Raw genomic sequence first — 105502 nt, 5'->3', positions numbered from 1 at the left:
ACCATTTTTCATGCGCGGCGGTAGTTTAGTTGGTTAGAATGCTGGCCTGTCACGCCGGAGGTCGCGAGTTCGAGTCTCGTCCGCCGCGCCATGATAATTTATAGAACACCTCTAATATTATTTCAAAAATCAAAATATTCTACATATCAATTTCTATGCATTCTTTGTCTTAAACCTTCATTTTCATAAATATCTATTTCTGTAGAGTAGTCCTTATTAGCTTTTTTAAGCTCTGAACTCATAAAAGCTATAAGTTTGGCGTCTGCTTTTTTATGACTAGCAGTAAGTAGAACAAAGTTTAGGTAAAGTTTAATACCTTTAGGCATCTTACCTTTAATTTTAGAAGGAAAAATAAACTCTTTAGAGACTTTAATAATCGCATTTGTTAAATCATTTTTAGTAGAGTTTTTATTTGCAGCAATATCTAGCATATCTTCAATGGTAAGTTTTTTATTTTTAGTAGGAGCATTTTTTGTGTGCTTTTTTATCACAACACTCTTTTTTCCCATTGATGAAAATACAACAAGTAACACTAAAAAAACAATCACAGACAACGCTGCTATCAACGATATAATTAAACTTTTTTCTTCCACATTACAACCTTTCGAGGATTATAACGTAAGGGACTTTAAAAAGTCCCTATATATTTTGTCTAAAGTGTTTTAGATAAATTTCTATTTCTATAAGCTAGCCCTATTACAATAGCTACTACTGCTACTGTATAATAAACAAATGTAGGAACTGGAACTGGATCTCCTGAAGCATAAGAATGCATACCTGAGAGATAAAAATTTACTCCAAAATAAGTCATTATAATAGAGGCAAAAGACACTACTGATGCAACAGCAAAAGCAAATTGATTGTTTAAACTTTTTATAAATCTAAAGTGAACAACAGCTGCATAAATTAAAATTGAAATTAATGCCCATGTCTCTTTTGGATCCCATCCCCAATATCTACCCCATGATTCATTTGCCCAAACGCCACCTAAGAAGTTACCTACGGTTAAGAGACTCAGTCCTAATATCATAGCCATTTCATTAATTCTTGTAGCTTCAACAATATTTCTATCTATTTCATCATTTCTTTTCGATATTTGATTTGGTTTTTTTATAGTAAACAGTATTAATGTAAATAAACCAAGTAAACAACATAATCCAAAGAAACCATAACTTGCGGTAATAACGGATACATGAATATTTAACCAGTATGATTTTAAAACAGGAACTAACGTAGTTATTTGTGCATCCATCCAACTAAGATGTGCAACAAATAGAGTAACACCTGCTAAAATTGATGTTAAGGCCAAAGAAACTATTGATTGTCTTGAGAAAAATAGTCCAGCAAGAACTAATGACCAAGCAATATAAATCATAGACTCATATCCATCACTCCATGGAGCATGCTGTGCGATATACCATCTTAAACCTAAACCAAAAGTATGTACTAAAAAGGCTAAAATAGTAATAACAAATATAACTTTTGTAACTTTATGCAATGAAATTGAAGGTTTAAGCATTTTTGCAAAAATTGAAAACAGCAAGAAAAAACCACTTAAAAGATAAAAAGGTGTCAATTTCTGAAAAATTCCCGCTTTATTAAAAAACATTTCTGCATTTATTCTACTAGGTCGTGGCATAATATCTGAAGCATATTGCTCTTGATAAGATTTTATTTTTTGCACTGCTAAATTAGCCTGTGCCCAATTACCATTTTCAAGACCTTTTGATATAGCATCAAAATATCCTGCCAAAAGTGTTCTTATATCCTTACTTTCTTCTTTTGGAAACTGTGCAATTGCTCTTTTTAAACTATACCATCTATGATTAGGATCACCTATCTTTGGTATCATCTTCAAAATTTCACCTGTATAAACTAAATAACAAATATTTAATCTTTCATCTACTTTTATTACATCTTTGTCAAATTGATTTCTTTGAGATGGTTTTTTACGACTTGCTTCTTCTGCATATTTTTGTAACTTATACCCATAGTCACCATCTTTTCTAAAAAAGTCATTAAAAGTTGCTTTTTTTGCTTTTGAATCCATTCCTAAAAGTTTTTTTAATTCAGGATGGAATACATGGATCATAGGTTGAACTTGCCATTCACCAGGACTTGACATCATACTTAAAATCACTTGATTGGCACTCATACCTCTATATGATGATTTTCTATATACTTTATTTAATACTTCAGTTGAAATAGTATCAATAGGCTTTATTCTACCATCTGCACTTTGTACTAGTATCTCTCCAAATTTTTCCGCATGAGCTCTATCATATTTTTTAAGATAATTAAATGCATTTTCATTTGCTTGTAATTCTCCAACATGTAACAAACCAAACAACATAAAACATGCCAATAAAATCGATTTTATTTTAACCATATCTCTTTGAATCATACTTGATAATTTCCTAAAACGACTTTTGGGGTTAATAAGATTTAAGAACAAACCCAAACTTAATAAAATATATCCTATATAAGTTGGCCATTTCCCAGGATCACTATTAACAGAGAGAATAGTTCCTTTTTCATCTCTATCATATGAAGATTGAAAAAACCTAAAACCTTTGTAATCTAAAACATGATTCATATAAATTCTATATGGCAAAGTTGTACTTTGTTCTTTATCCAGAACTTCTACTTCACTTGCATATGACATAGGTGACATAGAACCAGGATATCTATCTAATTGAAAATCATTTAATTTTATTGAAAATGGTAATTCAAATATTTGAGAACCCCATTCAAATTTAAAATCAACCCCAGCAATATTTACTGCTTTGGGATATCCTTTTGCACCTTTTCCCATACCATACATTGCAACTTCTTTTGTTTTATCTTTAAAAGTAACATCTACAAGAAGTGCTGAAAGACTATTTCTATTTCTTTGCATTGGATTTGGATTTGATATGATTTTTTCTTTTCCCTTTAACCCTATATATTTTGGAGCAAAATTAGTATTTCCTAAAGTATAAAGTTGTCCTGATACAAATTCATACTCTTTATTTGCTTCATACGTACCTCTTGTATTCTCTATCATTTTAAACCAACCTATTTTTTTATTCGATTTAAAATAAAATTTTCCATCTCTAATAGTAACATTAACCATAGGCTTATTTTGTGTATTAACTTCTCTATTGAGTGAAAAATAAATTGGTGTTTCATCTAAATAATCTTTATCTTTTAAAACTACATTTTCTGTTTCACCATTACCGCTAACTACCATAGAAACCATAGGTGAGCCATCTTTTGCTTCTACAATATCAGTAATTGCATTTGGTATAAAATCTTTATATTCAATAGTAGCAATATCTCCATTGACATTTAAATCCATAGAAAAATCGTTATATCCAATAGCTGCTATTAACTTTTTTTTACTTTTTTTATAAATTTTATTCTCTTTAATTGCACTTGCAATAACAAATGATTCCGATGAAACTACTCTATTTTCAGCATGCCCTTCTCTTATGTGAAGTGAGCCTTCATAACCAGTATATCTAGTGATAGCTGCACCAATAAGTATAACAACAAAACCTAAATGAAAAAGTGCTGATGGAATTTTATTTTTTTGAAATACTTTGTACTTAAACATATTAGTTATAATTATAATTGTTAGTAAAACTTGAACTATTTCAAACCAAACTGTATTATAAACAACAGCCCAACTACCAGATGAACCAAAATCGTTCTCAATGAACGTTGCTATCGCACTTGCAAATGCAAAAAATAATAAAAAAACAATTGCTGCTTTCATTGAAAATAGTCCTTTTATTAAAGACTTCATATAACTCCTTTAGGATATAAACTCATCAGTATATTATCTGAGTAAAGTAAATATTTTTTAAATATATTAAAAAAATATTAAAAAAATATTTTAACTAATTTTTTTGGAAATTCTGTGATTTACATTAAGAGAGTAGTGATTAGAATAAACTAACCACCAAGATATTTTTTTCTAATTTCATCGTCACCAATCATTTGTGAAGCGATACCTTCCATAGCAATTTTGCCATTTTCAAGAACATAAGCATAATCAGAAATTTTAAGTGCAGCAAAAGCATTTTGTTCAACTAAAAGAATTGTAATGCCTTCTTCTTTTAATTTTACAATAGTTTCAAAAACTTCCCCTACTATTTTAGGAGCAAGTCCAAGACTAGGCTCATCTAACATTAAAAGTTTAGGCTCACTCATCAATGCTCTTGAAATTGCAAGCATTTGCTGCTCACCTCCACTCAGAGTTCCAGCCATTTGATTTCTTTTTTCTTTAATACGAGGGAAAAGCTTATACATCGCATCTCGCAAACGAGCATAATTTTCATCATTGTTAAAAGCACCCATACGAAGATTATCTTCTACGGTTAAATTTATAAAAACCCTTCTTCCTTCAGGCACAAGGGCCAATCCACGTTGTACTAATGAATGTGTTTTGTGATTGACTATATCATATCCACTAAAAATAATTTCTCCACTTCTTTTAACACTATTAAGCACTGCTTCTAAGGTTGAAGTTTTACCTGCTCCATTTGATCCTATCAAAGAAACAATTTTTCCTTCATCTACTTTAAAATCAATACCTTTTACGGCTTCAATAAGACCATAATACACATGTAAATCTTTCACACTAATCATGAATAAAATCTCCCAAATATGCAGCTACTACTTCTTTATCTTTTATTGCATCAGCTGGTTTACCTTCAAAAATAGTTTTACCATAATCTAAAACTAAAACTTTATCACAAAGCTGATTCACAAATTTCATATCATGCTCTATCAATAAAACTGTCAAATCAAAATCTTCTCTTGCATTATGAATCAATTCTGCCAACTCTTTAGTTTCAGCAGGATTCATACCAGCTGCTGGTTCATCTAAAAGAAGCATTTCAGGATTTGTTGCAAGGGCTCTTGCAATTTCTACTTTTCTTTGTTGTCCATAACTCAAATCTGTCGCTTTATAATGTGCAAACTCTTTTATACCAAAATAATCAAGTATTTCCATAGCGCGTTTTTTTACACGTTTTTCTTCACCAAAAAAGCGAGGTAATCTAAATATTGTTTCAAGATAAGTATATTTCGCTTGAAAGTCAAACCCAATAAGCACATTATCTAAAACACTCATAGAAGAAAAAAGTCTAATATTTTGAAAAGTTCTTGCAATCCCTTTTCTTACTATTGTATGAGGTTTTAGTCCATTGAGTGTTTCTTTTCTAAATAGTATTTCACCTTCAGTAGCTTCATAATTACCAGTTATTATATTGAACATTGTTGTTTTTCCAGCACCATTTGGTCCTATCAAACCATATATCTCTTTTGCTTGTACTGTAAAACTTGTATCATTTATGGCTGTAACTCCACCAAATTTTTTAGTTACATTTTTCATCTGAAGTATCATGATTCACCTCTTTTCTTAAAAAGGTCCTTCAATTCTCGTTTACCCATAATTCCTTCACGAGCAAATAGCATTACAAAAATTAATATCACTGAAAAAACAACCATTCTCATACCTGGCATTGCTGGAGTTTCCATAAATCCAAAGTTCATAGGTTCGTCTAAAAATCTCATCCATTCAGATCCACCTATAACTAAAATAGTCCCTATAATGGCACCAGTTGTACTTCCCAATCCTCCAAGAACTATAATAATAAGAAGTTGGAATGTAAAAAAGAATGTAAATAAATCTGGTGAGATACTTGTTAAAAGTGCCGCAAGTAGTCCCCCACCAACACCTTCTAGAAAGGCACTCGTACAAAATGCCAATGTTTTTACTTTAAAAGTATTAACACCCATAGCAATCGCTGCATCTTCATCATCACGAATTGCTTTCATAGCACGACCATACTTAGAATAAATAATATTAAGTATCCCTATAACAGCTAGTGTAGCAATTCCTCCTGTCCAATAAAGATTAGAATACTCTGGTATATCATTCAGTCCTAACGAGCCATTAGTAACCTCTGGATTATTTATAGCAATAATTCTAATAATAAATCCAAACCCAAGAGTTACAATAGCCAAATAATCACCTCTTACTCTAAATACAGGAAAAGAGAGAATAAGTGCTAAAATAGCAGAAAAAGTTCCTGCAAAAAATAGAGCCCAAACAAAATTTGCATGTAAAAGTAAAACCCAAGGATAAGGATCCTCTATATCATATTGATACTCTTTTGCATCACCATCAAGCAATAAAAGAGCTGCAACATAAGCGCCTATTGCTACAAAACCATTTGGTTCTAATGAGAACTGTCCTGTTACACCATTGATTAGATTATAACTTACTGCTAGGATTGTAAATATGGCTATATTATTTAAAATTCTTACTGTATACTCATCAAAATGAGTTTGTGCAAACCACATAAACCAAAGAGTTGATGCGACTATGGCCAAATTTATCCATTGCTCTTTTTTTATAATTAAATTCATATTAAAACCTACTCTTATCAAAGTTAAGGCCTAAAATACCTGTTGGTTTAAAAAGTAAAACTAGTATTAAAAGAACAAAAGCAAAAGCATCTTTATAACCACCATATTCTGGTAAAAATGCTACAACTACTACTTCAGTAAACCCGATAATAAATCCACCAATTACTGCTCCTGCAACACTTCCTATACCACCAACAACAGCAGCTGCAAAAGCTTTAAGACCTATAAGAACTCCCATCATAGGTTCAACCGAAGGATAATTAACTGCCCAAAAGATACCACCAACAGCTGCTAGTGCTGAGCCTATACCAAATACTATCATGATAATTCTATTGGCATCAATTCCCATAAGATTAACCGTATTTACATCAAAGGCTAGAGCACGAATTGCCATGCCATATTTTGTTTTAAATAAAATCCAAAGTATAATTGCCAATAAAATTAAAGTCACGATTGGTACCATTAATGAAGCAACTGAAAAAGTAAGCCCGCCAAGACTTAAGATGATTTCCATATACTCAGGAACAGGAAAAGCTCTAGGAGTTCCACCAAAGAAAACATTAAAAGCATTTTCTAAAAAGAAACTAATACCAATAGCTGTAATCAAAAGTGATATTTTTGGAGCACTTCTTAAGGGTCGATATGCTATCTTATCTGTAAGCATTCCTAAAGCAGCAGAACCTACAACGGCTAAAAGAACGGCAGCTGGGAAAGGCAATCCTAAAATTGATACCCCAAAATAGCCTAAAAATGCTCCAACCATCATAATATCACCATGAGCAAAATTAATAAGTCGTAAAACACCATAAACCATGGTATAACCGATAGCTATAAGTGCATACATACTGCCAAGACTAAAGCCATTGACCATCTGTTGCATAAAAACAGTAAAATCCATCCAATCTCCTAAAATCGCATAAAAATAAAAATTGATAATTTTTACATGTATAAGATTATTTTCCCCTTGTAAAAAGGGGAAATATATTTGTAGATTATGGATTTACAGTTGTTTTATAAACAGCTTTACCATTTGTAATTACTTTTATAACTGCTGAGCGAGTTGCATTTCCAGCTTTATCAATATTTAATATACCTGAAACTCCTTCATAGCCTTTTGTAGATTTAATCTGTTTATTTATACAAACACTATCTTCTGGATTTGCACATCTATTCATAGCAGCAATAAGTACATTGTAAGTATCTGCTCCAAGTGCAGTAAATGAATTCATCTCTTTTTTGCCAGTCTTTTTAAAGTATCCAGCTATAAAATCTTTTGATCTTTGTGTTGGGGGAGCACTATAATCAAAAAAGTCTGTAAACATATACCCTTCAACTGATTCTCCACCTAAATCAATAAATGTTTGATTAGCAACACCATCCCCTGAAAACATTGGTTTATTAAGTCCAACTTGTTTCGCCTGACGAGCTATCATAGAAGCTTCTGGATGATAAAGAGGTAAAAACATGAAATCAGGATTTACAGATTTGATTTGAGAAACAACGGCTTTAAAATCTTTATCACCTGAGGTTACTTTTATCTTCTTAACAATCTTTCCGCCACCTTTTTTAAATGCTTTTGTAAAAGCTTTAGCAAGACCTAATGAATAAACCTGAGCTTGATCAACAATAACAACAGCTGTTTTAAGACCTAAATCTTTTAAAGCATAATTTGCAACAACTTCCCCTTGAAATGAGTCAGTAAAACACACTCTATTTGCAAATGTACGTTTTGTAGTTAATTTGTCATTTGTAGCAACTGCTGCAATAACAGGAATCTTTTTCTTATCTGCAATTGCAATAGTTTGAGCTGTATTTGTACTAGTAAGTGCTCCTAAAATAGCTACAACTTTATCTGAAGAAATTAATCTCGTAGTTGAAGTTGCAGTTTCTACCTTATCCCCTTTATTATCAACTAATACTAGTTTAATAGTATCGCCATTTTTAAGAGTTGGTTGCAATGTGTTTGCAAATTCAACACCCTCATAAGTTACTTGACCATATGCTGCAAGTGGTCCACTCATAGGCATAACTGCCCCAACTTTAATCTCTTTCGCAATACCAACAGATGCTAAAAGTGCAGCTGAAGTTATTAATGTAGCTAATTTTCTCATATAGACTCCTTATAAATTATTATCTATAATACTACTAAAATTTATATTTATTTATTGCAAATAACTGGTTGGATTTTCATCACTTTCTTCATCTTGCGTAGATTCTACCGCATTAGGCAATTTTGTATCGTGATTTAGTGTATATATATATACTGCAATTGATTGCATTTCATCACTAACCAAACCATCTGCTTGAGGTTTCATGATATTTCTTAAACTTCCACCAAATTTACCATCATAATTTGATTGATATCCTTCAAGTAATTCTACAATTTTTAGAGGTTTGAGAGTTGAGAGTTTTCGTGGAGTTGCATACTTATTGCTATTTGCTTTTACTCCATGACAAGATGCACATTTTCTTTGATAAAGTCTTTCACCTTGTTCAACATTTGCATATTTTAATTCTTCTGCTGTATTATCTTTAAAGACAGATAAAATAGTTTTTGTTTTTGATTCCATAAAAGATTTATCTTCTTTTTTATAAACTTTCGCTTCTATCTTTCCCTCTTTTGAGTATTTCTCAACTAAAGATTTTAACTCTTTTGCAAATTCACCTTTGGCTTCAAAAACATAGGAGTCATCTGCTGCAACAGAAAACGTAATAAAAACGAAAAATAATGAGACTAATATTTTAAACATGTAAGTTCCTTGATTAAATTAATCAAAGATTATAGCAATTTTTTCTTTATGTGTGGCTTTGGATATAAAATAGGCAAAAAAAAAGGCCAAGATTGCAAGCAATCTCAGCCTTTAAATCTACTTTTAAATCAAATGATTAGAAAGTATATTTAGCTTCAAATCTTAAGTATTCTTGATCAAGAGAATCAACATTATCAGCATCTACGTCAGAATATTTAATGTAAGTGTTGAAGTTTTTAGAATATTTATAAGATACTCCACCCCAAATTTCAGTTAACTCTTCTTCATTACCACCAGCATTAGTATCTTGATCCCACTCTGCAAATCCAGCCATTAAACCAATTTTACCAAAAGTAATTGAACCATCTAGTCCATATGTTTGTCCACCAGTTGATGAAACTTGTTTATAATCATTATCAGCTAGTCTCCAACCTGCAGCAATAACATCATTGTTAGCATCAGTTGCTACAGCATGAACTCCTTGATCTTCATCATTGTCAGTAAAAACAGCAGCTACTTTAAAGTTACTACCTTTATATTCAGCTTTTAAACCATAAAATGTACCTGAATCTTCGGCAGTGCCTACAAGAGTATCATCAAGTTCAGTTTGAATAACTTGTCCAGTAAAAGTAAAATTAGCAACTGATCCATCAACTTGAGCAAAAACTAAATAATCAACTGCATCAACAGCTCTAATTCCCCAAATTTGTGCATTTACAGGACCAAAAGAAGCAATTGCTGCAAGAGCATTGATTTCACTATTATCCATTTGGTTATAGATATTAGGAGTTTTTGTGCTACCAAAATAACCAGTACCTAAATCTGAAGTATTAAAGTAAGCACCTGCTAAAGTTACTGTACCAAAGTTATACATAGCTAAAACACCAGTACCTTTTTGTCCACGGTAACCATTATCACTAACAGGAGTACCTAAAGCTTGTCTACCAGCTTGAACTGTAAGTGCATTTTTAGTATATGTAAAGTACATTTTATCTACATCTACATGACTTCTAGCAGTTCCACCTACTTTGTAATCGCTTTCATTATCACTACCACCAGCAGTAATCTCTGTTGTGAATTTTAAGTCTTCAGTTACAGGAGCAACTAATTTAACACCAATATCATAATCATTGTTGTTTTTAGTATTTACATCATTTCTTTCTACATCGTGAAATCTGTATCTTGCGAAACCAGAAAAGTCTACACCTTTAATTGCCTCTTCTAGAGGTTGTGCGTTTGCAGTGCTTAATGCACCAACTGCCATAATAGCTGCCAAGCTAAGTTTAGCTAATTTCATATATTCTCCTTAAAATTTAAATTACGGAAAAAGTATAGCATAATTTTTTAAAAAAATAAAAGTTTTTTAGTAAAAAAGACTCTTAAGTTGATAAATTTCTGTATTTTTGTCAAAAAAAGACAAAAAAAGCTTCTTGTGCTTTACATGTAAAGGTAAATCCTTTACATGTAAATATAATTGATATTTATTTAAACATCATATGAGGTAACCAAAGAGATATCTCTGGTATATATGTTACCAATAAGAGTCCTGCTAAGATAGTCATACTCCATGGAAGAGATGCTACTATTACCTCTTTTAGACTTAGTCCTGTGATACCACTGGCCACAAAGAGGTTAAGCCCAACAGGAGGAGTAATCATCCCTAGTTCCATATTTACAATCATAACAACACCAAAATGAATAGGATCTATGCCTAAAGTCATTGCAATTGGTAAAAGAAGTGGCACTGTAATCATAACCACCGAACTAGGTTCCATAAACTGCCCCATTAAAAAAAGAAGAACGTTTACTATAACCAAGAACATAATTGGGCCTACATTTGCATTAATTATCATTTGTGTAATTGTTTGAGGAATACTCTCATCTGTCAAAAAGTGAGAAAATATCATAGCATTTGCAATAATAAAAAATATCATCGATGATGTCATAGCTGCTTCAAGTACTATAGGATAAATTTGTTTTAACTTCAAATCTCTGTAAACAAAAAATGAAACAAAAAAGGCATATACTGCACTCGCCGCTCCTGCTTCAGTTGGAGTAAACAATCCTCCATAAATCCCACCAATAACAATAACAATCAGCATAAGAGCCCAAAAAGCTTCTTTAAACTTTTTCCATCTTACTTTAAATGGTGCCATTTGAGTTTTTTCAAAACCAAGTCTTTTTGCACCAATATATGTAACAACCATCATCATAAAACCAATCATAAGACCAGGAACAACACCTGCCATGAAAAGTTCTCCAATAGACTGTTCTGCTGTAACACCATAAACAATAAACACAATAGATGGAGGAATCAAAATTCCTAAACTACCTGCTGTTGCAATAGTTCCTATGGCATACTTCGTAGGGTAACCTTCAGCCTTGATTGCTCCATACATAACAGAACCAATAGCAACAACTGTCGCAGGAGATGAACCAGAAACTGCTGCAAAAATAATACTTGCAAAAATAGCTGCTATTGGAAGGCCCCCTGGAAGATGTCCAACTATAGACTTTGCAAATTCTATAATTCTTGTTGATGCACTTCCTTTAGAGAGAAAAGCTCCTGCTAAAATAAACATAGGAATCGCCATCAAAGAATAATGGTCAAGCCCATCAAATACTTTTTGAGGAACACCCATAAGTTCCATGTCTGTAAAAACAAGTGCTGTTATCATAGTACTTGTTCCAAGACTTACCGCTACTGGAACACCAATTAACATTAAACCAAATAATAATCCAAAAAGGCTAAGCATCATCATACATCAGCTCCTCTAATTTCAGAAGTGTCATGAATGAGTTCTTCTTCCTCTTTTTTCATAACCTCATCTGCGTCAGTAATAGATACTTCATAGATTTTTTCCCCTGCTCTAAATGCGGCTGCACCAAAAGCTAAAGGTAACACTAAATTTGGAATCCACATAGGGATATTTAAATCTACACTCATCTCATCAAACTCTGCTATTATAAGTACAAGCTGATATCCAAAATAGGACATTGCTGCTAAGTATATAAAAGAGAGTGTATGAGCAAAGATAAGCAGTGCTTTACCAATTGCAGGTGGTAATTGCGCTAAAAGCAGAGTTACAGATATATGTATACCTTTTTTAAACCCGTAGGCCGCACCAAAAAGTGCGCCCCACATAAATAAATAGTTAGTTAGTTCCCCAGCCCATGTAAAACTACTATCAAAGATATAACGCATTACAACATTCATAAAGGCTAAAACAACACCTAAAATCATGCCCAATACTGCCATATTTTTATTGATAGAGGCTACACCCAGATCAAGGATTGTAAAAAACTTACCCATTATTAACCTTTATAAACTCTTATTCTTGAGCTTTTTTAATTAAATCTTCACCAATTACTTTATAGAAATCAGGATAAACAACAGCAGTTACTTTTCTCCAAGCTTCTTTTTGTGCATCGCTTAGAGTATGAATTTTTAGTTTTCCTGTTTTATCAGCATATGCTTTGATTTTTGCTAAATAAGATGCTTCAAGCTCAGCTGCCAATTTTCTATTCATCGCTGTTGCTTCATCCATAGCTTGCATTATCTTAGGTTTTAAATCTGCTGGTAATTTCTTCCAAAACTTCTTACTCATAACAACTAAATATCCAAGATAACCATGGCTTGAAAGAGTCAAGTCAGTTTGAACTTCATAGAATTTTTTTGTATAAAAGTTAGAAAGTGGATTTTCTGCTGCATCAACAACACCTTGTTGTAGTGCTGAATAAACTTCTGAAAAAGGAAGAACTTGCGGATTTGCTTTTACTGCTAAAAATTGAGCTTCAATAACTTTTGAAGACATAATTCTAAATTTTTGGCCTGCTGCATCTTTTGGTTCTATAAGTGCTTTTTTATTCGAAGATAAATGTTTAAAACCATTATCCCAATAACTAAGTGCAACAAAACCTTTTTTTGTTACTAAATCTTTCATTGCTTTACCTACTTCACCATCCATAGCTGCATGAACATGATTTACATCTTTAAAAAGAAATGGTAAATCAAATATTTGAAGTTGAGGTACTAAACTTGTAAATTTTGAAAAACTTGGTGCTGCCATTTGAACATTACCTATTTTTAATGCTTTCATAACTGCTTTATCAGTATATAATTGAGAACTTGGAAAAACTTTTACTTCAACTCTTCCCTCTGTCAACTCTTTTACTCTTTTTGCAAAATAGTCAGCTGCTTTACCTTTTGGTGTGTTAGCACTAACAACGTGAGAGAACTTAATAGTATAATCAGCTGCAAATGTAGCTGAAGCCAATACAGCAGTTGCTGCGATAATCTTTACGAATTTATTCATACATTACTCCTTGCATATTTTCTTTTCAATTTCAGTATAAAAAAAAAGTATGTATGAATTATGTATATTAAGTATAATTACGAAAAGTTACACTTACTTAGTAGTATAAAGTTACAATTTGTAACCAATGCTCTGAATATTTTTTAAATAACCCTCTGGAAGTTTTTTTCTAAAGTTTTTCATGAGTAATCTGAGTGCATTTAAACTCATAGTCTCATCTGGCCATAGCTCCATCTCTATCTCTTCATATGTTAAAACAGATTTTTTAGATAAAAGAAGTTCTAGCAAACTTGACTCTTTTTTAGTTAATTCATACTCTGTTTGTTCATTACGTATAGTTTTATTGGAACTATCATACACCCAGCTATCGACTAAATGTATAGTATTACTATTTTTTTGAAGTTGTAAAAACTTTTCTAGTGCTTCACAAAGTTTCGTTTCTGTTATAGGTTTTACTATGTACTTCATTAATGACAAATCAATAGCATCAAGCATATAATCAACCTGCGTATAAGCAGAAATAACAATAATCTGGATATTTTCATCACTTTGTCTTATTTTTTTTGCGAGTTCTATTCCATTTATAATAGGCATTTTTATATCTGTTATGATTATATGTGGTGATTTTTCTAAAAACAAAGCATATGCTTCTTCTCCATTTTTGGCTATATAAACTTTTTTAAAAAGTAGATTTAGCATCTCAGCAACACTATTTCGTACTCCTTCATCATCTTCGGCGTAGAGAACGGTATAATTTGATAATTGTTCAAGCATCTTTTTGTTCATAAGATATGGTAGTATATTGTTTTTTGTATTCTTATTAAAAAAAGGGTTTAATTGAAAATCATTAAAGAAAATAATATTTCAAATGTAATCATTTTAAGTAGTATGTTTATCATTACCTCATTGATGCTATTTAATAGTTACTATTTTATAACAAAGCAGTATGATATCTTAGACCGAGCAATCAAAGAGAGTAAAGAAACTTTTATAAAAACTCAAAAAAAACTTATAAAAAGAGAAGTTGACTCCATAATAGAAATTATAAAATTTAAAACTTCTAGATTTGACTCCCCCCAAGAAGAGACTGCTTACAAAAAAGAGTTAAAAGATTGGATTAGAAGTATTCGTTTTGGTAAAAAGAAAGAAAATTATATATTTGTTTATAAAATAGAAAATTTTCAAGGTGGAAAAAACTTTGCAAAAATGCTTATTAATTCAAATCGTCCAGATTTAGAAAACAAATATATTTCTGATAATTATAAAGACGCACTTGGAAAAGAGTTCCGCAAAATATTTTTAAAAGATATTAAAGATAAAGGAGACTCTTTTGTCAAATACATGTACAAAAAATTGGACTCTTCTGAAATACGTCCAAAAATTACTTACTTTAAACTTTATCCTGAGTGGAATTGGATTATTAGTGCAGGAACTTATCTTGATGAGATAGATGTCGAAATAGCCCAAAAAGAAGCTAGTTTAAATAGAACTGTTCAGATTGAAGTCACCTCAGCTATCATAATATTTTTATTTTTCTCACTCATTGCCAATGCTTTTGCTATTTTTTTAGGAAAACAAATAGAAAAATTTTTAAACTCTTATATAGCACAAGTGAAACAAAAAACAGAAGAATTGCAAGAGCTAAATAAAGACCTAGAAAATAGAATTCATGTTGAAGTGCAAAAAAGTAGAGAACAAGAACAACTTCTCATACAAAAATCAAAATTTATAGCTCTAGGAGAGATGATAAGCAATATAGCACATCAATGGAGACAACCACTCTCAAAGCTTTCAGCTATTATGATGACAATAAAGTTCAAACACAACTTAGGAAAACTTGATAAAAACTCTATGCAAGAAAAAAGCCAAGAAGCTGAAGATATTGTAGAGTATATGTCAAAAACAATAGACGATTTTAGAGAATTTTTTATGCCTAAACGTGAAAAAAAAGAGTTTTATGCAAAAGAAGCTGTTGATGCTGTGATAAATATCATAGGAGTTACTGCACGTGAGAAAAATATAACTATTGATATCAACATTTCTAAAAATGAAAAAATATATGGACATAAAAATGAATTTGAGCAAGTTATACTTAATATAATAACAAATGCAAAACACATACTAATCAGTGAAAAAATACAAAACCCTAAAATAAGCATAAATCTTAAAAGCGATACTACCTACTCGTACTTATGCATTGAAGATAATGCTGGTGGAATAACTGTAGAGCCTATAGAAAAAATCTTTGAGCCATATTTTACAACAAAAGAAGATACAGGAGGAACTGGAATAGGTTTGTATATGTCAAAACTAATTATAGAAAAAAGTATGGGCGGAGTATTGGTAGCTGAAAATAAAAATTATGGAGCTTGTTTTACAATAAGATGGAAAAGAGTGGATTAGAAAAGCGCTTGGCAAAACTCTTCTAATCACTCAGTTTCTCTAAGGAGTCTATATGAATTACTTGATGTAATTATAAAGGACCAAAGCAAACAAACGGTTAACATTTAATTCAATAAAATCGACTCAGATGTTGGAACACCCAAAATTTGGCGTTTCTTTGTCCTTTTATGAATAATTTCACTATTTACTTTTTTTCTTTTTTTAACATATCTAGGTTTTTTTTGTTTATAATTGCCTTTTTTTATCAAAAATAGCTCTTCTAATTTACCATTTTTAATAATAGCATATACAAAATCTCCTCTTTTTGCCATTTTTTTATTATATGTAAAATGGGCATTTAAAAGTTTATGATTACTTGAATCATTACTTTTTGCTTCATACTCCCAAATATTTTTTGAACCATTATAAGCAAGTTGTGTAATACGCCCTTTAATAACACCTGTAACTTTCTCACCTATATAAACTTTTTGAGCCTCTGTTTGTTCTTGTGAAATATTATTTGAATTTTCATATTTTTCATATGTGACAACTGGTTCAGTCCCCATACAACCTGTCAATATAAAAACTACTATAAAATATATTATTACTCTAATCATCTCTTTCTCCTCAATCAAAAACGTAGTATACTATAAATACCATTTAGAAGATTGCACTATTTATAAAATTTAGATACAATTCGCATCTGCTTTGTGGGGTTGACATGGCTTCGACAGGAGTAGTTTTAGCTTATGGCTGCATGTCGCGAGTGAGGGTCTTGCGTTAAACAACCTTCAAAAACATAACTGCTAATAACAGTAACTATCGTCCAGCTTACGCAGTAGCGTAAGTTTAACCTTAGCCTAACGGCTTTTGGACTGCTTCCACTTCTGATTCTATTCAAGGGAGATTTTGGAAGTATCATAGCTATAATAGATATATTTTAAGTCTGCCTCAGCTTAAAATGAAATTAGGGGCTCGTTTTGAGTAACTTTGTTAGTTGTGTGAATCAAAATTAAAAACAAACAACTTCTTTAAGCATGTAGACGTCATAGGTGGCTGCTTTTGGACTCCGGTTCGATTCCGGACAACTCCACCATTTAACATAAAATATATATTTAATGATTATTAAATGTAATAAACAATATAATACCAACTATTTTATTTACCGACTGTTAAGGATTTTATGTTATGCGTCTTATATTTTTGTTTTTACTCTCTTTTTCGTTACTATTTTCTCAAACTGACAGTTCATTTGATGATGAATTTGAAAACGAATTTACTAAAAAAGAAAAAAGTTCTTCATGGGATCCTATCAAAGGCTATAACGTTCAAATGACAAAATTTAATGACTTTGTATATATGAATATCATGGGGCCTGTTGCTAAAGGGTACAAAAATATTGTTTCTACACCTGTACGTAAAGGTGTTTCAAATGCTTTTGATAATATTAAATTTCCTATTCGATTTGTAAATAATGTATTACAGTTAAAATTTAAAAATGCTTTTGAAGAAACAGGTAGATTTATTATTAACTCAACTTATGGTCTTGCTGGTTTTTTAGATTTGGCAAAAACGGAGGGTGGGCTCAACCCACATAATGAAGATCTTGGTCAAACTTTAGGATATTATGGTGCAAGTGATGACTTCCACATAGTTTTACCACTTTTTGGCCCATCAAACTTAAGAGATACTATTGGACTTGTTGGAGATAGTTTTTTAAATCCTCTCTCATATGCACATAGCCATGAAGTGAATGTCTTAGAAGACGATAGACCATATTACTTTCTTAAATCATATGAAGTTCTTAATGAATACTCTTTACATGTAGATGAATATGAAGCTTTAAGAAAAGACGCTGTGAATTTATATCCTTTACTTAAAAACGTATATGAACAACGTAGAAAAAAACTTATAGAAGAGTAAAAATGATAAAAAATATATTATTAATACTATCACTATTTTTTTCAACTTCACTATTCGCTGTTGAAAAAGAAAACATTACTAAAGTACTAAAAGAAAAAATGAACATTGCTACATATATAATAAAACAAAAAGAGTTAGACTTAACTACAAAAGCAAATAAACTTTTTCCTATATTTGAAGACATATTTGACTATAGATTTATGACTAAACTTAGCCTTGGCAAATCAAATTGGATTGCTATGACTCCCGCACAAAGAGAAGAATTTACACAAAAATTTATCTCGCATCTTAAAAATTCTTATATTGAAAAACTCAATTTATATACTGATGAAAGATTACGTATCATAGAGCTTCAAGAAAAAAGTAAAAACAAAATTTGGCTTCTAACAGAGCTGATTGGTAAAAAAGATACTTATGCTATTACTTACAAATTTTATAAATCAAAAAATAATGAATGGATGATATACGATTTGGATATTATTGGAGTGAGTCTGATTCAAACATATCGTGCACAGTTTAAAGATATTTTGAAAACACAATCATATGAGACACTCTTAAGTAAATTAGATAAAAAAGACACATGATAAAAACTTTTTATGAAAAGTTTGTTCTTTCTCACCCTATAAAAATACTTTTTTCTGTTTTTATTGTTATTGCAATTTTTGCATATGGTGCTACAAAACTTGAAATAGATGCTTCAAGCAGTACTCTTCTTTTAGAAGATGACCCTGACTTACTATTTTCAAAAGAAGTAACACAAAAATTCAAAACACAAAATATATTGGCTGTAGCGTTTACTCCTAATACTCCTTTACTTTCAAAAGAGTCTTTAGATAGCATTAGAAAACTGACTAAAGAGCTATTAACTTTAGAAAAAATTAGCTCTGTAACTTCTATTTTAAATGTTCCTCTTTTACAAAGTTCACATAAATCAATCAAAAACTTAGTAGGAAATATACCTACATTAGAATCAAAAAATATAAATTTAGATTTAGTCAAAAAAGAGTTTTTAACAAGTCCTATCTACAAAAGTAATCTTGTAAGCAACAACTTCAAAACAACAGCTATTATCATAAATTTAAAGGATGATAAAAAACTCTCAAAAGAGCCTGAAAAATTAAAAAAGCAACGTGATTTTATTAGAGAAGCAAACCATATATTTATTCAAAATGTACGCGAAATATTACATAACAATAAAAACAGTGGTGAACTGTTTTTAGGTGGTGTAAATATGATAAGTGATGATTTAATTAATTTTGTAAAAAATGACTTGATTATATATGGAACAGCTCTTTTAACCCTTCTTATTTTTATTTTATGGTTGATTTTTAGAGAGATTAGGTGGATTGTTTTACCTGTCATTATCTGTCTTTTTTCTATCGTTACAACGGCTGGTTTACTTGGTTTTTTCGGTTGGGAAGTTACTGTTATCTCATCAAACTTTGTCTCTTTACAACTTATTATTACAATGTCTATTACTCTGCACCTCATGGTTAGATACAATGAGTTATTACATGTAGAGCTAAATTATTCGCAAAAAGAACTTATACTTGAAACTGTTCTTTCAAAATTATCTCCATCATTTTTTGCAATCCTTACGACTATTGTTGGTTTTGCTTCACTAATTTTTTCAAATATTTTACCAATTATCAACTTAGGCTGGATGATGAGTAGCGGAATCGCTATATCTCTTGTTCTCTCTTTTATTCTTTTTCCTGCTATATTAGTACTTTTACCTGTTTCAAAAAAAAGAACACTTAAAGAGAAAAAAACTGCTTTACCTGAACTTTTTGCTAAGTGCGTTGAATTTAAAGGGAAACAAATACTTTTTGTATGTATTTTAATTATTGTATTTAGTCTAACAGGAGTTAAGCAACTTATTGTTGAAAATAGTTTTATCAATTATTTTAAATCTTCAACCGAGATATATAAAGGTATGAAAGTTATAGATAAACAACTAGGAGGAACCACTCCTCTTGATATAATTGTAAAGTTTAATAAAAAAGAAGAAACAAAACAAATTAGTAATGATGATTTTGATGAATTTGATAGTTTTGAAGATGAATTTGATGAAAAAGAAGATTCAAACCAATATTGGTTTACTCCTGATAAAATGGAACTCATCACAAAAATTCATAATTATCTTGATCAAAAAGTGGAGATAGGAAATGTTCAATCTCTTGCCACCACTTTAAGTATTGGAAAATTACTAAATGATGGAAAAGAGTTAAATAGTTTTGAATTAGCACTTTTATACAAAAAACTCCCAGATAACTTTAAAAAAATCATACTTGAACCCTATATTAGTATAAAAGACAATGAAGTACGATTTGCAACACGCATAATTGATTCAAATCCTGAACTTAGAAGAAATCAACTTATAAAAGAGATTGATGCTGAGCTTAAAAACATTATTAAGCCTGAAGTTGCTTCTTATAGACTCTCTAATATAATGATACTTTATAACAATATGCTTCAAAGTCTTTTTAAATCACAAATTCTTACCCTTGGACTTGTTTTAATTCTACTGTTTTTAATGTTCTTATTTATTTTCAAATCATTAAAAATTGCTCTTATTGCTATCATTTCAAATATAATACCTATGAGTATGATTTTTGGATTTATGGGGTGGTTTGGTATACCTCTTGATATGATGACTATAACTATTGCAGCTATTAGTTTGGGAATTGGGGTTGATGATACCATTCACTATATTCATCGCTTTTATGAAGAGTTAAAAATAGATAATAACTATGTAAAAGCTATGCACCGCTCTCACAACAGTATAGGATATGCTATGTACTATACTACTCTTGCCATAATGCTAGGTTTCTCAGTACTTGTTTTATCAAACTTTTTACCAACAATATATTTTGGTATCTTAACAATGACTGTTATGTTTATGGCTCTCTTAGGAGCTTTACTTTTACTTCCAAAACTTCTTTTAATCTTTAAACCCAAAAGACTAGTATAAAAAGAGCTTTACATGTAAAGCTCTTTAAGAATTAATAGTATCTTTTATAACTTTGGCTAAGTTTGATATTTTTTTAATTTTTTCGTTATTACTTAAGGAATTATCAAGAAGTATTTTTACAAAAGCACTCCCAACAATAACCCCATCAACACCTACAGCTTTTTCTTTTGCCGTTTTTTCATCTACACCAAAACCAACATAAACTGGTGTTGAAGTTACTGCTCTTATATTAGTAATAGTTTGACTCAAATCTTCGCTTGCACCACTTCCTGTAATTCCTGCATATGCAACAAGATAGATAAACTTCTTACTATTTTCTACTACCTGTTTGATTCTTTGCTCAGAATCAGTAGGTGCAACAAAAGATATCAATGATAAATCTTTTTTATTCATTAAATCTGTATATACTTTTGCTTCTTCATGAGGAAGATCTGGAATAATAAATCCACTTACACCATACTCTTTAGCATAATCCGTAAAAAGATCCATTCCTTTATGATAAAAAGGATTAAAATAACCCATCCATAAAGTATCAATTTGAGTTGCTATTTGACTAGAAATTTCAAAAAGTTGTTCTATTTTAAACCCATTTTTTAGTGCTATTAAATTTGCTTCTTCTATGATGGGACCATCTGCTACTGGATCTGAGAAAGGAATACCAAGTTCTAATGAATCAACACCTGATTCTTTTAAAGCTAATGCTAAATCTATTGTAAAACTATTATTTGGAAATCCTGCAGTTATATATGCAACTAATTTTTTCAATTGTATTCACCTATAGTAAAATTTAATTTTTTTGTAATTTTTTTGGAATTTTTATAATGAGAGGTTCGAGCATGCCAAAATATTCATCATCATTTTCTATATTCATTCTATATTTTTCAAACTGATCACTCACCATAAGTAACCAATCTATAAACTCTTCTGATGCAGGACCTTCTACAATCCTAGCTTCTTCTACTACATCTTCACAAAGAGTTGCTAGTTTAATGATAGGTTGAAGTTTTAAAAAACCTGCTGCAGATTTCATGTTGTGAAAAATCCTGAAAAGTTCACTAATATTTACTTCATACTCTTCTGGTTTATTTAGTCCAATTATCAAGGGTTCCATAGTTTCACACATAATTCCATAATGAGAAAAAAAATCTTCAACAATCTCTAAATCAAAATCAACTTCTAATTGCTTGAATAATCCCATGTACGTCCTTTCGTCAAATAACTAATGCCAATGATTTGTAATCATACCATTTTTTAGATAAAATCTAATTCAAATAAAAGATTTTAAAAGGTTTTTAGTGAAAACAATAACTTCTATAAAAAAAGCAAAAGGAGAAATACCTTTAACAGTTATAACTGCTTATGATTCTCTTTTTGCCTCTCTATTTAACAATAAAACCGACATGATTTTAGTAGGCGATAGTCTCAATATGAGTTTCAATAACAAACCAGATACACTTTCTGCCTCGCTTGATATTATGATTTACCATACAAATGCTGTTTGCCAAGGTGCACCTGATACTTTTATAATTTGTGATATGCCTTTTGGTACTTATACCGATGAAGTAATGGCTCTTAAAAATGCTTCAAAAGTTTACCAAGAAACAACTGCTCATGCAGTCAAAATAGAAGGTGGCACAGAGCGTGCTCACATCATACAAGCTCTTACAAATAACTCTATTGCTGTAATGGGTCACATTGGTCTTATGCCACAATACGTTAGAAGTGAAGGTGGTTATATAGTTCGAGGCAAAAGTGAAGAAGATACTCTCAAACTCATCGAAGATGCTAAAGCTGTTGAAAAAGCAGGTGCATTTGCTATCGTTGTAGAAGGAGTGAAGTCTGAAGCTGCAAAAAGAATAACTGATGCTGTTAATATCCCTACAATCGGCATAGGAGCTGGAAACGATACAGATGGTCAAGTTCTCGTTTGGAGTGATATGCTAGGCTTTTTTGAGGAGTTTCAACCAAAATTTGTTAAAAAGTATCTCAATGGTGCAGATTTAGTAAAAAATGCTGTTGATAACTATATAACAGATGTTCAGACAAGGAAATTCCCTACACAGGAATATACTTACTAATGGAACGCATTGTAGAGATAGATAAAGTTTCTTTTGAAAATGCCTATGAAACATCTTTAAGGCCTACAAATTGGAATGATTATATCGGCCAAGAAAAAATCAAAAAAAACCTTCAAGTTTTTATACAAGCTTCTAAAAAAAGAGAAGAAGCCCTTGATCATGTACTTTTCTTTGGACCTCCAGGTCTTGGAAAAACAACTTTAGCTTATATTATAGCCAATGACATGGAAGCCAATGTAAAAATGACAGCAGCCCCAATGATAGAAAAAAGTGGAGATTTAGCAGCAATTTTGACAAACCTTGAAGAAGGTGACATACTATTTATAGATGAGATACATAGACTCTCACCTGCAATTGAAGAAATTCTTTATCCTGCAATGGAAGATTTTAGACTCGATATTATTATAGGAAGTGGACCAGCTGCTCAAACTATTAAAATAGATTTGCCTAGATTTACTCTTATAGGAGCCACTACAAGAGCAGGTATGATAAGCTCCCCTTTGCGTGATAGATTTGGTATGCATTTTAGACTACAATTTTACAATGAATCTGAACTTAGCCAAATAATAGTAAAAGCGGGGAAAAAACTAGAAAAAAATTGTAATAAAGATGCGTCTTTAGAGATAGCAAAACGCAGTAGAGGCACTCCAAGAATTGCTCTTAGATTATTAAAAAGAATTAGAGATTATGCTGATGTTGTAGATGAAAATAGTATCTCTCTAGAACGGGCAAAATATGGTTTGGATGAGCTTGGGGTAAATCATATAGGTTTTGATGAACTAGATTTACGTTTTTTAGAAGTACTCATTGAAGCAAAAGGAAGACCAATTGGACTTAGCACCCTTGCAGCAGCTCTAAGTGAAGATGAAGGAACAGTAGAAGACGTTATAGAGCCTTACTTAATAGCAAAAGGATATATTGAAAGAACTGCTCGTGGACGTATTGCAACACCAAAAGCATATGACATATTTAGACTAACCCATCCAAATAATATGGGTTTATTGGGAATAGACAATGAAAAATAGTAAATTTTTTTTAGGAGCATTATTTTTAATAATACTTTTTTGGGTCCTTCGCTTATATGAGCCTTTTTTACTTACTCTTACTATAGCTTCACTCCTAGCTATTGCTACTTATAATATAAACTTAAAACTGTTTCAAATAACTAATAATAAAATTATAGCTGCCTCACTCTCCACTTTATTATTATCTATACTGTTTTTTGGACCTATTGTTTATATTATAACTTCAATTGGCTCTACTGTTAAGCATTTTGATCCTACTATTATAGAAAAAATTATAACTTATTTATCATCATTAGATTTGCAACTCCCAGATACTATCTCTTTTTTAAAACCAAAAATAGATGATTTTTTTACTCATTTTGATATAACAAATATCACAAGTAATACACTATCTTACGCTGCTTTTATTGGGAAAAATAGTGCAGAATTTCTAAAAGATATGTTTTTAATAATCATCTTTTTCTTTTTTGCTAATTTATATGGTGGTGATTTAGTAAAATACATAAAAAACTTAACACCCTTAGATAACCAAGAGATTGATTTAGTCATTAAAGAAGTTGCTAATGTCATGAGTGTACTTTTTTACTCTATTTTAGTAACAGCCATATTTGAGGGAGCTCTTTTTTCTATTATGGGAGTTATGTTTGGATACAATGGTCTTCTTCTAGGAATACTCTATGGTTTTGCTTCGTTGATTCCCGTTGTAGGTGGAGCTTTAATGTGGGTACCTATTTGTGCTTATGAACTCGCACGTGGAAATCTTGTCGATGCTATTATAATCGCTTCTTATTCCGTGGTAGTAATCTCTATCATAGCAGATACATTTATAAAACCTCTTATCATAAAGTACATAAACACTTTAGCAAAAATACCAACGAAGATAAATGAGCTTTTAATATTTTTTGCTATTATTGCTGGGCTTTCGACATTTGGTTTTTGGGGGATGATACTTGGACCTGCGATTACTGCACTTTTTATATCTATACTCAAGTTATATGAACTACTCAAAAATAAACATTACATGTAAAGGCTAAATACCCTTTGCATGTAACTCTATTAAATATCTTCTATTACTACTGTCTTATTTCTACCAGTATCTTTTGCCTGATATAGTGCCTTGTCCGCTCTATTTATTGCTGCTTCAATATTATTGTCTTTTTCTATATTGACTTGTGATACACCAACACTAACAGTAAAATTTAACTCTATTTTTTCATCGATTTTAATAATTAATTCTTCAATCACTTTTCTAATCTTGTGAGCTATTTTACTTGCACCTTCTACATTAGTTTCTGGTAAAAGTATAACAAATTCTTCTCCGCCAAATCTACAAACAACATCGCTTTTTCTTTTAAAATTGTTCAAAGTTTCAGCAAAAACAACTAATGTATCATCACCTACTTTATGTCCATATGTATCATTTATATTTTTAAATTTATCAATATCTAACATAATAATTGACATATTTTCATTATTTCTTTTTGCTAAATCTAAAATATGTCCTGAAACTTCAGTAAAATACCTTCTATTAAAAAGTTTTGTAAGAGGATCTGTTGATGCTAATAATTTTAATTCTTCTTCTTGCTTTTGTAATTTATTTATTGTTTTTTGAAGTCTGAGCTTTGTTATTTGAAGATTTTTATTTGTTTTTTTTACTTGTTTTGTTCTAACAGCAAGTGATGCATGTGATTTTAACATAGAACCTTGTGCTTCTTTTTGCTCTGTCGTATCAATTAAAATAGAATATTTTACATATCTACCATCAGGCCAATTAATAAGCTCATCAAAAGAGTTTAACCATCTATCATCTAATTCATCAAAAAATTCACAAGAAAACTTTTTTGAATCAGTAAACTTATCTCTCGCTTTAAGGTCATCTATACTGCACCAACTACACTTCTCTGTTTTTCCATAAAGTTTTTCCCAACAATATGTTTCTTGAGGTGCATACATGTTATCTCTAACCATTTTATTTGCATAAATTATTTCATAAGATTCAACATCTACAGCATATGCTCTAAATGGTATGACATCCAATAATGCTTCAAATAATTTATTTTCTAACATGCACTATCCTAATTTTTATCATTTTTCATCATTTCTTTAAGTTTTTTATTGGCTTCACTTAGTTTTCTTGTTTGTATAGCTAGTTTTGTATGGGTTTTTATCATTTCTGCTTGTATATCTTTTTGTTTTGTTATATCCACAGAAATTGAATATTTAACTGTTCTTCCATCTGGCCACTTCACAAGCTCATCATAGCTTTGTAGCCATTTATCTGTTGCTTCATCAAAAAAAGTACTTACTAATTTTTCACTTTTATATACAGCTTCTCTTTTTTTTAACTCTGGTATAGTACACCATGAACAAATTTCTTCTTGTCCAAATACTTTTTTCCAACAATGTTCCTCTCTTGGTGCATATAAATTTTCACTCATTAATTTATTAGCATATACTACTTCATGAGTTTCTATATCTACGGCATATGCGGCAAATGGTATAACATCAAGTAAGACTTCAAAAAGCTTGTTCTCCTTCATATGTTATTCCTTAAATTTCATCTTCTAGTATATCTAAGTCATCATCATCTTCTTCAACAGCATATTCTATAAAAACTTCGCCTATCGCTGCTGCAAGTTTTTCTTCAGTAACAGGTTTTAGCATGTATCCAACTGCTCCTGCTTGTATAGACTTAATTACCATATCTTCTTGTCCGTGAGAAGTTATCATTATAATTTTTGCCTCACTATCATCTTTTATGATATTTTTAACAGCTGTGATACCATCCATATCTGGCATTGTTATATCCATAGTCACAAGATCTGGTTTTTTTGAAGTATAAGCTGATATAGCTTCTTGTCCATCTTTAGCACCAAAAATAGCTTCATGCCCTAGTTTTTCTATTAGTTTTATAAGTTTTTTTCTAATTATCAATGAATCATCTACTACTAAAATTTTTAACATTTTTTTCCTTTATTTTATTGTATCTTCTGATCCCATAGCACTAATACTCAATGTACCAAAATCAGTTGTTATATTTGCACTCAAAATTTTTGAATCTTTATATTTTTTTATATTAGAAGCATCATTAATAGTTATAGGTGGTGTTATTGTTACACCTTTACCTCTATTTGGAAAAGTTGGCAATGCTAAACCTATAATTGTATTTATAGTTTCTCCTGATACGCTATCTCTTACTTCTTCAAACTCTTCATCTTCAACTTGTTCCCCATCCATGAAAAGTTCGACCAACTTATCTAATAGAAGATTATCAAAGCTTATTACTATCATAGAATTCAATTTACCTCCAGTACCAATCATAGAAGTATAATCTTTTAAAACAAGCTTATCTGGGCTACTATTTTCTACTTCAACACCTTTTATATTTATATCCATATCTTCAGATAAAAATAGTTTTGATTGAAGTATTAACGCATCTAAAATCATCTATTCCCCCTTTTTATAAAGGAACTACAAATTCAAATGTAGTTCCTTTATTTTTTTGTGAATTTATTTTTATAATCCCACCAAGTTTCTCAATTTCTGATTTAACTGCTGACATACCTACACCTCGTCCAGATATTTGAGATACTTCATTTTTTGTACTAAACTGATCATTAAAAATCAATGCTTCAATATCTTTATTTGTAAAATTATTTATATCAATATTTAAAGATATCACTTTATCTCTAATTTTATCTATATCAAGACCTGCTCCATCATCAGCTACTATTATATGTAAATTCTTTTTTTCTTTATTAATAGTGCAACTTATAGTACCTACTTCATCTTTGTCCATTTCTATTCTTTCATCACTAGTCTCTATTCCATGATCTACACTATTTCTAAATACATGTATTAAAGATTTAATAAATGGCTTCATTTTATCATTTACTCTAAGTTCTTTATCTACAATTACTTTTAGAGGATATATAGATTTATCAAATTTCACACTTAAAGAATCAACTAATTTTGAATAAGAATCAAACATACTATAAAAAGTTTTACTTTTTAAGTTTTTGATATCCTCTGCGACACTTTTGATATCATATTCTTCATTGCTTCCATTGACTATTTCCATAATTTTCTTTTCAATTTGAGATATTGCCTCTTCTTTAATAACTATTTTACCCTTTTGATTAAATAATTCATCTCCTAAAATATCTTCTATTATAACTATATCTTTTTGTAGCCAATTACTAAGATCACTTTCATTTAAAATAGTTTGAAGATCTTTATTATTACAAGCTTTATTTAAAATTGAATCTGAAAAAGAAGACTCTATTTTGTGAAGCTGAGATACTATTTGACTCATTTCATATTGTGAAAACAATCCTTTATAAGTATGTATTTCTCGATAAAGTTCTGTTGCATTATAAAGTGGTGTTTTACTAGTATCTATTAAATCACTTTCATTATTTAGAAATTTTTCAAAATCATTTATTATCTCAAAAAAGTTCTCACTATCACGAACAACAGCAACTATCATTTTGAGTATATTTCTTTCTTTTTTTATTTTCTTTTCTAAAAGTTTTTTTGCTGTAATATCTGTCAGAATTAGCATAAATTTGTTGCTATCAATAATTTTATATTTTACTTTAATTGCTTTTTTATTAATTATAAATTCGCTTTGGAGTAAAGATATAATGGTTTTAATTTTTAATTTATTTGATTCTTTTAAAAGTGACTTTAATGTTTGGGCAAAAAACTCTTTTTTATAGTCATTATTTGGATAAAGTAGCTCCACTATATCTTTTCCACTGATGTCTTTGTTAAATATCTTTTTACATATCAAAGAATATTCTTCATCAACAATCAAATTAATACCAAAAGATAAAAATCCTTGGTCTGCATTATCTAAAAGATCGGTTATACTTTGTGTTTTCTCTTCTACCTTTTTTTCTAAATTTGTATTGAGCTCATGGATCTCTTCATGAAGTTTAGTACTTACTTCTATATTTTCATTTAAAGATTTTGCCATTTGACCAAACTCATCATTTGAATCTAATTTTATTTTTTCAGTGTTAGTTTTTTTATTTTGTAAAAACAAGAAAAAACTATCTAATCCACTGTGTATTATCTTAAGTGGCCTATTCACAAAATTCATAAGTAAAATTGTAATAAGCATCAATACAGTCAAAAAAGAACCAATAGCAATATACAATTTAATTGTATTTGATTTACCTTTTTGTATATCTATCTCTTTATTAAAATTTTCAATATCTCTTTTTGTATTCTTTTTTAGTTCATTTATCTGATTTATAATAAGTGATTCGTCATAATATAGAGTAGCGTAACCAATTCTTTCTATTGAATCATCTGCTACTATATTTATGGGTCTTTTTATCTTTGCAAATTTTTTATACTCTTCAGGGATTGAGTTTTTGAATACTATTTTATTGTCTATTTTCAAAGCAGCTAAAAAAACTTCTCTTACTGCATTATCCCAAATTTTTATAGCTTTTATGCCATCTTTTTTCATATCATAATATAAACTCTGTTCTAATCCATCAGTGTCAAAATTAAGTAAATAAACTGATGAATTTTTAGAAATAGCGCTAGCTACTGTTTTCATCTGCTTTTTGTTTAACTTTAGTCTCTCTTGTTGTCTTTCATCAAGAGCTTTCATAGCAGAATTGAGATTATAAGATCTTATGTCACTTATTAGTCCATTATCATTTTGCGAAAACAAATAAGCAGAGCCAATAAAAATTCCAGCTATAACTATACTCAAAATAATTAAAGTTTTTAAGATAATACTCTGTTTCAATTTTCAAACCCTACAATTTTAATAATTTTTTATGATTTTATTATATATACCATTAGACTTAATCTCATCCAATGCTTTTTGCCATTTTTGGATAGTTAAATCTGAAGTTTGTTTATTAAAAGCAAAATACAACTCATTATTTTCAAGAGTATAAACAACTTCATAATCATCTACTTCATAACCATTTAAATCAATACTATAAAAAGCAACTTTTGTTTCATAAGCCAATAAATCGATTTTACCTTTTTCCATATAATAAAATGAAGTTGCTAAACTATTTATTCCATCGATGGTATAAATACTACTCTTAGAAACTCCTTTTTCTAAAAGAAGTGTTTCACCAATATCTTTTTTCATAGCACCTATTTTATATTTATTTAAATCAGAAATTTTTTTTATTACTATATTTTTACTCTTTAGTGCTGTGACTCCCACAGTTGTTTTATATATAGGACCAACCCATTTAAAAAGATTTTCTCTAGATTTTGTTCTTGTAGTTGAAAATACCATATTGTTTTTTATGTTCATTGCAAGTGAGTACGATTCAGACCAAGGTAAAAGCTCTATATCTTCTCTTTTTTGTTTTGAATTCATTTGCTTTAGCATAGCATCCAATACATCAACTGAAAAACCTTGAAGTTCTCCATCTATTTCCATATTATAAGGAGGATAATTTTCAGTCATCATTCTTATATCATTTGCTTGTAAAATATGCATTATCCCTAAACAAAAAAATAAAATTATAATTTTTTTCATTTTATTTTCTTCTCTTATATTTACTCATAATTTTCTCATATGTTCCATTTTTCTTTATAATATCTAATGCTTCTTGCCACTGTTTAATTATCTTCGCATCAGTTTTTTTATTAAATGCATAATATAAGTCAGCTTCTGTTAATATATAAATAACTTCGTACTTACTTATGTCATAACCTGCCATTTTTGCTCCATCAAATGCAGCATCTATATTATAAGCGAACATATCTATACGATCTTTTTCCATTTTAGTAAAAGATAAATTTATGGCATTTTCACCATTTAGATGTTGTATACTGTTTTTATGGACATTTTGTTTAAGTAAAAGTTGTTCTGCCACATCTTTTAGAACAGCACCAATTTTATATTTATTAAAATCTGATACATCTTTAATAACAATATTTTTGCTTTTTAGTGCTATTACACCAACTCTTGTTTTTGAAATGGGTCCAACCCATTTAAATAAATCATCTCTTTGTTTAGTTTTTGTTGTTGAAAACACCATACTATTAGGAACTTTAAGTGCAATAGAATATGCTCTTGACCAATTTGTAAGTTTAATATTTTTTATACTTTGTTTTGATTTCATTTGTTTAAACATTGCATCTAAAATTTCTACAGAATATCCTGTTAATTCACCAGCAATTTTCATATTATGTGGTGGATAATGTTCTGTATATATTTTTATATTTTTCGATTGAGCTCCAAATAGATTTATCACCAACATTATAACTACCAACATCACTTTCATAATTTAAACTCCACTGTAAATATGTATATTAATTATAGCCGAAATAGCCTAAAAAATATTTTTACTAAAACAATACTGATTTAAAAAATAGAAATTATATGCGATTTTAAAATTTCTATTGTATTGTTATGTCTTGCTTTTCTTTTTTCTATGAATTCTTTTCTATCTTCACTTATATTTTTAAACTCTTTTATAAGTTTGTCATAGTCTTTATTTAAAAAAGTATTGTTTGTATTCATCATGTTTTGCAGTTCATACAGGTGAAAGCTTATCTTCAAACGTTCTTTTATCTCTTCAATTTTAGGCTGATACAAAGAAAATTTTGTTGGATTTTCTTCATAAAGTTTTACTGATTGACTTATCTTTTTTTCTAAAAAAGCAACACTTACTTCTGCTGCATTTTGGTAGTTAAAACTTACAGCTGAACTTAGATGATTAAACTGTGAACTAATTCCAGCATAGGAAGAGTGGATTTCATCACTAAAAGGCTTGAGTATATTTTCATAAGCTTTTGAGGCAAACTTACGTATGTTAGCAAATTCTATATCAGAGTGAAGAGCTTCTGTTTTTCTAATAAACTCATAAGGACTTTGCCATTTTCTTATCTTCTTTTTCAGTATTTCATATACTAAGGCATTATTCTCATTAACTTCATCTTGAATCTCTTTAAGATTTTTAACATACTTTTTAAACATCTTTCCAACAATATCATCATCATAAAAAAGATGCTTATATATTAAGTCTGAATCAATTTTTGCAGTTTTATACTCTATTGCTTCGTAAACTATTTTTTTATTTAAAAGTCCTGTTTTCTGTTTTGCATATCTAACTCTTGAAGTTGTATCTATATGGTTATAAATATCGTTAGCGATTGTATCTATTATCTCTTCAATTTTACTATAAGCATCTTTGAGTTTTTTTGTAAATTTCACTTTTAATTCGCCAAACTTTTTATCGGCCTCTTCTTCAAAGTTACTTAGTTCTTTAGACAATTCATCATAAATTTTGAGAAAAAGTTCATGTTGGTTTATCAAAGAATCACAAATAAAACGGATGTCTTTTTTGATTACAAAATCTTTTGAACTATTTGCAATTGGTCTAATCTCTTTATTGATAAACTCTAATACCAACTCTATATTTGAATCTTTTAAAAGTGCTATATTTTTATTTAAATCACTACCTAAGATACTCTCTATCTTCGTTTTATATTGATTAAAGGGCTCTTGTATATCGTTAAGACTATGTTCTTTAATCTCTTTTCCAAGAAGCCTTAAAAACTCTTCTAACTCTTCTTCTATAAGTACATTTTTATCGTGACTTCTTGATTCTAATGCTTGTTTCGCTGAAATTGGTATAACTTCACTAAAAAATTCTGCAAAACTTTTTTTAACATACTGCGTTGTTTGTTCTACTTGTTCTGGTGAAAATTTATCTTTTTGATTTAAAACACAAAGAGATTTATTTTGATACTCATTTAAATACTCTTCTAAAACTTTTGCTTCACTAAGTTTTCCTGCATTATCTATCAATGACAACCAGATGATTCCATCTACTTCTTTAAGTACTTTTTGAGTGGTAGTTGTATCAGTAATAGCCTGAGAATTAAGTCCTGGAGTATCTACAAACTCTATGGTCTTGAGTAGTTCAAGAGGCACATACAAAGTAAGGTATTCTATCTCTTCAACCTCACCTCTTTGATCTGTAAACTTTGCTATATGCTCTACACTTTGATACTCTTCTCTTCCATCTACGTAACGAATTTTTATTTTTAACTCATCACCATATTTTATATAATTTACTTTAGAAGTTACAGGAGTGATTCCTGTTGGAAGTATATTTTTTGAAAGAAGTGCATTTAAAAATGTAGATTTTCCACTTGAAAACTGCCCAGTAATTGCAACTTTCATAGGCTCTTTTGCTCGTACATGTAAAAAAGCCAACTTTTGTTCAAGCTCTTTTGAGGCAGACATTTTTTCATCTAACAAAGTGTATCCTGTTTTTTGGATAAGCCCTATTAAACTCTCATCAAAAGTAGGGATTTCTTTTGTAAATTTTTCTTTATAAGTTATGATAAAAGAATCTAATATACTCATTTTTTCAAATCCTCCTCTACTTTTGAGAATACATTTAATTTCAAATCTATACTTTCAAGTCTTGAAGTTGCATCAAATGATTTATCTTCTGCTCTTTTTTTAGCAGTATTTAAAATCTCTTCTTTTGATTTCATCTCAAACTCAATTTTTTCAAGCGGTACTTTACACTCTAATTCAAATTCATTTACCAAATCTTGATTGATTTTTTGTGCTTTTAAATTGAACTTTTCGTATAAATCATTTAAAGCTACTTCAAAAAAACTTTCTAAAACTATTCCTAAACCCTCTATATCTTTTTTAGAGTGAGATTTTATAGCACTATTTACTTTGTTAATTAAAACAGCGTTAGAATTGAGCAAGTTTAAATCACTAAAGTGTTTTTCAAAAAACTCTTTTGCATCACCCCTATTACTGTTTTCTTTTATAAAATCTTCAAAATCTCTAGCAATTTTTTCAAATGAGTTTTCTATCTTTTTTTGAAATTGGTACCGATAATCTCTTAACAAATCAATAAATCCATCTTTTATAGCTGTTTCGATTATATAACTTATTCTTTTCTCTTGCGGTTTTTTCTTGTTTTTTCTAATCTCATATGAAACATCATCAAGAACTCTTCTTTTTACAACTGACTGTAAAGATGAAAATTTGTTTTTTGAAAAGTTTTCTAGTGTAGAAAAATACCTTGTAAGTTCTTCTTTTTCATCAAGTATTTTTGTATTTAATTTTATTATTTTTTTCTTTATTTCTTCTATTTCTTCTTTATATTGAGCCTGTTCATGAGCAATTTCACTGGCACTTTTTCCTAAAAGATTTTTTTCTACATGTAAAGCATTTTTCCCTGCTTTTATAATATTTTTTAACTCTTTAGTATTTGCTTCAACTATAAGTTTTGCTTTTTGTGAATTATCTCCAAAAAGAATATCATTTAAATAGTCCTCTACATGTAGAATTCCCGTTTTTTCTAAATCATATCCACTTTTGATTGCTTCATCTTCTTTTCCAATTCTATGAAAAAGAGCCATCATCCCAGCTATAGGGATAAAATCTATTTTTTCTATAATAGAGTCAAATTCACTTTGTTTGTTTAAACTTTGCAGTTTTGCTTTTATACTAGATTTTGTATATGCTATAACCTCTTCTAATTCTTTTTGCTCAACTGTATCAATTCTTGTTATGACAACAAGGAGTCTAGCAATGTTTTGGTAGAGTAAAGTATCTGTTATAAACTCTATATCTTTTTCAGTTGCTGATTGATTTACGTTCATAAGATGGCACATCAAATCACACTGAGAGAGATAGTTTTTTGTTATCTCTTCACGCTGAATTACTGGATCATCAAGACCAGGAGTATCAACAATCTCAACACCATTTTCTACAAATTTTAAATCACTATAAAGTTCTACACTTTTTACTAAATTACATTTTTTATCTGAATACTCTGCTGATGTATAAGAAGGAAGCTCATCTATACTAATTTCATAACTTCTTCCCTCTTGAGTAATAAACTCATCTAAAGTATCTTTAAAATGCTCTTTTGTCTCTTTTATAAATGGTTTCATATTCTCAAGGGTACTAGCACTCTCTTCTATATTTTCCCACTCTTTTTTATTCCAAAAATTTACTTTTGCACTTGGTTGTTTTGCATATTTTATCACTGTAAGGTTTGCAGTTTCAGGGATCACTGAAGTTCCTAAAACTTCTTTTCCTAAAAGTGCATTGAGCATAGTTGATTTACCAGCGTTCATAACACCAGTAATTCCTATGGAAAATTTTTCATTTTTTAATTTTTCGGGTATTGCATCTAATCTATTTTCTAATGATTTATCTTCAACTGCTTTTTTAAGGTTTTCAATCGAAGTAATAAAAAGATTTATAGCACTCTCATAAAAGTTTGATCCACTTTTTGCTTTTTCTACATGTAAAGGTTTTAAAACCTCTTTTTTCTCTTCAATGAGTGCCAATAAGCTAATGAGTTTTCGTGCTTTTTCATACCCAATAACTTCTGCTTTTCGTAACGTATCAAATCGCTGTTCTATATCTTTGTTTAGTTTAGTACTACCTTTTTTATTGAGAAAAAAGAGTAACTCTTTTTGTATAAATTGAACTCTTTTTTTATCCCATTCTTCTAATCCTGCAAGAAACTTTAAAGCATCTTGAGACTCTTTGATTTCACTGAATTTATCTATATTTGAATTAGAAACTACGAGCATTATAGAAGAGTAATCACAAAAAGACTCATAATCACTTGTTAAAGCGGTATTTAGGAAACTATTGATTTCTCCATTACTAGAGAATAATCTTTTTGCATCTTCTTCCCAAATAAGAAGAAAAAAATCGTTTATTATGTGCATTGATTGTATTCCGTATCATGTGTTTCACTCTAAAGTAAAACAGTTTTTTAATTTTGCTTACATATACTCACTTATGTAATCATTATTTTATTAAAAGTAAGTATACAGAAAAAAAATTTATTAAAGGGTGAGGATAACAATTAAATTGTCATCCTCAAAAAAGTTTAACGTAAAGCTACTAGTTTACGTCTCATATAAGCAATTTTGCTTTGTAGAGGTAAATGTTTTGGACAGTTATCTTCACAAGCTAGAAGACTCATACATCCAAAGATTCCATCATCATCACCAACTAACTCATAATAATCTTCGATAGTTCTGTTATCATGAGGATCACATTCAAAACGAGCAACTCTGTTAAGACCAACTGCCCCAACAAAATCAGGTCTCATAAGTTTTGTACCACATGCAGCAACACAAATACCACACTCAATACATCTATCAAGCTCAAAAGTTGCATCGGCAACATCTGGCTCAATTGGAGCTTCAAGTTTAGAAATGTCTACTTCATGCTCAGTATGAATCCAACTTTCAACACGCTTACTCATATCATTCATCCAGTTACCAGTATCTACTGATAAATCTTTGATAAGTTTAAATGCAGGCATAGGGAAAAGTTCCAATACACCATCAGGAAAGTTTTTAGTAAGCGTACGGCAAGCAAGTACAGGTTGACCATTTACCATCATCCCACAACTTCCACAAATACCAGCACGACAAACAAAGTCAAAAGAAAGATCTGCATCCATTTCTTCTCTAATTTTTGTTAAAGCAATAAATAGTGTCATCCCATCAGTTTCTTCTAACTTATACTCAACCATGTGAGGTTTAGAGATTGATGAGTTTGGATTATATTTTAATGCTTTTATAGTTATTGTTCTACTCATTTTGTATCTCCAAATCTCTCATTTTTAACTTTGTAATATGGTTGTAACTCGAAAGGCATAAGAGCATCTTGAATCTCATGTCTGTCTTTACCAGCAGCTTCCATTTCTTCACGAATTTTATCTACTTCAGCTTGACGCTTAGCACTTAATTCATTTTCAATTAACATACCTTTAGCCCCATATCCACGGAATGCTGGTGGTATTTCCATTTTCATAATATCTAAATCTTCATACGTAATTGTTGGAAGAGTTTTGCCTTCTTCCCATGCAGTTAGAGTTCTTTTTAACCAGTTTGCATCATCACGTTTTAGATAATCTTCTCTATAGTGTGCTCCACGACTTTCTGTTCTCTCTCTTGCACCCATAGCAACACATAAAGCAAGTTTTAGCATCATTGGAACTCTATACGCTTCTTCAAGTTCAGGGTTAGCTGATAGAGTTTTTGATTTTACTTTTACATCAAGTGATTTTTTATAAAGTTCTTCTAATTCGTCCACTGCAGATGCTAGACCTTCAGCGTCACGGAAAATTGCAACTTTATCCCACATGATTTCTTTCATTCTGTTTTTGATTTCAAAAACATTATGAGTTCCTTCTTTTTCAAGAAGTTCTTTCATATAAGCAGTTTTTGCATCAACAGTATCTTGCAATGTTTTAGAGTTAATATCAATCTCATTTGCAGCACAAAAATCAGCAAAATAATTACCAACAATCATACCAGCGACAACTGTTTCACTTACTGAGTTACCACCAAGTCTATTAAAACCATGCATATCCCAACAAGCTGCTTCACCAGCAGAGAAAAGACCTTGAAGTGTTTGAGATTCACCCGTTGCTTTAGTTCTAATTCCACCCATTGAATAATGTTGCATAGGAAGAACTGGAGCCCAACCTTTAGGACCTTCATCAGCAGGATCTATACCATTAAATATTTCACAAATTTCTTGAACATCACGTAAGTTTCTCTCAATATGCTCACGTCCTAGGATAGAAATATCTAACCATAAATGCTCTCCATAAGGAGAAGGAACACCTTTTCCATTTCTAATATGCTCTAGCATACGACGAGATACAACGTCACGTGATGCTAGTTCTTTTTTCTCTGGCTCATAATCTGGCATAAAACGGTAACCATCAACATCACGTAAGATACCACCATCACCACGACAACCTTCTGTTAAAAGGATACCTGATGGTACAATTGGAGTTGGATGGAACTGAACAGCTTCCATATTACCAAGTGTAGCAACACCAGTTTCAAGAGCGATAGCAGCACCTGTACCTTCACATACAACAGCATTTGTAGTTTGCTTATAGATTTTACCATAACCACCAGTTGCGATTAATGTTCCTTTAGCAACATAAGCAGTAAGTTCGCCTGTTACTAAATCTCTTACTATCGCACCATAACAACGGTTATTTTCATGGATAAGTGAAATTGCTTCTTTTCTATCTTCAATGTTAACATTAAGTTTTAAAGCTTCATTTGCAGCAGCAAATAACATTGTATGTCCTGTTGCATCTGCTGTATAACAGGTTCTCCATTTTTTAGTACCACCAAAGTCACGAGAGTGAATCATACCATGTACTTCTTCATCTTCTACAATAGTAGTTTTTTCTGCATTGATAATAGCTTCTCTAGGACCTTTAGCGATTCTCGTCCAAGGCACACCCCAAGCAGCTAATTCACGAATTGCTTTTGGAGCAACCGTAACGAACATACGTGCAACGTCTTGATCACAACCCCAGTCACTACCTTTTACAGTATCTGAAAAGTGAACATCTTCGTTATCACCTCTACTCATTTTTGAGTTACCAATACTTGCTTGCATACCACCTTGGGCTGCAGCTGAGTGAGAACGCTTAACTGGAATAAGACTTAAAACAGTAGTACTTAATCCTTTTGCTTGTGTAGCAACCGCGGCTCTTAAACCTGCAAGTCCTCCACCTATTACCAATGCATCACAATATTTTACATTCATATTTACGACCCAACCTTAATATTATCTATAACTTTTATCATTGCTGATGGTTGATATCTCTCACCAGCATTATCTTTTTGTTCTAATCCTATTTTAAAATATGCTACAAATGTTAAAATACCTAAAGTTAGAAAGAAAGCAGTGATTACCCATTTTACTTTTTTCAATTTAGCTCTTGTCTCTTTTGCATTATTTCCTTCAAACCATCCCCATTTGATACAAAGACGATACAATCCAATTCCACCATGAAATTCAACTGCTAAAAGAAGAAGAATATAAAACGGCCAAAGACTATATATACGTGAACCTGAAAGATATGGTCCTATATCAGCAACATGTAATAATATTATAAATAGATGTGCTGAGCCTAAAAAGAACATTACAAAACCAGTGATTGCTTGTACATACCACATACTAGTTTCATCATGCTTCATCATTTTCATATGAGTTTTATATACTTGCCATTGACGAAAGTTTATAGGAAACTTTCTCATTCCAAGTCCAGCATGAGTAAAAAACACAACTAAAACAAATATTATCAGTACAGCGTCTATCCAATGCTGACGTTCTTCAAAAAAGAACCCACCTTCAAACATCTTTGTAACATTGTACATAAGATCATTGCTTACTAAAATAGTCGATACAAAGAACATATGTCCCCACATAAACAGACCTAAAAATAGCCCTGTTGCACTCTGAACAAAATCAAGCTTAGCTGGAAGCCTACTTTTTTTGCCCTCCACAGATTTACCTAAAAAACCTTCGATAAGGTCACTCACTTTCGCATCCTTTTTGTGGTTTCCCATGCTTTCGCAATGGGTGTTTTGGTTATAATACTACTTTTTGTATTAGACCTGAATTATGTTCAAAATCTATACTAATTTAAAAGTATTAAAAGAATTTTATCAAATTTATAGGATATAAAAGTGACTTATTTTATTTTATTTGCATTTTTTTGAAGGTAAATATAAAGTATGATTGCTGTAACAATCATGAGTAAAGAAAGAGCCTGTCCCATACTCATCCAGCCCCCATATACGAAGCCCATTTGGAAATCTGGCTGTCTGTAAAACTCTGCAATAAACCTAGCCATTGAGTAAAGAGCTCCATATAAAGCTATAAGTTCTCCAGAAAATCTTTTTTTATTTCTGTATAAAAAAAGAACTAAAAAAACACATGCTCCCTCTAAGAAAGCCTCGTAAAGTTGGGAAGGATGTCTTAAAACGCCATCTACATAAATGCCTATGCTAGAGTCCGTTGCACGTCCTACTAATTCTTGATTTAAAAAATTACCTAATCTTCCAAAGATGTAACCAATCGGAACACTTAGGGCAACTAAATCTAATAATTCCCAAATATTTGTCTTTTTATGTCTATATTTAAAAAGTAAAGTTGCCAAAATAAAGCCTATAATAGCTCCATGATAACTCATACCACGAATGCCAACAAAAGTTCCATCCAAAAATGGATTAAACATTTGCCAAGGATGTGTTAAATAATAAGAAGTATGAGTATCATAAAAAAGTATATAACCTATACGAGCTCCTAAAATAATTCCAACTTCTATCCATATAAAATAATTATCTAAAACAGCTTCCGTTATAGGCATTTTATCTTTTTTCATAAAAAACTTCGCCGCACCAAGAGCAGTTAAAAGAGCGAGAACATACATAATCCCATACCAATGAACAGAAATAAAACCCAAATCAAAAGCGATAGGGTCAAAGTGATTATATATGTTATTCCAAAATGTCAATTAATTTGCCTTATATGTAAAAGTTTTTTTCATAGAACTATTTTTTCAAAACATCCATATTAGGTTCTTTTGCATGTTTTAAAAGAACATAAACTATAACAGCAAATAGTACAAGCATAAAAGCTGTAAAATAGACTGGGATATCTTTTAAAACTACAAATGTTACTATCAATATAGAAAGTAGAGTTGGTCCTTCGTTGTATGCTCTAAAAAACTTTCCACTTCTTTTACATGTACCGTTTAAAAGTTGTTTTCTGTACACTTCCATAGAATAATCGTACCCTATAAGAATAACAAGTAAAAATAGTTTTGCATATATCCACATTCCTGTTTCAAATAGTACTGGGTTCAATACTAACATAACAACTCCACTTATAATAGAAGCCCACATAGCTGGAATACCTATATATTTGTATAATTTATACTCTTGTATTTCTACAATCTCCACAAATTGTGGTTTGTCCATATGTTCTACATGATAAACATAAAGTCTAGGCAAGTAAAAAAGCACTGCCATCCATGATATAAATGACATTATATGAAATATCAATATATATATGTAATAATCCATTAGTTTTCCTTTAAGGCTTGAGCTATTAACTCAACCGGGTTTTTAAAAATTGTTTTTACATCACTAATGTGCATTGAGTTGCCTATTTGCATACGACAGGCACTGCACTCTGCACTTACTATATCTGCTTTTGTCTCTTTTATCATCGCAGCTTTTGGAAGACCTGCTGCTTTTGCAAAAGCAAACTTTTCTATTTGAATGGTAACTCCACCAAAGCCACAACATCTGTTTGGATCACTCATCTCTTTAATAAGATAGTTTTGACCTATTAAATCTCTTGGTTCTTTATACACACCTTGCATTTTTCTAGCATGACAAGGATCATGATAAGTAACGAGTGCATCTAACTTCTTTTTTTCTTTTAGTATTTCTTGAAGTTTTGTATTTTTAGCTAAATACTCTGTTGCCATATGTATTTTAGGTTTTATTGCAATGGCACGTTCTCTCCACTCTGGTTGGTCATGAAAAAAGTGTGCATAATCTTCTTTTATCATAGCACTACAAGTTGCTTCAGGAATGATAATCGCATCTAAATCATCTTGAAAGCTTTCAATATACTCTATATTAAATTTAGCAAGAGCATCCACACTATCAAAATCTCCCGTGAAATAAGAAGGAGCACCACAGCATTTTTGCTGTTTTATAAGATATGCATCTATCTTTAAAACTTTTAATATTTCTAAAAGTGATTTCCCAACATCTGTATACATGTAATTCCCAAGACATCCTATGAAAATTCCAACTTTTCCTTTTCCCCCATTTTTTATAACATCCGGATGAGAGTTTAAAAAACTTTTCCTTGCTAAACTTGGAAAAAGTCTATCATACTTTATAAGAGGAAAATTTCGTAAAAACATTGAACTTCGTTTGTCATCTTTTTTAAATGCACAAGTTTGAAATACAAATCCCAATTTTGCACCTATATCCATAATCTTACGATTGCGAAGGAGAAAAAATGCAAGCTTTTTATACCAAGCCAAACCATATTTTTTTCTTATATCATTTCTTGCTTGCTCAATAAGCATGTCTACTGGTAAGTCATTTGGACAAATATCAACACAATTTGTACAAAGAAAACAACTCTCAAAAATACTTTTTACATTTTTATCTAACTCTAAATGACCTTTTTTATACGCTCCAAGCAATTCTAAAAATCCACGAGGAGATGTAGCTTCATCACCATTTACATCATGAATAGTACAAACAGGTATACATTTACCACACTTTATACAGGTATCACTTATGCTATCATAATCAAACATTTATATTCTCCTCATTTAAACAGTCTTGGAGAATCTACGTTTTGATTCTGGAATCTTTTGTAAATAAGCATCAAATGGCATAACAATATTTCTAATTAACAAGGTTCCTGTAGTATTTACTAAAATCTTATCTTCATGCACTTCAACTAATCCCTCTTCTTCAAAAACTTTTAGTTTATCTAATGCATCAGCAAAATACTCACTAAAATTAATTCCAAATTCACGTTCAATTTTTGTAATATTGAGTTTAAAATTACTCATCATTTCCATAATAACTGCTTTTCTAAGCACATCATCATCACTGAGTGTAAGTCCTCTATGAACTGGTAAATGTCCAGCATCTAAAAGAGCTTCATAATCTTTCATCTCTTTAACATTTTGAACATAGTGAGCTTCACCATCACCAATGCTTGTAAGTCCAACTCCTATCAAGTCAGCACCACCTTTAGTAGTATACCCTTGAAAGTTACGGTGTAATTCACCTTTTTCAATCGCTAAAAAAAGTTCATCATCAGGTTTTGCAAAATGATCCATTCCTATCATTCTTAAACCATTTGATTCAAGATAATCAATCGTATATCTCATAATCGCAAGTTTTTCACTTGGAACTGGAAGAGTTGTCTCATCTATCTTCCTCATAGTTTTTTTCATCCAAGGAACATGAGCATAATTAAATACAGCAAATCTATCAGTGTCTAGTTTTAAAGACATCTCTAAAGTTTTCTTAAAAGTATCAAGTGTTTGGTAAGGTAAACCATAAATTAAATCCATATTGACAGATTTTATTCCAGCGGCTCTTACCATATCTACTACATTTTTAGTCACTTCAAATGGCTGGATTCTATGAATAGTCTTTTGAACTTTTTCATTAAAGTCTTGTACACCAAAACTTACACGATTAAATCCATGCGAAACAAGAATGTCAGTTTGTTCTTGGTTTAAAAATCTTGGATCTATTTCACAACTTATTTCAGCTTCATCACTAAAGTTTTTAAAATACTTTTTTATTAGTTTTATAATTCTATCAAGTTGATCTGCATTAAAAAATGTAGGAGTTCCTCCACCAAAGTGCATTTGTAAAACTTCTCTACTTGTATCAAGATGACGTGAGAGTATTTCTAACTCTTTTTCAAGATATCCAATATATCTCTCTTTCTTATCTTCTTTACTTGTAAATACAACATTACATCCACAAAAGTAACAAGCACTTCTACAAAATGGAAGGTGAAAATACAACGAAATTTTTCTACTTTTATCTTGATTTTCTAATATATTTATATATGTTTTTTCTGTAAAATTTTCATTAAACTCAGGAGCTGTTGGATAGCTTGTATATCTTGGTCCTGGCTTTGAATACTTAGAAAATTTGTCAAAATCTATCATTATTTACCTTTTATCTAGGAACTACGTGTAAATCTTTTAAATCTAAAAAAAGATTTGGATGTTCTTGTTTTATTTTTGATACTAACTCTTCTAAATCAACATTAATAACTTTTGCACCATTTTGTTCATGGTTTGCCATATGTTTTATATGATCCATAGCAACTGCCCACACATCTTTAAAGTCTATAGGGATATTTTGCCATATTGTTTTTTCTAACTTTAAATTAAAATTTTCTTCTTGTGTTGCTCTAAACTTATCTATAATTTTATTTATTGAACTCATAGACATCATAGTGTGAAGTTTTTTATTTTCATCTACAATAAACCATGGCTCACTTGCATTCCAACTTCCACTTTTTAAATTTAACTTTTTTACTTCTGGGTTATCTGTTTTTTCAATTTCTATGACAGTTTTATCTCCATTTAAACCAATATCTTTTGATATTACATTTATCATTTCAAATACTGTTAATTCTTTTTTACTCATTTCATCTCTCCTTCTTAAGGAATACATTCCTCAAAAACTTCTCTTCCATAGTGTTGTCTTATTTTTAAAACAACAACTTCACGAAGAATTTTTCCTTTTAATCAAATTGTCACAAACTATATCATTTTTTTTTAAACAAATTCTTAGAAAGTCAATTATTTATCTTTTTGTGCGTTTAACCAAACCATAATACCTTTTTGTGCATGAAGTCTATTTTCAGCCTCATCAAACACTACATTTGCATGTGATTCAAATACCTCATCACTCACTTCATATCCACGGTATGCAGGTAGACAATGTAAAAAGATAGCATCATTTTTTGCTAAACTCATCAAATCTCTATCAACCATATAACCATCAAAAGCTTTAACTCTTTCTTCTTTTTCTTCTTCTTGTCCCATAGAAATCCATGTATCTGTTGTAACTACATCAGCACCATTCACAGCAACTTTAGGATCATTTGTATAAGTTATTTTTGCTCCACTAATTTTAGCAAGCTCATTAGCATCGTCAATAATCTCTTGCCAAGGTTCATAACCTTTAGGAGTAGCAATTCTCAGCTCAAACCCAAGCTTTCCAGCAAGCATCATCCATGAGTGAGTCATATTGTTTCCATCACCTATATAAGCAACTATTGGATTATCCGTTTTGCCATGTTCTTTCATAGTAAGATAATCTGCCATAAGTTGTACAGGATGGTATTTATCGGTAAGACCATTAATAACAGGCACACCAGAATATTTTGCAAACTCATCAAGTACTTTTTGATCAAAGGTACGAATCATAATCATATCTATCATACGTCCCATAACGCGAGCAGAATCTTTCATAGACTCACCACGTCCAAGTTGTAAATCATTTGATGAAAGAAAAAGTCCTTGACCACCTAGCTGATGAATTCCTACTTCAAAACTAATGCGTGTTCTTGTACTACTTTTTTCAAAAAGCATACCAAGTGATTGGTTTTGAAGATATGGAATATAATTTTTAACTTTTGCTTCTTTTTTTATTTTTGATGCAAGTTCTATAATTTCTAAAATATCTTCTTTACTATGGTCATATATCGATAAAAAGTGTTTCATTTGATTGTCTCCTTAATAAATTTCAAGTAAAATTCCTCTCACTGAAGCTTCCACTTAGTGGAGAAATCTTTATTTTATTTTTTATTTAAAATCTGCGCTACTTCTTTTGCATGATATGTAATGATTATATCAGCACCAGCTCTTTTAAATGCTATCATCGTTTCCATCATGACTCTATCATAATCAATAACTCCTGCATTTCCAGCAGCTTTAAGCATAGCATACTCTCCACTTACATTATAAATAGCCATTGGTACTGAAGTATTGTCTTTTATTTCTCTGACTATATCAAGATAAGCAAGAGCAGGTTTTACCATAAGGATATCAGCTCCTTGCATCTCATCTTCTATAGATTCAGCTAAAGCTTCACGTCTATTTGCTGGATCCATTTGATAACTTCTTCTATCTCCAAAACTTGGAGCAGATTCAGCCACATCACGGAATGGTCCATAATAAGCACTTGAAAATTTTGTCGAATAACTCATGATTGGAAGATTTTCATATCCTACTTCATCAAGCCCTTCTCTTAAAACCTCTATAGTTCCATCCATCATACCGCTTGGAGCTATCATATCGATTCCAGCTTTTGCATGAACAATGGCTTGTTTTACTAAAATTTCTAATGTTGCATCATTATCTACTGTTTCATTTTCCATATCTAATATTCCACAATGTCCATGGTCTGTAAATTCACAAAAACATAAATCACTCACTACAAACATATCTGGGAACTCTTTTTTTATTGCTTTTATTGCACTTGCAATAATACCGTGTTCACAAAGTGCGTCACTTCCTACGCTATCTTTAACAGCTGGAATACCAAAAAGTATAATAGAATTGATACCAAGCTTTTGTAACTCTACACACTCTTTTAATACTTCATCAATACTCATTTGAAAAACACCTGGCATTGAAGTTATCTCTTTTTTAATTTTTTCGCCACTTTTAACAAATAATGGATAAATTAAATCTTCTACATGTAAAGAAGTTTCTCTTACTAATCCTCTTAAAGTTTTATTAATTCTAAGTCTTCTAAACCGTTTAAACATTTTTTAGTCCTTATCTAGCTATAATTAAAAAAAACATTTTACCATAAAGATTATAAATGAGAATTAATATTTCAAATATTGCCAATTTACCGTCACGTTTTGGACAATTTAAAATACAAACTTTCCAAGAAGGCATAAAAGAACATTTAGTGATATTCACAGAATCAATAGCCGAAGTTCCTCTAGTAAGAGTTCATAGTGAATGTCTTACAGGTGATGCTATCGGAAGTCTTAAATGCGATTGTAGAGATCAGTTAGAATATGCTCTTGAAGCAATTTCAAAAGAAGGTGGCATGGTGATTTACCTTCGTCAAGAAGGTAGAAACATAGGCCTTTTAAATAAAGTTAATGCTTATGCACTTCAAGACCAAGGATTAGATACTATTCAGGCCAATCATCAATTAGGATTTCAAACTGATGAAAGAAGTTATGAAATAGTAGAATTTATTTTAGAACACTTTGGTATAAAAGCCATAAAGCTTTTAACAAATAATCCTAAAAAGATGGAATCATTAACCCATATAGATATTGTTGAAAGACGCCCTGTGGTTATTGAATCTAATAAACATAATGCTGGTTATTTAAAAACTAAAAAAGAACAAATGGGACATATGCTTTAAAAGCTACTCTTTAATTGGCAAAACTAGAGATAGTTTTGCTTAGTTCTAGTAAAAATTAAAACTATATTAGCTATAATGAGGCACTTTAATACAAAAAAGGTAACAAGTGAATATAGCGTCTTTACCAAAAGATTTCTCTGAAAATTGTGAAATTTTTTGCGAACTAATTTTAAAATACAATAAAACTCATAATATTACAGGCGCAAAAGATAAACATGCGGTATATGAAAATATAAATGATAGTATATATCCAATAGAATTTTTGCCAATGCAAAATATAAAAACAGCAATTGACATAGGGACAGGAGCAGGCTTTCCTGGACTCATTTTAGCTATGGCTTTACCAAATATACAATTTACACTATTTGAGCCAATTGCAAAAAAAAGTTCATTTTTGCACCTAATAAAAACAACTCTAAAACTAAAAAACGTTATTGTATCGACAAAAAGAGTTGAGAAAGCACAAGCTTTTGAAGCAGACTTAATATGCTCTAGAGCTGTGACAAATACCAATATGTTAATAAATCTCTGTAAAAAGTACATCACTCCATCCTCCCTACTTCTTTTTTATAAAGGTGAAAGAGTTGATGAAGAAGTTATGGATCTAACAAATTTTGAAATATTTAAAAAAGATAAAAGAAATTATCTTCTTATAAAGGATGTAAATGTTATTTAAGGCCTTAGCACTTGCTGCTATATTTTTTATAATTTACATAGTATTTTTTAAAAAACCAAATACTACAATAAAGACAAAAAGAAAAGAAAAGAAAAAACCTCAGCCAAAAGGTGATATTATGATGGAATGTCAACAATGCCAAACTTTTGTGAGTGAAGACGATGCTATCATCAAAGATGGAAAATTTTACTGCTCTAAGCAATGTGCCCAGTTAAGGTAACTCATGATTATTATAGGACACAAACTAATTCCTTTTAAACCTTTCTATAAAGTTACAAATATTGAAGATATTAAAAGAACTCCATCCAATAGTACTATTTTATTTGATTTTATTAACGAAGAAGTGCTAGAATATTGTAAGAGGCAAGATATAGCTTTTGCTTTATGTGTTAAAGATATAAAAGAAGCTTGCTTTGCAAATGCATTGGGAGCAAAATATATTTTAACAGAAAGTTCTTTAGCGAAAGAGATACAAGATATTGCAACAGAGTATTTATTTGATGCTAAAATTCTTCTACATGTAGAAGATGAAAATCAAATAGAAATAGCTGCAAAAAAATCTATTGATGGAGTTGTGTTTAAAAAAGGAATTAAATAAAGGAGTTATCATGAAGATATTTTTATCCTTATTAATTGTTCTAATTTACTGGTCTTTAGATGCTTATCAAGATGTTACAAACTTTAATATCTCTTTTATTCAAGCATTGTTTTTAGATTATGCACAGGTAAATCCTTTTATAAAAATTACTTTAGCAGTCTCTATTTTTTTACTCTCTTTAATAACTCCAAAAGTAACCCAATTTAATGCTAGTGAAAATCAACAAGAAACAACACTTCTTCCTGAACAATTTAGCACAATGCATAAAATATCAGATATTGTATTTTCTCCAATCCCTTTACATAAACAATTAAATGATATTGTTACAGTATTGGAAAAAAGATTAAAAGTAAAAACAGCTTTTATTAGCTCTTTTCAAAATGATACAATTTTATTATTAAATACAAATGACTCTCTACAAGCAATGGGAATCAAAGAAAAATATTTACCTTATCATAATGAATTAGAAAAAAACAGTTTGGATAATTTATTATCTATTGGTTATTTAGAAAAAAGAGAATTTCTTGATGAAATTATAAACATACATGGTATAAAGTATAGAGCTATTATACATGCATACAAAGGTAGTCACTCTACAAAACCTCTAGGACTTTTTACTCTTTTATTAGATGAAAATGATAAAAAAGATTATACAAATTTTGTTTTAAAGACATGTGAACAAATTGCTTTTACAATAAATCTCGATCAAAAGAAAAAAGAAACTATTGAAGCACAAAGCAAATACAATACTATATTTTCAACTATGGATACGGAGCTTCACATACCTAATTATGTTAAACTTCAAGAGATGATTGAGCATGAGATGAAAAGGTCTCAAAGATATGGAACAGAGTTATCACTTATTCTTATAGAAATTGATTACATGCAAAACCTAACAAATATTTTTACTGAAAAAGAAACTTTTACTCTACAAAAAGATATAACTTCTTTATTAAAAAAAGGTGTTAGAGAAACAGACTTATTTGGAAAATGGACAGAAAACCATTTTGCTATAATTGCACCGGATATAGATTTCAGAGAAGCAAAAAGTTTTGCAAATAAATTAAACCAAAGACTCCAAACACATCGTTTTGCGAAAGTAGGAAAAATTACATGTAGTTATGGCATTACATCATTTTGTGCAAAAGATACGCTAGGTACCTTTAGACAAAGAGCTGAAAATGCTTTGAAAGAAGCTATTTCAAGAGGTGGAAATTCTATAGAAATAAAAATATTAGTTTAAACTATTTCTTTTCTTATATACGGAGATAATTTAGTCATTACCTCATATGTAATGGTATTAAAATACTTAGCAATTTCAGTAGCATCTCTAAAAAGACAAACTTTAGGCTTATCTCCACTGAGCGAAAAACTATCCATTGATAACCTTCCTAAAATCTTTCCATCATCAATAGATAAGTCACCTAGTCCATCGTACCTAAAAAAACCATCACCATAACCAATATCATAAGTAGATACTATTTGTGGACTTTTTATTTCATATATTCCGCCATAGCCTACTCTATCACCAATTTTCAAGTTTCTTGAACCTAGTTTTTCAGCCCAAAGAGACATAACTGGTTTCAACCCAAAGTTTTCTTGATCATTTTGAGTAAGAAAACTTTTATCTACATGAGTATATCCATATGTTGCTATTCCGCATCTTGCAAAATCATCTTTAAATTTACTTTGTTTTCTCAATACTGCTGCTGAATTACACGAGTGAAAATTTGGCATTTTTAAATTATGTTTTTCTACCAATTCTTTTGCTTTTTGAACAAATTTATTATAATTTTGCGCTTGCCAAAATACTTCACAGTTTAAATCATCAGCACTTTTATGATGAGTAAAAACACCTTTTAACACAAGATCATTTTTTACAATAATTTCAAAAGCATTTTCAAGTTCTTCATACTGAATCCCATTTCTATGCATTCCTGTATCGGTCCCTAGATGTATAGAGCTTTTTGGAGGAAATTTCTTCAAACCTTCTATAGAATGAACAGCAAACGAAATATTATCATCTTGTTTACTTAAAGGAGGATGATCAGCTAATATAAGAGTTTCTTCAAACAAATTATTTATTTGTATTGCTTCATCTATATTTTTAACAGCCGACTTTTTTATGCCAAAACTTGCTGCAAGTTCAGCCATAACTTTCAAACCATGTCCATAAGCATTGTCTTTTAAAACAACCATTAACTTATCTTTACCTCCTACTCTTTTACAAAGTAGGTCAATATTATGTTTGTAATTTGCTTTTGATATTTGTATATATGCCATGACTAAGCTTTCAGTTCCAATTCTTTTACTATAAAGCTTCTTAGTTTTCTAGCTTGATAATCTAATTTAAAAAAATGTTCATAAACTTTTTTTGCATCGATAGTTGGATTATTTTCAAAGTCAAATTCTATATTATTATTTTTCTTAGGAATACTTTCATCAAAGTAATTTAAAAAATCTTCTCTTATATCTGTAAGTTTTGATAACTCTTCTTTTACCATTTTTTTATCCATGCTATCCTCTTTATTTTTCTGATAGTATTAAAAAATTTTTCTCGTTCAATTCTACAAAAAGCTCTTTATTTCCATTAAAACTATACCTTTTTGTTTTATAATTCTCATGAAATGAAACTTTAAATATCCTTTTGCCTTTTTCATTAGGATAAGGAGAAATATTTATACCTTTAAAAATAATTGTTTTTGCCTCTTTTCTAGCAAATATACTTTTTTTCATACGAGCAAAATTCTTCTTTTTAAGTCCATCATATCTTTTAAATTCATCACTATAAAAACTCAAATATGTTTTTATATCACTATTTTTCCAAGCATTTTTCCATTGAAATAAATTTGCTAAAATAGTACTTATTTCAGATTTATCAACTGCTTTTATACCATTTTCACTTACTATTGTTATACTATTTTTAGGCATAATTTTTTTATCTAATAACTCTATAGTATTATTGTCTAAAACTATACAGCCTTTACTCATAGGATCTCTTGGACTTCCATCAAGGGGTGAACCATGTATCCAAATTCCATGACCATTTTTTCCTTGAACTTTATCAAATGTATTTGGATAAGATAGAACAAATGCTAAGGGACCATAAAACTGATCGGGTGGGATAAAACGCTGTTTGATTCTATAAACGCCTAAAGGTGTCTTTAAATCACCTTCTTTATATTTATCACCATCTGCCCCAACAATAACATTTTCATATGTAGATAAATGCTTAATTTGATTTTTACTACTTTGATATACTCTTAACTCTTTATTTTTTTTACTTGCAATTAGTAACGTATCTAAATCTTCATAATATCCCAAAGATACATCTATTGTTTCAATTTTTTCTTCCCAATAACTTTTCGTTTGGAGTTGCTTTTTTATATACTGCTCAACTGCGTTTATTCCACCATCTCTATATATATCTACTACAGGATTTGCTAACAAAAAAGTTTGCAATAAAACAAATACTAATAATTTATACAATCAATACCTTTCTATGATTCATTATATTCCTATGTAAAGTCTTTACATGTAAGAAAAATTATTATATGTAAATCTCGCTTAGAAGATTATTTGAAAAGAAAATTTGGTTTAAAATATTTACTTTTATTTTATACTTTATAGGATACTATATAAAAAATCTTAGAGAGAGGTACGCTTGTGTCACTCGAATTAATACTTGCTTCGTCTATTATCTTTGTGTTGGCAATTACGATTCCAATACTTTTTGTTTTATCCAAAAAACTTGGACCAAATTCACAAGGAAATAAACAGAAGAATCTATCTTATGAAAGTGGTGTTACAAACCCTATTGGGGGATCTGATAGCCGCTTTAGTGTCAAATTTTATTTAGTTGCCATACTTTTTGTACTTTTTGATGTAGAAATCATATTTATGTTCCCATGGGCCGTAAATGTACGAGAGCTTGGTTTTTTTGGATTAGCAGAGATGTTTTCATTTATGATTCTTCTTATAGCTGGTCTTATCTATGTATACCGTATAAAGGCACTCAAATGGCAGTAGGAGCAGAAGCAGTTTTTGGTGATAGTGTAATTACTACAAAATTAGATGATGCCATAAGTTGGGCACGTGAATCTTCAATGTGGCCTTATGTTTTTGGAACAGCATGTTGTGCTATAGAATTTATGAGTGCAGCTTCAAGTAAGTTTGATATTTCCAGATTTGGTGCTGAAGTTGTTCGCTTTTCTCCACGACAAGCAGACCTTATGGTGGTTGCAGGAACTATAAGTTATAAACAAGCTCCTGTTCTAAAAAGAATTTATGACCAAATGACAGAGCCTAAATGGGTTATTAGCATGGGGGCATGTGCCTGTAGTGGTGGGTTTTATGATAACTATACAACACTTCAAGGGATTGATTCAATTATCCCTGTTGATGTATATGTCGCTGGCTGCCCTCCTCGTCCAGAAGCACTTCTTGATGCACTACTTCAAATCCAAGCTAAACAAGCAAGAAATGAAAGTATCGTTAAAGATAGAGTAAACACTGATTTTAAAGGAAGGCTAGATGGATAGCCATTTTGAAAAAAAATTTAAAGATCTTTATAAAATAGATGAAAATGGTATTTATATATTAGAACAAACATTTTTAAAAGCTGCAATAAAATGTTTAAAAGAAGAAGATAATTTTCACTTTTTAGCAGACATCACAGCTATTGACTATTATAAATATAATAAACCAATGCCAAGTAGATTTGCCGTAGTTTATCTCTTAAGAGATACAGAATTTAAAAACCTTATAAAACTAAAAGTATTTGTTGAAGAAGAAGATGGAGATTTACATGTAGAAAGTATATCTGATCTATTTTTTTCAGCAAACTGGGCAGAAAGAGAAGTTTGGGATCAATATGGTATTAAATTTTTAAATCATCCGAATTTAAAAAGAGTTTTAAACCATAAAGAGTTTGATGGCCATCCTCTAAGAAAAGATTATCCTATTACAAAAGGTCAACTGTGCACAAAAACTGATGATCTCATGGATGAAATGATTCCTAGGTTAGAGCAAAAAGGATATAAATCTCATGATGATTTAATGTTCTTAAACTTAGGTCCTGCACACCCTGCAAGTCATGGGACAATAAGAACTTTTGTAGCACTTGATGGTGAAAATATTATAAGTGCTGTAAGTGAAATTGGTTATCTTCACCGAGGATTTGAAAAATCTTGTGAAAATCATACTTATAATCAAATAATTCCTTATACCGATAGACTAAACTACTGTTCAGCAATTCTCAATAACACAGCTTTTGCTCATACTGTAGAAGGTATGTTAAATGTTACTGTACCTGAACGTGCTCAATTTATAAGGGTTATTATAGGTGAACTTTCTCGCATCATTGATCACCTTGTTTGTTTAGCTGCTGGTTTAGTAGACATGGGGGCATTAACAAACTATTGGTATTTATATAATCCTAGAGAAGCTGTTTATGATTTACTTTCAAAACTTACTGGAGCTAGACTTACAAACTCTTATATGAGAATTGGTGGAGTGGCTCATGATTTTTATGATGGTTTTGAAAATGACTTACAAGATTGTATAAAATCGATCGAAAAAGGTATGGGTGATGCTCTTTCTTTAGTAGAGCACAATAGAATTTTTCATGATAGAACACAAAATATTGGAGTAATAAATGCCCAAGATGCTATCAATAAAGGTTTTACTGGACCAAATCTTAGAGCAAGTGGTGTGGCTTATGATTTGAGAAAAACTAATCCTTATTACTTTTATGAATCATTTGATTTTGATATTGCAGTGGGCAGTGTTGGCGATGTATATGACAGGCTCATGGTAAGATTTGAAGAGATACGACAAAGTATCAGAATAATTAAACAAGCTATGAAAGTTCTTCCTGGTGGAGAAATTGTAGTCAATGACAGAGCAATATCTTTTCCAAAAAAGGAAGATGTATACAACAACATTGAAGGACTTATGAACCAATTTAAATTAGTTTATGAAGGTGTAAAAGTACCAAAAGGTGAATTTTATAGAGCTATTGAAGCAGGAAATGGGGAACTTGGCTTTTTTATTGTAAGTGATGGAAGTGGAACTCCTTATAAATTAAAAGTAAGGCCTCCATGTTTTCCTGCTATGTCTGCTCTACCTGATTTATTAGAAGGTGGTATGGTAGCTGATTCTGTTTTAAGTTTAGGAAGTTTAAATATTGTTGCTGGGGAGCTAGATAGATGAGTGAATTTAAATTTAGTGAAGAAAATGAAAAAAAATTTCAAGAACTTTTAAAAAGATATCCTGATCGTGCTTCTTTATCTCTACCTTCGTTATGGATGATTCAATACCAAGAGGGTTGGATTAGTGAAGAAGCAATGGTTTTTTTAGCAGATAAACTTGGTACGAGTCCTATGGATATTCAAGGGATAGCCTCTTTTTATACTATGTTTAATTTAGAACCTATTGGTAAGTATCATATCCAAGTATGTAAAACTCTCTCTTGCAAACTTTGCGGCAGTGAAAAAATAAAATCACACATAGAAAATAAACTAGGCGTTAAATTTGGGGAAACTACAAAAGACATGAAATTTACTCTTACAGAAGTAGAATGTTTAGGCTCATGTGGAACAGCTCCAGCAATGAGCTTTAATGATGATTATGTCGAAAACCTCACAGTTGAAAAAATAGATGAATTATTGGATACATTAAAATGAAATGTACAGAAGTTAGACTTCGTGCTTTAGTCGCGAGAAATTTTTGCTGGACTTGTTCAGTGAAAAGAGGACATTAAAATGATAGTTAAAATAGTAAGTAAGAACTTTGATATAGAAAATTCACATAAATTAGAAGTTGCCGTTAAAAACGGTAGATATTCTTCTTTAAATAAACTTTTTACTATGACTCCAGAAGAAGTAACTAAAGAAGTAATTGCAAGTGGACTTCGAGGTAAAGGTGGTGGTGGTGCTGCTACAGGAAATAAATGGCAACTCATTCCAGATGAACATGAAAAACCTACGTACCTTGTTATTAATGCAGATGAGAGTGAGCCTGGAACGTTTAAAGATAGACAGATTATGGAGTATGACCCTCATCTTTTAATAGAAGGGATTATTAACTCATCATATGCTATCGGTGCTCACCATGCCTACATCTATATAAGAGGTGAGTATGTATTTTGGGCAAAAAGAATGCAAGAGGCCATTGATGAAGCATATGAAGTAGGATACCTAGGAGAAAAAATAGCAGGACATGACTATGCACTTGATTTAACACTTCACAGAGGTGCTGGAGCATATATATGTGGAGAAAAAAGTGCCCTTCTTGAATCTCTTGAAGGCAAACGTGGACATCCTAGACTTAAACCTCAACAAAAAGAACCAGAATGGTTTTTTGGTGGACCAACTGTTGTCAATAATGTTGAAACGATAGCAAGTGTTCCTTATATTATCAATGAAGGATTTGAAGCTTACAGAGCACATGGTACTGATTGTAGTCCTGGAACTATGCTTTTTGGACTTAGTGGCCACATTAAGAATCCAGGAGTTTATGAGTTACCTTTTGGTGTAAGTATGACAGAAGTTATTGAAAAAATTGGTGGTGGTGTAAAAGATGGTAAAAAACTTAAAGCAGTTATCCCTGGCGGTTCTTCTTGTGCAATTCTCAGAGCTGATGAAATTAATGATATAACACTTGATTATGAATCTCTACAAGAACACGGCTCAAGTTTAGGAACAGGAGGAATGATTTTTATCGATGAAGATACTTCAATACCAGAATCTATGAAAAATCTTTTTGAATTTTATCATCATGAATCTTGTGGACAATGTACACCATGTCGTGAAGGATGTGGTTGGGTAGATAAAATATTAGGGAAAATTTTAAAAGGCAAAGGCTCTTTAAAGGATTATGATACAATGCTTGATGCTTGTGAAATGCTCAATGGAAAAACAATCTGTGTATTTGCTCCGTCAGTTGCGTATATAGCAGATAGTTATTTAGCAAAATTTAAAAACGAATTTGACGTTTTATGCAAAGAGTAATAAACAGATGAAACATACATTAAAAGAGATATGCTTATTTGGATCACTAGATAACAATCAATTAAAAAAACTTGAAAATATAAGCACAATAAAAAAATTAAAACCAGGAAATATACTTTTTTATGAAGGTGATGAGCCTAAAAATCTCTATTTTTTATTAGATGGTTTAATAAAACTATACCGTTATGACAAAAATGACAATATAAATATATTAACTTATTATTATACACAATCTCTTATTGGTGAAGCAGCAACGCTACAAAGAACACCTCATCAAATAACAGCAGAATGTGAAATAGAATCTACTATTTTAGTTGTCTCTTTTGATGATTTTGAAAAAGACTTTTTAAGGGATCCAGAAATTGCTCTTGGGTTAATTATGCAATTAGTAGGTAAAATAAAATCTTTAATGAATACGAATATGCAACAAACATCTATGCAAAAACTCGCTCAACTCATTTTTGATAATCATGAAATTTTTATAAAAGTCAAAAAATATAAAATAGCAGAGATTTTAAATATGGCTCCTGAAACTTTTTCTAGAAATCTTAAAAAACTACAAAAAGATAAAATTATTTCTTATGATAAAAACCACTTTGAAATAAAAGATAAAGAGGCACTAAGCGAACTATTTGCTTGTTGCCCCAATTTTAATAAATCATAATATAAATAATGATTTATAAGATAATTTAGCCATATCTATTAAAAAATCAACTCCAGGGAAATATGCAATAAGTGTATTTCCTATACCTCCCCAAATAATCATTAAAGCAATAACTGCAATAACCAAAGGTGCTATGCCTTTTAAAGGAGGAACATCTGTCATTTCTGGACTTCTATAAAAGTACATTACGGCAATCAATTTAAAATAATAATATACAGATACAAATGTAGCGGTAATACCTACTATTGCTAATATTTCATTTCCTGATTCAATTGCTCCTGTAAAAATATAAAACTTTCCAATAAATCCTATCGTTGAAGGAATACCTGCTAATGAAAGCATAAATACACTTAGCATTGCAGCCATATATGGTCTTATGTGAGAAAAACCTCTAAAGTCATCATAAGTTATTCTTAATTGATCTTCTGAAGAGATATAAGCGATAAGACCAAATGCTCCAAGTGCTGATAAAAAGTACGCCACTAAATAAAATATAATTGAGCTTGCTGCATTTTCTCCAATAACTCCAATTGATACAAATGCTATAAGAAGATATCCAGTATGAACGATACTTGATGATACCAACATTCTTTTTAGTGATTTTTGAATAATAGCGAGAAAACTACCATATGCTAAAGTAAAGATAATAATATATACAAACATATCATCCCAAAAATCACGAATCAAATCAAAATCAACTAAAACTAGACGAAGAATGAAACCAAAAACTGCAGCTTTAAATGTTGCAGCCATAAAAGCAGTAACAGGAAGAGATGCTCCATCATATACATCTATCGCCCAATTTTGAAAAGGAAAAGCTGCAATTTTAAAAAGAAAAGTAATTAAAATCATTGTTCCACCAAGAATTATCAGACTCATATTACTATCTATGTTGTTACTAACAAAAATGCCTATTTCTCCAATACTAGTAGTTCCAGTTGCTCCATAAATAAAAGAACTTCCTAAAAGAAAAAATACTCCAGCTAGTGAACCTAAGACCAAATATTTATAACTAGCTTCAATTCTTTTATCTATTACCTTTTCAAAACCAATCATTATATATAGTGATATTGAAGCTATTTCCAAAGCAATAAATGCAGTAATTAACTCATTTGCATGAACTAATAACATCATCCCAAAAACAGAAAATAGAAGAAGTGAAAAAAATTCTACAGTGAATTCTTTACGCCTTTGAAAATAATGTAATCCTATTAGAATAGTTAAAATACCACCTAAAATTAATATAGTGCTAAAATAACTTGCATAGGTATCCACCACTATCATATTATTAAAAACATCAGAAAAAGGATACACTGAGTAAATGTCTCCTAGGGTATTTAAATTATAAATATTAGAAACAATTGCCAAAGTTAAAAATACTAAGGAAGCAATAGCTCCCTTTTTTATATTGATATTTTTAAAAGTACTCAGTATCATTAATAATATTGCACCAACGCCTACAAAAAAAAGTGGTAAAAGATATGTAATATCTGGTGTTTGCATTATTATGTCCTTATCTCTAAAATATCAATTAAATAGTGCTGTATAGTTGGTTCTATTTTATAAAAAAACCAATCAGGATATACACCCATGCCTATAATTAAAAAGATTAAAGGTAACATTCCTAAAACTTCTCTGAGATTCAAATCTTTCATTTGTGAAACATCATTACCATTGTCTTGTAAAATAGCTCTTTGAAATAACCAAAACATAAAACTTGCTGCAACTAAAACTGTTAAGGCAGAAACAATACCTGCACTTTGACTAAATCCAAAAGTTCCCAATATAATCAAAAATTCACTCACAAATCCATTTGTTCCAGGAAGCCCAACAATACAAAGAAGCATAATTGCAAAAAACACCGTAAATAGTGGAGCTTTTTTAGCTATCCCACCAAGAGCTAAAATAGATTTAATACCTAAATCATATTCTAATTTTCCTATTAGCAAAAATAGCCCTCCAGTAGCCATAGCATGTGCAATAATTAAATATGCTGCACCTGTCATACCATAAGCATTTAAAGAGAATATACCTGTTACAATAAAACCTAAATGTGAAGCAGAAGAGTATGCAAACATCTTTTTTATATTTATTTGCATTAACGCGGCAATTCCAAAATATAAAAGTCCAAAAATACCAATCCAAACAAAATAAGGAGCAAACTCTTTATAAAGTTCTGGAAAAAGAGGCATCACAAAACGGACTATTCCATAAACGCCTAATTTAGCCATAATAGATGAAAGTAAAAAAACTCCCCCTGTAGGCGAATTGGAATATGTTTCAAGTAACCAAGTATGGAATGGAAAAAGTGGAATTTTAATAGCAAAAGCTAACATAAAACCTGCAAATAACCATATTTGCTCTGCTCTACTTAATGTTGTTATTTGGATAAGATCATTTAAAGCAAAACTCCATGAACCAAACTCATAGAAAAATGCTACACCTAAATAAAGAATACAAATCAACATAAACAAAGAGCCCATAATAGTATATACTGTAATTTTAATTGTTGAAAAAACTCTATTTCCTGTTCCAAACATACCTATAATCATAAAAACTGGAAGTAACATAGCTTCCCAAAAGAAGTAAAATAGAATTAAATCTTGAGAAAAAAGTGTTCCTGTAATTCCTGTTTGAATAAGTAACATACTTACCCAATAACCCTTTGTTCTTCCATCCCATAACCAAAGATATGCACAAGGTATTAAAGTAGCAATTAACATCAAAATAATCAACGATAACCCATCAATTCCTAAACTATAGTTGATTCCATAACTACTAATCCATGAATGATGTTCACGAAATTGCATATATCCTGTAAGTTCAAAATTATAATATACCATTCCTGCAAGCAATAATATAACTATAGCCGTCATAAAAGCAATATTTCTTGTTATCTTTGAACTCACTGGTAAAAGTAAAAGTGAGAAAGCCACAAACATAGGTAAAAATATAATTACTGAGAGTATTCCAAAATCCATAATCTACCTTAACACCATTATTAAATAAGTTGATATCACACTAATACCAATTAACATTGTAAATGCATAAAATCTTGTATTTGCATTTTGCATCTTTGCAATATAATGCCCACTTCTAATAAAGCCTCGTGAGAGTCCCATCACTATTTTATCTATAAAATGAACATCTATTTTATATGATATAAAGATACTTAATTGTTTTATTTTATGGACAATTAACGTATCATATATTTCATCAATATAAAATTTATTCCAAACAATTCCAGTAAAAATTGGTACTTCTTTCATATCATACATGTAAAACTTTTTATACGCAATAAAGATACCAAGAAGTGCTGCAAAAATATTTATTACCATAAGTATTATCTCTGTACTGTGTGTTACATGTAAAGAACTATTTTTCCAATTTCCTAACCAACTGCCTATCAAGTTTTCTCCACCCAGCAATTCTGGGATTCCAATAAACCCTGCTAATATTGAACCAATAGCTAAAATAACTAAAGGAGTAGTCATACTTTTTGGTAAAAAATGAAGCTTTTTATCTTCTTTATAATTTTTACCATAAAACACAACAAATAAAAGTCTAAACATATAATAAGCTGTTAAGATAGCTGTAAAAACACCAATAATCCAAAGTAAGTATTCTCCTGAACTAAACGCTGTAAGTAAAATCTCATCTTTACTAAAAAATCCTGCAAAAGGAGGGATTCCAGATATAGCAAGTGTTGCTATTAGCATAGTAAAATAAACTAAAGGAGTTTTTTTCTTCATACCACCCATTTTAAATATATTTTGTTCATGATGAAGAGCTACTATAACTGCTCCTGCACCCATAAAAAGAAGTGCTTTAAAAAATGCATGTGTAAATACATGAAAAATTCCTACACTGTACCCACCAAGTCCAACTGCTATAAACATATAACCTAATTGTGACATAGTAGAGTATGCTAGTATTTTTTTAATATCTGTCTGTTTTGTTGCGATTATCGCAGCAAAAAGCGCAGAAATTGCACCAACATAAGCTATAAAAAGTCCTACATGAGGAATCAAATCATATAAAAAATGAAATCGTGCAACCATGTAAACACCTGCTGTTACCATAGTAGCAGCATGAATAAGTGCTGAAACAGGTGTAGGCCCTGCCATAGCATCAGGTAACCAAACAAACAAAGGTATTTGTGCTGATTTTCCTATCGCTCCAACAAATAAAGAAAAACCTATAAAAGTTAATACTGGAACTGGTACACTAAGCAAACTTTCTTTTAAATTAAGAAAATCAAAACCATTACTTCCTGCATAATAAAACATAGTAACCATAGCTACAATAAAGCCAAAATCACCTACACGATTAGCAATAAAAGCTTTATTTCCTGCTTTTACATTTTCTCCATCTTCATAATAATAGCTAATTAAAAGATAGGATGAAAAACCAACACCTTCCCAACCCATAAACATAATAATAGGACCATGTCCTAAAACTAAAAGTAACATTGAAGCTAAAAAGAAATTAAAATAAAAAAAGAATTTTCCATAGCCCTTATCATCTTTCATATAACCAGATGCATAAATATGAATTAACCACCCTACAAAAGTAATAAATAAAACCATAAAAATTGACAATTTATCTGCCATAAACCCCATATCTATGTCATATCCATCTATTTCTAGCCATCTATATGCTTTATATAAAAATATTTCATCATTACCAATCATTTGAAGAAAAAATGAAAATCCCAATAAAAAACTCAAAAGTGGTGCACTTAAGCCAAATAATGAAAAAACAAAATTAGGAACTCTTGCTACTTTAATTGAGTATAAATACATAACACCAATAATAAAAGAACTTATAAAAGGTATTAATACAATCCATGCCAATAAAAAATTACTCATGGGAATCCTTTTGGCTCAAAATCGTAAATATATCAGAATTTAATGATTTTTTTCTTCTATATAAAACAACAATTAAAGATAAAAAGACCGCAGCTTCTGCTGCTGCAATGGCTATAATTATCATTGCTATAACTTGAGGTTGCATAGACTCATAATATCTTCCAAGGCTAACAAATATTAAATTTATAGCATTTAACATTAACTCTATAGACATATAAATTACAAATATATTTTTTCTACTCACTACTCCTAAAAATCCAATAGAAAACAGTATCATAGCGAGTGTTATATACGCAAGAAGCGAATCAATCATTAGCTTTCTCCTTTCTTGCATATACTACAGCTCCAATGAGAGCTGCTAAAAGAAGCATTGATATCAGCTCAAACGGCACTAACCAACTTCTAAAAAGCTCCATTCCAAAATCATTGATTGAGCCAAAATCTTTTCCCAAAATATGCATTGGTTTACTAGGAAGTGTATAAAAAGCTTTAAGAACTAGTATATTAAAAGGTAAAAGAAGAGCCGCTCCTATAAAAATAGTAGTCATTTTGTTAGGTTCACTTGGTAAATTATCATCCTTGATATTTAAAAACATTATAATAAACAAAAGAAGTGTTATGATAGCTCCTGCATATATAATTATTTGAACCATAAACAAAAAAGGTGCACTCAAAAGTGCAAATACCCCTGCAAGTGCAAGAATTGTCACTATAAGGCTTAATGCAGAATAGATAGTTTGAGAAAAAAGTATCATTCCCATAGCCCCACTAATAGCAATAATAGATAAAACTATAAATATTATATCTATCATTTTTTACCACCTTTCATAGGTTTGTGTGATAAAAGAGTATCTATGTCAACAACAAAATCTTCTCTTTTTTCTTTTACGAAACTAAAAATACCTGTATCCATACGAATGGCATCACAAGGACAAGCTTCAACACAACCTCCACAAAATACACACTCTAAAAGATCTATGCTAAATTTTTTTGGCATTTTTTCATCGACGTTATCTTCTCTCTCAGTTGCTTCTATAAAAATACATTCAGCAGGACAGGCAGTAGAGCACATAAAACAAGCAACGCATCTAACAGAGTCATCTTCTCTTTTTGTTAGCCTATGTACCCCTCTATATCTTTCAGTAATATCTTTAGGTTGTTCTTCAGGATAATTAAGTGTTTGTATATTAGACGTATCTTTTAAATTTGTAAAAAAATGAGAAAAAGTAACTTTTAATCCACCTACAATTGCAGGAAGATACATTTTTTCTTTTAAACTTTTACCATGTCTTGGGACAACTTTTATACCCATGCTAAACTCCTAAGACCACTACAACTATAGCTGTAATAAATATATTCATTAAAGCTATTGGTAAAAGTATTTTCCAACCCAAATTTTGTAACTGATCATATCTAAATCTAGGAAGTGTCCATCTAACCCATATAAATACAAAATTCATCATATATAGCTTTACAAAAAATGTTATTATTTGTAAAATAGCTACACAGATGTTCAGCCCATTTTGACTTAGTCCAAAAACAAAATATCCCACCGCTAAAGCAATAAGCACTACATTTATGCCTATTAAAATATTAATTAGCCATTTTGCTTCCATATTTCTTGCATCATCTGCTTGAGGCCATATATTATTTTTTTTAATCCATTTAGAAAAATAAAAACTTATAATTGGTAATACTACAACAATAGTAATAATCACAAAATCAAAATATTCTTTCAAAGCTACAGTATTTAACCAGGGAATTTGATAACCACCAAAGAACAGAGTAACAATTAATGCACTTGCTGCACACATTGCTACATATTCACCTACAAAAAACAGTCCAAATCTCATAGCACTGTATTCTGTATGAAATCCACCCACTATTTCACTCTCACCCTCAGCTATATCAAATGGTGCACGATTTGTTTCGGCAAAAGAAGTTATGATAAATAAAATTGCAGCAAGCGGTTGAATAATAACTCCCCAAGCTGGAATAAAACCAAAAATTAGTTCTCCTTGAAATCGAACCATATCTCCTAAATGAACAGAACCATATACTATTAAAATAGAAATAAGCGATAAACCCATCGCTGCTTCATAACTAACCATTTGTGCAGCAGCTCTTATTCCACCTAATAATGAATATTTATTGTTACTTGCCCAACCACCCAAAATAATTCCATATACACTAAGTCCTGCAAAGGCTAAAAACCAAAGTATTCCTAAATCAAAAGGTAATCCTTGCATCATAAAAGTTTGATTCCCAATAGTTAAATCATCTGCAAAAGGAATCACCATGTATGTAAGATATGCTGTTGCAAAAACTATCATTGGTGCCATAGTAAAAAACATTTTTTCTTTAATAGAATTTGGTCTATAATCTTCTTTAAAAACCAGTTTTAACATATCTGCAAATGATTGAATCAAGCCACCTAGTCTTACTCCACCAATATTACATCTATTTGGTCCTAATCGATCTTGAATAAAACCAGCAACTCTTCTTTCCATCCAAACAAGAATAGGAGCCGAACCTAAAGATAAAAGAAGAGAAATAACAATATTAATTACAATAACACTTATTAAAACACTATTCATGACTCATCCATTTTCACAGAGCGTTTTTGTATATCTTCAAAATGAATATTTTTAATAATTTTATTCAAACTTTCATCCCAAATTTCTTTACATGTAGTTGCATTATCATTTAAAAGGATTGATATAATTTGTAATAAACTTTGAGTCTCTTTTGCATATTCAACATTTGATTTACTAAATTGTAAATACCCATCTATATTTATAAAAGAGCCTTGACGACTTGTATGTGTTAACATTGGTAGGTATAAATTATATATGTCGTTATCTTTTGGCATAGATGGATGAACAAGAACTTTTACCTCAATCTGCTCATAATTTTTAATTGTTTCTATATCATCTCTTCCAATAAGAACAGCCAAATCAATATTTTCTACTGATTCACCTAATTCACTTTCATCAATATCTAAAAGATTCAATCCTCTCCTATTGGTTGATAAATCATTGCATTTAAGATAATCATCACCAAATGTTTTATCATATTCACAAATATCATAACCGCTTAATTTAGCACCATATTTAATAGATAATTTTTTTACTTGTGCCATTTCTTCTAAAGAAAGAGAAGGAGAAATTAAAAATAAAATTTTTCCTTGATGTCTTTTTAAAAGCCGTAAAAGTTTACCACTTGCATACTCATACTCACTCTCTTTACCTCTTATTTTAGCAACTGATTCTCTATTTTTATTCTCTACTTTATAACTGAGTCTACCAACATCACAGATAAAATATCCATTTATTTGATCATTAAATCTTGGCCTATATCTAAAAATAGAATCATCTTCATATTTAGCTTTATGATGATCTACATATATAGAACAACCTTTTGAACAGCCATTGCAAATTGCTTCAGCTGGCTCTAAAAACCATACTCTTTTATGAAATCTAAAATCTTTACTTGTAAGCGCTCCAACAGGACATAAGTCTACTACATTCATTGCGTATGGATTTGATAAGGGACGTCCTGGGAATATACTAATTACAGAGTGGTCTGTTCTATTTAAAACACCCAACTCTTTTGTTTTTGTGATATCTTTTGTGAATCTAACACAACGGGTACATAATACACAACGTTCTTGATCTAATACTACATTAGCACCAATATCTATATTTTTTTTTCCATGTGTTTTAGGAGTACTAAGCCTATTCTCATATAACCCAACATCCATATAGTAATTTTGTAATGAACACTCACCAGCTTGATCACAGATAGGACAATCAATAGGATGGTTTATTAACTCCATCTCCAAAATTTGTCTTTTTACTTTTTGGATTTTTTCACCTTTTGTACGAATAATCATACCTTCAGTTATAGGAGTGTCACAGGCGATTTGTGGTCTTTTTTTACCTTCTATTTCAACCATGCACATACGACAATTTCCATCTTTTCCCAAAGCTGGATGATAACAAAAATGAGGAATCTCAATACCATTCTTTAGCAATTCTTCAATAAGTAATGCGCCATTTTCAACTGTAATTTCTTTATTATCAACTATGATGGTTGCCATATGTTCAGTAATCCTTAGAAGGAAATTGATATAATTTTACTCCTATCTTTCTTTAAAGTAGCTGTCATATAAATGACACATAGTGTTTTTTAATAGGAATAAAAGGTTAGAAAAGCAAATAATTTTTTATAAAAGTAGTGGTGTCCCGAATGCGATTCGAACGCATGGCCTCTTGATTAGGAATCAAGTGCTCTATCCAGCTGAGCTACCGGGACATATAAAATATATACAAAAAAAAAGCCAGATACACAAAAAGTGTATCTGGCTAAGAGTCAATATAGATTTAAATTATCCATTTCTCTTTTTGATAATTTCTTCAGCAACATTCTTAGGAACTTCTTCATAATGATCAAATTCCATAGAATAAGAAGCACGACCTTGAGTCTGACTTCTTAAATCAGTTGAGTAACCAAACATTTCTGAAAGTGGGCAGAATGCATTAACAATCTTATTTCCACTTCTATCTTCCATTGAATTTATTTGTCCACGTCTTCTATTAAGGTCACCAATAACATCACCCATAAAATCTTCAGGAGTTTCAACTTCTACTTTCATCATAGGTTCAAGAATAATAGCATTTGCATTTCTAGCACCTTCTTTGAAACCCATAGAAGCAGCAAGTTTAAATGCCATTTCAGATGAATCAACATCATGGTAGCTTCCATCATAAAGTGTTACTTTAACATCTTCAACAGGATAACCAGCTAATACACCACCTTGCATTGCTTCAATACAACCTTTTTCAACAGCTGGAATAAATTCTCTTGGAACAGATCCACCTTTAATTGCATTAACAAATTCAAAACCAGAACCCGCTTCCATTGGATCAAGTTTAAGATAAACATGACCATACTGTCCACGACCACCAGATTGTTTAGCATATTTGTATTCTTGCTCAACACTCTTTTTAATTGTTTCTCTATAACTAACTTGAGGTTGCCCTACTTCAGCATCTACTTTAAATTCTCTCATCATTCTATCAACTAGAATTTCAAGATGTAATTCACCCATACCTGAAATAATAGTTTGTCCACTATCTTCATCAGTTTCAACTCTAAAAGAAGGATCTTCTTGAGCTAGTTTTTGAAGTGCAACACCCATTTTTTCTTGATCAGCTTTTGTTTTTGGCTCAACTGCAACAGAAATAACTGGATCTGGAAAGTCCATTCTTTCTAAAATTACTTTATCTTTTTCACCTGTTAGTGTATCACCTGTTAGTGTATCTTTAAGACCAACAACAGCACCTATTTCACCAGCATAAAGTGTTTTAATTTCTTCTCTTTTATTTGCATGCATTTTAAGAAGACGACCAACTCTCTCTTTTTTCTCTTTTGAGCTGTTATACGCATAACTACCGCTATCTAAACTACCACGGTAAACTCTAACAAATGCAAGTTGCCCAACAAATGGATCTGTCATAATTTTAAATGCTAATGCAGCGAAATCGCCATCATCACTTGATTCTACAACACACTCTTTTCCATCTTCATATTCACCCTTGATTGCATGAACTTCAGTTGGAGAAGGCATATAATCTACAACTGCGTCAAGTAAAGGCTGAACACCTTTATTTTTAAATGCAGTTCCACAAAGCATAGGAATAAAAGTCATTGCATGACAACCAGCTTTAATACCAGCAGCAATTTCTTCATTAGTTAATTCTTCACCCTCTAGAAATTTTTCCATAAGTGCATCATCTGTCTCAGATACTGCTTCAACCATTCTATCTCTATATTCATTTGCTTTTTCTACTAAATCAGCTGGAATTTCTTGCTCTTCATAAGCAGAACCCATTGCAGCTTCATCTTCCCACATTAGTGCTTTCATTTTAACTAAATCTACAACACCTTTAAAGTTCTCTTCAGCTCCAATAGGAATCTGAATAGGAATTGGTGTTGATTTTAGTCTTGTTTTAATTTGTTTTTCAACTTCATAAAAATCTGCACCTGTACGGTCCATTTTATTAACAAAAACCATTCTTGGTACTTCGTATCTATTTGCTTGTCTCCAAACTGTTTCAGATTGAGGTTGAACTCCACCAACTGCACAAAAAACTGCAACAGCACCATCAAGAACACGCATAGATCTTTCAACTTCAATAGTAAAGTCAACGTGACCCGGAGTGTCAATAATGTTTATTTGGTGATTTCTCCATTCACAAGTTGTAGCAGCTGAAGTAATTGTAATACCACGCTCTTTTTCTTGTTCCATCCAATCCATTGTTGCAGCACCATCATGTACTTCACCAATTTTATGTGAAATTCCTGTATAGAATAAAATTCTTTCTGTTGTAGTTGTTTTACCTGCATCAATATGAGCAGCAATACCAATGTTTCTTACTTTTTGTATAGGATGACTTCTTGCCATAATTATTTCCTTGAGTTTATAATCTCTTACGAGAAAGAGAGAGGGAGGGACATTTGTTTTACAAACATCCCAAACACCATCTTACCAACGATAGTGAGCAAAAGCTTTATTAGCTTCAGCCATTTTATAAGTATCTTCTTTTTTCTTAAATGTTGCACCACGACTATTTGCAGCGTCTAATAACTCATTAGCTAGTCTTTCAACCATAGTTCTTTCGCTTCTTTTTCTAGCAAATGATACTATCCAACGCAATGCAAGAGCTTGTTGTCTAACTGGACGTACTTCAATAGGTACTTGGTAAGTTGCACCACCAACTCTTCTACTTTTAACTTCCATTACTGGTTTTACATTTTCAATAGCAGCTTCAAATATTTCAATACCTTTTTGGTTTTCACTTCTTTGTTCTGCTAACTCAACAGCACCATAAAAAACTTTTGCTGCTGTACTTTTTTTACCATCTAACATAAGATAATTAATAAACTTAGTTACGATTTTGTTATTATAGATAGGATCAGCTAATACTTCTCTTACCTGTGCTTTTCTTCTTCTCATTTATAAAATCCTTCAAATTTTAAAATTTTACTCAAATGTTACCAAATCAAGGGGTAACACCTGTTTTAGCAAAAATTATTTAGGTCTCTTAGTACCGTATTTACTTCTTGCAACTTTTCTATTAGCAACACCAGCAGTATCAAGTGCACCACGAACGATATGATACTTAACACCTGGTAAATCTTTGATTCTACCGCCACGAACTAAAACAATTGAATGCTCTTGTAAGTTATGGCCTTCACCACCGATATAACTAATTACTTCAAATCCACTAGTTAATCTAACTTTTGCAACTTTTCTTAAAGCCGAGTTAGGTTTTTTTGGAGTTGTAGTATAAACTCTTGTACAAACACCTCTTCTTTGAGGACACTTATCAAGTGCTGGTGATTTTGATTTTTTAATCACCTTTTTTCTGTTGTTTCTTACCAATTGGTTGATAGTTGGCACGATTTTTCCTTAATTATTTAATTTCTCCTTGTATTTAGACTAATCCAAACACAATTCCTCTTACTAAAGCTTCACATATCATGAAAACTTTTACTGCTATTTATCGATTTTTAAGTAATTACATAAAATATCGATTCACTAAAAAATACTGTACTAATGTGTAAATAGATTTTAGAGAACCGATATTTTACTTAAATTTAGATTAAATAAAGATTAAGTTAAGGGAAACCCCTTAACTTAACTCTCTTCCTCATCTAATTCTAAAATCATTTTTTTCTTTTGGTATAAACCTGTTCCAACAGGAATCATACGTCCTAGAATAACATTTTCTTTTAAATCTTCAAGCATATCCATCTTACCAGCAATACTAGCTTCTGTTAAAACTTTTGTAGTTTCTTGGAATGAAGCAGCTGAGATAATACTATCACTACCAATTGCTGCACGAGTTACACCTAAAAGTGTTGGCTCAGCAATTGAAGGTTCTCCACCCATAGTCATAATACGCTCATTTTCTTCTCTAAATTTACGACGGCTAATTAAATCACCAACTATAAATTTAGTATCTCCACTATCTACTATTTTAACTTGACGCAACATTTGAGATACAATAACTTCAATATGCTTATCACTAATTGCAACACCTTGTGAACGATAAACTTGCTGAATTTCACTAATTATGTAACGATGAAGTTCTTTTTCACCCATAATTCTTAAAATATCATGACTAGAAACAACACCTTCAGTTAAGTGCTCTCCTGCATGTACAAATTCACCTGTACTAACATGAATTGGTATATTCTTGTTAACAAGGTACTCTGCACTTGTTCCATCTTCTGCATCAATAATGATTCTCTCTTTAGAACGAAGTGGTTTTCCAAATCTAATTGTTCCATCAATTTCGGCAATTACAGTTGCATTTTTAGGACGTCTTGCTTCAAAAAGTTCACTTACTCTTGGAAGACCCCCTGTAATATCGCTTGATCTTGTAGCAGCTTTTGGTGTACGTCCAATGATATCAGCTATATTAATAGTTGCTCCATTTTGTACAAAAATAGCTGTTTTAGGTTCAAGTAAATACTTAATAATTTCACCATTTTCTGTAGCAATAACAATTGTTGGTTTAGTGCCACTTGGTAAATACTCATTAATAACAAGTTTACTCTCACCAGTGATTTCGTCAAACTGCTCTGCAGCTGTATATCCTGGTTCAATATCTTCAAATGCTACAACACCAGATACTTCTGCAATAACAGGAGTTGAATATGGATCCCATTCTGCAACTACCATTTGTTCATTTGAACTTGGTTTTGCAATAACACTCTTTGATTCTACTTCTGTATTATCATCAATTTCAATAATAGAGTTTCTAGGAATATAATGACGAACTGCTTCTCTATCTTCAGCATCAGCGATAACAGCAAAAAGCCCTTTTTCTTCTACTAACTGGCCTTTTTTAACTTCTTTATAACGATCTAGATAATCACCTACTAGTTGATAATATTTTACTGTTCCATTTGCACCTGATGAAATCTTTTGTACAACAGGGTCACCATTTTTTGCTCTTAATTCACTAGCATATGGTATACGATTAGGAACATTCCATCCATCTTTTATAACTTCAACAATACTCTCATTTTCATCAACAGTATCTCCACTATTATAAGGAATATAAAACTTACCCTCTACTTTACCACTTACACCAGCTAACTCATTCGGTTTTGCTAAATTATTTTTTCTAAAACTATATTTAACATTTTCACTATCACCTTTAATAGTAATAATAATCTCTTCATGAGCATGGTCAATATCGATAACACCTGAAATTGGCGTTTTTATCTTAGGCTCAACAAGTAAAATTGCCGCATTTCTACGATTCGATACAATTGTTTTACCATCTTTAGTTTGATAAGTTTTAATATTATAATATCTAATAAAACCTTCTTTTTGTGCTATTACTTGTCTATCTTGTGCTTCAGTTGACGCTGTACCACCAATATGGAATGTTCTTAGTGTCAGCTGTGTACCAGGCTCACCAATTGATTGTGCTGAAATAATACCTACAGCTTCACCAGGACGAACAAGTGTACCTTCACCAAGATTAATACCATAACACTTCGCACAAACACCTTTTTTAGCTTTACATGTAATAGGTGTTCTAATTGTAACAGATTTAATTTCTGCTTCTTTTAATGATAACGCTTTTTCTTCATCAATTAAAGTTCCTTCAGTAAAAAGAACTTCATTTGTAATAGAATCAATTACATCTTCAGCAAGAACTCTACCATGTGCTCTATCATCAAGTGACTCAATTAAATCACCACTATGAGTAATTTCTGTGATTTCAACACCTTCATGTGTACCACAATCATCCATAGTAACTTTAACATTTTGTGCAACATCAATCAGTTTTCTTGTCAAATAACCAGCATTCGCTGTCTTAAGCGCAGTATCCGCAAGACCTTTTCTAGCACCATGCGTCGAAATAAAGTACTCAAGTACATTTAGACCTTCACGGAAGTTAGAAATAATTGGTGTTTCAATAATTGAACCATCTGGCTTAGCCATAAGACCACGCATACCAGCAAGCTGACGAATTTGAGCTGCAGAACCACGAGCTCCAGAATCTGCCATCATATAGATAGAGTTAAATCCATCTTTATCACTTTCTGTTAATTTCATCATTTCTGATGCTAAATCATTATTTGTGTCTGTCCAAATATCAATAATTTTATTATAACGCTCTTGTTCAGTTAAAAGACCTGAACTATACTGTTTTTGAATCTCTTTAACTTTTTTCTTTGCTTCTGCAACTTTTGCTACTTTTGTTTCAGGAACTTTAATGTCATCAATTGAAACAGAAATCCCTGCATCAGTTGCATATTTAAAACCAAGGTTTTTTAAATTATCTAAGAACTCAGCAGTTACAGATAAACCACCTTCTTTAAATACATAATCAACTAAAGCACCAATTTTTTTCTTTTTCATAACAGTATTCCAAAATTCTTCTGGAACAAACTCTGGTAAAATTGATTTAAGAATTAATCTACCAGCAGTTGTAAACAAAGTTCTTCCATCTATTACTGTTTTTATTTTTGCATGTGCTTCTAAATATCCAGCTTCCATTGCTATTATAACTTCATCAACATTAGCGAAGATTTTATTAGAACCTTTTGCACCAATTTTTTCTAATGAAAGATAATAAAGACCAAGTACCATATCTTGTGTTGGAACTGTAATCGCTTTACCACTTGCTGGAAGTAAGATATTCATAGAACTTAGCATCAATACTTTACACTCTGCGATTGCTTCATGACTTAAAGGCACGTGAACAGCCATCTGATCCCCATCAAAGTCGGCATTAAATGCTGAACATACAAGTGGGTGAAGACGAATTGCTTTACCTTCAATAAGTACTGGATGGAATGCTTGAATCGATAACTTATGAAGCGTTGGTGCACGATTTAGCATAACAGGGTGATCTTTAACCACTTCTGCTAAACATTCCCATACTTCATTTGTTTTCTCTTCTATTAACTTCTTCGCTTGTTTAATAGTTGTTGCATACCCTTTTTCTTCAAGACTTGCAAGTAAATGTGGTTTAAAAAGTTCCAATGCCATTAGCTTTGGAAGACCACATTGGTCCATCTTTAAATTTGGTCCAACAACAATTACAGAACGACCACTAAAGTCAACACGCTTTCCAAGTAAATTTTGACGGAAACGTCCTTGTTTACCTTTAATTATTTCAGAAAGTGATTTTAAAGGACGCTTATTAGCTCCTTTAACAGCATTTGCACGACGACCATTATCAAATAGTGCATCTACTGCTTCTTGAAGCATTCTCATCTCATTACGGATGATAATTTCAGGAGCATCAAGTTCCATCAATCTTTTTAATCTAGAGTTTCTATTAATTACTCTTCTATAAAGATCATTTACATCACTTACAGCAAATTTTCCACCATCTAGTGAAACAAGAGGTCTTAAATCTGGTGGAAGAACTGGTAATATAGTTATCATCATCCACTCAGGACGATTACCACTATTTAAAAATGCTTCAACAATTTTCAATCTTTTTACAATTGTTTTTTTCTTTGCTTCAGAATTTGTTATACCCATCTCTTCTTTTAGAGTTGCTAAAATTTCAATAAGATCTAAATCAGCTAAAAGTTCTTTAACAATTGTACCACCCATGTTTGCTTCGAAGCCAGTATGCTCAAATCTTTGATTTAAAGATTGATATTGTTCTTCATTTAAAACATCATACTTTTCAACTTTTTTTGTGTTTTCAGTATCATAAAATGCATCACCTGAAGCTTTAACAATATATGCTTCATAGTATAGTACGCGTTCAAGATCTTTCATCTTGATTCCAAGAAGCGTACCAATTCTACTAGGTAGTGAATTAACATACCAAATATGTGCAACTGGAGCTACTAATTCTATATGTCCCATACGTGAACGACGAACTTTAGTACTTGTTACTTCAACTCCACATTTTTCACATTTTACGCCTTTATAACGCATTTTTTTATATTTACCACAAAGACATTCATACTCACGAACTGGTCCAAAAATCTTTGCACAAAAAAGACCGTCACGTTCTGGTTTAAGCGTACGGTAATTTATTGTTTCTGGTTTTTTAACTTCTCCATAACTCCAAGAACGAATCTTTTCAGGACTAGCCAGTCTTAATTGAAACGCTTTAAAGTCTCTAGGTCTGCTCTCTTCATGAATTTCAATTGGTACTAGATTCTTCATTCTCTTCCACCTTGTCATAAATCTCTACATCTAAAGCCAATGACTTCAACTCATTTGTTAATACAAAAAATGTTTCTGGTATACCTGTTGGAGGAATACTTTCCCCTCGAGTAATTGCTTTATACGCAGCAATTCTACCTTCTACATCATCAGATTTTACTGTTAACATCTCTCTTAAAGTATGTGCTGCACCATATGCTTCAAGTGCCCATACTTCCATCTCACCAAATCTTTGTCCACCAAATAGTGCTTTACCACCAACTGGTTGTTGTGTTACTAGTGAGTATGGTCCTGTACTTCTTGCATGAACTTTTTCGTCAACTAAGTGATGAAGTTTAAGCATATACATGTAACCTACATTAACACGCTCTTTCATTTTATCACCAGTTTTACCATCGTAAAGTTCGCACTTTCCATCCATATCTATTTTTGCTAATTCAAATAATTTAGCAAATTCTTCTGCGTTTGTACCTTCAAATACAGGAGCGGCAAATTTAACACCTTTACTCCAATCTCTTGCATAAACTAAAAGTTCATCATCACTTAAAGCATCAACAAAAGCTTTTGCATTCATAAGTTTTGCAACATCTGCAATTCTTATCATAGTTTCACGTAAATCTTTAATCCAGTTACCTTTTTTCTCTTCAAAGATATCTGTAATTTGATTTCCTAAACGCTTACCGACTAAACCTAAATGTACCTCAAGAATTTGTCCAATATTCATACGACTTGGAACACCAAGTGGATTAAGAACAATTTCTACACTCTCACCTGTTTTTAGGTAAGGCATATCAACTTCTTCAACGATATTAGAAACGATACCTTTATTACCATGACGACCAGCCATTTTATCACCAACTTTTAGCTTACGCTTTGTTGCGATATAAACTTTTACTAGTTTTACTACACCACTTGGTAAAATATCATCTTTTTCAATAACATTTAATTTGTCATCATGCTCTTCTTTTAACTTTTTCTTTTCTGCTTGAAAATAAGCTTTTAAGTTTTTATAATCATTTTGTACTTCATTTGAAAATGCTTTTACAATAGCATTTAATGAAAAACGGTTTACATGTTCTAAATCGCAAGGATTAATAGTATCGCCTTTTTTATAAGCTACTTTATTAACTTCTTGTTCTTCATTAAGAGTATTTTTAGATAATAAAGAGTTGATTTGCAACATCTCTTCACGATCCAACATAAGTAGTTTATCGTGATGTTCTCTATCTAAAATCTCTTTTTCTTCTTCATAAGCTTGAATTGCACGAGGATCTTTATCATATCCTTTTTTTGTAAATATTTTAACATCTACAATAACACCTTCCATAGATGGAGAAGCATACATAGATTTATTTACAACGTGACCAGCTTTTTCACCAAAGATTGCACGAAGTAGTCTCTCTTCTGGTGTAGGTTTAACTTCACCTTTAGGAGATACTTTTCCTACTAAAATCATTCCTGGTTTAATATAAGTACCAATCTTAACAATACCACTATCATCAAGATGAGCTAAATCTTCTTCTTTAACATTAGGAATATCTTTAGTAATCTCTTCAACACCGTCTTTAAGTTCTCTAGCTTCAATCTCTTTTTCATAGGTATGAACACTTGTAAATGCATCGTTTCTTATCATCTTTTTACTAAGAACAATAGCATCTTCAAAGTTATAACCATTCCATGGCATAAATGCAACCATTACATTTTTACCAATTGCAAGCTCACCCATATCCATACTAGGACCATCAGCGATTACATCGCCTTTTTCAATCTTAGCGCCTTGTTGGACGATAACTTTTTGAGTAAATGTTGTATTTTGGTTAGTTCTTAAGTTCTTTTGTAATCCATAATGATCTATAAAAGCACCATTTTCATCTTCACCTAAAATATATACATTTTTATTATCTACTTTTTCAACAATACCAGATCTTCTTGCCTTAATAGATGCCCAAGCATCACGAGCAGAAGTAGCTTCAACACCCGTTCCTACCATTGGAGCATCTGTCCAAACTAATGGAACAGCTTGACGTTGCATGTTTGAACCCATAAGTGCACGGTTGGCATCATCATGCTCAAGGAAAGGAATCAATGAAGCTGCAACACCAGCAATCATTCCTGAAGATAAATCAATTAAATCAACTTTTTCTTTTTCAATAAGAATAATCTCACCATCTACTCTAGCTTCAATTAAATCTTCAACTATTTTATCATTTTCAACAACAGTAGAAGCTGGTGCGATTACCAAACCTTCTTCTTGAGTTGCAGTAATATAAACAATTTCATCTAAAATTTTAGAATCTTTTACTTTTCTATATGGTGCTTCAACAAAACCTAGCTCATTCACTTTAGAATACATTGCTAAAGTATTAATAAGACCAATATTTTGTCCCTCAGGAGTTTCTACTGGACAAATTCTACCATAGTGAGTAGGATGAACGTCACGTACTTCAAATCCCGCTCTCTCTTTTACAAGACCACCTTCACCAAGTGCAGAAAGTCTTCTTTTATGAGTAATTTCACTTAATGGATTTGTTTGGTCCATAAATTGTGAAAGCTGTCCACTTGAAAAGAATTCCATAATAGTACTAGTAATCATTTTTGAATTAATCAAATCATGAGGCATAAGCTCTTCAGTACCACCACTAAGTCCAGTGAATTTATCTCTGATAGCTTTTTGCATTTTGATTAAACCCGTATGAAGTTCATTTGAAAGAAGCTCACCAATTGATCTAATACGTCTATTACCTAAGTGATCTCTATCATCAATATGGCCTTGACCATTCTTAACATTAATCAAATATTTAACAGTTCTAATAATATCTTCACTTGTCATGATAGTTACAAATTCAGGAACATCAAGACCAAGTTTATGATTCATTTTCATACGACCAACTTTCGTTAAGTCATATCTTTCAGAATTAAAGAATAGATCATTAAAGAATGACTTAGCTGCCTCTTTTGTTACAGGCTCACCAGGTCTCATTACTTTATAAATTCTGATAGTTGCTAAATCATTTTCATCTTCAATACCTTCAGTTTGACGTAAAAGTTTTAAAGTTTCATTATCTGCAATGAATGAATTAATAATAGCATCATCAACACCAGGTGCCAAATCATTTGCTATTTCAATTGTTTCACAACCTTGTTCAATCATTTTTGTTAATTTTGTTTCATCTAATTGTGTTAAAGTATCAAATAATACTTCTCCACTTTCATTATCAATAATAGGTGAAGATAAAAATCTATTGACTAAAGTTTCAACAGGGTATTCAATATATTTAACACCATCTTCTACTATTTTTTCTGCTTTTTTCTTAGTAAGTCTTTTACCCGCTGCAAGTAATAAATTACCATTTTCATCTTTAAGATCAAAATCTACTCTACCTACAAAATTTTCTGGTTCAAAATTCATTAAGAATTTATTATCTTTTATTTTTATATTTAAAACTGGGTAAAATAGTTTTAAAATATCTTGTTTACTATAACCTAATGCTCTAAAGAGTATTGTAATTGGTACTTTTCTACGTTTATTAATTCTAACAAATAAAGTATCTTTAGCATCATATTCAAAATATAACCATGATCCACGATCAGGAATGATTTGAGCAGTATAAATAAGTTTATTTACAACAGTTGAGCTCTCTTCTTCTTTGAAAATAACGCCAGGGCTACGGTGTAGTTGATTAACAACAACTCTTTCAACTCCATTAATAACAAAAGATGTTCTATCTGTCATTAGAGGAATTTCTCTTATAAATATTGCTTGTTCTTTAATGTCTTTAACACCGGCTTTTTCGCCAGTTTTTTCATCTTTATCCCACAATATAAGACGAATATTCATCTTAAGATTAACACTATAAGTTAATCCTCTGTCCATACATTCACGAACATTATATTTAGGTTTACCTATTTCAGAACCAATATACTCTAAAGAGAGTCTATTTTGTGGGTCATGGATAGGGAATATTGATTTAAAAACTTTTTCAATACCACTCTCTTCTGCAGGATTACCAACATTTAAAAAGTATTCATAACTTTTTTGTTGTAATTGTAGAAGGTTCGGTACATCAATCTTTCTTGGTACTTTGGAGAAATCTACTCTTAAGCGATTTCCAGATTTAAGGTTGTTTAACATGAGTCTACCTCGTGTAGTTGTTTAAAAGGAAAGTATTTTTGCTGTCATTATTGACAGCTTTTTTCACGACTAGTCTATTTTTACTTATTTTGTTGGGGAGCATACACTCCCCAATATTGCAAGTTTTGAAATTACTTAATTTCAGCTTTTGCACCAGCTTCTTCTAATTGCTTAGCAACTTCTTCAGCGTCTTCTTTAGATACACCTTCTTTAAGTGTAGTTGGAGCGCCTTCAACTGCTTCTTTTGCTTCTTTAAGTCCAAGACCTGTAATAGCACGAACAGCTTTAATAGCGTTAATTTTCTTAGCACCAGCGTCTACTAAAATTACGTCAAACTCAGTTTTTTCTTCAGCAGCAGCACCAGCATCTCCACCAGCACCACCAGCCATCATAACTGGAGCAGCAGATACACCAAACTTCTCTTCAAATTCTTTTACTAATTCACTTAATTCAAGTACACTTAGACCTGAAATATATTCTAATACGTCTTCTTTTGAAATTGCCATTTCATTTCCTATATATTTATTTCTTATTTTAAAGGGAATAAGTCCTTTAAAATTCTTCTTTCTAAAGCTAAGGCAAACGCCTTGAACTTAAGCCTAATTTTCTTTACATTAACAATCTGTTTCCTTTACATGTAAAAGGAATTATGCAGATTCTTCTTCTTTTTTTGCTCTAAGAGCATCAAGTCCGATAGTAAAGTTTGTAACAGGAGCCATCCAAGTTTGAAGTAACATTCCAATAAGCTCATCACGAGATGGCATTTTAGATAGTGCTTCAACAGTTGCAGCAGTTGCAATTTCACCAGCGATAAATGCTGTTTTAATAGCAAATATATCTGATTTTTCAGCAAATTTAGATACAACTTTTGTTACATTTAATTGATCTTCGCCCCAAACAAAAATGTTTGTGTCTTTAAGCTCAATTCCTTCAATGTCAGCATTTTTCATAGCAATACCTGCTAATGTGTTTTTGATTACTCTAACATTAACGCCCGCTTCTTTAGCAGCTATTCTAAGCTCTTCAAGCGCAGGTACGTTTAATCCTTTGTATTCACAAACAACTAATGCGTCGGAAGTTTTAAATTCTTCTGTTAGTGAACTAACAATTTCAACTTTTTCATTTCTAGTCAATTTTTTCTCCTTTCCGACCGGTGATTTCAAGTGGAGTTAAAAGTCTCCTTTTAAATTAAACCCTAAGGTCTCAACTATCTCCAATCAAGATTTTATTACATTTAAATTTTTTAGCTCGAAACTGTTCGAGCTAAATTTTAGATATCTATTTTATTATTTTAAATCTATTAATTCTTGGTTATCCATATTTATAGATGGACTCATTGTTAATGAAAGTGCCGCAGTTTTAATATATTTACCTTTTGACGAAGCAGGTTTTTGTTTGTTGATTGCTCTCATGAATGTCATAAAGTTATCAGTCAAACTCGCTTCATCAAAGCTTACTTTTCCAATTCCAGCATGAACATTACCTTGTTTATCAACACGGAAGTTTACTTGTCCACCTTTAGAATTTTCAACTGCTTTTGCTACATCCATAGTTACAGTACCTGTTTTAGGATTAGGCATAATACCTTTTGGTCCTAATATACGTCCTACTTTACCAACTAAACCCATCATATTAGGTGTAGCTATTAAAACATCAAAGTCAATTTTACCAGCTTGAATATCATCAATTAGTTCTTCTGCGCCAACTATGTCAGCACCAGCTGCTTTTGCTTCGTCTGCTTTTGCATCTTTTGCTACAACTGCAACTCTAACAGTTTTACCTGTTCCTGCTGGTAATACAACAGAACCACGTACCATCTGATCAGCATGTCTTGGATCAACATTAAGTTTTAATGCAATCTCAACCGTTTCATCAAATTTTGCTGAAGCTAAACTTTTTACTGTAGTTAAAGCTTCTGCTGCTGAATATTTTTTTTCAGCATCAACTTTTTTCAGTAGTTCCTGAAATCTTTTTGTTACTTTTGCCATTATCATCTCCGCACAATTTTGCTTCCGCTTTATACCCTAAGCGGTTAAGGGAAAAATTAATCTACTATTTCTACGCCCATACTTCTTGCAGAACCAGCAATAATTTTAGCTGCTTGTTCTTTATCATTAGTATTTAAATCAACAATTTTTTGCTCTACAATATCTAATACTTGAGCTTTTGTTAATGTTCCTACTTTATTTTTCAATGGGTTATCAGTACCTTTTTTGATACCTGATGCTTTTTTGATTAAATCAGTTGCTGGTGGTTGTTTTGTAATAAATGTAAAACTTCTATCTGCATAAACAGTAATAATAACAGGAATATTAAAACCCATCATATCTTTTGTTTTTTCGTTAAATGCTTTACAAAATTCCATAATATTAACACCTTTTTGCCCAAGAGCTGGACCAACTGGTGGTGATGGATTTGCTTTACCGGCAGCAATTTGTAATTTTATTTCGCCAGTTACTTTCTTAGCCATTTAAATATCCTTTAAACTATTTTTTCTACTTGTGAATAGAGTATCTCTACTGGTGTACTTCTACCAAAGATTAAAACATTTAATCTTAATTTTCCATGTTCCATATCATACTCTTCAACTGCACCCGTAAAGTTAGCGAATGGACCTTCTGTAATCCTAACGCTCTCTCCTGTTTCGAAGAAGATTTTTGGTTTTGGTGCACCTTTTTTCTCTGCTTTTTCTAAAATTAACTGAATATCTTTTTCACTTAATGGTGTAGGCTTTTTAGACTCACCAATAAAACGACCAACTTTAGGCAAAGATTGAATCATATGCCAAAGTCTTGTGTCAAGATCTAGATGTGCAAATGCATAACCAGGATAAAGACTTCTTTCAGTAATTTTTTTCTTACCATTTTTAACTTCAATCACATCTTCAGTCGGAACGATGATCTCTTTAAGTTTTTCCTCAATTGAGTTGTTAACAACAATCTCTTCGATTGCTCTTTTAACTGCTTGTTCACTTCCAGCATAAGTCTGGATTGCATACCATCTGTGATCCATAATATTCCTTATATCAATGAAGATAAAGAATATGACATAATCACATCAATTAGTGCAAGAAACAGTGATACCACAGTAACAACAACAAAAACAGATATAAAAGCATTTCTAATCTGTTCTTTAATTGGGAAAATAACTTTAGATAGCTCAGCTTTTGAATGATTATAATAAGTTACCAATTTTTCCATAATGTTTCACCTTGAATAGTGGCAGGGCAGGAGGGATTCGAACCCCCAGCACCTGGGTTTGGAACCCAGTGCTCTACCGTTGGAGCTACTGCCCTAATTATATTATTTCCCTCTTTTGAGGGAAATAATTAACTTTTTAGTTTTACTTCTTTGTGAACTGTATGTTTCTTTAATCTTGGACAATACTTCTTAGCTTCAAACTTTTCAGTATTTGTCTTAGAATTTTTTGTTGTTGTGTAGTTAATATCACCACACTCAGTACACTTTAATCCTATTTTAATAGTCATTTAACTTGCCTTATAAAAAAGGAAGATTACTCTTCCCTGTTTGCTTTTAATTATTTTTCGATTGAAGAAACAACACCAGCACCAACAGTTCTACCACCTTCACGGATAGCAAATCTAGTACCTTCTTCCATAGCGATCGGTGCGATCAATTCTACAGAAATTTTTACGTTATCACCAGGCATAACCATCTCAGTACCTTCTGGTAATGTGATTGAACCTGTAACGTCTGTTGTTCTTACATAAAATTGTGGTCTATAGTTATTAAAGAAAGGAGTATGTCTACCACCCTCGTCTTTACTTAATACATAGATTTCAGCTGTAAATTGTGTATGAGGAGTGATTGAGCCTGGCTTACAAAGAACCATACCTCTTTCAACTTCTTCTTTTTTAGTACCACGTAGTAAAATACCACAGTTATCACCAGCTTCACCTTGTTCCATTTCTTTACGGAACATTTCAACACCAGTTACAGTAGTAGTTTGAGTATCTTTGATACCTACGATTTCAATTGTTTCACCAACTTTTACAACGCCTCTTTCAATTCTACCTGTTACAACTGTACCACGACCTGAAATTGAGAAAACATCTTCAACTGGCATTAAAAATTCTTTATCTGTTTCTCTAGTTGGTTCTGGAATATAAGCATCAACTTCAGCCATAAGAGACATGATTTTTTCGCCCCACTCACCAACTGTTCCAGCTTTAGCTTCTTCAAGAGCTTTAAGAGCTGAACCAGCTACGATAGGAATATCGTCACCTGGGAAATCATATTCAGAAAGTAATTCTCTAATTTCCATTTCAACTAACTCTAATAATTCTTCATCATCAACCATATCAGCTTTGTTCATGAAAACAACGATATATGGAACACCAACTTGGCGAGAAAGAAGGATATGCTCACGAGTTTGAGGCATAGGACCATCAGCTGCAGAAACAACTAAGATAGCACCATCCATTTGTGCAGCACCAGTAATCATATTTTTAACGTAATCAGCATGGCCTGGACAATCTACATGTGCGTAGTGACGACCTTCTGTTTCGTATTCGATGTGTGAAGTAGCGATAGTAATACCACGCTCTCTTTCTTCAGGAGCATTATCAATACCATCAAAATCTTTAAAGTCTGCAAGACCTTTTGATGCAAGTACCGCTGAAATTGCTGCTGTAAGTGTAGTTTTACCATGATCAACGTGACCTATAGTACCTATGTTAACATGAGGTTTGGTTCTCTCGAATTTTTCCTTAGCCATATCTTCCTCCGTATGAGTTTTTATTTTTATTTTTATTTTAGTTCAAAGTCTTTTATTTAGACAACATTTATGGAGCTCATAGAGGGACTTGAACCCTCGACCTCTTCCTTACCAAGGAAGTGCTCTACCTCTGAGCCATATGAGCATAATGCATAATGCATAGCACATCATAGCAACAAATTGTAACAAATGATTTCATAGGCAAAGAGTGAGTCCACTGAACTGTTTCTGTAGTTATTAAGTAATAGCAGAAAAAATTCAACAGCTCCCAGCTAAATAAAATCTTGGAGCGGGAGACGAGATTCGAACTCGCGACAACCTGCTTGGAAGGCAGGAACTCTAGCCACTGAGTTACTCCCGCATTAAATTAATGGTGGTGAGAGAAGGATTCGAACCTTCGAAGATAAAAATCAGCAGATTTACAGTCTGCCCTCGTTGGCCACTTGAGTATCTCACCCTATTTTTTAATGCATTACCATTTTATTCCTGGTCAAACACTGTTACATGTACACAACAAAATGGAGCTGGTGAACGGACTTGAACCGCCGACCTGCTGTTTACAAGACAGCTGCTCTACCAACTGAGCTACACCAGCACCTTGTTTGTGAGGTGAAATTATATCTCAAAAGAAATACAATGTCAATGGTTTTTTTAATATTTTTAGTTAAAATACTAAAATATTTACAGACTAAAGGTTGAAAAATGAAAATCTTATTCTCCCCAAGTGAAGCAAAGTCCGATATTTCAGGCTCTATATCATTCAGTGACAAGTCATTATCTTTTCCAAGAAATTTTGAAGATAGATTATCTATTCTTAAAAAATTTACGGATTTTTTAAACAATGCTACTCTGCCGGAATTACAAAAGGTCTTTGGAATTAAAGATGAAAAAGAGTGTACAAAACTTCAACAATTAAATTTATTTTCGTCTTCTACATGTAAAGCTATTCAAAGATATACAGGTGTTGCTTATAAATATTTAAATTTTGATACATTATCACAAGAAAATCAAAACTGGATTTACGATAACACTCTTATTTTTTCTAACCTCTTTGGACCTATTTTAGCAAAAGATGAAATTCCATACTATAAATTTAAACAAGGATCCACAATAAATGGTCTAAAACCTGAGCTATTTTATAAAGAAAAATTCACTGATGCAATAGACCATTATATAGGTAATGATTTGATTATAGATTTAAGAGCAGGTTTTTATGAAAAATTTTATACTATAAAAAAAGAACATATAACAATGAAATTTATAAAAAATGGTAAGGTTGTTAGCCATTGGGCAAAAGCTTATAGAGGTATAGTTTTAAGAGAATTAGCAAAATACCAACCAAATACTATAGAAGAGTTTGAAAATATCAATTTTTCAGCTCTAAATATAGAAGAAATTATAGAAAAAAAATTAAAAAAAGAATATGTCTTTAAAATTAGCGAATAAAAGAGTACAATTATAAAAACTTTTAAGGAGAATAATTATGCTACAGTGGGTTATCGTTGCGATTTTAATCTATATCATTTATTATCTTATCAACAAATATGAAAAACGTGTTGATACGTTGACTAAATTAATAGAATTAAATAGAGAGCAAATCGAGGAAAATAAAGAAAAAATTAAAATAAACAAAGATGGTATAGAAGATAATAAATCAAGTATTACTGTAAACAAAACTAATATAACAAAAAATAAAACAGGTATTACTAAAAATAAAAAAATACTAGATCTTAATCAAGCTATGATTGAAGAATTAAAGTAAGGGATTTCTCCCTTACTCTAATAACACTCTATTACTTTTCTAATGCTCTTACTCCTATATTTCCATATCTATGATAACTATGCGAAATACTTTGCTCTTGAAAGTAATTTAGAAGTTCTAATCTTCCTTCCATCATTGTTTGCCCTCTTACAATAAATTTTGCTAACTTTGCAGCCTCAGCAAACACAAAATCGCTAACTTTTGAAATGTCTGAATATATTATTCTATCTACGTTAGAAAAACATTGAACAAACTCATTTTCATTTTCTCGAATAAGTACATCTGTTGATTTTAAAAGAGTATCTTTATTTTCATATATAAATGACACTACATTATTTTCAACTGTTGCATCAATACTTACATGTAAAGATACCCCACTTACACGAGCGGCCATGATTCTTCCTAATACTTCAAACAAAGTATCACTTTCACTTACACGAACTGCTACTTTGTCTAATGGAAGATATCTAAAAACATTATCTTCTCCACGAAGTTTAAAATAATCATGTTCAACATCAAATTCTTCTTTGTAATTCTTCAAATAACTTTGTAAGGCACTCTCTATTTTAGAAAACTCATTTTTAAAAGCTACATGTATACCTTTATTTGTTTCCTTTTTCCATGCATCTACAATGTCAACTAATGGATGAAAATGTTTTTTATCTACTTTTGGTACACTAACTTCTTCAAAATCCATAAACTGAGTGACATAACTATAAACTCCTGCTTTTCTTCCTGCTCCTATTGCAGATTTTCCCATACCACCAAATGGTTGACGAAGTACAATTGCACCTGTTGTTCCACGATTTATATATAAATTACCTGCATTGAGATTTTCTCTCCAATAATCAGTTTCTCTAGCATCTAATGATTCTATTCCCGAAGTCAATCCGTAACCTGTTTGATTAACAATGTCTATTGCATGCTTTAAATCTTTTGCTTTCATTACAGAAAGAACTGGTCCAAAAAGTTCATTCATATGGCAAAAACTTCCCTCTTTTACGCCCCATTTAATAGCAGGTTTTAACATATACTCATTGTCTTCAGCATATGTTGGTTTTAGTAACCACTCTTCGCCAGGCTCAAGTGTTTCTATCGCTTTTTTTAGATTTCCACTCACTGGATTTGCTAATGTTCCTATTCTATTGACATAGTTCCAAACAGAACCTACTTCTACACTTGCTGCTGCATCTTTTAAGGCTGATTTGAAACTTGGGTCATTATATACTTCTTCTTCAAGAACTAATAAAGAAGTTGCTGAACATTTTTGGCCACTATTGTTAAAAGCACTTGCTATTACATTTTTAATAGCTTGCTCACGATCACTCATAGCTGTAACTATAGTTGCATCTTTTCCACCAGTTTCTGCTGTTAAGTATAAATTTGGACGAGCTTCTAACATAGAATAAGCAGTATCTTCTCCACCAGTTAAAATGACAAAATCAACATCAGGATTTTCAATCAAATGTTTCCCTGCAAGTGCACCTGGAGCTGGAGCATATTGTAATACATTTTTGCTAATTCCTGCATCCCAATAACACTTACAAAGCTCATATGCACAAAGAGCGGCTACAGAGGCTGGTTTTACGATAACTGTATTTCCAGCTGCAAGAGCAGCACTTATACCACCAACAGGAATCGCTACAGGAAAGTTCCAAGGAGGAGTAATAACACCTACACCTCTACCTTTAAACTTTAAATTTTTATATTGACTAAAATGGTCTATACTATGTGCATAAAACTCTAGAAAATCTATCGCTTCACTTACTTCAACATCTGTTTCTGTGATAATTTTACCAACTTCTGCTGAAGCTATACCTATTAAATCTGCTCTTTTTTTCCTTACTTCATTTGCAACTTTACAAAGCATTTCATGACGATATTCATGAGTAGCACTTCTCCATCCGTCTGGATCAGCTTTTGCTACTTCAACTGCTTTTTTTAAATCTTCAGCAGTTGGCACTGCGTACTTACCACAAATTACACCCTCTTTTAATTGAGATTTATCTTTAACTTCTTTTATGTCTCTTTTATCAATTAAATCAACCCCACCAATAATAACTGGAGCAGTTGCTACTTCTTCTCCTGCTTTTTTCATCCATTTTGTACGAATATCTTTTGCCCACTGTTTATTTGGAGGTAAAATAAAATCGGTATCAGCTTCTCCATGATACTCTTTAGTCTCAAAACTACTCCCTTTAAAATTATCCCAATTTTCAGTAAGTCTATCTTGTTTTCTTTTTGCACCAATAAAAATATTTTTCTTATTTTCAAAAGAAGCAATAAATTGTTCTTTTAACATTTCCCAATCAGCACTTCCAGCTTCTAATCCAAATGAATAACGGATAAAATTTTCAGTACCTGTATTTTCATCAAATCTTCTTACAAGGTATGCAATTGCATTTGTAAATTGTTCTTTTTTAGCAGCTGGTCCATAAAGAATAACTTCACCACTAAGCTCTTTAATAGCTACTCTAGCAGATTCACTCATACCTTCAAGCATTTCCATTGAAAAATACTCTATAACATTATTTGCTTTTGCTGTCTCATAACCATATGCTAACTCAAAAAGATTATGAGAAGCAACTCCAAGATTTACATATGGGGCATTTTCAGGTTGCAGTGCATACTCAAGCATTATTTTATAATTACTATCAGTATCTAATTTTTTGGTGTATGGACAAGTTTCCCAATGACGAAGTCCTGCTTCAGTCTCTTCCATTTCCATATTTGCACCTTTAACCAAACGAATTTTAATTGGAGCTCCACCATTTTTAACTCTCTCTTTAGCCCAATCAGTTAGTTTAACTTGCCATAAATGAGAATCAGGAAGATATGCTTGAAGAACAATACCTGCTTTAAAATCTTTAAATTCTGGTTTTTCTAAAACTCTTATAAATGTTTCAAATGTAAGTGAAAGATCTCTATACTCTTCCATATCTAAATTGATAAATTTATTTTCTAATTCACCTTTTACATTTGTAAAAGAGTATTTTTTTGCTTGAGCAAAGATTTTTGAAAGTCTTTCTACAAACTCATCAACTGTATTTTCATAAGATACTGGATTAATTTGTGAAAAAAGAGTTGAAATTTTGATAGACATATAGTCAATATTTGGATTTTCAAGTATATTTACGTATTTTTCTATTCTCTCTTGAGCTTCTTCTTCACCAAGAACAACCTCACCAATCATATTTAAATTTACTCTAGTACCCTCGCTTTTTCTCTTTTGAAGATGTGCATTTAAAAGTTTATCTTCACCTTTCAGTACTACTGTATCAGTATCATCTCTTACACTTTTAATAAATAAAGGAACAGAGATATCTGGCAGATAAATACCAATATTTCTAAATAAAAATATTAAAAACTTTTCAGGCGTCGTAAAAAATGTTGCCATACCATACTTTGTAAAGATATACTCTACTTGATCTGCTACTCTAGAATTATTTTTTGTTCTAAAACTTTGATCCATTAAATCAATTAAAAGAACTTTATCCATAGGACGAGCAAACATTTTTTGCATTTTTTTATGAAAATTCTTTTCAAAATCACTAATTTTCTCAGTCGCTCTTTTTTGCCACTTTTCCGCCAAATCGATTGATCGATTCATTACAATTTCGTTGTTTTCCATATTTTTTCCTTATAAGTTTATTATTTTAAATTTTAGTAGTACTAAAAGTAGTACTTTTTAAAAATTATAGAAAATGTGAAAAAAAAACCGTCTACCCTTAATGGGTAAACGGTCAATTTATACTACTTTTTCTTACCTAAATATGCCTCTTGTATAACTTTTGAATTAAGTAATTCTTCACTACTTCCTTCATGAGTTATTTTTCCAAGTTCCAATACATAACCACGATCAGCTAGCTTTAATGCTGCTTTTGCATTTTGTTCTACAATCAGAACTGTTACACCATTTTCACTAATTTCTTTAATTGCTTTAAATATACCTTTTACTAAAACAGGAGCCAAACCAAGACTTGGTTCATCCAAAATCAAAAGTTTTGGTTTACTCATAATAGCACGACCAATAGCAAGCATTTGCTGCTCACCACCACTCAATGTTCCAGCTAACTGTTTTTCTCTTTCTTTGAGTCTTGGCAATATTTTGTAAATCCAAGCCAATGTTTCCGCATCATGACTTTTTAACGTATATGCTCCCATAAGAAGATTTTCTTCAACACTCAATGTTCCAAAAACTTTCCTTCCCTCAGGAGAATGGCTCATACCAAGTGATACTATATCATGAGCAGCCGTATTTGTTATTTCACCCTTGTCAAATAAGATAGAACCTTCTGTTGATTTTAAAAGACCACTTATTGTTCTTAAAGTTGTAGTTTTTCCTGCACCATTTGCACCCAAAATAGTTACAACTTCTCCTTTTTTTACAAATAGATCAATACCTTTAATAGCTTTAATAGCACCATAACCTACATGTAATTTTTTTACTTCTAATAGTATTTCATGATCAACCATTATTCATCCTCATCTTCATCTTCAACACCAATATAGGCTTCAATTACTGCGGGATTATCTTGAACATGTTCAGGAATTCCATCGCATATCCAAGCTCCAAAATTAATAACTGTCATGTACTCACATAAGCTCATAACCATATCCATGTCATGCTCAATCATCATAATTGTGACACCCATATCTTGAATCTTACGAATAATTTCTGCTAACTCTTTTGTTTCATTCTCATTAAGTCCAGCTGCAGGTTCATCAAGTATCAAAAGTTCTGGCTCAGCAGCTAATGCTCTTGCCATCTCAATTTTTCTTTGCACACCATAAGATAAATCACCTGCTGGTGTTGTTGCATATTCACTAAGTCCAAAAAGCTCCATATATTCACCAACTTTTTCCCAGTTATACTTTTCATCTTTATAATATGCAGGTGTTGGTATTATGCCGTTGTACCACTTTTGGTTAGATTTTATATGGCGTCCTGACATAATATTCTCAGCGACACTCATCTCAGCAAATAGTCTAATTGTTTGAAATGTTCTTAAAATCCCAAGTGCAGCAATCTTATCAGGAGCTGTTCCTTTTATCTCTTTACCATTCCATAAAATTTCACCTTCTTCAGGAGTATATATTCCTGTTATACAGTTAAAAAGTGTTGTTTTACCTGCTCCATTTGGTCCAATAATGCCATAAATCTGACCTTTTTTTACCTTAAGATTTAAAGCGTCAATTGCTGTAAGTCCAGAGAAAAATTTTGAAACATTTTTTATTTCTAATAAATATTGACTCATTTCACATCCTTTTTCAAGAATGCTGGTATATTGCCAAATTTAACTGGCCAAATACCACGAGGTCTTAAAATCATTGTTAAAATCATCGCTAGTCCAAATACTAAATAACGTGCTGTTTCAAATTCACGGAAAATTTCAGGAAGAACAAACATAACAAATGTTCCTATTAAAACTCCAGGAAGTGAAGCTGAACCACCAACAAGAACAATAGTAAAAAACATTATTGATTGCAGTACATTAAATGCTTCAGGACTAACTGCTGAATATTGTACTGAGAACATACTTCCAGCAGCTCCAGCAATTCCAGCACCAATAGCAAAAGCATACATTTTATAATATCTTATATTTATACCCATACTTTGAGCTGCAACGTCATCTTTATTGATATAAAACATTGCACGACCAAATTTGCTTCCATCTAAACTTTTCATAATAAACAGCGTTATACCTAAAAGTATAAAAGCCATATAATACATATGGGTTTGTTCAAAAAATTCAAATCCAAAAACTCTTACAACATCTATTCCAAAAATTCCATTTGGTCCACCAGTTAATCCAAATAAATCATTTTCCAATACTTGAATAAAAATGATATTTATACCAATAGTAGCAACTAAAAGATAATCTCCTCTTAAATGTATAATTGGAGAAATTGTTATAAGTGCTACTGTCATTGGAAGTATAACTGCTGGTGCCCAAGTCGCTAAAATAGGCCATCCAAAATGTGTATTTAAAATAGCTGTTGTATAAGCACCTATTCCAAAAAATGCAGCATGTCCCATATGAAATGCCCCTGCACGGCCCAAAATAATATCTTGTGAAAAAGCAACTACAGAAAAGACAAGAAATGTTGTTCCAACTGCTAACCAAGCAGAATCAGCAAAAAAAGGAAAAACTCCCATAATAACTAAAAAGCCTAGTGCTATCATATTTGTTTTACTCATTTTACTGTCTCCTTTCTTTGCGAACAAGTACCCAAAGAAATTCCTCGCACTAAAGCTTTTCTCTTAGAAAGAGTAAAATTTAATAAATTTTTCATTACACCTTCTCCGCCACTTTTTCGCCAAGTATTCCTGTTGGTCTAAAAATTAGAACAATAATAAGAAGAATAAATGTAAATGTTTCAGCCCAAGCACTAGAAATATAACCACTAATAAGTGCATTAAATAATCCTAACATAAGACCACCAAACATAGCTCCTGGGATATTACCAATACCACCAATAATAGCTGCAACAAATGCACTTAAACCATACATCCATCCCATATCAAAAGTAATACCTCTATAGTAAATTCCGATAAAAAGTCCAGCAACTGCACCAAGAGCAGAACCAATAACAAATATAATCATAATGATTTTATTAACATTGATACCCATAAGTTTAGCAGCATCTTGATCTATAGCAACTGCACGAATTGCTGTTCCCATTTTTGTTTTATTAATAAAAAGATAAAGAGCTATCATTAAAACAGAAGATATTCCTAAAATCATAAGTTGTGTAAATGTTACAACAACACCATTAATATCCCAAATAGTAGACGGAAATAAATCTGAAGGGAATATTTTCATATTTGGTCCCCAAATTAACATAATAGCATTTTGAATCACAAGGCCAGCTCCTAAAGCAGAAACAACTGCACTAAGACGTGGTGCCGTTCGTAAAGGCCTGTAAGCAAGACGTTCAAGAAGAACACCAACTACCGCAATAATTGCTGCAGTAAACATAAATACTGTGATAACTGCAATGATGGAAGTACCTCCATCAGCAAAAATATTTGTATAAACTGTAAGTCCTGCAAAAGCTGATAAGGCCACGAGGTCTCCGTGGGCAAAGTTAATTAACTTCATAACCCCGTAGACCATCGTATAACCCAAGGCAACTAAAGCATATAGACTTCCTATTGTCAAACCATTGACAAGTTGTTGAAGAAATATATCCATTTATTACACTTTCGTTTTAAATTATTTATTTACAATTTTATAGCTATTATCTGCTTGAATTTCATAAACATTAAATTTAGTATTAATTCTTTCACCATCATCTCTAAATGATACTGGACCTGTAATTCCTGGGAAATCTTTTAGTGTATGTAAATAATCACTTATTTTTTTAGTGTCAAAACTTTTTGTTTGCTCAGCTGCATAAATAATAGCTTTAAGTCCATCAATATTCATTAGTGCCCAAACTGAAGCTGGAGCCATACCATATTTAGCATTGTAGTCTTTTAAGAACTTTTTTGCAGCATCATAAGGAAGAAAATCTGGTGTTGGGAAATTTACAAGTAGAGTACCTTTTGCACTTTTTCCAGCTAATTTCATAAAATCTGGATTATCATTTGAATCACCACCAATAAATGCAGCATCAATTCCTAATTGTTGTTGTTGCGCACGTAACAAACCACCATCTGTATAATATCCACTAAAATAAATAGCATCTGGTTTCATTGATTTGATTTTTGTTAAAACTGCAGTAAAATTTTGTGTTCCTGACTTGATTTTACCTTGATAAATTAAATTTCCACCTTCTGCTTTAATTGATTTTGCTGCTGAATCAGCTAGACCAACTGCATAAGAAGAATAATCAGAAAGAACAACAATCTTTTTATAGCCTTTTTCTTTTACTAAATATTTCGCTGTAAAATCTGCTTGTGCACTATTTTGAAATGAATTTCTAAAAAATGTCCAATATTTATGTTTTGTTAAACTATCACTTGTCCCATCACTTGTTTGCAAAGTTTTATTTCTATAATAAGTTGTTTGAGCTGCTTCTGTTGCACCTGAAGTATATGAGCCAATTACAGCAAGTACTTTTTCATTTACAAGTTTTCTTGCACAAATAGCTGCTTTTTGAGCTTTTCCTTCATCATCACAACTGATAACTTCGATTTGTTTTCCTAAAACTCCACCCTTCGCATTGAGTTGTTCAATAACAAGTCTTACCCCATTATCAATACTTTGACCTTCATTTGCATACTTTCCAGTAATAGGTGCTTGTACACCGATTTTAATAACATCAGCAGCACTTCCTGCTGTTACTAATGCCGCACAAACTACTGCTGATGCAGCTAACTTTGGTAATATTTTTCTCATCTATTCTCCTTTGAATTTTACTCGAAGAGCTTTAAAATTGCTTCCAAGCTTTTTTAAAATACCTAGTGGTATCTTAAAAAAACTCAGTTAATTCACAGGCTCTATAACATAACAACCTACAACCCATTCTCCGCTATCAGCTATACTTTGTATTTCATTGTGAATAAATTTTGATTTTAAAGAAGAAAAATTTTTCACCACTTCATCAAATTTTTTTTCAATCTCTGGCAATCTTTTATGAAGTTTTTTTCTTGCATTATTTGATAAATCAGAATAAAACGCAAACACTCCATAATCTAATGTTGAATCATCACTATTCTTTCTATCTAACATTTTGCAAATTTTCTCTATCTCATTTAAGTGTTCTTGTTTTGCATTTCTTACACCATTTTTTACTGTGACAATTACTCTTGAAATAGAATCGTTATTATTTTTATGCTCAAATCTATCATCTAAAGTAATATCAAAACTTCCTTGAGATAATTGTTTTTCATGCATATACTCTTTATAAGCTTCTCTATCATTTAAAGAACATCTTAAAATATCAGCAATAGTAGCATCTATAAAAATCTCCGGTGCATTGTCTATTGTTGCTATTTCCTGCGCTACATGTATTGATATAATTTTATGAGGACCATGGGACAAAAAAAGTCTATTATTGGTCCATACAAGAAAATTATTTACTGCTTTCATCATACCATTTAACAAAGCCTTAATAACAACTTCTTGTGCTGGAAATTTAATCATAGTAATTTTCTTCAACTTCTTCAATGATTCCACTTTCAAAAAGAGTCTCTTCTATAAGTTTATTCTTTGAAATGTTTAAAGCTTTAGCTAATTTCACTAATGCATCATCTAGTCTTGAATCTATTTTTATAGTTAATTGAGCAATCTTACGTTTAGTTTTACTCTTCTCAATAACATTTTTAATAACTTCTCTATCAAATTTTTGTTTTGCCAAAATAAACCTCTAATTCTTATAAAGGAATACTAAAAGTACTACCTTTGATGCTAGTAATATAGTATTAGTTTTTTAATACAGAACTTAAAAAATAATTTTACTATAACAATTAAGTGTTAAATTTATTAAATTTTTATAAAAGATACCTATATCATAGGGTTATTTAACTTTTGTTTCATTTTTGTCAGCCATATGACAATTTTGTAATAGTTACAGAAGGTAACAAAATTATCTTTTTAGAATTAATTCTTGATTATCTCTAGTTTTCATTTTTTCATATGCAGGAAGATTTATTTTATTGATTTTAATAAAAGTTTTGTAATCTTTTAAAGTAAAAAACTCAAAATCATTAAACATAAAATTTAACTTTAAATCTACTCTTTTATCGAAAGAAAGTACCTTTGTACTAAGATTATCTAACACTAAGGGTGGGCTGTTTTTGTTTACATGTAAACTCAAAACCATATGATCACCTCCTGTATATTTTTCTTTGACTACACTAAGATACATATCTTTTGTTGAAAAACCTAATTTTTTTAAAGAATATCTCTTAGCAATAACATAATCTTCACAGTCTCCACCACCTCGTGATAAAAACTCAAAAGGTGTTGCCCAGTATTCTTCATTTTTATAATTATAAGCATCATATCTAGGAATAATAGCATTTAGATACGTATTGATTTTTTGTATTTGTGAGTTTTTATCTAAATTGACAAGAGTATTCATAAAAGCAACATAGTTTTTTAAAATATGAAAACTTTTTGTATCTTTTTGTATCTTTTTTTCAAAATAAGGATTAAGATAGAACTCCGCTGAATTTATATTTGTTAAACAAAGAACTAAAAAGAAAAGTATTTTAATTATAATTTGTAAATTCATCTTTAACCTCATATATATTCTTAGCTCTTCTATTATACATTATTAGGAAGTTAATTGTTTAGTGATAATTAACGCATAATTAACAATTCTTAGATAACCTTTGCACCTAAAAATACTTTTGATCTACACAAAGGAAAATTATTAATGAAAAAAGATCTAAATGTTAAAGAAAAGAACCAATTTTATAAAGCCGTTTGGCGCTGGCATTTTTATGCTGGATTATTTGTAACACCTTTTATGCTTATTTTAGCGGTAACAGGAATGATGATGATGTATATTGGTTATTTTGATGGACGAGATGGTGAGAATATAAAAGTTTCTATACCTAAAGATACTGTTACTCTTAGTATAAATAAACAATCAGATATTGCTTTATCTTCAAATCCTCAATCTAAATTAGTAGAGTGGATAAAAGCTTCAGATGCTAATAAAGTCAATGTATTTCGTTTAGTAGATACTCACAAAAAGCAAACACTAGTAGCAATTAATCCATATACAGGAGAAATAATCAATCATTGGTTACGAAGACAAGGACTCTATGATCTTACAGATAGTATTCATAGTGATTTGTTACTAGGAACACTTGGTGATAGAATTTTAGAAATAGCAGCAGGTTTTGCAATTATTTTGATTATTACTGGTATGTATTTGTGGTGGCCTAGAAATAAAAAAATAACTTTGTCATTAATACCAAAATTATTTTCTAGTACTCAAGGCTTTTGGAAAGAATTTCATATGACTTTAGGCGTGTATGTTTCTATATTTTTTCTTCTATTTTTACTCTCAGGTATGGCATGGACAGGAGTTTGGGGAGGAAAACTTTTCCAAACATGGAGTACTTTTCCTGCACAAAAATGGGATAAAATACCTCTATCAGATGTAACCCATGCATCTTTAAATCATAGTCCATCATCTGGTATTCCTTGGGCAATTGAAAAAACACCTCTGCCTGCTTCTGGTTCAAGTAAAGGTACTTTAGGGACACTTAAAGGTGAAAATATCAATCTTACTAGTATTAATAATCTAGCACAAAGAATAGGTTTTAAAGGAAGATATAGAATTTCTTTTCCTAAAGGTGAAAAAGGTGTATGGACTATAAATCAAGATACTATGAATGGCGATGCTAAAAATCCTTTTGCTGATAAAACAGTACATGTAGACCGTTATACAGGAAAAGTATTGGCAAAGATCACTTTTGATGACTACTCTATTGCTGGTAAAACAATGGCTGTTTCTATCCCTATTCATATGGGATTAGTGACAATTTGGAACCTTATTATCAATACTCTAATTTGTTTATCAATCATAGTTCTTACTATCTCTGGAGTTATTGTATGGTGGAAAAGAAGACCAAATAATGCAGGTTTTAGATTGTGTGCACCAAGTGAGCCAACAAAACTTCCTCATTGGAAAAATGCTATGGCTATAATGTTGTTTTTATCTTTATTTTTCCCACTAGTAGGGATTAGCTTAATAATAGTTTTAGCTTTAGATATTTTTATATTATCTAAGATGCCTTCAATAAAACAGTTTTTTTCATAACTTATATGAAGTGACCTCAGCTATGATTATAAAAGACCGATATATCATCTTCTATCCATAGTGTTGTCACTTCATGTCCACCTATATCTTTTGTATAAACATCAAAAGAGTGTCCATCTTCAAAAACTTTATCATCTTGTTTTATCCAATCAACTTGATTTAATGATACCTCTTGCGTATCATCATGAAAGATTTTTGTTTCTGCATTTGGCATTTCAATAATATCATTTATATTTAAACTACTTGTAGGATTATGTTCAACTTCTTGTCCAAAAAGATGTTCATTTGAAAAGTCTAAGTCATCACTTTCAAACAGTATATTTGTTTCAAAATCAACATTAAGTGTTGCTACAAATTCTTCTACACTTCCACTAGAAACAACTGCTTCATCAGAAAAACTTTGAATATCTATAACACTTTTATCTAAAAATAAACTTTCATTTGAATTAAGTGTTATATCTTCTCTTCCATTTATGGCTATTACTATACTTGAGGTTGCATCAACAGGAGTAATAGTATCATTTAAAAATAATTCATCGCCAGCTTTTATATCTCTTTGAATATCTGTAATGCCATCAACCACACTAACATTACCAGTTATACTTTTTACAAAAGCTACTTCTAAACTCATTTTAAATCCCATCCATAAATTTATATTTTATAAATATTATCAAATTTTAAACTTTTTTTCTATTGTACATTAGTACTAAGTTTTATAACTAAAGCCACCCTATCTTTTACATGTAACTTAGTAAAAATAGAACTCATATGTGCCTTTACCGTTCTTTCTGTTATATTAGCCTGTTGTGCTATTTCTTTATTACTTAATCCTTCTTTTACCAAACTTGCTATTTCTTGTTCTCTCAATGATAGTAAATCAAGTTCTTTATGATTTACTTCATGTATGTTTTTACTAAAACTTTTTATCATAAGTTGGACAAATTCTGGATATAACCATACATTACCATTTTCTATAGTATTCAAAGCATCTTGCATATGTACTTGTGACATATGTAAATTACCATAACCTTTTATTCCAAGATTAAGAAGGTGAGAACCTTCTGTAAAATTTGGTTTACATGTAAGACAAAATATTCCTTTACATGTAGATATGTCATTTACATATGCATAAAACTCTTCTTCATTATATTTTATATTTGCTATCTCTACAACAAATATAAAATCATCTTCTATTTCTAACTCATCTTCACTCTTTATATGTAAAAAATTAGGGTATCTTTTTATATACTCTTTATTGTTAGAAAAACTAATAATTTTCAAACTTTATCTCTCTCTTAATGCACTTTGTTTAGCTTTCAAAATAGGCTTAAGTAAATAATCCAAAACAGTTTTTTTCCCTGTTATAATATCAACACTAACAGTCATCCCTACAATAATTGGCAGAGGCTTTTCTTCACTTCCTAAATGATTTTTATCTGTTTTAATCCTAACTTGGTAATAACTCTCATCTTTTTCATCTTTAATAGTATCAGCACTAATATTGGTCACTTTACCATTTAAACCACCATGAATGGCAAAATCATATGCACTAAACTTTACCATAGCATCTAAATGAGGTCTTAAAAATGCTATATCTGACGGTTTTATTTTTGCCTCTACTAAAAGAGTATCTTGTGCAGGAACAATCTCAACTAAATCCATTCCAGGTTGAATAACTCCTCCTATGGTATTTATAAAAAGCTGCTGGACTGTTCCATCAACAGGAGAGCGTACTAATGTTCTTTTTACACGATCGCTCAAGGCAGTATTTGTTTCTGTTATTCTCGATATCTCTGCAACGACTTTATTTAACTCTTCTTTTGCTTTATTTTTATATTCAAGTTTTATTTCTGATATTTTATTATTAAATTCTATAATTTGTGATTTTAATCTAGGAATAGACAAAGTCGAAGCCTCTAAATCCCCTTTTACTCCATTTAACTGTCTTCTTAATTGTAAAAATTCAACTTCTGAAACTAAACCCCTTTTAACAAGTGGTTCTGTGATGGCTACTTCTTCTTCCATCAGTTTCAAAGTATTTTGCTCTTGTTTTATTTTTGCATATAACTCAGAAAGCTCCTGATTTTTCTGTGTTATCTGTTCTTTTATAACATCTAAAGATTTAGTTAGCTGTTCTTTATTGCTATCATATAAACTTTTTTCATATTCTATCTGTTTTGATGTTTTTGTCTTATCATAGTTAAAAGATTTTAATTCATTAGCTTCAGCATCAAGTCTTAAAAATTTTGCTTTTAATTCATCTAATTTTAATTTCCCCTCTTCATATGAACTAGCAAAATTTGTATTATTTATTTTTAGGATAACTTGCCCTTGTTTAACAATATCACCTTCTTTGATTAGTATATCTGAAACTATACCACCTTCTAAATTTTGGACCACTTGAAGTTGATGTGATGGTATAATTTTCCCTTCACCTCTTGTCAATTCATCAAGCTCTGCTTGACTTGCCCAAAATATTAGCCAACCTATAGAAAGAGCAATGAGCCATAAAATATACTTAGACCTTCTTGGAGATTTTTGCAAAACTGCTTCACTTAAACTTGACATATATTTTAAATCATGAACGTCAAACTTACTTTTATGTAAATCTTTTTTTAATACTCTTGATAAATTTTGTGCTGTATTTATAGCTTTATTTTCATTTTCTATACTCATTTTGCACCTCTTTGAAGTTGCATGAGTATCTTATCCTTTTTACCATCCATCACTACTTTTCCACCATCCATCACAATCAATCTATCTACAAGTGAAAGTAATGAACTTTTGTGTGTAACTAGAATAACTGTTTTTTCTTGTATGTTTTCTTTTAAAAGCCCTCTTATTTTCATCTCTGTTGTATTATCCAAAGAGTTCGTTGGTTCATCTAAAATGACTATTGGAGAGTCAAGTAAAAAAGCTCGTGCAATGGCTATACTTTGCCTTTGTCCTCCAGATATCCCTTCTCCTCTTTCATATACTGGCATATCAAAACCTAAAGGATGTGAATTTATAAACTCATCTGTTCCACTTATCTTCGCTGCTTTAAGTATAGAAGCATCATCAATAGCAGGATATTTATAGACTATATTTTCTTTAACTGTTCCATTAAATAAAACTACATCTTGTGGAACATATCCTATGTTTTTTCTCAAATCAACGGGATCAATTTGGTTTATATCTATACCATCAACAAGTATTGCACCTTCATCCGGTGCATAAAGTCCTAACATTAACTTTTCTATAGTTGTTTTACCTGAACCATTTTTCCCAATAATCCCCACTTTTTCACCAGCTGTTATTTTAAATGACACTTTATTTAAAGCTCCATTTTGAGCATCAGGATATGAAAAATCAACATCTTTAAACTCTATTTCACCTTTCATACTATCTCTTCTTACAAACTTTTTACCTTCAGGTCTCTCTACTGGCATTTGCATAATATTATCTACTGTCTTATACGCTGTTTTTGTCTGCTCGTAACTTGCGGCCAATCCCACAACTTGACCCATTGGAGCAATTGCACGAGAAGAAAGTATAACAGCAGCAATCAAACCACCCATAGTCAAATCCATCTGTTTGATCATATAAACACCAATAACTATAACTATAACGGTATTTAATTGTACTAAGAAAGCTGTTACCGTGTTAATAGAACTTGTAAGAATTTTTGATTTTACACTTCTGTTGGCAATTTCTCCTGTAGCTTCTTCCCAGTTCCATTGAGCTAAACCACTTCCACTCATAGTTTTTACAGTTTCTATGCCTCCTAATGTCTCAATTAAAATTCCATTTTTAATTGCAGATGCTTCGTAAGTACTCTCTATACTTTTTTGAAGAGGCTCTTTTACAAAAAACATATATGTGATGATAATACAAGAGATTAGAATAGGTACAAAAACAATACTCCCTGCAATAAAATATATAACACTTAAAAAGATAATGGTAAAAGGTAAATCAACTAAAGCAGCTATTGTTGTAGAAGTAAAAAATGACCTTATTGAGTCAAACTCTTTTAGGTTATTTGCAAAAGAACCTATCGACTTAGGACGACTTGCCATTTGTAAATCTAATACTTTTTCAAAAAGTATAGAAGACATTATAATATCACTCTTTTTTCCAGCTATTTCTAAAAAGTATGCTCTCGTAAGTTTTAAAAAAAGATCAATAATGTATATAACAATAACACCTATTGCTAATACCCAAAGCGTATCTGTAGCATTATTTGGAACAACTCTATCATAAACATTCATAGTAAAAAGTGGACTTGCCAAAACAAATATATTTATTACCAAAGAAGCTATAATAACATCTCTATAAATATCACGTGAACGTTTTAAAGTACCCCAAAACCAATGTACATTATCTTTATCGATCAAATGAGTTTTTGTCCTATCTTCTGAGACAAACTCTTTTTTTAAATAAAATACATATCCTAAATACTGTTCTTCTAACATCTCCATATCTACCCAGTTTTCACTACTTGGCATATCTGGGTATATTATTTTTACAGTATTTGATACTACATCAAATTCTTCTAAGATACACGCTTTTCTCCCCTTTAAAATAAGAATACAAGGAAGAACAAGGGGTGAAATATCTTTTAAACTTTTTTTGATTAAAGTTGATGTGAAACCTGCTCTTTTTGCTGCTCTTGAGAAAAGTGCTTTTGAGCCTTCTGTTGAAAACAATTCAATACTATTAGAACCTCCACTGACAGGAAGTCCTTCGGTTAAAGCTTCTGCACTATAGGGTTTATTGTGAAGTTTTGTAAAAATCACTAAACACTCTAACAATGGATCTTTTATCTCTTTTAATTTAGTGAAGGGCATTGAAATAGTTCCTTATCGATATATTATCGATAATTTTATCCTAATATTTACAAAATACTAATTAAATGTTTTTTTTAACATAATTTGATTAAAAAAATAAATAGATGTATAATATTTATTTAAGGAGTAAAAGGATGTCAAAAATACTCATTTTAATATTTTTTTTATTTACTTTTGCACATTCTTATGAAAAAATTACTCTTCAATTAAAATGGTTACATCAATTTCAGTTTGCTGGATATTATGCTGCTAAAGAAAAAGGTTTTTACCAAGAAGTTGGCTTGGATGTGCAAATCAAACAAAGAGATTTAAAATATAACAACATTCAACAAGTAATAGATGATGAAGCACAGTACGGCATAGCAGATTCTGTAATTTTACTTTATAGAGCAAAAAAAGAGCCTGTAGTTATTGTAAGTCCTATATTTCAACACTCTCCTAGTGTTTTACTTAGCTTAAAAAGTAGTGGTATTGACTCTCCTTATAAACTTAATAATAAAAAAACAATTTTTTACAATAAAGATACCGATGGCTTTGGTTTATTGGCTATGTTTAAAAAGTTAAATGTAAAACCTAATCTAATTAGAATAAAACAAAAAACAGACTATACCCTTCTAATGAAAGGCATTACTGACACGTATGCGGGCTACTTAACAAATGAGCCTTTTTATTTTAAGGAAAAAGGTATAGATTTAAATATTATTAATCCATCAAATTATGGTTTAGATCTTTATGGCGATATGCTTATTACAAATGAAAAAGAAGCAAGAAACCATCCTGATAGAGTATTAAAATTTAAGGAAGCTACACTCAAAGGTTGGGAATATGCCCTTAACCATAAAGAAGAAATCATCCAATTAATAAAAAATAAATATGCAAAAAATAAATCTATTGAACATTTAAGGTATGAAGCTAATGCAATAGAACAAATAATCCAGCCAAAAACTACTCCATTGGGAACATTTGATGAAGGAAGACTGAAATATACATTAAATTTATACCAAGAGTATGGACTTATCAAAAATGATATTCCAGTATCAGAATACATATTTCAAAACTTTAACAAAAAACGACAAATGTTTAGTGAAGAAGAAATAAAATATATAAAAAACAACCCAGTGATAGAAGTAGCTGGTATGAGAGATTATCCTCCTTTTAGTTATATTGAGAACAATAAACAAAAAGGCTATAGTATAGATTACATAAATATGCTTGCTAAAATAGCTGGTCTTAAAATCAAAATAGTATCAGGTAAAACATGGGCAGAATTTTTACAAATGTTAAAAAAAGCAGAAATAGATGTCATCCCTCATATTGGGATAAATGAAGATAGAAAAAAATCTATATTATTTACTGATTTTGATTATATTAATTTTTCAACTGGTTTAGTCTCTAAACAAACAAATATCTATACCAATATGAAACAACTTACTAATAAAACCTTAGCTGTAGCAAAAGGTACTTTTTTAGATTCACATTTACACAAAAATTTTCCATCCATTAGATTTTTGCAAATAAAAAATTCACTTGAAGGACTAAATGCTCTTTTGACAAATAAAGCTGATGCTTACATAGGAAGTCTTCCTACAGCCAATTATTATATACAAAAAAATTGGTTAAATACTTTACAGTCTGGACAAATAGAAGGATTAAAAATACCTACGACTACAAGTTTATACATAGGTGTCCCTAAATCTAAAGCACTTTTAAAATCTATATTGGAAAAATCTCATTCTCAATTAGCATATGATGAAATACAAAAAATAAAAAATAGATGGATGAATGAAAAAGATACATCTGCAATGCTAAAACTCAGTAATAATGAAAAAGTATATATTAGCGAAAAAAAAATTATCAACATGTGTATTAATCCTAATTGGATGCCTTATGAAAAAATCGAAAATAATAAACACATAGGAATTACTGCTGAATATATATCTTTAATAGAAAAAAGTTTAAATAGACCTATTAAATTAGTCAAAACAACAACATGGGATGAATCATTAGAATTTAGCAAAAAAAGAAAATGTGACATTATCTCTATGATTGCGCCTACTGATACAAAAAAGCAGTATTTAAACTTCTCGATTCCTTATTTAAAATTGCCTTTTGTTCTTGCAACCAAAATAGAAACACCATTTATCAATAATATCAACCAAATAAAAAATAAAAAAATAGGCATTACTCAAGGACATGATTATTTAAATATGTTAAAAAACAAATACCAAAACCTACAATTTGTTGAAGTTAAAAATGAAAGTGAAGGATTAAAACTAGTAAACAAAAACAAACTATTTGGTTTTATAGGAACTCTCGCTCCTATAGCTTATCAGATACAAAAGAATTATGTTGGCCAATTAAAAATAGCTAGAAAACTTAATGACATATGGAATTTATCTATAGGAGTTAGAAATGATGCACCTTATCTTTTAACTATATTAAATAAATCTATCAATTTGATTCCTAATTATGAATATCAAAAAATAGCAGATAAATGGATATCACTAAATTATGATAATACAATACAATATAATACAATATTTAAGTGGCTTGGTGGGATTGCTACACTCTTTTTTCTTATACTCTTTGTTATTTTAAGAACTAATAGAAAACTCAATATTGAAATATCTTATAGAAAAAAAATAGAACAACAACTTCAAGCTAATCTTGATTTAATGGATCAACATATTATCTCTTCTACTACTGATTTAAAAGGAAGAATAACTAAAGTTTCTACAGCTTTTTGTGAAATTTCTGGTTATTCAAAAAAAGAATTAATTAAAAAAACTCACTCTATAGTCCGTCACCAAGATATGACTAAAGATTTTTTTAAAAATATGTGGGACACTATACAAAAAACTGGAACATGGCAAGGAGAAATAAAAAATAAAAGAAAAAATGGAGAAAAATACTGGGTAGATACAAAAATATCTACTATATATGATGATAAAAATAACAAAATAGGCTATACCTCTATAAGAAATGACATCACTTACAGAAAAAAACTTGAAGAAATATCTATAACAGATGAGTTAACACAAGCCTATAACAGAAGATATTTTAATCAAAAGTTACCGGAACTCATAAATAGTGCAAAACGTGAAAATGAGTATATATGTTTTGCTTTAATGGATATAGATTATTTTAAACTTTACAATGATACTTATGGCCATGTAGCAGGAGATGATGTGCTTAGAGAAACTTCAAAAGCAATTCAAGCTTTACTTCATAGAGCAGATGACTACTTTTTTAGATTGGGTGGTGAAGAATTTGGAATACTTCTAAGAGGATTAGAACCTGATAAAGCTGAAAAATTTTTAGAAACAATTCGTGCTAATGTAGAAAATCTACATATAGCTCATGAAAAGAATAGTGCTAGTTTATATGTTACTGCCTCTTTTGGATTAGTTATAACCAAAGCACAATCTATCTATGATGAAGAGCTCTTATATCAAGAAGCTGATGAGTTACTCTATAAAGCAAAAGAAAGTGGAAGAAATAAAGTGTGTGTTAAAAAGCACTAAGTTTATTCGTTTTTGTTATCATTTGATTTCATATTCAAAACATTATGGGCATCACTATTATAGTATAAAAGTCTATAACCACATCCCTTGACTGTTTCAATCATTTCAGATGGAAGTTTTTGTCTTAGATATCGGACTAAAGACCTAACACTCTCTTGCGTTACTATTTCATTATCATATACATAATAAACAATTTCATCATGAGAAACAGGATAAGGTGATTTTAAAAAAAGAAATTTTAATAAAAGTGCCTCTTTTTTCCCTAAATATACTTCATTCTCATCACTGATAAATATTAAATTCTTAAAATCAAAATAAGATGTTTTAGATAAAAAAAAGATATCATCATTCCATACATTACATAACTTATAAATCGGAAAGATAATCTCTGAATAACAAAAATCTTTATAAATAATATGTGCATAAGAAAGATAATAAACATTTTGTAGCATTTTTGGATCTATTGTTTTTTCTAAGATAAGTAATATAGGGGCAATACCTCCATTTTTTCTTAGATGCCGTTTAGCACGTGTGTCTGTAGGATCTTTTAAATTAAGGATAAAAAGAGAGTACTCATGCAAAAAAGAAACTTCCTGAAAAATTTCTTCTTCTTTTAAAAGATGTTTTACCTCTATAGTATGACGGTGTGAATTCATAGTTTCTATAAGACCTTGTCCAAGATCATAATCTGGTTCAAGAAGTAATATTTTCATAATCTAAGCCTTATCTATTTTAGTTATTTTATCTATTTTATCTTTAATAAAAAAGGAGCTTTACCATGATAGGCAAAGCTCCAATATTTTCAAGGAGTTGTAAATCTTTAATGTATTAGAAGTTATACTTTACATAAAAACGTAAGTTAGTAAAGTCATCATCATCTGCATTATCATCATCATATGAAGTATATCCAGCCCATAGACGAGTACTTAATCCTTTAAATGCTCCACTAAATGCATATTTAATATCCATATTGATTTCATCTGTATCATCGAATTTACCATCATTATCTTGCTCAAAATGTGCAATTTTAAAACGAGTACTAAGGCCTTTTACACCAAAGTTATAGATCG

95 protein-coding genes, 7 tRNA genes, 1 other RNA gene and 1 pseudogene are annotated in these 105502 nt (G+C 30.8%); 24 read left to right on the top strand and 80 right to left on the bottom strand.

Going from position 1 to position 105502, the window contains the following annotated elements; genetic code table 11:
* The first annotated feature begins 14 nt into the window (after positions 1-14).
* Positions 15-91, top strand: a tRNA-Asp gene (locus tag K354_RS0109800).
* A gap of 55 nt (positions 92-146) precedes the next feature.
* Here K354_RS0109800 and K354_RS0109795 read toward each other — a convergent pair.
* The 13 genes from K354_RS0109795 to K354_RS0109735 all read right to left on the bottom strand — a co-directional run bounded on the left by K354_RS0109795 (position 147) and on the right by K354_RS0109735 (position 14275).
* Positions 147-593: a hypothetical protein gene (locus tag K354_RS0109795; RefSeq protein WP_024955320.1), complete on the bottom strand. Its 447-nt coding sequence runs from the start codon at positions 591-593 to the stop codon at positions 147-149.
* A 59-nt stretch (positions 594-652) separates the two neighbouring features.
* A complete protein-coding gene (locus K354_RS0109790) occupies positions 653-3790 on the bottom strand; it encodes a cytochrome c biogenesis protein (protein ID WP_024955319.1) in 3138 nt (1045 codons plus the stop codon).
* A gap of 149 nt (positions 3791-3939) precedes the next feature.
* Entirely contained in the window at positions 3940-4635 is a 696-nt protein-coding gene (locus K354_RS0109785; RefSeq protein ID WP_024955318.1) for an ABC transporter ATP-binding protein, read from the bottom strand.
* Positions 4628-5395 carry an ABC transporter ATP-binding protein gene (locus K354_RS0109780; protein ID WP_024955317.1) on the bottom strand — a complete coding sequence of 256 codons (768 nt, stop codon included), beginning with the start codon at positions 5393-5395 and terminating at the stop codon, positions 4628-4630. The genes K354_RS0109785 and K354_RS0109780 overlap by 8 nt, the downstream gene beginning before the upstream one ends.
* Positions 5392-6357, bottom strand: coding sequence for a branched-chain amino acid ABC transporter permease (locus tag K354_RS0109775; protein ID WP_425426678.1), 966 nt, complete (start codon positions 6355-6357; stop codon positions 5392-5394). The genes K354_RS0109780 and K354_RS0109775 overlap by 4 nt, the downstream gene beginning before the upstream one ends.
* Positions 6358-6424: 67 nt before the next feature.
* Positions 6425-7321, bottom strand: coding sequence for a branched-chain amino acid ABC transporter permease (locus K354_RS0109770; RefSeq protein ID WP_024955315.1), 897 nt, complete (start codon positions 7319-7321; stop codon positions 6425-6427).
* A 94-nt stretch (positions 7322-7415) separates the two neighbouring features.
* Entirely contained in the window at positions 7416-8534 is a 1119-nt protein-coding gene (locus K354_RS0109765; protein ID WP_024955314.1) for an ABC transporter substrate-binding protein, read from the bottom strand.
* A gap of 51 nt (positions 8535-8585) precedes the next feature.
* Positions 8586-9173 carry a c-type cytochrome gene (locus K354_RS14195; protein WP_024955313.1) on the bottom strand — a complete coding sequence of 196 codons (588 nt, stop codon included), beginning with the start codon at positions 9171-9173 and terminating at the stop codon, positions 8586-8588.
* A gap of 136 nt (positions 9174-9309) precedes the next feature.
* Positions 9310-10470, bottom strand: a complete 1161-nt coding sequence (locus K354_RS0109755; RefSeq protein ID WP_024955312.1) for a major outer membrane protein — start codon at positions 10468-10470, stop codon at positions 9310-9312.
* A gap of 184 nt (positions 10471-10654) precedes the next feature.
* Entirely contained in the window at positions 10655-11935 is a 1281-nt protein-coding gene (locus K354_RS0109750) for a TRAP transporter large permease (protein ID WP_024955311.1), read from the bottom strand.
* Entirely contained in the window at positions 11932-12486 is a 555-nt protein-coding gene (locus tag K354_RS0109745; protein WP_024955310.1) for a TRAP transporter small permease, read from the bottom strand. Before K354_RS0109745 ends, K354_RS0109750 begins: the two co-directional genes overlap by 4 nt.
* A 19-nt stretch (positions 12487-12505) precedes the next feature.
* Positions 12506-13489: a TRAP transporter substrate-binding protein gene (locus tag K354_RS0109740; RefSeq protein WP_024955309.1), complete on the bottom strand. Its 984-nt coding sequence runs from the start codon at positions 13487-13489 to the stop codon at positions 12506-12508.
* A 111-nt stretch (positions 13490-13600) separates the two neighbouring features.
* Positions 13601-14275, bottom strand: coding sequence for a response regulator (locus tag K354_RS0109735; protein WP_024955308.1), 675 nt, complete (start codon positions 14273-14275; stop codon positions 13601-13603).
* 51 nt (positions 14276-14326) lie between these two features.
* Here K354_RS0109735 and K354_RS0109730 point away from each other — a divergent pair, with 51 nt between their 5' ends.
* A complete protein-coding gene (locus K354_RS0109730) occupies positions 14327-15892 on the top strand; it encodes a cache domain-containing protein (RefSeq protein ID WP_024955307.1) in 1566 nt (521 codons plus the stop codon).
* A 104-nt stretch (positions 15893-15996) separates the two neighbouring features.
* Here the strand turns inward: K354_RS0109730 and K354_RS14745 are convergent, their stop codons facing one another.
* Positions 15997-16488 carry a hypothetical protein gene (locus K354_RS14745; RefSeq protein ID WP_024955306.1) on the bottom strand — a complete coding sequence of 164 codons (492 nt, stop codon included), beginning with the start codon at positions 16486-16488 and terminating at the stop codon, positions 15997-15999.
* Positions 16489-16583: 95 nt separating this feature from the next.
* On the opposite strand from K354_RS14745, the gene ssrA reads away from it, so the two are divergent.
* From ssrA to K354_RS0109710, 4 genes are all read left to right on the top strand, one after another.
* Positions 16584-16967: a transfer-messenger RNA gene (gene ssrA / locus K354_RS14920) on the top strand.
* A 92-nt stretch (positions 16968-17059) separates the two neighbouring features.
* On the top strand, positions 17060-17794 hold the full coding sequence (locus tag K354_RS0109720; protein WP_024955305.1) for an MlaA family lipoprotein: 735 nt from the start codon (positions 17060-17062) through the stop codon (positions 17792-17794).
* A 2-nt stretch (positions 17795-17796) separates the two neighbouring features.
* Positions 17797-18378 carry an MlaC/ttg2D family ABC transporter substrate-binding protein gene (locus K354_RS0109715; RefSeq protein WP_024955304.1) on the top strand — a complete coding sequence of 194 codons (582 nt, stop codon included), beginning with the start codon at positions 17797-17799 and terminating at the stop codon, positions 18376-18378.
* Entirely contained in the window at positions 18375-20768 is a 2394-nt protein-coding gene (locus K354_RS0109710; RefSeq protein ID WP_024955303.1) for an efflux RND transporter permease subunit, read from the top strand. Before K354_RS0109715 ends, K354_RS0109710 begins: the two co-directional genes overlap by 4 nt.
* Positions 20769-20792: 24 nt before the next feature.
* Here K354_RS0109710 and trpA read toward each other — a convergent pair whose 3' ends face one another.
* Both trpA and K354_RS0109700 read right to left on the bottom strand, forming a co-directional pair.
* The gene (trpA, locus tag K354_RS0109705) at positions 20793-21533 is read right to left on the bottom strand and encodes a tryptophan synthase subunit alpha (protein WP_024955302.1); all 741 of its coding nucleotides are present in this window, start codon (positions 21531-21533) and stop codon (positions 20793-20795) included.
* A gap of 22 nt (positions 21534-21555) precedes the next feature.
* A complete protein-coding gene (locus K354_RS0109700) occupies positions 21556-21966 on the bottom strand; it encodes an Hpt domain-containing protein (RefSeq protein ID WP_024955301.1) in 411 nt (136 codons plus the stop codon).
* A 97-nt stretch (positions 21967-22063) separates the two neighbouring features.
* Here K354_RS0109700 and panB point away from each other — a divergent pair, with 97 nt between their 5' ends.
* From panB to K354_RS0109685, 3 genes are read left to right on the top strand one after another with little or no spacing between them, the layout of a single operon-like run.
* The gene (panB, locus tag K354_RS0109695) at positions 22064-22846 is read left to right on the top strand and encodes a 3-methyl-2-oxobutanoate hydroxymethyltransferase (protein WP_084607357.1); all 783 of its coding nucleotides are present in this window, start codon (positions 22064-22066) and stop codon (positions 22844-22846) included.
* Positions 22846-23871, top strand: coding sequence for a Holliday junction branch migration DNA helicase RuvB (ruvB, locus tag K354_RS0109690; protein ID WP_024955299.1), 1026 nt, complete (start codon positions 22846-22848; stop codon positions 23869-23871). The genes panB and ruvB overlap by 1 nt, the downstream gene beginning before the upstream one ends.
* The gene (locus K354_RS0109685) at positions 23861-24898 is read left to right on the top strand and encodes an AI-2E family transporter (RefSeq protein WP_024955298.1); all 1038 of its coding nucleotides are present in this window, start codon (positions 23861-23863) and stop codon (positions 24896-24898) included. Before ruvB ends, K354_RS0109685 begins: the two co-directional genes overlap by 11 nt.
* Before the next feature lie 29 nt (positions 24899-24927).
* Here K354_RS0109685 and K354_RS14740 read toward each other — a convergent pair whose 3' ends face one another.
* The 19 genes from K354_RS14740 to hemB form a co-directional block, all read right to left on the bottom strand.
* Entirely contained in the window at positions 24928-25938 is a 1011-nt protein-coding gene (locus tag K354_RS14740; protein ID WP_024955297.1) for a GGDEF domain-containing protein, read from the bottom strand.
* A gap of 8 nt (positions 25939-25946) precedes the next feature.
* The gene (locus K354_RS0109675) at positions 25947-26411 is read right to left on the bottom strand and encodes a hypothetical protein (RefSeq protein WP_024955296.1); all 465 of its coding nucleotides are present in this window, start codon (positions 26409-26411) and stop codon (positions 25947-25949) included.
* Positions 26412-26421: 10 nt separating this feature from the next.
* The gene (locus K354_RS0109670; protein WP_024955295.1) at positions 26422-26835 is read right to left on the bottom strand and encodes a response regulator; all 414 of its coding nucleotides are present in this window, start codon (positions 26833-26835) and stop codon (positions 26422-26424) included.
* 9 nt (positions 26836-26844) lie between these two features.
* Positions 26845-27318: a chemotaxis protein CheX gene (locus tag K354_RS0109665; RefSeq protein ID WP_024955294.1), complete on the bottom strand. Its 474-nt coding sequence runs from the start codon at positions 27316-27318 to the stop codon at positions 26845-26847.
* 13 nt (positions 27319-27331) lie between these two features.
* Complete coding sequence (locus K354_RS0109660) at positions 27332-29641, bottom strand: ATP-binding protein (RefSeq protein ID WP_024955293.1); 2310 nt, start codon at positions 29639-29641, stop codon at positions 27332-27334.
* Positions 29642-29659: 18 nt separating this feature from the next.
* A complete protein-coding gene (locus K354_RS0109655) occupies positions 29660-30397 on the bottom strand; it encodes a substrate-binding periplasmic protein (protein WP_024955292.1) in 738 nt (245 codons plus the stop codon).
* A 1-nt stretch (position 30398) separates the two neighbouring features.
* Positions 30399-31148, bottom strand: a complete 750-nt coding sequence (locus tag K354_RS0109650) for a substrate-binding periplasmic protein (RefSeq protein ID WP_024955291.1) — start codon at positions 31146-31148, stop codon at positions 30399-30401.
* Positions 31149-31228: 80 nt separating this feature from the next.
* Entirely contained in the window at positions 31229-33241 is a 2013-nt protein-coding gene (locus K354_RS0109645; protein WP_024955290.1) for a dynamin family protein, read from the bottom strand.
* Entirely contained in the window at positions 33238-35592 is a 2355-nt protein-coding gene (locus K354_RS0109640) for a dynamin family protein (RefSeq protein ID WP_024955289.1), read from the bottom strand. Before K354_RS0109640 ends, K354_RS0109645 begins: the two co-directional genes overlap by 4 nt.
* A gap of 164 nt (positions 35593-35756) precedes the next feature.
* Positions 35757-36476: a fumarate reductase iron-sulfur subunit gene (locus K354_RS0109635; protein ID WP_024955288.1), complete on the bottom strand. Its 720-nt coding sequence runs from the start codon at positions 36474-36476 to the stop codon at positions 35757-35759.
* The gene (locus K354_RS0109630) at positions 36473-38458 is read right to left on the bottom strand and encodes a fumarate reductase flavoprotein subunit (protein WP_024955287.1); all 1986 of its coding nucleotides are present in this window, start codon (positions 38456-38458) and stop codon (positions 36473-36475) included. Before K354_RS0109630 ends, K354_RS0109635 begins: the two co-directional genes overlap by 4 nt.
* Positions 38459-38460: 2 nt before the next feature.
* Positions 38461-39237, bottom strand: coding sequence for a fumarate reductase cytochrome b subunit (locus tag K354_RS0109625; protein WP_024955286.1), 777 nt, complete (start codon positions 39235-39237; stop codon positions 38461-38463).
* 152 nt (positions 39238-39389) lie between these two features.
* Complete coding sequence (lgt, locus tag K354_RS0109620) at positions 39390-40214, bottom strand: prolipoprotein diacylglyceryl transferase (RefSeq protein WP_024955285.1); 825 nt, start codon at positions 40212-40214, stop codon at positions 39390-39392.
* 37 nt (positions 40215-40251) lie between these two features.
* Positions 40252-40785, bottom strand: a complete 534-nt coding sequence (locus K354_RS0109615; RefSeq protein ID WP_024955284.1) for a CopD family protein — start codon at positions 40783-40785, stop codon at positions 40252-40254.
* Positions 40785-42047 (bottom strand): (Fe-S)-binding protein, encoded by a 1263-nt coding sequence (locus K354_RS0109610; protein WP_024955283.1) that lies wholly within the window; start codon positions 42045-42047, stop codon positions 40785-40787. Before K354_RS0109610 ends, K354_RS0109615 begins: the two co-directional genes overlap by 1 nt.
* Positions 42048-42062: 15 nt before the next feature.
* Positions 42063-43430, bottom strand: a complete 1368-nt coding sequence (hemN, locus tag K354_RS0109605) for an oxygen-independent coproporphyrinogen III oxidase (protein WP_024955282.1) — start codon at positions 43428-43430, stop codon at positions 42063-42065.
* 10 nt (positions 43431-43440) lie between these two features.
* Positions 43441-43917 (bottom strand): DUF2603 domain-containing protein, encoded by a 477-nt coding sequence (locus K354_RS14180; protein WP_037940602.1) that lies wholly within the window; start codon positions 43915-43917, stop codon positions 43441-43443.
* Between the two features lie 155 nt (positions 43918-44072).
* Positions 44073-44999 carry an ornithine carbamoyltransferase gene (argF, locus tag K354_RS0109595; RefSeq protein ID WP_024955281.1) on the bottom strand — a complete coding sequence of 309 codons (927 nt, stop codon included), beginning with the start codon at positions 44997-44999 and terminating at the stop codon, positions 44073-44075.
* A gap of 74 nt (positions 45000-45073) precedes the next feature.
* Positions 45074-46048 carry a porphobilinogen synthase gene (gene hemB, locus K354_RS0109590; protein ID WP_024955280.1) on the bottom strand — a complete coding sequence of 325 codons (975 nt, stop codon included), beginning with the start codon at positions 46046-46048 and terminating at the stop codon, positions 45074-45076.
* 56 nt (positions 46049-46104) lie between these two features.
* Between hemB and ribA the strand changes: the two genes are divergently transcribed.
* From ribA to K354_RS14735, 5 genes are all read left to right on the top strand, one after another.
* Entirely contained in the window at positions 46105-46668 is a 564-nt protein-coding gene (ribA, locus tag K354_RS0109585; RefSeq protein WP_024955279.1) for a GTP cyclohydrolase II, read from the top strand.
* A 106-nt stretch (positions 46669-46774) separates the two neighbouring features.
* Positions 46775-47344 (top strand): 16S rRNA (guanine(527)-N(7))-methyltransferase RsmG, encoded by a 570-nt coding sequence (gene rsmG / locus K354_RS0109580; RefSeq protein ID WP_037940600.1) that lies wholly within the window; start codon positions 46775-46777, stop codon positions 47342-47344.
* Positions 47334-47564 carry a PP0621 family protein gene (locus K354_RS0109575; protein ID WP_024955277.1) on the top strand — a complete coding sequence of 77 codons (231 nt, stop codon included), beginning with the start codon at positions 47334-47336 and terminating at the stop codon, positions 47562-47564. Before rsmG ends, K354_RS0109575 begins: the two co-directional genes overlap by 11 nt.
* 3 nt (positions 47565-47567) lie before the next feature.
* Positions 47568-47942: a hypothetical protein gene (locus K354_RS0109570; protein ID WP_024955276.1), complete on the top strand. Its 375-nt coding sequence runs from the start codon at positions 47568-47570 to the stop codon at positions 47940-47942.
* Positions 47943-47952: 10 nt separating this feature from the next.
* Complete coding sequence (locus K354_RS14735) at positions 47953-49185, top strand: GGDEF domain-containing protein (protein WP_024955275.1); 1233 nt, start codon at positions 47953-47955, stop codon at positions 49183-49185.
* Here the strand turns inward: K354_RS14735 and K354_RS0109560 are convergent.
* The 3 genes from K354_RS0109560 to K354_RS0109550 are packed head-to-tail and all read right to left on the bottom strand — an operon-like array spanning position 49182 to position 51431.
* Positions 49182-50225, bottom strand: a complete 1044-nt coding sequence (locus K354_RS0109560; RefSeq protein ID WP_024955274.1) for an alanine racemase — start codon at positions 50223-50225, stop codon at positions 49182-49184. The two genes, K354_RS14735 and K354_RS0109560, sit on opposite strands and share 4 nt — an antisense overlap.
* Before the next feature lie 2 nt (positions 50226-50227).
* Entirely contained in the window at positions 50228-50458 is a 231-nt protein-coding gene (locus K354_RS0109555) for a hypothetical protein (RefSeq protein WP_024955273.1), read from the bottom strand.
* A gap of 10 nt (positions 50459-50468) precedes the next feature.
* Positions 50469-51431, bottom strand: coding sequence for a L,D-transpeptidase family protein (locus K354_RS0109550; RefSeq protein WP_024955272.1), 963 nt, complete (start codon positions 51429-51431; stop codon positions 50469-50471).
* 177 nt (positions 51432-51608) lie between these two features.
* Here K354_RS0109550 and K354_RS0109545 point away from each other — a divergent pair, with 177 nt between their 5' ends.
* The 6 genes from K354_RS0109545 to K354_RS0109520 all read left to right on the top strand — a co-directional run bounded on the left by K354_RS0109545 (position 51609) and on the right by K354_RS0109520 (position 56618).
* Complete coding sequence (locus K354_RS0109545) at positions 51609-51971, top strand: NADH-quinone oxidoreductase subunit A (RefSeq protein WP_024955271.1); 363 nt, start codon at positions 51609-51611, stop codon at positions 51969-51971.
* A complete protein-coding gene (locus K354_RS0109540; RefSeq protein ID WP_024955270.1) occupies positions 51962-52483 on the top strand; it encodes an NADH-quinone oxidoreductase subunit B in 522 nt (173 codons plus the stop codon). Before K354_RS0109545 ends, K354_RS0109540 begins: the two co-directional genes overlap by 10 nt.
* Positions 52476-54155, top strand: coding sequence for an NADH dehydrogenase (quinone) subunit D (gene nuoD / locus K354_RS0109535; RefSeq protein ID WP_024955269.1), 1680 nt, complete (start codon positions 52476-52478; stop codon positions 54153-54155). The genes K354_RS0109540 and nuoD overlap by 8 nt, the downstream gene beginning before the upstream one ends.
* Positions 54152-54628, top strand: a complete 477-nt coding sequence (nuoE, locus tag K354_RS0109530) for an NADH-quinone oxidoreductase subunit NuoE (RefSeq protein ID WP_024955268.1) — start codon at positions 54152-54154, stop codon at positions 54626-54628. Before nuoD ends, nuoE begins: the two co-directional genes overlap by 4 nt.
* Positions 54629-54706: 78 nt before the next feature.
* Complete coding sequence (gene nuoF, locus K354_RS0109525; RefSeq protein WP_024955267.1) at positions 54707-55954, top strand: NADH-quinone oxidoreductase subunit NuoF; 1248 nt, start codon at positions 54707-54709, stop codon at positions 55952-55954.
* 7 nt (positions 55955-55961) lie between these two features.
* Positions 55962-56618: a Crp/Fnr family transcriptional regulator gene (locus tag K354_RS0109520; protein WP_024955266.1), complete on the top strand. Its 657-nt coding sequence runs from the start codon at positions 55962-55964 to the stop codon at positions 56616-56618.
* Here K354_RS0109520 and K354_RS0109515 read toward each other — a convergent pair.
* The 27 genes from K354_RS0109515 to K354_RS0109385 all read right to left on the bottom strand — a co-directional run bounded on the left by K354_RS0109515 (position 56613) and on the right by K354_RS0109385 (position 83182).
* Positions 56613-58121 carry an NADH-quinone oxidoreductase subunit N gene (locus K354_RS0109515; RefSeq protein WP_024955265.1) on the bottom strand — a complete coding sequence of 503 codons (1509 nt, stop codon included), beginning with the start codon at positions 58119-58121 and terminating at the stop codon, positions 56613-56615. The genes K354_RS0109520 and K354_RS0109515 overlap by 6 nt on opposite strands.
* A 2-nt stretch (positions 58122-58123) precedes the next feature.
* Positions 58124-59599 carry a complex I subunit 4 family protein gene (locus K354_RS0109510; RefSeq protein ID WP_024955264.1) on the bottom strand — a complete coding sequence of 492 codons (1476 nt, stop codon included), beginning with the start codon at positions 59597-59599 and terminating at the stop codon, positions 58124-58126.
* A 3-nt stretch (positions 59600-59602) separates the two neighbouring features.
* The gene (gene nuoL, locus K354_RS0109505; RefSeq protein ID WP_024955263.1) at positions 59603-61489 is read right to left on the bottom strand and encodes an NADH-quinone oxidoreductase subunit L; all 1887 of its coding nucleotides are present in this window, start codon (positions 61487-61489) and stop codon (positions 59603-59605) included.
* The gene (gene nuoK, locus K354_RS0109500; protein WP_024955262.1) at positions 61482-61799 is read right to left on the bottom strand and encodes an NADH-quinone oxidoreductase subunit NuoK; all 318 of its coding nucleotides are present in this window, start codon (positions 61797-61799) and stop codon (positions 61482-61484) included. The genes nuoL and nuoK overlap by 8 nt, the downstream gene beginning before the upstream one ends.
* Positions 61795-62301, bottom strand: coding sequence for an NADH-quinone oxidoreductase subunit J family protein (locus K354_RS0109495; RefSeq protein WP_024955261.1), 507 nt, complete (start codon positions 62299-62301; stop codon positions 61795-61797). Before K354_RS0109495 ends, nuoK begins: the two co-directional genes overlap by 5 nt.
* Entirely contained in the window at positions 62298-62801 is a 504-nt protein-coding gene (locus K354_RS0109490; protein WP_024955260.1) for a NuoI/complex I 23 kDa subunit family protein, read from the bottom strand. Before K354_RS0109490 ends, K354_RS0109495 begins: the two co-directional genes overlap by 4 nt.
* A 1-nt stretch (position 62802) precedes the next feature.
* Positions 62803-64086 (bottom strand): complex I subunit 1/NuoH family protein, encoded by a 1284-nt coding sequence (locus tag K354_RS0109485; protein WP_024955259.1) that lies wholly within the window; start codon positions 64084-64086, stop codon positions 62803-62805.
* Positions 64083-65591, bottom strand: coding sequence for an NADH-quinone oxidoreductase subunit G (locus K354_RS0109480; RefSeq protein ID WP_024955258.1), 1509 nt, complete (start codon positions 65589-65591; stop codon positions 64083-64085). The genes K354_RS0109485 and K354_RS0109480 overlap by 4 nt, the downstream gene beginning before the upstream one ends.
* Positions 65592-65729: 138 nt before the next feature.
* Positions 65730-65806 (bottom strand) — tRNA-Arg (locus K354_RS0109475).
* 73 nt (positions 65807-65879) lie between these two features.
* Entirely contained in the window at positions 65880-67958 is a 2079-nt protein-coding gene (gene fusA, locus K354_RS0109470; RefSeq protein ID WP_024955257.1) for an elongation factor G, read from the bottom strand.
* 81 nt (positions 67959-68039) lie between these two features.
* The gene (gene rpsG / locus K354_RS0109465; RefSeq protein ID WP_024955256.1) at positions 68040-68510 is read right to left on the bottom strand and encodes a 30S ribosomal protein S7; all 471 of its coding nucleotides are present in this window, start codon (positions 68508-68510) and stop codon (positions 68040-68042) included.
* A gap of 75 nt (positions 68511-68585) precedes the next feature.
* Positions 68586-68957, bottom strand: coding sequence for a 30S ribosomal protein S12 (gene rpsL / locus K354_RS0109460; protein ID WP_024955255.1), 372 nt, complete (start codon positions 68955-68957; stop codon positions 68586-68588).
* Positions 68958-69194: 237 nt separating this feature from the next.
* A complete protein-coding gene (gene rpoC, locus K354_RS0109455; RefSeq protein ID WP_024955254.1) occupies positions 69195-73718 on the bottom strand; it encodes a DNA-directed RNA polymerase subunit beta' in 4524 nt (1507 codons plus the stop codon).
* Entirely contained in the window at positions 73696-77850 is a 4155-nt protein-coding gene (gene rpoB / locus K354_RS0109450; protein ID WP_024955253.1) for a DNA-directed RNA polymerase subunit beta, read from the bottom strand. Before rpoB ends, rpoC begins: the two co-directional genes overlap by 23 nt.
* A 131-nt stretch (positions 77851-77981) precedes the next feature.
* Positions 77982-78356: a 50S ribosomal protein L7/L12 gene (gene rplL, locus K354_RS0109445; RefSeq protein ID WP_024955252.1), complete on the bottom strand. Its 375-nt coding sequence runs from the start codon at positions 78354-78356 to the stop codon at positions 77982-77984.
* Positions 78357-78497: 141 nt separating this feature from the next.
* Complete coding sequence (rplJ, locus tag K354_RS0109440; RefSeq protein ID WP_024955251.1) at positions 78498-78983, bottom strand: 50S ribosomal protein L10; 486 nt, start codon at positions 78981-78983, stop codon at positions 78498-78500.
* 153 nt (positions 78984-79136) lie between these two features.
* Complete coding sequence (rplA, locus tag K354_RS0109435) at positions 79137-79838, bottom strand: 50S ribosomal protein L1 (RefSeq protein ID WP_024955250.1); 702 nt, start codon at positions 79836-79838, stop codon at positions 79137-79139.
* Positions 79839-79894: 56 nt separating this feature from the next.
* Positions 79895-80320, bottom strand: coding sequence for a 50S ribosomal protein L11 (rplK, locus tag K354_RS0109430; protein WP_024955249.1), 426 nt, complete (start codon positions 80318-80320; stop codon positions 79895-79897).
* 11 nt (positions 80321-80331) lie between these two features.
* The gene (nusG, locus tag K354_RS0109425; RefSeq protein ID WP_024955248.1) at positions 80332-80865 is read right to left on the bottom strand and encodes a transcription termination/antitermination protein NusG; all 534 of its coding nucleotides are present in this window, start codon (positions 80863-80865) and stop codon (positions 80332-80334) included.
* A 5-nt stretch (positions 80866-80870) separates the two neighbouring features.
* Positions 80871-81050 (bottom strand): preprotein translocase subunit SecE, encoded by a 180-nt coding sequence (secE, locus tag K354_RS0109420; RefSeq protein ID WP_024955247.1) that lies wholly within the window; start codon positions 81048-81050, stop codon positions 80871-80873.
* A 19-nt stretch (positions 81051-81069) separates the two neighbouring features.
* A tRNA-Trp gene (locus K354_RS0109415) sits at positions 81070-81145 on the bottom strand.
* Positions 81146-81178: 33 nt separating this feature from the next.
* Entirely contained in the window at positions 81179-81337 is a 159-nt protein-coding gene (gene rpmG, locus K354_RS0109410) for a 50S ribosomal protein L33 (RefSeq protein WP_024955246.1), read from the bottom strand.
* A gap of 50 nt (positions 81338-81387) precedes the next feature.
* A complete protein-coding gene (gene tuf / locus K354_RS0109405; RefSeq protein ID WP_024955245.1) occupies positions 81388-82587 on the bottom strand; it encodes an elongation factor Tu in 1200 nt (399 codons plus the stop codon).
* 70 nt (positions 82588-82657) lie between these two features.
* Positions 82658-82732 (bottom strand) — tRNA-Thr (locus tag K354_RS0109400).
* Between the two features lie 140 nt (positions 82733-82872).
* Positions 82873-82948 (bottom strand) — tRNA-Gly (locus tag K354_RS0109395).
* A gap of 10 nt (positions 82949-82958) precedes the next feature.
* A tRNA-Tyr gene (locus K354_RS0109390) sits at positions 82959-83044 on the bottom strand.
* Positions 83045-83106: 62 nt separating this feature from the next.
* Positions 83107-83182: transfer RNA gene (locus K354_RS0109385), tRNA-Thr, on the bottom strand.
* 107 nt (positions 83183-83289) lie between these two features.
* On the opposite strand from K354_RS0109385, the gene K354_RS0109380 reads away from it, so the two are divergent.
* Both K354_RS0109380 and K354_RS0109375 read left to right on the top strand, forming a co-directional pair.
* Positions 83290-84033, top strand: coding sequence for a YaaA family protein (locus tag K354_RS0109380; RefSeq protein ID WP_024955244.1), 744 nt, complete (start codon positions 83290-83292; stop codon positions 84031-84033).
* Positions 84034-84070: 37 nt separating this feature from the next.
* Positions 84071-84349 (top strand): hypothetical protein, encoded by a 279-nt coding sequence (locus K354_RS0109375; RefSeq protein WP_037940594.1) that lies wholly within the window; start codon positions 84071-84073, stop codon positions 84347-84349.
* A gap of 31 nt (positions 84350-84380) precedes the next feature.
* Here K354_RS0109375 and K354_RS0109370 read toward each other — a convergent pair whose 3' ends face one another.
* From K354_RS0109370 to K354_RS14730, 9 genes are all read right to left on the bottom strand, one after another.
* Positions 84381-87980 carry a proline dehydrogenase family protein gene (locus K354_RS0109370; protein ID WP_024955242.1) on the bottom strand — a complete coding sequence of 1200 codons (3600 nt, stop codon included), beginning with the start codon at positions 87978-87980 and terminating at the stop codon, positions 84381-84383.
* 122 nt (positions 87981-88102) lie between these two features.
* Complete coding sequence (locus K354_RS0109365) at positions 88103-88825, bottom strand: ABC transporter ATP-binding protein (protein ID WP_024955241.1); 723 nt, start codon at positions 88823-88825, stop codon at positions 88103-88105.
* Positions 88825-89607: an ABC transporter ATP-binding protein gene (locus tag K354_RS0109360; protein WP_024955240.1), complete on the bottom strand. Its 783-nt coding sequence runs from the start codon at positions 89605-89607 to the stop codon at positions 88825-88827. Before K354_RS0109360 ends, K354_RS0109365 begins: the two co-directional genes overlap by 1 nt.
* Entirely contained in the window at positions 89604-90551 is a 948-nt protein-coding gene (locus K354_RS0109355) for a branched-chain amino acid ABC transporter permease (protein WP_024955239.1), read from the bottom strand. The genes K354_RS0109360 and K354_RS0109355 overlap by 4 nt, the downstream gene beginning before the upstream one ends.
* 94 nt (positions 90552-90645) lie before the next feature.
* A complete protein-coding gene (locus K354_RS0109345) occupies positions 90646-91548 on the bottom strand; it encodes a branched-chain amino acid ABC transporter permease (protein ID WP_024955238.1) in 903 nt (300 codons plus the stop codon).
* Positions 91549-91569: 21 nt separating this feature from the next.
* Positions 91570-92697, bottom strand: a complete 1128-nt coding sequence (locus K354_RS0109340; RefSeq protein ID WP_024955237.1) for a branched-chain amino acid ABC transporter substrate-binding protein — start codon at positions 92695-92697, stop codon at positions 91570-91572.
* Between the two features lie 87 nt (positions 92698-92784).
* Positions 92785-93468, bottom strand: a complete 684-nt coding sequence (locus K354_RS0109335) for a hypothetical protein (protein ID WP_245600601.1) — start codon at positions 93466-93468, stop codon at positions 92785-92787.
* On the bottom strand, positions 93437-93658 hold the full coding sequence (locus tag K354_RS0109330) for a ribbon-helix-helix protein, CopG family (protein WP_024955235.1): 222 nt from the start codon (positions 93656-93658) through the stop codon (positions 93437-93439). Before K354_RS0109330 ends, K354_RS0109335 begins: the two co-directional genes overlap by 32 nt.
* Positions 93659-93886: 228 nt before the next feature.
* Positions 93887-94537, bottom strand: coding sequence for a transglutaminase-like cysteine peptidase (locus K354_RS14730; protein ID WP_051505420.1), 651 nt, complete (start codon positions 94535-94537; stop codon positions 93887-93889).
* Between the two features lie 144 nt (positions 94538-94681).
* Here K354_RS14730 and K354_RS0109320 point away from each other — a divergent pair, with 144 nt between their 5' ends.
* Entirely contained in the window at positions 94682-96079 is a 1398-nt protein-coding gene (locus tag K354_RS0109320) for a PepSY-associated TM helix domain-containing protein (RefSeq protein ID WP_024955233.1), read from the top strand.
* A gap of 16 nt (positions 96080-96095) precedes the next feature.
* Here K354_RS0109320 and K354_RS0109315 read toward each other — a convergent pair whose 3' ends face one another.
* Genes K354_RS0109315 through K354_RS0109300 form a run of 4 tightly spaced genes read right to left on the bottom strand, consistent with a single transcriptional unit; the run spans position 96096 to position 100908 of the window.
* Positions 96096-96710, bottom strand: a complete 615-nt coding sequence (locus K354_RS0109315; RefSeq protein WP_024955232.1) for a hypothetical protein — start codon at positions 96708-96710, stop codon at positions 96096-96098.
* 59 nt (positions 96711-96769) lie between these two features.
* Positions 96770-97360, bottom strand: coding sequence for a response regulator transcription factor (locus K354_RS0109310; protein WP_024955231.1), 591 nt, complete (start codon positions 97358-97360; stop codon positions 96770-96772).
* A gap of 3 nt (positions 97361-97363) precedes the next feature.
* The gene (locus K354_RS0109305; protein ID WP_024955230.1) at positions 97364-98755 is read right to left on the bottom strand and encodes an HlyD family type I secretion periplasmic adaptor subunit; all 1392 of its coding nucleotides are present in this window, start codon (positions 98753-98755) and stop codon (positions 97364-97366) included.
* Positions 98752-100908: a type I secretion system permease/ATPase gene (locus tag K354_RS0109300; RefSeq protein ID WP_024955229.1), complete on the bottom strand. Its 2157-nt coding sequence runs from the start codon at positions 100906-100908 to the stop codon at positions 98752-98754. Before K354_RS0109300 ends, K354_RS0109305 begins: the two co-directional genes overlap by 4 nt.
* A gap of 134 nt (positions 100909-101042) precedes the next feature.
* On the opposite strand from K354_RS0109300, the gene K354_RS14725 reads away from it, so the two are divergent.
* Entirely contained in the window at positions 101043-104432 is a 3390-nt protein-coding gene (locus tag K354_RS14725) for a diguanylate cyclase domain-containing protein (protein ID WP_024955228.1), read from the top strand.
* Between the two features lie 2 nt (positions 104433-104434).
* Here K354_RS14725 and K354_RS0109290 read toward each other — a convergent pair whose 3' ends face one another.
* Both K354_RS0109290 and K354_RS15110 read right to left on the bottom strand, forming a co-directional pair.
* Entirely contained in the window at positions 104435-105145 is a 711-nt protein-coding gene (locus K354_RS0109290; RefSeq protein WP_024955227.1) for a winged helix-turn-helix domain-containing protein, read from the bottom strand.
* A 115-nt stretch (positions 105146-105260) separates the two neighbouring features.
* Positions 105261-105502, bottom strand: a pseudogene (locus tag K354_RS15110) (OprD family outer membrane porin); the annotation flags it as partial.

Origin of the sequence: Sulfurospirillum arcachonense DSM 9755 (assembly GCF_000597725.1) — a bacterium.
GTDB classification, from domain to species: Bacteria; Campylobacterota; Campylobacteria; order Campylobacterales; family Sulfurospirillaceae; genus Sulfurospirillum_A; species Sulfurospirillum_A arcachonense.
This window is presented reverse-complemented; position numbering and strand designations above follow the sequence as displayed.

Bases quoted from the DNA above. Each gene is read 5' to 3' on its own strand.
- K354_RS0109340 (WP_024955237.1), bottom strand. From the start codon at position 92,697: ATGAGAAAAATATTACCAAAGTTAGCTGCATCAGCAGTAGTTTGTGCG.
- K354_RS0109750 (WP_024955311.1), bottom strand. From the start codon at position 11,935: ATGATGATGCTTAGCCTTTTTGGATTATTATTTGGTTTAATGTTAATT.
- rpoB (WP_024955253.1), bottom strand. From the start codon at position 77,850: ATGTTAAACAACCTTAAATCTGGAAATCGCTTAAGAGTAGATTTCTCC.
- nuoL (WP_024955263.1), bottom strand. From the start codon at position 61,489: ATGAGTAATTTTTTATTGGCATGGATTGTATTAATACCTTTTATAAGT.
- K354_RS0109640 (WP_024955289.1), bottom strand. From the start codon at position 35,592: ATGCACATAATAAACGATTTTTTTCTTCTTATTTGGGAAGAAGATGCA.
- hemN (WP_024955282.1), bottom strand. From the start codon at position 43,430: ATGATAGATTTTGACAAATTTTCTAAGTATTCAAAGCCAGGACCAAGA.
- K354_RS0109770 (WP_024955315.1), bottom strand. From the start codon at position 7,321: ATGGATTTTACTGTTTTTATGCAACAGATGGTCAATGGCTTTAGTCTT.
- K354_RS0109495 (WP_024955261.1), bottom strand. From the start codon at position 62,301: ATGATAGATATAATATTTATAGTTTTATCTATTATTGCTATTAGTGGG.
- nuoD (WP_024955269.1), top strand. From the start codon at position 52,476: ATGGATAGCCATTTTGAAAAAAAATTTAAAGATCTTTATAAAATAGAT.
- K354_RS0109375 (WP_037940594.1), top strand. From the start codon at position 84,071: ATGCTACAGTGGGTTATCGTTGCGATTTTAATCTATATCATTTATTAT.
- K354_RS0109490 (WP_024955260.1), bottom strand. From the start codon at position 62,801: ATGGGTATAAAAGTTGTCCCAAGACATGGTAAAAGTTTAAAAGAAAAA.
- K354_RS0109720 (WP_024955305.1), top strand. From the start codon at position 17,060: ATGCGTCTTATATTTTTGTTTTTACTCTCTTTTTCGTTACTATTTTCT.
- K354_RS0109355 (WP_024955239.1), bottom strand. From the start codon at position 90,551: ATGAGTAAAACAAATATGATAGCACTAGGCTTTTTAGTTATTATGGGA.
- K354_RS0109575 (WP_024955277.1), top strand. From the start codon at position 47,334: ATGTTATTTAAGGCCTTAGCACTTGCTGCTATATTTTTTATAATTTAC.
- K354_RS0109665 (WP_024955294.1), bottom strand. From the start codon at position 27,318: ATGATTTTAGATGCGTTAATACTTCAATCAAAACTATTTTTATCTGAA.
- K354_RS0109710 (WP_024955303.1), top strand. From the start codon at position 18,375: ATGATAAAAACTTTTTATGAAAAGTTTGTTCTTTCTCACCCTATAAAA.
- K354_RS0109685 (WP_024955298.1), top strand. From the start codon at position 23,861: ATGAAAAATAGTAAATTTTTTTTAGGAGCATTATTTTTAATAATACTT.
- K354_RS0109745 (WP_024955310.1), bottom strand. From the start codon at position 12,486: ATGGGTAAGTTTTTTACAATCCTTGATCTGGGTGTAGCCTCTATCAAT.
- K354_RS0109360 (WP_024955240.1), bottom strand. From the start codon at position 89,607: ATGAGTCAATATTTATTAGAAATAAAAAATGTTTCAAAATTTTTCTCT.
- K354_RS0109485 (WP_024955259.1), bottom strand. From the start codon at position 64,086: ATGAATAGTGTTTTAATAAGTGTTATTGTAATTAATATTGTTATTTCT.
- rplL (WP_024955252.1), bottom strand. From the start codon at position 78,356: ATGGCAATTTCAAAAGAAGACGTATTAGAATATATTTCAGGTCTAAGT.
- K354_RS0109755 (WP_024955312.1), bottom strand. From the start codon at position 10,470: ATGAAATTAGCTAAACTTAGCTTGGCAGCTATTATGGCAGTTGGTGCA.
- K354_RS0109570 (WP_024955276.1), top strand. From the start codon at position 47,568: ATGATTATTATAGGACACAAACTAATTCCTTTTAAACCTTTCTATAAA.
- K354_RS14735 (WP_024955275.1), top strand. From the start codon at position 47,953: ATGAAGATATTTTTATCCTTATTAATTGTTCTAATTTACTGGTCTTTA.
- K354_RS0109675 (WP_024955296.1), bottom strand. From the start codon at position 26,411: ATGAAGGAGAACAAGCTTTTTGAAGTCTTACTTGATGTTATACCATTT.
- K354_RS0109380 (WP_024955244.1), top strand. From the start codon at position 83,290: ATGAAAATCTTATTCTCCCCAAGTGAAGCAAAGTCCGATATTTCAGGC.
- K354_RS0109345 (WP_024955238.1), bottom strand. From the start codon at position 91,548: ATGGATATATTTCTTCAACAACTTGTCAATGGTTTGACAATAGGAAGT.
- rpmG (WP_024955246.1), bottom strand. From the start codon at position 81,337: ATGACTATTAAAATAGGATTAAAGTGTACTGAGTGTGGTGATATTAAC.
- K354_RS0109315 (WP_024955232.1), bottom strand. From the start codon at position 96,710: ATGAGTTTAGAAGTAGCTTTTGTAAAAAGTATAACTGGTAATGTTAGT.
- K354_RS0109290 (WP_024955227.1), bottom strand. From the start codon at position 105,145: ATGAAAATATTACTTCTTGAACCAGATTATGATCTTGGACAAGGTCTT.
- tuf (WP_024955245.1), bottom strand. From the start codon at position 82,587: ATGGCTAAGGAAAAATTCGAGAGAACCAAACCTCATGTTAACATAGGT.
- K354_RS14730 (WP_051505420.1), bottom strand. From the start codon at position 94,537: ATGAATTTACAAATTATAATTAAAATACTTTTCTTTTTAGTTCTTTGT.
- K354_RS0109560 (WP_024955274.1), bottom strand. From the start codon at position 50,225: ATGGCATATATACAAATATCAAAAGCAAATTACAAACATAATATTGAC.
- K354_RS0109785 (WP_024955318.1), bottom strand. From the start codon at position 4,635: ATGATTAGTGTGAAAGATTTACATGTGTATTATGGTCTTATTGAAGCC.
- ruvB (WP_024955299.1), top strand. From the start codon at position 22,846: ATGGAACGCATTGTAGAGATAGATAAAGTTTCTTTTGAAAATGCCTAT.
- K354_RS0109510 (WP_024955264.1), bottom strand. From the start codon at position 59,599: ATGGATTTTGGAATACTCTCAGTAATTATATTTTTACCTATGTTTGTG.
- rpsG (WP_024955256.1), bottom strand. From the start codon at position 68,510: ATGAGAAGAAGAAAAGCACAGGTAAGAGAAGTATTAGCTGATCCTATC.
- K354_RS14740 (WP_024955297.1), bottom strand. From the start codon at position 25,938: ATGTTAGAAAATAAATTATTTGAAGCATTATTGGATGTCATACCATTT.
- K354_RS0109765 (WP_024955314.1), bottom strand. From the start codon at position 8,534: ATGAGAAAATTAGCTACATTAATAACTTCAGCTGCACTTTTAGCATCT.
- K354_RS0109300 (WP_024955229.1), bottom strand. From the start codon at position 100,908: ATGCCCTTCACTAAATTAAAAGAGATAAAAGATCCATTGTTAGAGTGT.
- K354_RS0109700 (WP_024955301.1), bottom strand. From the start codon at position 21,966: ATGGGATTATTCAAGCAATTAGAAGTTGATTTTGATTTAGAGATTGTT.
- K354_RS0109555 (WP_024955273.1), bottom strand. From the start codon at position 50,458: ATGGATAAAAAAATGGTAAAAGAAGAGTTATCAAAACTTACAGATATA.
- K354_RS0109670 (WP_024955295.1), bottom strand. From the start codon at position 26,835: ATGTTAAAAATTTTAGTAGTAGATGATTCATTGATAATTAGAAAAAAA.
- K354_RS0109365 (WP_024955241.1), bottom strand. From the start codon at position 88,825: ATGGTTGATCATGAAATACTATTAGAAGTAAAAAAATTACATGTAGGT.
- ribA (WP_024955279.1), top strand. From the start codon at position 46,105: ATGAGAATTAATATTTCAAATATTGCCAATTTACCGTCACGTTTTGGA.
- K354_RS0109515 (WP_024955265.1), bottom strand. From the start codon at position 58,121: ATGCAAACACCAGATATTACATATCTTTTACCACTTTTTTTTGTAGGC.
- K354_RS0109320 (WP_024955233.1), top strand. From the start codon at position 94,682: ATGAAAAAAGATCTAAATGTTAAAGAAAAGAACCAATTTTATAAAGCC.
- rplK (WP_024955249.1), bottom strand. From the start codon at position 80,320: ATGGCTAAGAAAGTAACTGGCGAAATAAAATTACAAATTGCTGCCGGT.
- K354_RS0109790 (WP_024955319.1), bottom strand. From the start codon at position 3,790: ATGAAGTCTTTAATAAAAGGACTATTTTCAATGAAAGCAGCAATTGTT.
- nuoF (WP_024955267.1), top strand. From the start codon at position 54,707: ATGATAGTTAAAATAGTAAGTAAGAACTTTGATATAGAAAATTCACAT.
- K354_RS14745 (WP_024955306.1), bottom strand. From the start codon at position 16,488: ATGATTAGAGTAATAATATATTTTATAGTAGTTTTTATATTGACAGGT.
- K354_RS0109740 (WP_024955309.1), bottom strand. From the start codon at position 13,489: ATGAATAAATTCGTAAAGATTATCGCAGCAACTGCTGTATTGGCTTCA.
- K354_RS0109735 (WP_024955308.1), bottom strand. From the start codon at position 14,275: ATGAACAAAAAGATGCTTGAACAATTATCAAATTATACCGTTCTCTAC.
- secE (WP_024955247.1), bottom strand. From the start codon at position 81,050: ATGGAAAAATTGGTAACTTATTATAATCATTCAAAAGCTGAGCTATCT.
- nuoE (WP_024955268.1), top strand. From the start codon at position 54,152: ATGAGTGAATTTAAATTTAGTGAAGAAAATGAAAAAAAATTTCAAGAA.
- K354_RS0109520 (WP_024955266.1), top strand. From the start codon at position 55,962: ATGAAACATACATTAAAAGAGATATGCTTATTTGGATCACTAGATAAC.
- argF (WP_024955281.1), bottom strand. From the start codon at position 44,999: ATGAAACACTTTTTATCGATATATGACCATAGTAAAGAAGATATTTTA.
- K354_RS0109370 (WP_024955242.1), bottom strand. From the start codon at position 87,980: ATGGAAAACAACGAAATTGTAATGAATCGATCAATCGATTTGGCGGAA.
- K354_RS14725 (WP_024955228.1), top strand. From the start codon at position 101,043: ATGTCAAAAATACTCATTTTAATATTTTTTTTATTTACTTTTGCACAT.
- K354_RS0109540 (WP_024955270.1), top strand. From the start codon at position 51,962: ATGGCAGTAGGAGCAGAAGCAGTTTTTGGTGATAGTGTAATTACTACA.
- hemB (WP_024955280.1), bottom strand. From the start codon at position 46,048: ATGTTTAAACGGTTTAGAAGACTTAGAATTAATAAAACTTTAAGAGGA.
- K354_RS0109650 (WP_024955291.1), bottom strand. From the start codon at position 31,148: ATGAAAGTGATGTTGGTAGTTATAATGTTGGTGATAAATCTATTTGGA.
- K354_RS0109780 (WP_024955317.1), bottom strand. From the start codon at position 5,395: ATGATACTTCAGATGAAAAATGTAACTAAAAAATTTGGTGGAGTTACA.
- K354_RS0109715 (WP_024955304.1), top strand. From the start codon at position 17,797: ATGATAAAAAATATATTATTAATACTATCACTATTTTTTTCAACTTCA.
- K354_RS0109480 (WP_024955258.1), bottom strand. From the start codon at position 65,591: ATGGCAACCATCATAGTTGATAATAAAGAAATTACAGTTGAAAATGGC.
- K354_RS0109630 (WP_024955287.1), bottom strand. From the start codon at position 38,458: ATGAATGTAAAATATTGTGATGCATTGGTAATAGGTGGAGGACTTGCA.
- rplA (WP_024955250.1), bottom strand. From the start codon at position 79,838: ATGGCAAAAGTAACAAAAAGATTTCAGGAACTACTGAAAAAAGTTGAT.
- K354_RS0109615 (WP_024955284.1), bottom strand. From the start codon at position 40,785: ATGGATTATTACATATATATATTGATATTTCATATAATGTCATTTATA.
- fusA (WP_024955257.1), bottom strand. From the start codon at position 67,958: ATGGCAAGAAGTCATCCTATACAAAAAGTAAGAAACATTGGTATTGCT.
- rpoC (WP_024955254.1), bottom strand. From the start codon at position 73,718: ATGAAGAATCTAGTACCAATTGAAATTCATGAAGAGAGCAGACCTAGA.
- K354_RS0109775 (WP_425426678.1), bottom strand. From the start codon at position 6,357: ATGTGGTTTGCACAAACTCATTTTGATGAGTATACAGTAAGAATTTTA.
- K354_RS0109645 (WP_024955290.1), bottom strand. From the start codon at position 33,241: ATGAGTATATTAGATTCTTTTATCATAACTTATAAAGAAAAATTTACA.
- K354_RS0109305 (WP_024955230.1), bottom strand. From the start codon at position 98,755: ATGAGTATAGAAAATGAAAATAAAGCTATAAATACAGCACAAAATTTA.
- K354_RS0109635 (WP_024955288.1), bottom strand. From the start codon at position 36,476: ATGAGTAGAACAATAACTATAAAAGCATTAAAATATAATCCAAACTCA.
- K354_RS14180 (WP_037940602.1), bottom strand. From the start codon at position 43,917: ATGAGTAAAAAAGAATTAACAGTATTTGAAATGATAAATGTAATATCA.
- K354_RS14195 (WP_024955313.1), bottom strand. From the start codon at position 9,173: ATGTTTAAAATATTAGTCTCATTATTTTTCGTTTTTATTACGTTTTCT.
- K354_RS0109610 (WP_024955283.1), bottom strand. From the start codon at position 42,047: ATGTTTGATTATGATAGCATAAGTGATACCTGTATAAAGTGTGGTAAA.
- K354_RS0109655 (WP_024955292.1), bottom strand. From the start codon at position 30,397: ATGAAAAAAATTATAATTTTATTTTTTTGTTTAGGGATAATGCATATT.